This window comes from Paenibacillus sp. FSL H7-0326 (genome assembly GCF_001955535.1).
Taxonomy (GTDB): domain Bacteria; phylum Bacillota; class Bacilli; order Paenibacillales; family Paenibacillaceae; genus Paenibacillus; species Paenibacillus shunpengii.
Genome location: NZ_MPVN01000007.1, coordinates 57,672 through 152,533, shown reverse-complemented (window position 1 = coordinate 152,533; position 94,862 = coordinate 57,672). Strand labels below are relative to the sequence as shown.

Annotated in this window: 87 protein-coding genes and 5 pseudogenes; 41 read left to right on the top strand and 51 right to left on the bottom strand. The window is 43.1% G+C overall.

Annotated elements, in window-relative coordinates:
- The first annotated feature begins 731 nt into the window (after positions 1 to 731).
- A complete protein-coding gene (locus tag BK126_RS29555; protein ID WP_341180713.1) occupies positions 732 to 1,163 on the top strand; it encodes a GNAT family N-acetyltransferase in 432 nt (143 codons plus the stop codon).
- 152 nt (positions 1,164 to 1,315) lie between these two features.
- Entirely contained in the window at positions 1,316 to 1,801 is a 486-nt protein-coding gene (locus BK126_RS25430) for a hypothetical protein (protein WP_143757798.1), read from the top strand.
- Here the strand turns inward: BK126_RS25430 and BK126_RS25425 are convergent.
- Positions 1,775 to 2,080, bottom strand: coding sequence for a hypothetical protein (locus tag BK126_RS25425; protein ID WP_076315291.1), 306 nt, complete (start codon positions 2,078 to 2,080; stop codon positions 1,775 to 1,777). The two genes, BK126_RS25430 and BK126_RS25425, sit on opposite strands and share 27 nt — an antisense overlap.
- Positions 2,081 to 2,295: 215 nt before the next feature.
- On the opposite strand from BK126_RS25425, the gene BK126_RS25420 reads away from it, so the two are divergent.
- The 4 genes and pseudogenes from BK126_RS25420 to BK126_RS28920 form a co-directional block, all read left to right on the top strand.
- Entirely contained in the window at positions 2,296 to 2,793 is a 498-nt protein-coding gene (locus tag BK126_RS25420; protein ID WP_076315290.1) for a DinB family protein, read from the top strand.
- Positions 2,794 to 3,186: 393 nt separating this feature from the next.
- Complete coding sequence (locus tag BK126_RS25415; protein WP_076315289.1) at positions 3,187 to 3,858, top strand: response regulator transcription factor; 672 nt, start codon at positions 3,187 to 3,189, stop codon at positions 3,856 to 3,858.
- Complete coding sequence (locus tag BK126_RS25410) at positions 3,855 to 5,246, top strand: HAMP domain-containing sensor histidine kinase (RefSeq protein WP_076315288.1); 1,392 nt, start codon at positions 3,855 to 3,857, stop codon at positions 5,244 to 5,246. The genes BK126_RS25415 and BK126_RS25410 overlap by 4 nt, the downstream gene beginning before the upstream one ends.
- Positions 5,247 to 5,551: 305 nt before the next feature.
- Positions 5,552 to 6,535: pseudogene (locus BK126_RS28920) on the top strand (IS110 family RNA-guided transposase); the annotation flags it as partial.
- A gap of 393 nt (positions 6,536 to 6,928) precedes the next feature.
- Here BK126_RS28920 and BK126_RS25385 read toward each other — a convergent pair.
- Positions 6,929 to 7,759: an SDR family NAD(P)-dependent oxidoreductase gene (locus BK126_RS25385; RefSeq protein ID WP_076315286.1), complete on the bottom strand. Its 831-nt coding sequence runs from the start codon at positions 7,757 to 7,759 to the stop codon at positions 6,929 to 6,931.
- A gap of 161 nt (positions 7,760 to 7,920) precedes the next feature.
- On the opposite strand from BK126_RS25385, the gene BK126_RS25380 reads away from it, so the two are divergent.
- From BK126_RS25380 to BK126_RS25365, 5 genes and pseudogenes are all read left to right on the top strand, one after another.
- On the top strand, positions 7,921 to 8,802 hold the full coding sequence (locus BK126_RS25380; protein ID WP_076315285.1) for a LysR family transcriptional regulator: 882 nt from the start codon (positions 7,921 to 7,923) through the stop codon (positions 8,800 to 8,802).
- Positions 8,803 to 8,854: 52 nt separating this feature from the next.
- Positions 8,855 to 9,031, top strand: a complete 177-nt coding sequence (locus tag BK126_RS29550) for a hypothetical protein (protein WP_179085596.1) — start codon at positions 8,855 to 8,857, stop codon at positions 9,029 to 9,031.
- 645 nt (positions 9,032 to 9,676) lie between these two features.
- Positions 9,677 to 9,949, top strand: coding sequence for a DUF2277 domain-containing protein (locus tag BK126_RS25375; protein WP_076315284.1), 273 nt, complete (start codon positions 9,677 to 9,679; stop codon positions 9,947 to 9,949).
- A gap of 385 nt (positions 9,950 to 10,334) precedes the next feature.
- Positions 10,335 to 10,994, top strand: a pseudogene (locus tag BK126_RS25370) (endonuclease MutS2); the annotation flags it as partial.
- Positions 10,976 to 11,485: pseudogene (locus BK126_RS25365) on the top strand (glutamate synthase); the annotation flags it as partial. The pseudogenes BK126_RS25370 and BK126_RS25365, both read left to right, overlap by 19 nt.
- A gap of 149 nt (positions 11,486 to 11,634) precedes the next feature.
- Here BK126_RS25365 and yeiL read toward each other — a convergent pair.
- Entirely contained in the window at positions 11,635 to 12,306 is a 672-nt protein-coding gene (yeiL, locus tag BK126_RS25360; protein WP_083656206.1) for a transcriptional regulator YeiL, read from the bottom strand.
- A gap of 77 nt (positions 12,307 to 12,383) precedes the next feature.
- Here yeiL and BK126_RS25355 point away from each other — a divergent pair, with 77 nt between their 5' ends.
- The 4 genes from BK126_RS25355 to BK126_RS25340 all read left to right on the top strand — a co-directional run bounded on the left by BK126_RS25355 (position 12,384) and on the right by BK126_RS25340 (position 15,249).
- Positions 12,384 to 13,085: a YjjG family noncanonical pyrimidine nucleotidase gene (locus tag BK126_RS25355; RefSeq protein WP_076315282.1), complete on the top strand. Its 702-nt coding sequence runs from the start codon at positions 12,384 to 12,386 to the stop codon at positions 13,083 to 13,085.
- Positions 13,082 to 13,732 (top strand): YczE/YyaS/YitT family protein, encoded by a 651-nt coding sequence (locus BK126_RS25350; protein WP_076315281.1) that lies wholly within the window; start codon positions 13,082 to 13,084, stop codon positions 13,730 to 13,732. Before BK126_RS25355 ends, BK126_RS25350 begins: the two co-directional genes overlap by 4 nt.
- 80 nt (positions 13,733 to 13,812) lie before the next feature.
- Positions 13,813 to 14,691, top strand: coding sequence for a PhzF family phenazine biosynthesis protein (locus BK126_RS25345; protein WP_076315280.1), 879 nt, complete (start codon positions 13,813 to 13,815; stop codon positions 14,689 to 14,691).
- A gap of 24 nt (positions 14,692 to 14,715) precedes the next feature.
- Positions 14,716 to 15,249, top strand: coding sequence for a polymorphic toxin-type HINT domain-containing protein (locus BK126_RS25340; RefSeq protein ID WP_083656204.1), 534 nt, complete (start codon positions 14,716 to 14,718; stop codon positions 15,247 to 15,249).
- Between the two features lie 934 nt (positions 15,250 to 16,183).
- Here the strand turns inward: BK126_RS25340 and BK126_RS25330 are convergent.
- Complete coding sequence (locus tag BK126_RS25330; RefSeq protein ID WP_076315278.1) at positions 16,184 to 16,813, bottom strand: TetR/AcrR family transcriptional regulator; 630 nt, start codon at positions 16,811 to 16,813, stop codon at positions 16,184 to 16,186.
- 163 nt (positions 16,814 to 16,976) lie between these two features.
- On the opposite strand from BK126_RS25330, the gene BK126_RS25325 reads away from it, so the two are divergent.
- On the top strand, positions 16,977 to 17,339 hold the full coding sequence (locus BK126_RS25325) for a winged helix-turn-helix transcriptional regulator (RefSeq protein WP_076315277.1): 363 nt from the start codon (positions 16,977 to 16,979) through the stop codon (positions 17,337 to 17,339).
- 109 nt (positions 17,340 to 17,448) lie between these two features.
- Here BK126_RS25325 and BK126_RS25320 read toward each other — a convergent pair whose 3' ends face one another.
- Together BK126_RS25320 and BK126_RS25315 are read right to left on the bottom strand one after the other, a co-directional pair.
- Positions 17,449 to 18,669, bottom strand: a complete 1,221-nt coding sequence (locus BK126_RS25320; protein ID WP_083656202.1) for an MFS transporter — start codon at positions 18,667 to 18,669, stop codon at positions 17,449 to 17,451.
- Between the two features lie 51 nt (positions 18,670 to 18,720).
- The gene (locus tag BK126_RS25315; protein ID WP_076315276.1) at positions 18,721 to 20,145 is read right to left on the bottom strand and encodes a hypothetical protein; all 1,425 of its coding nucleotides are present in this window, start codon (positions 20,143 to 20,145) and stop codon (positions 18,721 to 18,723) included.
- Positions 20,146 to 20,639: 494 nt separating this feature from the next.
- Between BK126_RS25315 and BK126_RS25310 the strand changes: the two genes are divergently transcribed.
- Positions 20,640 to 21,572 (top strand): alpha/beta hydrolase family protein, encoded by a 933-nt coding sequence (locus BK126_RS25310; RefSeq protein ID WP_076315275.1) that lies wholly within the window; start codon positions 20,640 to 20,642, stop codon positions 21,570 to 21,572.
- A 111-nt stretch (positions 21,573 to 21,683) separates the two neighbouring features.
- Here BK126_RS25310 and BK126_RS25305 read toward each other — a convergent pair whose 3' ends face one another.
- The gene (locus BK126_RS25305) at positions 21,684 to 22,298 is read right to left on the bottom strand and encodes a TetR/AcrR family transcriptional regulator (protein WP_076315274.1); all 615 of its coding nucleotides are present in this window, start codon (positions 22,296 to 22,298) and stop codon (positions 21,684 to 21,686) included.
- A 113-nt stretch (positions 22,299 to 22,411) separates the two neighbouring features.
- Between BK126_RS25305 and BK126_RS25300 the strand changes: the two genes are divergently transcribed.
- A complete protein-coding gene (locus tag BK126_RS25300; RefSeq protein ID WP_076315273.1) occupies positions 22,412 to 22,909 on the top strand; it encodes a hypothetical protein in 498 nt (165 codons plus the stop codon).
- 173 nt (positions 22,910 to 23,082) lie between these two features.
- On the opposite strand, the pseudogene BK126_RS30365 reads toward BK126_RS25300, so the two are convergent.
- Positions 23,083 to 23,726 (bottom strand): annotated as a pseudogene (locus tag BK126_RS30365) (IS110 family transposase); the annotation flags it as partial.
- Positions 23,727 to 24,013: 287 nt separating this feature from the next.
- Here BK126_RS30365 and BK126_RS25290 point away from each other — a divergent pair.
- The 10 genes from BK126_RS25290 (at position 24,014) to BK126_RS25235 (ending at position 34,997) form a co-directional block, all read left to right on the top strand.
- A complete protein-coding gene (locus BK126_RS25290; RefSeq protein WP_076315272.1) occupies positions 24,014 to 24,439 on the top strand; it encodes a MarR family winged helix-turn-helix transcriptional regulator in 426 nt (141 codons plus the stop codon).
- Positions 24,440 to 24,623: 184 nt separating this feature from the next.
- Positions 24,624 to 25,958, top strand: a complete 1,335-nt coding sequence (locus BK126_RS25285) for an NtaA/DmoA family FMN-dependent monooxygenase (RefSeq protein WP_076315271.1) — start codon at positions 24,624 to 24,626, stop codon at positions 25,956 to 25,958.
- A gap of 24 nt (positions 25,959 to 25,982) precedes the next feature.
- Positions 25,983 to 26,723, top strand: a complete 741-nt coding sequence (gene nfsA, locus BK126_RS25280; protein WP_076315270.1) for an oxygen-insensitive NADPH nitroreductase — start codon at positions 25,983 to 25,985, stop codon at positions 26,721 to 26,723.
- Between the two features lie 169 nt (positions 26,724 to 26,892).
- On the top strand, positions 26,893 to 27,897 hold the full coding sequence (locus tag BK126_RS25275) for an MsnO8 family LLM class oxidoreductase (RefSeq protein WP_076315269.1): 1,005 nt from the start codon (positions 26,893 to 26,895) through the stop codon (positions 27,895 to 27,897).
- Between the two features lie 357 nt (positions 27,898 to 28,254).
- Entirely contained in the window at positions 28,255 to 29,616 is a 1,362-nt protein-coding gene (locus BK126_RS25270) for an NtaA/DmoA family FMN-dependent monooxygenase (protein ID WP_083656200.1), read from the top strand.
- A gap of 239 nt (positions 29,617 to 29,855) precedes the next feature.
- On the top strand, positions 29,856 to 30,017 hold the full coding sequence (locus tag BK126_RS25265) for a hypothetical protein (RefSeq protein ID WP_218639266.1): 162 nt from the start codon (positions 29,856 to 29,858) through the stop codon (positions 30,015 to 30,017).
- A 56-nt stretch (positions 30,018 to 30,073) separates the two neighbouring features.
- Positions 30,074 to 30,295, top strand: coding sequence for a hypothetical protein (locus BK126_RS25260; protein WP_076315268.1), 222 nt, complete (start codon positions 30,074 to 30,076; stop codon positions 30,293 to 30,295).
- Positions 30,296 to 30,982: 687 nt separating this feature from the next.
- Complete coding sequence (locus BK126_RS25250; protein WP_076315267.1) at positions 30,983 to 32,314, top strand: NtaA/DmoA family FMN-dependent monooxygenase; 1,332 nt, start codon at positions 30,983 to 30,985, stop codon at positions 32,312 to 32,314.
- A gap of 1,639 nt (positions 32,315 to 33,953) precedes the next feature.
- Positions 33,954 to 34,232, top strand: a complete 279-nt coding sequence (locus tag BK126_RS25240) for a hypothetical protein (RefSeq protein ID WP_076315265.1) — start codon at positions 33,954 to 33,956, stop codon at positions 34,230 to 34,232.
- Between the two features lie 321 nt (positions 34,233 to 34,553).
- Positions 34,554 to 34,997 (top strand): hypothetical protein, encoded by a 444-nt coding sequence (locus BK126_RS25235; protein WP_076315264.1) that lies wholly within the window; start codon positions 34,554 to 34,556, stop codon positions 34,995 to 34,997.
- A 337-nt stretch (positions 34,998 to 35,334) separates the two neighbouring features.
- Here BK126_RS25235 and BK126_RS25230 read toward each other — a convergent pair whose 3' ends face one another.
- Positions 35,335 to 35,865 carry a hypothetical protein gene (locus BK126_RS25230; RefSeq protein ID WP_076315263.1) on the bottom strand — a complete coding sequence of 177 codons (531 nt, stop codon included), beginning with the start codon at positions 35,863 to 35,865 and terminating at the stop codon, positions 35,335 to 35,337.
- Between the two features lie 237 nt (positions 35,866 to 36,102).
- Here BK126_RS25230 and BK126_RS25225 point away from each other — a divergent pair, with 237 nt between their 5' ends.
- The 3 genes and pseudogenes from BK126_RS25225 to BK126_RS29665 all read left to right on the top strand — a co-directional run bounded on the left by BK126_RS25225 (position 36,103) and on the right by BK126_RS29665 (position 39,974).
- Positions 36,103 to 38,112 carry a peptidoglycan D,D-transpeptidase FtsI family protein gene (locus BK126_RS25225; RefSeq protein WP_076315262.1) on the top strand — a complete coding sequence of 670 codons (2,010 nt, stop codon included), beginning with the start codon at positions 36,103 to 36,105 and terminating at the stop codon, positions 38,110 to 38,112.
- Between the two features lie 460 nt (positions 38,113 to 38,572).
- Positions 38,573 to 39,647 (top strand): annotated as a pseudogene (gene ltrA, locus BK126_RS29675) (group II intron reverse transcriptase/maturase).
- A gap of 42 nt (positions 39,648 to 39,689) precedes the next feature.
- Positions 39,690 to 39,974 (top strand): hypothetical protein, encoded by a 285-nt coding sequence (locus BK126_RS29665; RefSeq protein WP_218639264.1) that lies wholly within the window; start codon positions 39,690 to 39,692, stop codon positions 39,972 to 39,974.
- A gap of 410 nt (positions 39,975 to 40,384) precedes the next feature.
- Here BK126_RS29665 and BK126_RS29205 read toward each other — a convergent pair whose 3' ends face one another.
- Both BK126_RS29205 and BK126_RS25215 read right to left on the bottom strand, forming a co-directional pair.
- On the bottom strand, positions 40,385 to 40,618 hold the full coding sequence (locus BK126_RS29205) for a hypothetical protein (protein ID WP_143757796.1): 234 nt from the start codon (positions 40,616 to 40,618) through the stop codon (positions 40,385 to 40,387).
- A 158-nt stretch (positions 40,619 to 40,776) separates the two neighbouring features.
- Entirely contained in the window at positions 40,777 to 41,520 is a 744-nt protein-coding gene (locus BK126_RS25215; protein ID WP_076315261.1) for a hypothetical protein, read from the bottom strand.
- Positions 41,521 to 42,685: 1,165 nt separating this feature from the next.
- On the opposite strand from BK126_RS25215, the gene BK126_RS25210 reads away from it, so the two are divergent.
- Both BK126_RS25210 and BK126_RS25200 read left to right on the top strand, forming a co-directional pair.
- Positions 42,686 to 42,931 carry a hypothetical protein gene (locus BK126_RS25210; protein WP_256703041.1) on the top strand — a complete coding sequence of 82 codons (246 nt, stop codon included), beginning with the start codon at positions 42,686 to 42,688 and terminating at the stop codon, positions 42,929 to 42,931.
- Positions 42,932 to 43,216: 285 nt separating this feature from the next.
- On the top strand, positions 43,217 to 43,786 hold the full coding sequence (locus BK126_RS25200) for a YdcF family protein (protein ID WP_076315260.1): 570 nt from the start codon (positions 43,217 to 43,219) through the stop codon (positions 43,784 to 43,786).
- 390 nt (positions 43,787 to 44,176) lie between these two features.
- Here the strand turns inward: BK126_RS25200 and BK126_RS29545 are convergent, their stop codons facing one another.
- Positions 44,177 to 44,323 carry a hypothetical protein gene (locus BK126_RS29545; protein ID WP_179085595.1) on the bottom strand — a complete coding sequence of 49 codons (147 nt, stop codon included), beginning with the start codon at positions 44,321 to 44,323 and terminating at the stop codon, positions 44,177 to 44,179.
- A 164-nt stretch (positions 44,324 to 44,487) separates the two neighbouring features.
- Positions 44,488 to 45,174 (bottom strand): PadR family transcriptional regulator, encoded by a 687-nt coding sequence (locus tag BK126_RS25195; protein WP_076315259.1) that lies wholly within the window; start codon positions 45,172 to 45,174, stop codon positions 44,488 to 44,490.
- A gap of 283 nt (positions 45,175 to 45,457) precedes the next feature.
- Between BK126_RS25195 and BK126_RS25190 the strand changes: the two genes are divergently transcribed.
- A complete protein-coding gene (locus BK126_RS25190) occupies positions 45,458 to 46,054 on the top strand; it encodes a hypothetical protein (protein ID WP_076315258.1) in 597 nt (198 codons plus the stop codon).
- Positions 46,055 to 46,152: 98 nt separating this feature from the next.
- Here the strand turns inward: BK126_RS25190 and BK126_RS25185 are convergent, their stop codons facing one another.
- From BK126_RS25185 to BK126_RS25170, 4 genes are all read right to left on the bottom strand, one after another.
- Entirely contained in the window at positions 46,153 to 47,055 is a 903-nt protein-coding gene (locus BK126_RS25185; RefSeq protein WP_076315257.1) for an SDR family oxidoreductase, read from the bottom strand.
- Between the two features lie 222 nt (positions 47,056 to 47,277).
- The gene (locus BK126_RS25180) at positions 47,278 to 48,477 is read right to left on the bottom strand and encodes a TraB/GumN family protein (protein WP_305954058.1); all 1,200 of its coding nucleotides are present in this window, start codon (positions 48,475 to 48,477) and stop codon (positions 47,278 to 47,280) included.
- A gap of 297 nt (positions 48,478 to 48,774) precedes the next feature.
- Complete coding sequence (locus tag BK126_RS25175) at positions 48,775 to 49,200, bottom strand: MarR family winged helix-turn-helix transcriptional regulator (RefSeq protein WP_076315256.1); 426 nt, start codon at positions 49,198 to 49,200, stop codon at positions 48,775 to 48,777.
- 34 nt (positions 49,201 to 49,234) lie between these two features.
- A complete protein-coding gene (locus BK126_RS25170; protein WP_076315255.1) occupies positions 49,235 to 50,143 on the bottom strand; it encodes a LysR family transcriptional regulator in 909 nt (302 codons plus the stop codon).
- Between the two features lie 131 nt (positions 50,144 to 50,274).
- Here BK126_RS25170 and BK126_RS25165 point away from each other — a divergent pair, with 131 nt between their 5' ends.
- From BK126_RS25165 to BK126_RS25155, 3 genes are all read left to right on the top strand, one after another.
- Positions 50,275 to 51,312 (top strand): 2,3-butanediol dehydrogenase, encoded by a 1,038-nt coding sequence (locus BK126_RS25165; protein ID WP_076315254.1) that lies wholly within the window; start codon positions 50,275 to 50,277, stop codon positions 51,310 to 51,312.
- Between the two features lie 261 nt (positions 51,313 to 51,573).
- On the top strand, positions 51,574 to 52,002 hold the full coding sequence (locus tag BK126_RS25160; protein ID WP_076315253.1) for an EamA family transporter: 429 nt from the start codon (positions 51,574 to 51,576) through the stop codon (positions 52,000 to 52,002).
- 147 nt (positions 52,003 to 52,149) lie between these two features.
- Positions 52,150 to 52,950, top strand: a complete 801-nt coding sequence (locus tag BK126_RS25155; protein ID WP_076315252.1) for a M15 family metallopeptidase — start codon at positions 52,150 to 52,152, stop codon at positions 52,948 to 52,950.
- A 109-nt stretch (positions 52,951 to 53,059) separates the two neighbouring features.
- On the opposite strand, the gene BK126_RS25150 is transcribed toward BK126_RS25155, so the two are convergent.
- The 7 genes from BK126_RS25150 to BK126_RS25120 form a co-directional block, all read right to left on the bottom strand.
- The gene (locus BK126_RS25150; RefSeq protein ID WP_076315251.1) at positions 53,060 to 53,977 is read right to left on the bottom strand and encodes a methyl-accepting chemotaxis protein; all 918 of its coding nucleotides are present in this window, start codon (positions 53,975 to 53,977) and stop codon (positions 53,060 to 53,062) included.
- 160 nt (positions 53,978 to 54,137) lie between these two features.
- On the bottom strand, positions 54,138 to 55,703 hold the full coding sequence (locus BK126_RS25145) for a helix-turn-helix domain-containing protein (protein ID WP_076315250.1): 1,566 nt from the start codon (positions 55,701 to 55,703) through the stop codon (positions 54,138 to 54,140).
- Positions 55,700 to 57,469, bottom strand: a complete 1,770-nt coding sequence (locus tag BK126_RS25140; RefSeq protein WP_076315249.1) for a sensor histidine kinase — start codon at positions 57,467 to 57,469, stop codon at positions 55,700 to 55,702. The genes BK126_RS25145 and BK126_RS25140 overlap by 4 nt, the downstream gene beginning before the upstream one ends.
- A 43-nt stretch (positions 57,470 to 57,512) precedes the next feature.
- Positions 57,513 to 58,388, bottom strand: coding sequence for a carbohydrate ABC transporter permease (locus tag BK126_RS25135; RefSeq protein ID WP_083656194.1), 876 nt, complete (start codon positions 58,386 to 58,388; stop codon positions 57,513 to 57,515).
- A gap of 83 nt (positions 58,389 to 58,471) precedes the next feature.
- Positions 58,472 to 59,353, bottom strand: a complete 882-nt coding sequence (locus tag BK126_RS25130) for a carbohydrate ABC transporter permease (protein ID WP_076315247.1) — start codon at positions 59,351 to 59,353, stop codon at positions 58,472 to 58,474.
- Between the two features lie 57 nt (positions 59,354 to 59,410).
- Positions 59,411 to 60,724 (bottom strand): extracellular solute-binding protein, encoded by a 1,314-nt coding sequence (locus BK126_RS25125; RefSeq protein ID WP_076315246.1) that lies wholly within the window; start codon positions 60,722 to 60,724, stop codon positions 59,411 to 59,413.
- Positions 60,725 to 60,883: 159 nt separating this feature from the next.
- The gene (locus BK126_RS25120) at positions 60,884 to 61,321 is read right to left on the bottom strand and encodes a hypothetical protein (RefSeq protein WP_076315245.1); all 438 of its coding nucleotides are present in this window, start codon (positions 61,319 to 61,321) and stop codon (positions 60,884 to 60,886) included.
- Positions 61,322 to 61,472: 151 nt separating this feature from the next.
- On the opposite strand from BK126_RS25120, the gene BK126_RS25115 reads away from it, so the two are divergent.
- Positions 61,473 to 62,267, top strand: coding sequence for a sulfite exporter TauE/SafE family protein (locus BK126_RS25115; RefSeq protein ID WP_076315244.1), 795 nt, complete (start codon positions 61,473 to 61,475; stop codon positions 62,265 to 62,267).
- 123 nt (positions 62,268 to 62,390) lie between these two features.
- Here BK126_RS25115 and BK126_RS25110 read toward each other — a convergent pair whose 3' ends face one another.
- From BK126_RS25110 to metE, 4 genes are all read right to left on the bottom strand, one after another.
- Entirely contained in the window at positions 62,391 to 63,110 is a 720-nt protein-coding gene (locus tag BK126_RS25110; RefSeq protein ID WP_076315243.1) for a hypothetical protein, read from the bottom strand.
- Between the two features lie 114 nt (positions 63,111 to 63,224).
- The gene (locus BK126_RS25105; protein WP_076315242.1) at positions 63,225 to 64,697 is read right to left on the bottom strand and encodes a protein adenylyltransferase SelO; all 1,473 of its coding nucleotides are present in this window, start codon (positions 64,695 to 64,697) and stop codon (positions 63,225 to 63,227) included.
- Between the two features lie 438 nt (positions 64,698 to 65,135).
- Positions 65,136 to 67,532, bottom strand: coding sequence for a polyprenyl synthetase family protein (locus BK126_RS25100; RefSeq protein ID WP_076315241.1), 2,397 nt, complete (start codon positions 67,530 to 67,532; stop codon positions 65,136 to 65,138).
- Positions 67,533 to 67,786: 254 nt separating this feature from the next.
- On the bottom strand, positions 67,787 to 70,078 hold the full coding sequence (metE, locus tag BK126_RS25095) for a 5-methyltetrahydropteroyltriglutamate--homocysteine S-methyltransferase (protein WP_076315240.1): 2,292 nt from the start codon (positions 70,076 to 70,078) through the stop codon (positions 67,787 to 67,789).
- 338 nt (positions 70,079 to 70,416) lie between these two features.
- Between metE and BK126_RS25090 the strand changes: the two genes are divergently transcribed.
- Positions 70,417 to 70,545 (top strand): DUF4023 family protein, encoded by a 129-nt coding sequence (locus BK126_RS25090; RefSeq protein WP_076315239.1) that lies wholly within the window; start codon positions 70,417 to 70,419, stop codon positions 70,543 to 70,545.
- 148 nt (positions 70,546 to 70,693) lie between these two features.
- Here BK126_RS25090 and BK126_RS25085 read toward each other — a convergent pair whose 3' ends face one another.
- Entirely contained in the window at positions 70,694 to 71,260 is a 567-nt protein-coding gene (locus BK126_RS25085) for a 5' nucleotidase, NT5C type (RefSeq protein ID WP_076315238.1), read from the bottom strand.
- A gap of 89 nt (positions 71,261 to 71,349) precedes the next feature.
- Positions 71,350 to 71,817: a DinB family protein gene (locus BK126_RS25080; RefSeq protein WP_076315237.1), complete on the bottom strand. Its 468-nt coding sequence runs from the start codon at positions 71,815 to 71,817 to the stop codon at positions 71,350 to 71,352.
- A gap of 222 nt (positions 71,818 to 72,039) precedes the next feature.
- Here BK126_RS25080 and glsA point away from each other — a divergent pair, with 222 nt between their 5' ends.
- Positions 72,040 to 72,984 carry a glutaminase A gene (gene glsA, locus BK126_RS25075; protein ID WP_076315236.1) on the top strand — a complete coding sequence of 315 codons (945 nt, stop codon included), beginning with the start codon at positions 72,040 to 72,042 and terminating at the stop codon, positions 72,982 to 72,984.
- Positions 72,985 to 73,047: 63 nt separating this feature from the next.
- Here glsA and BK126_RS25070 read toward each other — a convergent pair whose 3' ends face one another.
- The 16 genes from BK126_RS25070 to BK126_RS24995 all read right to left on the bottom strand — a co-directional run bounded on the left by BK126_RS25070 (position 73,048) and on the right by BK126_RS24995 (position 89,503).
- Positions 73,048 to 73,881 (bottom strand): class I SAM-dependent methyltransferase, encoded by an 834-nt coding sequence (locus tag BK126_RS25070; protein ID WP_076315235.1) that lies wholly within the window; start codon positions 73,879 to 73,881, stop codon positions 73,048 to 73,050.
- Between the two features lie 261 nt (positions 73,882 to 74,142).
- Positions 74,143 to 74,958, bottom strand: a complete 816-nt coding sequence (thiD, locus tag BK126_RS25065; RefSeq protein WP_076315234.1) for a bifunctional hydroxymethylpyrimidine kinase/phosphomethylpyrimidine kinase — start codon at positions 74,956 to 74,958, stop codon at positions 74,143 to 74,145.
- A gap of 176 nt (positions 74,959 to 75,134) precedes the next feature.
- The gene (locus BK126_RS25060; RefSeq protein ID WP_076315233.1) at positions 75,135 to 76,511 is read right to left on the bottom strand and encodes an MATE family efflux transporter; all 1,377 of its coding nucleotides are present in this window, start codon (positions 76,509 to 76,511) and stop codon (positions 75,135 to 75,137) included.
- The gene (locus BK126_RS25055; protein ID WP_076315232.1) at positions 76,501 to 77,328 is read right to left on the bottom strand and encodes a sugar phosphate isomerase/epimerase family protein; all 828 of its coding nucleotides are present in this window, start codon (positions 77,326 to 77,328) and stop codon (positions 76,501 to 76,503) included. The genes BK126_RS25060 and BK126_RS25055 overlap by 11 nt, the downstream gene beginning before the upstream one ends.
- 41 nt (positions 77,329 to 77,369) lie before the next feature.
- Entirely contained in the window at positions 77,370 to 78,425 is a 1,056-nt protein-coding gene (locus BK126_RS25050) for an oxidoreductase (protein ID WP_076315231.1), read from the bottom strand.
- A gap of 42 nt (positions 78,426 to 78,467) precedes the next feature.
- The gene (locus BK126_RS25045) at positions 78,468 to 79,382 is read right to left on the bottom strand and encodes an AraC family transcriptional regulator (protein WP_256209905.1); all 915 of its coding nucleotides are present in this window, start codon (positions 79,380 to 79,382) and stop codon (positions 78,468 to 78,470) included.
- Positions 79,383 to 79,400: 18 nt separating this feature from the next.
- Positions 79,401 to 80,156: a sugar phosphate isomerase/epimerase family protein gene (locus tag BK126_RS25040; protein WP_076315229.1), complete on the bottom strand. Its 756-nt coding sequence runs from the start codon at positions 80,154 to 80,156 to the stop codon at positions 79,401 to 79,403.
- Positions 80,157 to 80,232: 76 nt separating this feature from the next.
- A complete protein-coding gene (locus BK126_RS25035) occupies positions 80,233 to 81,345 on the bottom strand; it encodes a Gfo/Idh/MocA family protein (RefSeq protein ID WP_218145904.1) in 1,113 nt (370 codons plus the stop codon).
- Positions 81,346 to 81,470: 125 nt separating this feature from the next.
- A complete protein-coding gene (locus BK126_RS25030; protein WP_076315228.1) occupies positions 81,471 to 82,055 on the bottom strand; it encodes a hypothetical protein in 585 nt (194 codons plus the stop codon).
- 163 nt (positions 82,056 to 82,218) lie between these two features.
- Positions 82,219 to 82,923: a hypothetical protein gene (locus BK126_RS25025; protein ID WP_076315227.1), complete on the bottom strand. Its 705-nt coding sequence runs from the start codon at positions 82,921 to 82,923 to the stop codon at positions 82,219 to 82,221.
- Positions 82,924 to 82,950: 27 nt separating this feature from the next.
- Positions 82,951 to 83,607: a hypothetical protein gene (locus tag BK126_RS25020; RefSeq protein ID WP_076315226.1), complete on the bottom strand. Its 657-nt coding sequence runs from the start codon at positions 83,605 to 83,607 to the stop codon at positions 82,951 to 82,953.
- 163 nt (positions 83,608 to 83,770) lie between these two features.
- On the bottom strand, positions 83,771 to 84,973 hold the full coding sequence (locus BK126_RS25015; RefSeq protein ID WP_076315225.1) for an aminotransferase-like domain-containing protein: 1,203 nt from the start codon (positions 84,971 to 84,973) through the stop codon (positions 83,771 to 83,773).
- A 198-nt stretch (positions 84,974 to 85,171) separates the two neighbouring features.
- Positions 85,172 to 85,966 (bottom strand): PHP domain-containing protein, encoded by a 795-nt coding sequence (locus tag BK126_RS25010; protein ID WP_076315224.1) that lies wholly within the window; start codon positions 85,964 to 85,966, stop codon positions 85,172 to 85,174.
- A gap of 54 nt (positions 85,967 to 86,020) precedes the next feature.
- On the bottom strand, positions 86,021 to 86,854 hold the full coding sequence (locus BK126_RS25005) for an energy-coupling factor transporter transmembrane component T family protein (RefSeq protein WP_076315223.1): 834 nt from the start codon (positions 86,852 to 86,854) through the stop codon (positions 86,021 to 86,023).
- Positions 86,815 to 88,632, bottom strand: a complete 1,818-nt coding sequence (locus BK126_RS25000; RefSeq protein WP_076315222.1) for an ABC transporter ATP-binding protein — start codon at positions 88,630 to 88,632, stop codon at positions 86,815 to 86,817. The genes BK126_RS25005 and BK126_RS25000 overlap by 40 nt, the downstream gene beginning before the upstream one ends.
- A complete protein-coding gene (locus tag BK126_RS24995) occupies positions 88,625 to 89,503 on the bottom strand; it encodes a DUF8171 family membrane protein (RefSeq protein WP_076315221.1) in 879 nt (292 codons plus the stop codon). Before BK126_RS24995 ends, BK126_RS25000 begins: the two co-directional genes overlap by 8 nt.
- A gap of 200 nt (positions 89,504 to 89,703) precedes the next feature.
- On the opposite strand from BK126_RS24995, the gene BK126_RS24990 reads away from it, so the two are divergent.
- On the top strand, positions 89,704 to 90,534 hold the full coding sequence (locus tag BK126_RS24990) for a MurR/RpiR family transcriptional regulator (RefSeq protein ID WP_076315220.1): 831 nt from the start codon (positions 89,704 to 89,706) through the stop codon (positions 90,532 to 90,534).
- Between the two features lie 104 nt (positions 90,535 to 90,638).
- On the opposite strand, the gene BK126_RS24985 is transcribed toward BK126_RS24990, so the two are convergent.
- Genes BK126_RS24985 through BK126_RS24965 form a run of 5 tightly spaced genes read right to left on the bottom strand, consistent with a single transcriptional unit; the run spans position 90,639 to position 94,677 of the window.
- A complete protein-coding gene (locus tag BK126_RS24985; RefSeq protein ID WP_076315219.1) occupies positions 90,639 to 91,541 on the bottom strand; it encodes a fumarylacetoacetate hydrolase family protein in 903 nt (300 codons plus the stop codon).
- A gap of 25 nt (positions 91,542 to 91,566) precedes the next feature.
- Complete coding sequence (locus BK126_RS24980) at positions 91,567 to 92,340, bottom strand: SDR family NAD(P)-dependent oxidoreductase (protein WP_076315218.1); 774 nt, start codon at positions 92,338 to 92,340, stop codon at positions 91,567 to 91,569.
- A 37-nt stretch (positions 92,341 to 92,377) separates the two neighbouring features.
- Positions 92,378 to 93,172: an SDR family NAD(P)-dependent oxidoreductase gene (locus tag BK126_RS24975; protein ID WP_076315217.1), complete on the bottom strand. Its 795-nt coding sequence runs from the start codon at positions 93,170 to 93,172 to the stop codon at positions 92,378 to 92,380.
- 12 nt (positions 93,173 to 93,184) lie between these two features.
- Entirely contained in the window at positions 93,185 to 94,345 is a 1,161-nt protein-coding gene (locus BK126_RS24970) for a UxaA family hydrolase (RefSeq protein ID WP_076315216.1), read from the bottom strand.
- Positions 94,342 to 94,677 carry a UxaA family hydrolase gene (locus tag BK126_RS24965; RefSeq protein ID WP_305954057.1) on the bottom strand — a complete coding sequence of 112 codons (336 nt, stop codon included), beginning with the start codon at positions 94,675 to 94,677 and terminating at the stop codon, positions 94,342 to 94,344. Before BK126_RS24965 ends, BK126_RS24970 begins: the two co-directional genes overlap by 4 nt.
- Positions 94,678 to 94,862: the final 185 nt, after the last annotated feature.

Genomic DNA, 94,862 nt, shown 5'->3' with positions numbered 1-94,862 from the left:
TTTTTATGTTATCGGTACAAGTTCGTGTCCCGAGTCAAGGACAAGAACATGTACCGATTGCCGGAATGGACAAGAACATGTACCTATTACCGATTAGATAGATATCTAATAAATATCTAATAAATATCTAATAAATATTACAGCTTTCTCATTAAGCTAACGGGCAGTTTACGTTAAAGATCCGTTTAAAGCAGAAGGTTTGTTCTAAAGAAAATTGAATAAGAAAAATGGATGTATAAATATATTCTGCACTCGGTGAGGTGATTTAGGTGTCAATTGAGGGTAAAATTAAAACCTTGCTAAAGGAATTAAATTTTAAAGAAACAATAATAAAAAACACTACAGTTTATACAGCTAAACCAAATATATCTAAAAGTTACTTTTTTATCTAATCTGGAATCATATGTTCTAGAGTATGCTGATAATTATGAGGAAGCGGAAAGGGCGAGGATGAGTTAATCAATGAAATGCGTGATGAAATACTTAAAAATCTAAATTCAACTAACGGAAAACGTTAGTTCAGCTATTCAGGAGCAATTTGTCACAACGGCAGCTCTCTTTTTTATTAAGCTAAAGGGCAGGATAACACAGAAAAACAAGTCATAAAAAAGGAAATAAGAGGAGGTTTCGGGAATATGTAAATAAACTAAAGTACTCAAATAAGTTAAATTTCAAAATTATCAGAAAGTGGAGGGATAGTTACGAAAATTACCCAAACTACAGATTATGAATTGCTTGCACGCTTAAATAAGCACATACACGAATTACATGTAACGTTATACCCAGAGTTGTTTGTGACATATAACTTCGAAGGTATTCGAGAATCATTTAAGCAGTTGGTGATGAATGAGAATAGGGCTTATTTAGTTTTAGAGGATATGGGAGAAGCACTTGGCTACGCATGCATCGAAATCATCGAATATCCTGAAGATACCATAACGAAAGAGAGAAGATCTGTATTAGTGCATGACCTCAGTATCATAGAAGGGCAGAAAAGGCGAGGATATGGATCGCATCTTATGAATCATATATATGAAATTGCCAGGAGTAAGGAGATAGACCTGATTGAACTAAGTTATTTTGCTAATAATGAACATGCCAGTAATTTCTATAACAAGCAAGGGTTTGTAGATTATAGAAAAATTGCATACAAAAAACTGTAAGTCCTTTTTTGACGAGGCACAAGCATGAAAGCATCTGAATGAATATTGCTTGTTACGCTAAAGGAGAACTATAGTTCAATCAACAAAGCTGCAGCAGATCGGAGGATCAGCTGCAGCTGTTGTTGAAGTAAAGGGCAGTTTAGTTCCAATATGTGGTATTATGTACATCTTCACCAACACCAGCAAATTCTGAGGCAATACAAACCGTTAACTTTGATCCAACGATTAAAAATAGAAGAAGTTATCCTATAACAGAAGAAAAAGAGAACATGGTGCGCGGTTTGAAGATATACTGCCTGCATATGGCGGCTCATTTTTCACGAAATTTTAACATTCCTGGAGATACACAAGATGTAGTTGTCACTACGCTATCCGGAGCAATTGGTGGAGATAGTGGAGGGTTAGTTTACTCTATCGCTAACAATGGAACAAAAAACTATGCTCGTATAGAAGGAGTTTATGCAGGATCGTTATTGCAAAATGGCATCGAAGAAAGCAGCTGGTCAAATGATCGGCAGCTTTGTTCACTTATGGACAGGTTAACTAAAATTTTTTGGGTTAAACAAGCCAGAGTTTCTCATATAAAAAAGCTTGCTGAAGATATTAAATTTTCACTCGGGATAAGCTTCCTCGATTGATAGAGCTTTGGGTTGGCCGAAAAAGTTTTTATTAAATCTTATATAATATTCTTTTCCTTCTTCGAGAAAGGGTGTCACGATTTGTGGAACCCCAATTCCTTTATGAGTAATGTTATCCATATATGTTACATGGATTGATTTTTCGTTGATTCTATCTAATTTTACTACAGCACTTCCCACTCCAGTTTTAATGGAAAGGTAGATAAAAATAATAATCACAATTAACAAAATTCCAGTTGAATAAAATAACTTATTATGATTTTTTCTATTTCTTAACATAAGAACAAAACCTCCGTATTACTAGACATATAAGTACAAGAAAGATCCCGCGACCAATCAGCATTTTTTCCAATAAAAGTATATCAAAAACTAATAATACAAACTAGTTATAAAACAAAACAATAATGGAAGTTACTTTAAGCTAGCGGTAGAATACTTACAATATATGCTAGTATGTAAGGAGTACATTTCACACAAGGGGGACGAGGGATTCAATGGTGAAACAACTGATCGTTGGGGACGCGATGCATGAGCTGACCATGACGCGCCATATTCTGGAGCGCTTGCCCGAGGAGCATATGACGTGGAAACCACACGTGAAATCGATGACGTTGGGCGGGCTAGCCACACATCTGATCAACCTGTTGAACTGGCAAATCGCCATATTTCTTTATCCAGAATTTGATTTATCGACCATTCCGCTTCGGCGGGAAGCCTTGGAAACACGCAATGACGTGCTGGAGGAATTCGACGCGAACGTCGTCAAGCTTCAGCAGCTGTTAGCCGACTGTGATGAGAATACGCTAAGTGAGGAATGGACCTTGCGGAATGGTGACCATATCATCCTGCGCCAACCGCGGGCAATCGCACTTCGCACCTTCGGATTAAACCACATGATTCACCACCGGGCGCAGCTTGGAGTGTATTTGCGGCTCCTTGATATTCCATTGCCAGGCCTCTACGGTCCTACTGCTGATGAAGAAGGCAAATGAACGAACGTTCAACGAATGAATCAGCGTTAGTCCAAAACAGAAGAAACAGGCCTTTCCGAGGATCACCACGAAGGACAGCTGGGGGTCTTGGACACATCCTGAATATACGCTGTATGCCAACCGAAATTATTCCTATTCGTTGGTAATCAGCGTTGTGGGATAGCTTTGGACAGCTAATAAATATGAGATTATAAAGCAGTTGCCCTGTGGCAGCTGCTTTATGTTTTGTATGCCTTTTTTGCATGCCTAGAGGATATAAACATGTTTATTGTGAGTAATTTTGTTACATAGAAATGATAGCCGTCATAAAGTAGGTTGTGAGAGTTGACATTGGGTTTAGATTCAACGGTTATTATATTGCTTATTAGTTCAGTTTATCTAAGGAGAAGTTGTATGAAGTTTCTTGTAGTAGATGATGACTTTAATATACGGCAACTCGTTTCCATACACTTAACAAAGCAAGGATATAAAGTGATAACTGCAAACAACGCAGAAGAGGCGCTTCTGTTGTTAGAAGAATCTCGTGTGGATCTGGCTATTGTTGATGTAATGATGCCCGGAATGAATGGGTTTCAATTAACTAGATGCCTCACTGAGGAATTATCTATTCCCGTCATACTCCTTACAGCGAGGGGACAGATCGAAGACAAAGAGAAGGGATATTTAGCCGGAACCGAAGATTATATTGTAAAACCGTTTGAACCCCAAGAGCTGCTGTTCCGAATGGCCGTGGTTCTTAGGAGAATGGATCGCTCCGTCCAATCCGTACTGGAGATCGGCAACGTTCAATTGGACCATCGAAGTTTCGAAATGAGAATTGGGAAAGAGACGATGTTAATGCCGATGAAAGAGTTTGAATTACTCTCTCTGATGTTTTCATATGCTCCTAAAGTGGTCACTCGAAGTTTTCTAATGGAGGAAGTCTGGGGAGACAGCGAGGAGAATCTGGAATCCACACTAAATACACATATTAATCGCATTCGAGATCGACTAAAACGTCATGAAGCTAACGTTGAGATTCAGACCGTTCGTGGAGTGGGTTACAAAATAGAGGTTTTAGTATGAATAGCTTGTATAAACAATTTGTTACAGCTGCTTTGACGACGTTATTCATTAGTACGTTAATAGGGTTTCTTATTGTAAATACTTATTATACGGATGTAACGAAGCATAATACAGATGAACAGTTGGTTGAAATTGCGTATCATGTCGTCGATTTTCTAGAGAATACACCATTATCTACAGAAGCTGTATTTGAGTATCTAGATTCAGTAGCTCTACTTGGATACCAGATTCACCTCGATAATTTTGAGGGAGATACCTATGTCTTTGGTGAACCGTTTAATAGTAGTCATTCATTGTCTGACTCTGCAAAAGAGATCGTACAAGGTGGAGAAGTTTACCATGGCGTTCGTCATTTAAATAACGGTATGTTTAGCCATTTTGATAATGAATTGCGGAACACGGTAGGTGTTCCTTATCATAAGGGTGAAACTGCATATGGTTTGTATATCAGGGCAAGTAATGATACGGTAACCACCGATTTTCACAAGTTGTTGATTGTATTCCTGCTTATTATTGCAGTTGTCAATGTTCTAGGTATGTTGTTGCTGGCTAGGCATATGACAAAGTCCATTTCTTATTTAACAGAAGCGACGAAGCAAATAGCTGTCGAAAATTATAATTATCATTTGCATATTTCTAGAAAGGATGAGATAGGGCAACTTGCCTCAAGCTTTCATCTTATGCAAATAAAGCTGCGTCACAATGATCTGGCAAGAAAAACATTCATAAGTAACGTTTCTCATGACTATCAGTCTCCTCTCATGAGTATTCAAGGCTATGCCCAGCTCTTGAAATCTCCTGTAATAGATGATAGTGAACGAATGGAGTATGCAGCAATAATTGAGAAAGAAACCCAGCGTTTGTCTAATCTAACCAATCAACTCCTAGTGGTCACTTCACTTGATCAAGAGTCGTACCCAATGACTTATACCGATCTACAATTGGATCTTCAGATAAAAGAAGTCATTCGAAAGTATTGGTGGAGAATTGAGGAAGCAAACATTGATGTATCGTATATTTTGCCATCAACTACGATATATGGTGATAAGAAGCTGCTCGAAAACATATGGGATAACCTATTGACCAATGCTGTGAAATATAACAAGCCCGGGGGGCTTATTGATGTTTCCATCGTTCCATTAGGCAAGAGCGTGGAAGTCATATTTAGAGATACCGGGATTGGCGTAGAGGAGGAGGATCTCCCTTATATATTTGATAAGTTCTATCGTGTAGATCCTTCAAGACCGAAGGAAGGTACTGGCCTAGGTCTATCCATTGTGAAACAAATCGTTGATTTGCACCAAGGAACGGTTGAAGTAGAGAGCACTCCTGGAGTCGGAACAAAGTTCAAAGTGCGCTTGCCCCTGTCACGATCCATCAAGTCATAAAAATAAGGGAGGAGAGAGCATATAATGTCATTAATGCAAGCGGATGTATCAAATCCAGAGCGGTAAGCCTGTCTAATAGGCACGCCCGGTAACCTTCTATGGGAGCCGCTTGTCTTGTTTAAGTAAATGCAATAATATCTCCTCCGTGCCTGAACCTGGGACCGGAACAAAGAAACACCAGTGCAATCCGGGGTCATTATCGATGACAGCCGTGGAATGAAGCTCGAACTCCATCTCCTGTCCGTCTGGAAGACGAAATAATGCGGTGGCTACACGCTTTTGCTTGATTTCATACATACGGTGTTGTAAACCCATTGCACGTAAAGAAAAGCAAAGAATTAGATGACAATTCGCCTGCGAAAAACGATGTTAAAGATGCGAAAGTCATTGCGCAGTTGGTCAAGGATGGGAGATACGCCGTACCAAGCTTTCCTCACGGCATTTATGCCGAACTAAGGGAAGCAATGAAGATTCGCGAGATCCTAACAACTGACCTTTGCATGGTTCAAGCACGAGTCCATAACTGGTTAGATCGGTACTTCCCAGAGTTCTTGACGGTGTTTAAAGATTGGGAATGCAAGTCTGCCATTCAAATGTTGAGTCTTTATTTAATGCCGAATGAGCTTGTTGAGGTCTCGGATGAAGCCTTACTGCAGCATTTACGAGCAGTTACAAAGCGAGGTCTTGGTCTAGGTCGGATCCAGAATCTGAAGGAAGCAGCAAGCCGATCTGTAGGCATAAGAGAAGGCACAGAATTAGCGAAAATGGAACTTAAGCTCATGCTTACTCAGTAAGAATGGCTTCATAGCCAACTCGAGGAACTGGAAGCAAGGTTAGATTCGTTACTCATACAGATTCCTCATGTGCAACAGTTACTGGCCATTAAAGGAATTGGAAGAGACACCATCGCAGGTTTCCTTGCTGAAGTAGGTGACATTAGCAAGTACCGACATCCTAGGCAAATTACAAAGCTGGCTGGATTGAGTTTAAAAACTAATTCGTCCGGTACTCATACAGTCAAACTAAGATAACGAAGCGAGGCAGGAAACGTCTTCGTGCCTTGCTTTTTAGAGTTGCCGTTGGTGGCTAAGAACGCAGCTTTCAAGGCATTGCACGAGTATTACACAAAACGGCCGATAAATCCGTTGAAGAAAATGCAATCTCTCATCGCATTATGTAACAAACTCATACGGATCCTGTTCGGCATTTTGAAGAAGGAACATGAGTTTAGCGAAGGGAAGATGATCCAGGATATCCCTCGATTAAAGGAGTTACCACTAGCAGCTTAACGAAGTGTTTTTAAGGACGATGACCAAACCAATATAACAAGAAGCACGGATGAGTCGGAACTGAACTAACATACGGACGAAGATCCTGTCGGGCAGCATATCTGACCTCCACCTCATGGACAGGTTGAATGAAGGAATGTGAGAGCGTAGACTCTGTGAGATGTGGGAGGGTTAACTACCATGGGCTATGTGGAGATCCAATCTTAGAAAAGATAGTTTGGTCAAAAGCTAAGAAAACGTGAGCATTTAAGAGAAAAGTGATTCTCCATAGAGGGAGTTTAGTTGAATTGAAGTCTACGTATCGGCTCACTTGGAAGTATCGTAAAGAAACAAGGGACAGACTGCCTTGTCGGCAGCTGCCCCCTGTCTCTTTACCTTTTGCTAATTCAAAATCTAACGGTGGCTTATCGACGCTGCGTTCGAAACAGCCTCCCATGTCTCCCAAGTGGCTAAACGATCGGCATAGACACCGCGCACCAAAGGCAAGACCCCTGAGCCGACCGCAAACCGAAGAGGTGGGTCCTCGGCGTCTATGATTTGAAGAATTGCATCGGCCGTCGCATTCGGATCGCCTCGTTCTTCTGTCGATAAACGAACGGACACCTGATTTCGAAGTTCAGCGTAGACTTCCAATCCCTGTGATGTCTTCATGGACAGTGGGCTTCCAAAGTCAGTTGCGAAGGCGCCCGGCTCGAGCAAAGTGACCTTAATGCCGAAGCTTTTAACCTCCTGAGCGAGGCTATCGTGCAATGCTTCGACTGCCCATTTGGACGCGCAATAGAAGCCGATGAGCGGAGCTGCAACAATCCCCATGGCACTTGAGACGCCGAGAATGTGCCCGCTGCCCTGTAGTCGAAGCAGAGGCAGGGCAGCTTGGATCACACGAAGCGTACCAAAGTAATTGGTGTCAAATAGTTCGCGGACGTCGGATTCGTCAGCCTCTTCAGTCGTGCCAACCAGGGTGTAACCGGCGTTGTTTAGGACGACGTCCAGCCTGCCGAAATGCGCATGAGCCTGCTGAACGACATGCTCGACCTGCTGGGAATCTGTTACATCGAGCTCTAGGGGGAGAACAGCGTCTCCAAAACGTTCCTTAAGTTCGGCGATGTTTTCTGGTGTTCGAGCAGTCGCGGCGACCTTATCCCCGCGAGAGAGTGCAGCCTCCGCCCAAATGCGCCCTAATCCGCGAGAGGCTCCTGTAATGAACCAGACTTTGTTTTCCATAGTATTATCCTCCAATACAGTTCTTGTGTGTAGTATTTTTCAAGCTTCTGTTTTCTCTTTCGTTCTTCTATAATGTTACGGTTTAGCAGGTTGATACGGAATTTCAAATAAGTTAGCATGGTATTAACTTATGGTTTATGCAAAAGGAGGAGCCTGCCTGAATGATTGAGCAATTAAAGACGTTTGTTCAAGTGGCGGAGTCCGGAAGTTTTTCTAAGGCAGCCGAAAAGCTTTTTATCTCTTCAACCGCTGTGATGAAACAAATGAATTTGTTGGAAAAGCAAACCGGAGTCCCACTTCTTATCCGTACCAACCACGGTGTAAGCCTCACAAAGGCAGGAACAGCTTTTATCAAAGATGCGGAATATATGCTGCAGTATTTTCAAGAATCTCTTATTCGCATGCATCACTCTGCACGGGCCGATCGGCATGTTGTTCGGGTGGGTACTTCTATGCTTAATCCCTGTAAGGTTTTAATTGATTTGTGGAATGGGATTAGCGACCGATACCCTCAATTCGGTATAAACATCGTTCATTTCGAAGATGACGCACATACACTCCCAACCACTTACCGCATGATTGGCCAATCACTCGATATCATTGCGGGGCCATTTCTTACAGATAATTTGAAAGATTACTATCGTGTACTTGAACTGGGGAGTTACCGCGTTTGCTTTGCCGTATCTCGGCAACATAGGCTGGCTTCAAGAAAAACACTTTCTGTTAAAGATTTGTATGGGGAAAGATTGGCTGTAGTGAATGGTGGGAATAGTGCCGTCATTCATGACCTACGTGATTTCCTGAAAACGGAACATCCTCAAATACAAATAAAAGATGTTCCGCGTCTCTATGATCTTGATGTGTTTAATCGCTGTGAGGAAAGTAATACAGTTATGTTAACGTTGGAGGCGTGGGCAGATATTCATCCATCCTTGGTGACGATCCCTAGTGATTTAGATTTCGCAGTTCCATATGGTTTAATATATCCATTACATCCATCCAAGGAAGTGGGTCAATTCTTAGAAATTATAAAAGAAATGTAAGGTAATATTTTACCTAAGGCTGAGTGATGTCGAGGACAGCACAACGAAGTTTATGGCAAGGCGGAAAGATGCAGATCACGGGCAGATGTTGTATTATGCAGATGGCTATGTGACTGCTTCGTTTATGTATCACCTCAAAGGTGATGAAGAAGCGGCCAATGCGTTTTTCGGAGAGAATGCAGAGATAATTCATAACGAAAAGTGGCAGGAAACTGCGAATAATCAATAAAAGGACTTAACATAATTTCTTTTAATACGTAGCAACCGTGTTAAACCTCTCAGCTTGTCAGTTGTCACATAACATTGTGAACATTTTCATGCATTATGGTACTTAATGTGATCCGGCTCAGTTTGGTCGTGTCGAGGGACAAGAACTTGTACCGATTGCCGAAAAGGACAAGAACATGGGCCGATTACCGATTAGGCATATATCTAATCGCTGCTCCCCACCTTAATTCATTAAACTAACGGGCCAGGGTACTCCTCAAAATCAATTAACCGGGGTAGCCCCAACGAACTCCTTGTCGCTCCACAGCATCGCATGTGATACGGGATTGATGTCCCAACCAGCCTCGAACATGGTTATGACAAGTAGGTGTGAACATTATAGCGCTCGGGATCTGGTCCCACGGGCAGGTGCGTTCGATCCGGCGACTGACAAATACACCGCAGAATAAAAGTGGTCAACCAGTAAAAACTGGCTGACCTCATAATACGACGGGAAACGTTAGTTCAATACAGCAAAGGGCAGTTTGCCGGTTGGCAGCCGCTTCTTTTTTTAATATGAGATGTTGAGTAACTACAGGAATGAACAAACTATGTTATGCTGGATAGAACAAAGTGCGTTCATTTCAAGAAAGGGGTTTAAAATGCCATGTGCCGAAATATCAAGACCTTATTCAATTTTGACCCGCCTGCGACGGAAGAAGAAATTCAGGCTGCAGCGTTGCAATTCGTAAGGAAGCTCTCGGGCTTTAACCGTCCTTCCAAAGCAAACGAAGCGGCGTTTAACCAAGCGGTGCAAGAGTTCACCGTCGTTGCACAACAGCTGCTAGATTCTCTGGTGACTCAAGCCGAACCTCGCAATCGAGAGGTTGAGATCGCTCGGGCACGGGCACGAAACGCCAAGCGATTCGGGGAATCCTAAGCGGGTATAGACGGAATCGCATTAGATTCAATGAAATAACTATAAAATTAATGAGAGGTGCTTTTTCGGTGAGTGCAGTAGGTACGAAATAGGAAAATTTAATGGAATAAATACGATAGCAGAAGGAAATTTTACTCATAATATCCTTTTATCTAGTTATGTTTCTATTCCATAACCTATGAAGATACCTTCAGTACATTTATAAAGCGCCTAATATTAAGGAAATAGCTGTATTTATATAGCTTATTTCAATATGTATATTTACACAGGTCTTGTGAATGTAAAAAGCTGCGGTATCCCCGCGGCTTTTTTGTGTTTACTTTTATTTCTATGAAAATAAACAACAATCTATATCATTTTATAGTTGCAGTGTCATTGAAATCTAATAATTAAATCTTATTGTGTGAGTGGATTAGGAAAACAATTATTAGATAAATTAAAACCAAGTACAAATCTAAATGTAGTCAAAAAGCGTTTAAATGAAACAACGTAAGCACGAACAATCTTAGATGCTGGGTGGCATGTGCCTTTTTTAGGTGTATCTAATATTGATCATTCAATACAAAGTCTGGAAAAAGAGTTTTTTGCACCAGTACTTGCATCATATGCCAATTCAATGACTGAATTTGAGAATGTGGAAGAAGAAATCAATTTTACGATCAAAGGGAGCAGTATTGATTCAGCTGCTAGTAAAGAATTAAAGAAAATTCGAAATAGTATTGAAGTTACTGAGGAAAAAATAAATGATCGATTAAATAAATTTTTAAAAAGTAGTGCAAATAAGGAGTATATTCAAGAATTCTTTATTAGTAAGAAAGGTGAACGCTTTACGATTCCTATAAAGGCTTCTTACAAAAATCAAGTTCCAGGTACAATAATTGAAGTTTCTTCTAAAGGTTCCACTGTGTTTATAGAACCAACTACAGTGACAAAGCTAGGTGGAGAACTTGCAAGTCTAAAAGCTGAAGAAGCAATGGAGGAATACCAAATATTAGCTAGTTTATCAGGAATGATTTTAGAGCACATCCATTCCGTATTCATCAGTTGAAACAAGTGGATGGTAAAATCAACATTTTCGGCATGAGCCTTGGTGGAGTAAAGCAAGTTGGGAGCATAGATGAAATTGTTGTGAACACAGGAAGTCGTCGGGATTTTTCGTTCTTAAGCGAGCTACGACTGAATATCGATCAAACTACGGAGAGTGTAGAAACGCTAGCTCCACTTATTGATCCTAATGTACACAGCTGTGGAACGGTTCGTCCACACGGTGAAAAAGAACTTCAGCATCTGGAAAAGAACTTTTATATGTTAAGCATGAAGAGCTACGGCCGAGCCCCAACTTTTCTAATGGCGACAGGCTACGAGCAGGTGAGATCCATTGCTGCATACCTGGCAGGAGATTACAAAGGAGCCGGAAAAGTAGAGTTGGAATTACCAGAGACGGGTGTATGCAGTATAAATAATGTATCCGATCAAGCTGAGGAGAGCTGCTGTTCTACAACACCTGCTGCTAAAGTGTCTTCATGCTGTAGCTAAGCTAGTGAAACTCAAATATATAAGATAATTTAGATGGGCCCGCTGGTTGACGGGCCTTTATGATAAAAGCTGACGATTCTTCAATTCAATAATTGAGTTAAATCAACGACTCCAATCTGATACGTTATTTTCACCAAACATATAATAAATTAATCTTTTTTTGAACTCATTCTTTCTAACTTTTCTTTATTAATGATAAAATATTCCCTGCCTTGTTTTTCTAATATTCCTTCTTCACGAAATTGGTTAAGTGTGTATAATAGATGTCGATAGCTTCCCCCCACGTATTCTGCTGTTTCGGTATGCTTCTCTTGAAAGTATCCATTATTTTCTATTTCTAGAATATATTTGGCCAATCGATTTTTAAATTCATAATCCTGCATAGCTGTATAATGATCAGTTCTTTTAAGTAATTTATTACCTAAATATTTTGATAAATTATGGAGGAAAAGATTGTCATTTAACAGATGCTCTTTCGATGAAGCCAATGGAACCGCTAAGCATGTGCAGTTATTTATAGCCACAACATCCTTTAAATTCTTTTCAACCTCAATCAAAGATAATTCACCAATAAAATCATCTTTCTTTAGAAACTGAATCAGCGCACGTTTTCCATTTTCGTGTACTAAATATATTTTTGCCTTCCCATCCAATAATAAAAATAGGTACTGAATATCTTCATCAAAGCGCACTATATATTCATTAGCAGAAAACTTACAAACAAAAGCCTGATGTAAAGCTGTTTTCGGAAAAGTTTCTTGAATATCATTATATATATCCACAAAATTTTCAGCGTAATCCTTTAAATTAATTTTCTCCATTTTATCACCTCTATATGAGATATCTCCTATTATTATATTTTTACTTTAGATATATTACTACCTAGAGGTGGTTAGGAATGAACAAATACAAACATATTATTTTTGACTTAGATGATACGATACTTGATTTTCATAATTCAGAAGAGAAGGCTTTGAAACAAATTATTACATTGTACGAGTTACCTTATAACAAACAAACCATTGCATGTTATAAGTACATTAATGATGGATTATGGCATCAATTAGAGGAAGGCTTGATTTCTCGTGATGAAGTGCTGACAACGCGGTTTTCGCTTTTTTTGAAGGAATTTCATATAGATGAAAACGGAGCAAAAGTTGAAGCTATGTACCGAGAGCATTTAAACCAAGGTCATTTGGCCGTTACCCATGCACATGAATTATTAAATGCTCTAAGTAAGCAAGATTATAAATTATACATTGGAACAAACGGTGTAGGAAAGACTCAAAGAAAAAGATTAGAAGATGCCAAGCTACAAGCATATTTTGAACAACTTTTTATCTCAGAAGAAATTGGTTATGAAAAACCGAATCCCCATTTCTTTTACTATATTTTTGATGCCATGCATATAAGCCGCAAAGAACAAGTTCTAATGATAGGTGATCGTTTGACATCAGATATTCAAGGAGCGATCAATGTCGGAATAGATTGTGTGTGGTTTAACCCTAAGAAAAGCATGCCTAAATCATGTTCACCAAAGAGCACATATACAATAACAAATTTAATGCAAATAATGGACTTATTAGAGGAAGAATCATGAAAAAAGTAATTCCATCAATCCTACTCTATATAGTAAGTGCTATTGGCATTAGTCTTACATTAAAAGCCGATGTTGGAGTAAGCAGTTTTAATGCGATGAATTTATCTATATCTGAGTGGACTTCCATCAAAGTTGGTACAATTACATTCATTGCAAATCTCATTTTTCTAATCGGATATATCTTCCTTTGCGAAGAAAAGGATTATAAAAAATTCACTTTGATGTTCATTTCCATCTTGTTTTTTGGAATGATTATTAATTTCTTCCTCTATACTATTTTCGGTACGATTCACGTAGAAAATTATTTAGTAAGAATCGGACTTCTTATTTTCGGTTTGATACTAGCCGGTGGATCAACAGGTATTATTCTATCATTAGATATTATTCCTTTTCCTATTGAAAGTTTATGTTTACGAATAGCTGAATTAACAAAACGCTCTTTCTCTCAGTATAGATATTGTGTCGATCTATTCTCTATTGTTATATCAATAACAATATCACTACTATACAGTTTACCAATCAATATCCGTGAAGGAACGATTATCAGCTTCTTCTTATTGTCCGGCATTATTTCTTATACACGATTGAAATTTGCCAACTATCAGCAGAAACCAAAAAAAGGGGAATATAGCGCTAGCGCTAATTAGCCCTATAACTGCGACTTACCATGGAAGTGGGAGAGATTGACTGGGATAATCATTACACATCCGTTGAGGAGGAGAGGAACATGAATGTGGAAGTGTATACGTTAAATGCGTTTGCGATAGGGGACCGTGGCGGTAATCCAGCTGGCGTTGTCTTGGAGAATGGCCTTTCGCTGGATGATACCGAGAAGCAGCTCATAGCGAAGGATTTGGGCTTTTCGGAAACGGCCTTTATGGAAAAATCCTTGCTTGCGGATTACAAAATCCGCTTTTTCACCCCCACCAGCGAAGTTGATCTGTGCGGACACGCCACGATTGCTGCATTTGGACTAATGCGTTCGCTGGGTTTGGCAGAGGAAGGGGCCTTCTATAGGATAGAAACCAAGGCAGGAATATTGGATGTGGATATTAGCTCGGAGGTTCTTGTTTATTTGTCACAGGCTTTACCACAATTTCTTGAAAGGATATCCTGTGAGGAAATCGCCCCATCTTTGGGGATGGATGCCGAGGATCTTGAAACCGGGTTGCCCATCCAGATTGTTTCGACGGGGCTTCGGGACATTTTGATCCCGATTCGCAGTAGGAAGCTCTTGAATGAGGTTCAGCCCAATTTTGACGCTATAACCGCCATAAGCAAAAAATATGATGTGGTTGGATATCATCTGTTCACACTGGATACTCCAGACGATGCTGCTGCGGAATGCAGAAATTTTGCGCCGCTGCACGATATTCCCGAGGAGAGTGCGACAGGAACATCCAACGGTGCCCTGCTCTGCTATTTGTACCAACATGGCCAACGATCTTTGCGGGAAGTGGAGCACGTCATGATCCGGCAAGGGTATTCGATGGATTGTCCTTCTGAAATCAAGGTTGGATTGCGCCTGAGCGAGAGCGGCGAGATCAACCAGGTTCGGGTTGGTGGTGCGGTAGCTGGCATTGAACGAAGACAAATTATGATATAAGCGGAATTTATTTGAAAACTTGAAATTCCTTCTGGAAAAACAGTTGAAAAGAAGTTTAAGTTAGAAGGTCAAGCATTAAAATATGCACAGTGTAATTGTTTTACAGAAGGAACTAAAGTCCAAACAGACGAAGGGGAGAAGAGTATCGAAGGCATTGAAGTCGGAGATAAGGTTCTCTCGAAGAATGAAGAGACTGGCGAGGTTGCTTATAAAGAGGTAACAGCGACGTTCAACCATGAGACGGATGAAATTTATCATATTTATGTGGGCGATCAAGTCATTGAATCAACCTATAATCATCCGTTCTATGTAAAAGACAAAGGATGGACTTTCGTTAAAGACCTGAAAGTTGGCGACTTGCTTGTTTCGAGTGATAGTTCTAAACTGGCAATAGATAAGATTGAGAAAGAGCCACGGGAAGCAACGGTTTATAACTTTGAGGTCAAAGACTTTAATTCTTATTTTGTATCCAATCTTGGAGTATGGGTGCATAATTGTGGGATTCTTAAAGCCAATAATATGTCAGAGTTCTTTAAACTTGATTTGGTTCTTCGTTAAAGAATTTTTCACAAAAAACAAGTACTGTTGTTAAAGGTGCTACGGTGTACAAGATTACTGGAAAAACAGTTAATGATTATTTGAAAAAAGGTGACCAATATTATTTAGATACATTAAGGAAGAACTAAATGAACAAGTTTCTAATTTAAATGATTTCCAAGAAATGATTATTGAACTTAGGGATATTTTATCCAAACTTGAGAACAGTGATTCACATTCGGTAGATGAAACGGTTGAAACCCTGCTACAACTGCACTTGAAATATTCAGACTGCATTTGGCATATTGACCAAATCCATGAGTTAGTAAAAAAAAAGGCAGGAAACTATCGAGATTCAAATTAGTTTTTTATCAGAGACCTTGGGGCAATAAATCCTCAAGGTCTTTCTTTTACCCCACGAAATCAGGAGTACCCCGTATGCCAAGAGAAAGACGTACATTTACAGCAGAATTCAAGAGACAAATGGTTCAGTTATATGAAAATGGGAAAACAAGAGCAGCCATTGTAAAAAGAGTATGAGCTTAGCCCATCTGCTGTCGGGGAACAAGAACATATTCCCATTGAAAGTCGCTATTTTAGCGACTTATTTATTTTATCGGTACAAGTTCGTGTCCCAAGCCAAGGACAAGAACTTGTACCGATTGCCGAGATGGACAAGAACATGATCCGATTACCGATTAGCAGTATATCTATTCGATTCTCAGCCTGCTAAATCATTAAGCTAACGGGTAGTTTAAGCAGATTCCTCATTTAATTGAAAAAGTTTTATAAAAAGGTAAGCGATACGTTGATCGAATTATTGTGAGGGGCTGAACCAGAACTTTATTCCGTGATAAAAAGGAGGATTATGGCGTTCCTTCAACACAGGAATAACGACGACCAATCTAAAAAAATATATTTAATAGATGCCACTCTATCAAGTAATTTGTATTGCTCAATCAATCCTCTCGATTACGTTGTCAACAGATAACAAATCCCATACGCTCATCAAATGAGTTATGGCAGCAGCAATTTCCTCGTATGGAACATCGTCTCGGGCTTGCGTAGAAATCCCTCGTAAAAATGTTTCAAATAACGTAATCACCATGGAAATATCCGTGAATTCTGGCAACTCCCCGTTGGCTACGGCTCGTTCTATACAATCTTTGATCCACCCCCGGACTCTCTTTCTTTCATTTGATAGAAGGTCTTGGATATGTTGTTGCTCAGGAGAACAGTTAACTGTGGACAACACCAACAGACAACCTAAAGGGTGAGTGTTCTCTGTCTGGAACCGAGCTGCTTCTAGCAGTCCCAATTCCATGGCTGCTCTCGACGTTATGTTTGTATTTTTGAAAGTTTCCGAAGCATGTCCATACATCGATATGTACCGATCAATCACTTCGCGGAACAGATCTTCTTTTGACTTAAACGCTGCGTAAAAACTTGCAGATGATATATCTCCCATTGCGGCCTTTAACTGAGCTAGTGAAGTGGATTCGAAGCCATATTCCCAGAAAAGAATCATGGCGGCGTCAACCGCCTCGTCACGATTAAATGTACGTGGACGTCCTGTTCGCGGCATAAGATGACCTCCTTTTTTAATTTTATACTAATCGATCTAGAAGTCCTTGACAAGAATGGAGTGTTTAAACATAATATATGGAATGAATGTTCTATAATTCGAATTGGCTGAAGAGAGATCACTTACATTTGTATAATCTTTTCTAAAAAGGATGTGTCGACAAATGATAAACTTTCGAGACAAAGAATATCGCTGTACCTCGGAAATTGTACTCGGCTTAATCAGTGGGAAATGGAAGATATCCATTTTAAACCGCTTAGCAAAAGGTCCAGTACGGTATAATGAGCTGCGACGGGAACTTCCTGAAGCAACCCAACGTATGCTTACGATGCAGCTAAGAATACTAGAAAGCGACGGGCTTATTATTCGCAAGGTTTATCCAGTTTCACCGCCAAAAGTGGAATATTGCTTATCTCAGCTGGGTGAACAACTTTCCGTTATGCTCATGATGTTATGCGATTTTGGAACCAACTATATCGAAAACTTTCCCGATGAAGTATTGTACACAGATCACAAGAATGCATAAAAAGCTACTGCTGTGCATTTACCATTAACCATGCCTTGATCGGGCTGCTCTTGATACTCGAAAAGCAGGAGGTACTTTTCAAATTACCTCCTGCTTTGATATGTCTTAATTATATATTTCCTTCGTGTTGATCTCGCAGTGCATTATTCACTTTCGTCTTACTGACGGTTCCTTGCTTCAAACGATAGTTGACCCATGCCAACACTGCCGCGAGTACGGCTACAATCCCCCCAGACCAGGATAGATCAATAAGCTTCATGTTCGTAGTGACAAATCCACCTAAAGCGGATCCGATCGCAATGCCAACATTGTTGGCAACGGAGGTTAAGGACGAGGCTAAGTCTCTTGCCTCCGGAACATGCTCATCGGCAAAATCAATGAAGTACAACTGCATCGTCGAGTTCATAAGATAAACAACGAGAGCCATGAATGAGATGCTGACGAGTCCCCCAACAAGAGAGCCGGAAGTAAAATAAAGTGATACCAAGATGACAGATTGAGCCAGAAGCACATAGCGAATTTTTTTCATCCCGTCACCGACAGCCAGCTTTCCTCCGATTAGCGTGCTGAAAATAGACACAACACCATACAGTAAAAAGATGAGACTAATATAACGAGCCGGAACAAAAAGCACATCCTGAAGCAAAGGAGCTAAATACGTATAGATGCTATAAGTAGCTGCTATACTTAACATCATAATGGCGAAAGCAAGCACAATTCTGGGGTAGGCGAGCAATCTGAGTTGTTTTGTGAGTGGACTGTGCGTTCCTTTTAGTCCTCTAGGAATGGTTGCGATGCTTGCTATCAAAGAAATGATTCCCAACAATGTGGTTAACCAGTATGCCAAATGCCAACCGCCCCATTGTCCGATAAAAGTACCAAGAGGTACGCCAAGCACGCTTGCCACAGTGAAACCAGTAAAGATGATGGAGATCACGGGCCCTCTTTTTACCGGAGGCATGACTTCACTTGCCACTGACATCGCGAGTGCGATCAAGACGCCGGTAACTACGGCCGTGATTATTCTTGACACCAGAAGCAGGCCATATGATTCTGATAAAGCCGTGATGATATTCCCAACAATAAATATGCTGAGTAAGACAAGGATGAGAGGGAATTTGGAAAATCGGCTGAATAATGCTGTGAAGACCGGTGTACCTATAGCAAAGGTAAGCGCAAAAGCCGTCACCAGAAAGCCTGCAGTCGATATGGCGATTTTCATATTTGTGGCAACTTCAGATAATAATCCGACCATCAAAAACTCACTGGTCCCCAGAATAAAGGTCATTAAAAATAAATTCATTGTCAAAAACTTTTGTTGTCTGGTCAATATAGATTCTTCCTTTCTATCCAAAATGAACGGTGGGTTTCATTTCACAACTTACAGCACTAGAAATTGCGTACCGAAGCCTTTGCCGGAAACATATGCCGCCTCCAGCTCCTCCTGATCTCCTTTTTCCAATAAAACTACATTTTCGGGATAGAGTTTGCCTAGTAGAGCCCATAGGACAAGTTCGTTTTTGCCAGTCGGAATGAAATGGATGCCATCTGCATTGGTGACCAATCCTGAATGCGAGAGAATGTCTTCAGCAGGGTGCCAGTTGATGTAATCTCGTTTTTTAAATTCGCACCCGGCATTGCTGCTTCTTTGTGGCCGATATAAAAACCGCTGCCCCCTAAAAAGTTGACCAAGATCTACTGCAAACTCGCTGCCTTTCATCTCCAAACTGAACTGAAGGGTCGTTCGATCTGTACTGGTATTTGGCAGCAACCGGCCAATGGATGGTTCATTGTAATCCTCCCCATATTCAGGAAGCAATTCGTCGTCTGCGAGTGTTCCTTTTCCTGCTTCTTTACGGGGCGCGGCATAATAATCTTCATATTCATAATCGAAGGAGACCGCAGCCAAACCATCTGCATCTTCTGCCTGTATCGTTTGTACGGGATACCATCTCAGGAGATAACGGGATGCCGTACGGGCAGACTCACCCAAACCAGCCGGCAAAACAGTGCCTAGACGATATTGGAAGCCGTAACCGACTTTATCCAACCCTGAGCTAACCACACTTTGTGCGTAGTGGATGATCGATTTGTGTGTCAATTTTTTCTTGAACAGTTGCGTTAAGAATACTTCTCGGGATGGCTCTAGAAAACGCAATCCTTTGAATTCTCTATATTCCTTGACTTCAAACGGAACCTCTTCCCAATTGGCAAATGGTAATAAGGCATCCCGAAGTAAAACGAATTGGTGTAAGTATTCATTATAAATCTGCATAATTCTTGGTCCGCCGAATGGTCCCCAAACCTGAGCAGTGGCTTCCGGGGTCAGTGGATGACCATAACAGTGGCTTCGAAATTCCAGTTCACTAAGCGTTTCTGATCCATACTCAGCCAATGTCTTTTTCTCAGCATTGATCTCTCTGGCCCAGCTTACCAATTGTTCTCCGATACGTACCGCTTGAGCACTAATCTCTATACCGGCATGATCTTCAAGTTCCAATGATTTTAAGGGCAAAGAAGACAAGCGTCCGGAAATCGCCAAATTGGCTAACAGGCTATTTAAGAGTACTGTCGGATTGCTCTTCACTGGTTCACCCAGCTGAACCAGCATGGCCTCAAGCATTTTATCGAGTTCGATAACAATCTCTTTTGCTCGATATATGCCTGCAGGCAAATTCCAATCCACGTTCGAGTTCACGCCCTGTCTGATGGAGTTGACTGGTTTGCTGTCAATGAGTCGCTCAATATCTATGGTTTCTCCCCAAACGACTTTCTTCTCTTTCAAAATAAGTTGATATTCCTTCATTTCTTAGCACCTCACCTATGATTTTTTTAACGACTGTGTGTCGCACAATCAATTGTGGATTGATCGTTCTGTATGTAAGGTTATCAGCCTTTCTAATTGGTGAAAAGTACGCACTTTTTTGTGTGAACGGAACATTTTTGTGGGGTAGGATACATTTTGATACTAGAAATGGACTTGATACAGTGATCGGCTCTGCATGCCGATGGTGTCTTGAGATGAAAGAAGGGCGGGAAAAGATTTTTGAGAAATGATAGTTTTTACTTCCTTTCAGAAGGATGGTCGGCTGATTGATGCTCTGGAGATGATTTGCCATTAAAGTAGGGGAATGTTGATGAATGAGGCCTAATCGAGTGATTTATTAAAAACTTATTGCAAACGGAATTATGTTCCGTTTATAATAGGAACGTGGTTCCGTTTAAGCTTATCTTTGCAAAACAAAGGCGGCGTTAGCCATAAATCTTAATATCTTTTAAAGAAGGGAAGGAACAATTATTATGGAATTCAAGATTAACGCTTCCTCTCCAGTCATCTCGGTGAAGCCGATAGTGTTATCAGCCCCAGGCCGTGGTGAGGATCTGCGAGTGAGAGTATCCGCGCCGACGACCGGTCGTAATTTACCTATCATTGTTTTCTCACATGGATCCGGCTCTTCGTTGGAGGGCTACGGCCCCTTGGTTGACTTCTGGGCTGCACACGGCTTCGTGGTCATACAACCCACCCATCTCGACTCGAGGACAGTGGGCCTTCCTAAGAACGATCCCCGCACACCACGGATCTGGCGTTTCCGAGTCGAAGACATGAAGCTCATCCTCGATCAGCTAGATCTCCTAGAATCTTCCGTTCCCGGCCTCAGCGGACGTCTTGACCGAAGCCGTATCGCTACAGCCGGACACTCCTTCGGCGGCCAAACGGCGGGCAATCTTTTGGGCTTGCGAGTTCTCAACCCGGAAACCAAGAAGGAAGAGGATCTGGCCGACTCGCGCATCAAAGCGGGCGTGCTATTGGCTACGGCTGGGCAAGGCGGGGACAGCCTGACACCGTTCGCGGCCGAGAACATGCCGCACCTGAACGTGAGCTTCGCGCACATGACCACACCTACCCTTGTGGTCGCCGGGGATCAGGACAACATCCCGCAAAAATATCAGTTGACCGTCCGCGGCCCGGAATGGATGACCGACCCCTACTTCTTCAGCCCGGGAGCCGAGAGCTTGCTTACCCTCTTTGGCGCAGAACACTTACTTGGTGGAATCTCGGGTTACGAGGTTAAGGAAACAACAGATGAAAACCCGGAACGTGTCGCTTTGATCCAGCGGGTCACATGGGCTTACCTTCGCCAAGCACTCGACATTGAGCACACCAGCTGGTCGGTAGTGCAAAAGACTTTGTCGGAGAGTACCAACCCAATTGGTCGAATTGAATCCAAATAAGCTCTAAGAAATGCAAAGTGCGCTCCCTCACCGGCGTCGAACCGGTGATGGAGCGCATTGTGTATTTCTTATCGATTCGACGGAGACAACCTCCGTCCACTTAACGAGGCGTTAGCGGTTCGCGCGGTAGCGCAACCCATCCACGAGCAGTGCAACAATATGTTGCGCATGCACAGTATCTCCGTCATGTACCGCCGTACAGAGGCTCGCGACCGCCCACAGCAATTCGTCTGGTTCGACATCGGCACGTACCTCACCGGCAGCTGTCGCTGTTTCAAGCAAGGACTTTAGTGCCGGACTTAGTTCCTTTACAAAGCAGACAGGCAAAGTCTCGTATGCCGGATCGTTTGAATGTAGAGCCGCCGCAAGTCCGCGTTTAGTTGCTATGAAGTCCAAGTAACGCTGCATCCATCGCTCTAGTGCCTCAACGGGTTCATATTTAGAGGCTAAATCTCCCGCAGCATATGCGCAAGCATCGATCTCCTGACGGAAGACAGCCTCGATCAGGTCCGAGCGCTGTGGAAAATGGCGGTAAACAGTGCCCACGCCGACGCCGGCCTTCTGCGCAATCTCTCGAACCGGAGCGTCTACTCCCGAAGACTCGAACACAGTCATCGCGGACTGGAGCAAAGCATTAATGTTGCGTTTTGCGTCCGCGCGCACGAAACGAACCTTGTTATCACGAGGCTCTAAGCCATCACTGCGGTCTTCTATTTTGTCGTTCATTAAGTTATATCCCCCATACATTAACGGAATTCATCCATTACCACATACCCGGATAATTATAATATTAATACTAAGATGATTCAACAGTATTCCGATTTCAACTTGGTATGTAAGTGGTTGGTTTCAACCATATTTTCCGAATATCCTTTAAAAATAAATCTAAATGTATGGTTTATCTAAATAACATAGAAGATATATTTGGAGATTTTCTTCCTAAAAAAGAACATGAAATCAAAGAGTTGTATAATATAAGAGTTAGAGAGCGTCGTGACAAATATATGGGAGACGATCAATTGACAGCTCATGTTTACTACTCCCATGACAATAAGAATATTGTTGTCGAACTGGGAAACGACGATAATAAATATTTGTATTACCATTGTCTTAGAGAACAAATGAAAAGTCACCCCAAATCATTTGATGAAATATATGATACGAGGCAATTTTTTCAACGTAAAGAATCTACTTTCTTTAAATGGTATCCTGAAGAGGTGTATGCCTTAGAGGCTTTAGAGGATAAGCGATCTGTGTTTGCAACTCATCTTCAGAGTTCAAGTATAGACATGGAGCAAATCTACAGCAGTTGTTTTACTGATCGGCTTTTGATGTAACAAGAATACCTTGAAATCCTACTTTCTCTAACGCAAAAGAAATCTAGAGAAGTTGCCCATTATTACTGATAATTTGTACATGTTAGAGAAGAGTGAATATAGCCTTCTGGCCTTAATTGAAGCAATCTCCAAAAATTCAATGATTTATATAGGGCATGGAGAAAAATCAAAATCCGTATCACATATTGCTTCCAGCCAGCAAGAACTTGATCCGTAGTTAACTGACCGATCTCACTCGGTAACGGGAAGAGTCTGAGTGTGGCAATTGCACTGGTGCAGGTAAGGATCTTAAAAAACCTGCCGTAACTCAGGAAAGAAAAATGTCTACCCAGCGATGAATCTGGTTGACGGCACTGTTGAGGCGCTAGGTAACGGTTTCTCGATTAGCCATGAGAATACGTAGTTCTTCGTAAGTCTCGGAATGAAAACGAACAGGGGAATAGTACCCATTTTTAATCATGTCCGCAATAACGAGCGCATCTTTCTGATCGCTTTTAGAGGGCGAATCATCTCGGTTTTCCTTGTTCTTTTTGACAAGATGAGGATTAACTAGAACAGCTTCTAAACCTTGATCGGTGAGCCAGCGTGCAAATTTTGCTCAGTTTGTGGGTTTTAAGCAAGTTCTGGATCCAACGTTTGAAAAGCTCGAGGCCTTCACGGTGATTTCCAAATGGGAGCAGATTCCCTAGAGCAATCCCACGATAGCTGACGGCCCTGGCTACAGGGGTCTCTTGAGCGATATCTACGCCACCACTAAATGATGAACGGTAATGTTTTCAATGAGTTGATTTTGTTTGTCTTGTGCTTTAAATTTCATGATAGAGCGACCTCTAGATGGGCTTTTTGAGGCAATGACCTCGTGCGTAACCCCATCTTAACGAGGCGCTCTTTTTTATTCAAACTCCAAATATTCGTATTACAGGAATTCTAACGGGCAGGGGAATGTGAAGATCTGCCTCCGATGTAACAGATAATTATAATATCACGATGAACCCATCAGATTCCTTTGTCGAGTTAAGGTAATTGACCCCTGTTGACACTAAGATATCACCGTAATATTTAGTGGGCTAAATATTACGGTTTGACTGCTGAGGAGATGTATTCATGACAGATACAGTGGACTGTGATATTCGTCAGTCGTTAAATAGAGTTTCATCCCAAATGCGTCGAGATTATAGCGAATCACTGAGGGAACTTAACCTTTATGTAGGTCAAGATAATTTGCTTTCTCGTTTGTGGTTAGGAGATGGAGTAACACAAATGCAATTATGTGAACATTTAAAATGCGAACCGCCTACGGTAACAAACATGGTTAAGTCACTAGAGCATAATGGGTTTATATACCGTAAACGTGATGAACATGATGCAAGGGTTATGAGGATTTTTCTAACAGACAAAGGCAGAGAATTAGAGAAACCGGTTGAATCCAAATGGAAAGAGCAGCAAGAAAAATTACTGCAGTTAATTTCACCGGAAGATCGCTTATTATTAAGGCGGCTTTTGAAGCAAATGGAGAGTAACTTAGTCTAAGTTTTCTCCTATGATCATACTTAGCATGCTAACTAAACTCATTTATTTAGCATGCTAAATAAATTAAATCAATCGGAATAAACAGTAATTATACTTAGTCTGTTAACGATGTAAGACTGCCTGTTTAATTAATTCATTAGATTTTTTGTTCATATGTCTATTTAAAATTAAGGAAAAAAGAAACATGTATAAAGGAAATGAAATGCAACTAGCGCTACAAATGGTTTCGGGATACGGAAGTGAATTCAGTGCTTGGAGAATGCCCGGCACTGATCCAGCAGCTTACACGAATACGGATGCTTATGTGGAACGAGCTAAATTAGCCGAAAAAGGAAAATTCCATATGATCTTCATCGCGGATACTCCTGTATTAGACGGTAATTTAGGCTCTCAAACCCCTAGTTTCCCTATGGATCCTTTGTTAGCACTGATGGCTGTAGCCAGGGAAACGAAATATATTGGGCTTGTTGCTACGCTCTCAACTACATTTAATTATCCATATAATATAGCACGTCAATTCAAAGCACTGGATGTTATAAGTCATGGACGTGTAGGATGGAATGCGGTCACCACATCTAATCCAGCAGCTGCAGCGAATTTTGGTGCTCAGGTTGCCAGTCGGAAAGAACGATATAACATGGCTCATGAATCGATCCAAATTGTCCAAGCATTGTGGGGAAGTTGGGAACAAGACGCGTGGACGTTAGATGTAGAAGACGGACAATTTGCTGACATGGACAAAATTAAACCTATAAATCTTAAAGGGGAGTATTATGCATCGCGTGGTCCTTTGCCAATCCCCCCTTCTGAACAAGGTCAGCCCGTTATTTTTCAAGCAGGTGGAGGGAATGAAGGATTGGAATTGGCGGGGAGGTACGCGTCTGGTGTATATGCAAATCCTTATGATATAGAATCTGCTCGTGAACACAGGCAAGCGCTTCGAGAAAGTGCTGTCCGTTTTGGCCGAAATCCTGATGACATTAAGATGTATGCAGGTTTTATGTTTTCCATAGGTTCAACCGAAGAAGAAGCTTTAGAACGGCGAAGACAGCTTATGAGTTTTAATCCTCACGAGATTCCGAGCAGGGTAAGCTACCTTGGTTCCATGGTTGGTTTACCACTTTCGGTGAATTCGATAGATATTGATCAACCTTTACCGGAAGACTTGTTGAAAAAAGCATATGCCAATCCAATGGATCCACGTTCTGAGATCGCTTTACAGCGGCTAAGACAAGGACTATCTATTCGAGATGTTCTTGCTCATGGGGTTATCAACTATCACCCGGTAGTTGCGGGTACCCCCGTACAAGTTGCTGACTTCTTAGAAGAATGGTTTTTGGCGGGTGCATGTGATGGCTTCTCCGTTGTTCCGGATATAGCCTATGATGGAGTTGCTGATTTTGTGAACCTGGTTGTTCCAATTTTGCAAGAACGCGGTTTGTTTCACAGAGAATACGAAGGAAAAACACTGCGTGAAAATATGGGAGTTCCTTTTCAATACGGAAGATTGGAATACTAATATAATAATAGAGGAGAGGATTAAATGAATAGTACCGTTGAAATGCTTCATAATCATACATCCATTCGTTCTTATACGAATCAACCACTGGAAGAGGAACAAGTGGAGGCAATCTTTAAGGCAGCTAATCAAACTTCGTCTTTCAGCCTTCTACAGGCCGTTTCCATCATTAGAATTACAGATCCAGATCTTCGAAAAAAAGTCATGCAGCTATCTGGCTATCAGCCTTATATTGAAGAAGCAGCAGAGTTTTGGATTTTTTGTGCAGATTTTAACCGGAATCATCAAATTGCCCCGAATGTTGACCTTGACTACATTGAATTTCTTTTAATCGGTTCATTCGATGCTGGGCTAATGGCTCAAAATGCGTTAACTGCAGCTGAATCAATGGGACTCGGTGGTGTATATATCGGTGGAGTAAGACTTAATATAGCAGAATTAGCTGAGTTATTAAATTTACCAAAGTATGTGGTTCCTTTAGTTGGTCTGTGTATAGGCCATCCAGCTGGAGAGAAACCTGGACTAAAACCACGTTTGCCTCAATCGATGGTCATGTTCGATAATCAGTACCAGCCACTCGATGAAGAAAAATTAGCAGCTTATGATCAACAAATGCGTGAGTATTATCAAGATCGTCCTGTCAGCGCGCCTTTCACAGTGAAGAGAGTAAAGGGATGGAAAGATCATATCGAAAATCATCTTGAAAGAAGTAAACAACCCTTCATGCTTGAGTATTTAAATAAACAAGGCTTTGCAAGAAAATAATTCATATATAATTTTACAGAAACGTGGTTTTTTAAAATTGATTATCAGGCAGATACGTTAAGAGGAAATTTAGATTTAGCTTTTATACCGTAACATTATGCAGAAAAAAATTAAGAGAAATAGCCAAATTATTAAATTAACTAAAGGCCGTTAAACAGGAGAAGACGATATGAACTATTCAATACTTGATTACGTGCATATTTTTAAGGGAGAAACCCCGCAACAAGCACTAGAAAATACAAAAGAAACATTGGAATTAGCTGATTCTTTAGACTATAAGCGCTACTGGTTTACAGAGCATCACAACGCAACGACAATTTTTAGTATGGCACCAGATTTATTAATGATGCTTGCAGGTACATTAACGAAAAATATGAACATCGGGGCAGGAGGCATTATGTTGCCTAATTATAGCCCTTATAAAGTGGCGGAAAATTTTGCAATATTAGAAGCAGCGTTTCCAAATCGTGTGGATTTAGGCATGGGACGTGCATCTGGTACAGACCTTTTAGCAAAAATTGCACTCCAAATGACGAGGGAGAAAATGATTGAGGTAAATACAGCTGATCAGATTCAAGAGATCATCTATCATTTAACGAAATCCTTCCCAGTAGGTCATCCATTACAAGAGCTAAACATTCCTGGTGCACCGTATAAGCCAAATATGTTTATGTTAGGCTCATCCGATGGTGGCTTAAGCTTAGCGGCAAAATTTGGTTTAAAATTTGCTTTTGCAGGTCAATTAAACCCTCGTCAAGACGTTCAATTATTAAAGCAATATAAACATAGCTTTGAAGCGCAAGGTCATGAAGAAAAGCCGTATAGCATTTTATCGAAATTTATTTTCGTGGCGGACACTGAGGAAGAGGCAAAGCTTGCGGCATTACCCGCTGAGATTAGCTGGATGAAAATGTATATGGGTGCAAAAACAGAGGAACTGCAACTATTATCGGTGGAAGAAGCTGCTAACTATGAATTCACTCCGGATGAACTAGCCATCCGTGAACAAAATAAAGGGCGCTTTATTATTGGGAATCCCGTGCAAGTTAAGACACAAATTCAAGAACTTGAACGTACAGCACTCATCGACGAGATTATGGTCGCGGATTTTTATGCAGATCAGCGTACGCGATTAAAAGGATATACATTATTCGCTGAATTGATGAAAGCATAATAGCTCTAGACACACAATCCTTAATAAACGTGGCGGTCTTCGTACGGGTATGCTTGTATGAAGGTTTTTGAAAGTAGACATACCTAAACGATTTGAGCCAAAAGCTTTGGAGCAGGTACAGCTTTTGTTGGAATCAATGGTCGTAATGTTAAAATCTATCCGAGAATCTTACGGTGAATCTTTAACTATTAAAGAAACTATACAATCATTTTATTGATTTTACAGGAGGAAGACATGTTGTTTTCACTTCAGTGACAGGGCGATGTATAGAAGGCTATTTAGCAATACTACAGCTATGTCTGTTTTACTAAGGTGACAACATTCTCTTACTAATTCTAGTAAAAAGAAGGTTTATCAATGAATAATAGAAATATGAAAAACAAGCACATGATCCTGGGCGTGACCCTGGGGAACAACTTTGGTACGCACCCCGCCACATGGCGGATGCCGCACGTGGACCCTCGGTCCTACACGAACATCGATGCCACGGTGGAGCAGGCACGGACAGCGGAACGAGGGGGACTGCAGTTTGTCTTTCTGCCTGACCGTCTCTTCTTGAATGGAGACCTGTCCACAGCACCTTCCATGTTCAATCTGGACCCGATCATTACACTCTCGGCGGTGGCACAGGCGACCGAACGAATCGGACTGATGGGCACGGCGTCCACCTCTTTTACCGAGCCATACCTGCTGGCCCGTCAGCTCAAGGTCCTCGACGTCATCAGCCGCGGCCGGGCCGGATGGAACGCCGTGCCGAGCTACGAACCCGAAGCCTTCGCGAACTTCGGCAAGGTACTACCGCTCCGGGAGAACAAATACGAGCGTCTCCACGAAACGATGCAGGTCGTCCAGGCGCTCTGGGGAAGCTGGGGGTATGAGGCGGGCCAGCCCGACCAAGCCGGCATGTATGCCGACCCGGCCCACATCTGCCCGGTCAACCTACAAGGCAAGCACGTCGGAGCACGAGGACCCCTTCCTGTCCCGCCGTCCGAGCAGGGCCAACCGGTCATCATGATGCCCGCCAGCAGCGGATACGGCTTGCAAGCAGCCGGCATGTACGCCAACGTCGTCATCGGAATGCCATCCAGCATCGAGGAAGGCCGAGCCGAACGTCAAACTGTGCAACAGGCCGCAGCACAGGCCGGACGGGACCCCGAGGAAATCAAGTTCGTCGCATTCGTCGGTTACACCGTCGGCGACACTGAACGCCAAGCCCTGAACGCACGTCGCGCGCTAGATGACCGGATAGATGTCCATGGGCAGCTGTCACGCCTGAGCGCCTATCTCGGTCTGCACGAGGAACTCACACTGCCCGACGAGCCCCTTACCGCGGCGCAGCTCGCTTCCGTCCGCGCGTATCCAAACGACGCACGGTCTGTTCGCGCAGTCGAGCTGGCCAAAGCAGGATGGTCGCCACGTGACATACTCGCCCATGGTGTGTTCGATCCCAATCCCTACGTGGCCGGCACCGCCGAGCAAGTTGCCGACCATCTCCAGGAATGGTTTGAAGCCGGGGCAGCGGACGGATTCGTGACGAACTTCGACGATTTCCACACCGGAATCGGTGACTTCGTCGATCACGTCGTCCCGATCCTGCGCGAACGCGGCCTCTTCCACGACGGCTACGAGGGAAGGACCCTCCGTGATCACCTCGGACTGCCAACGCAGTACGGACTCGACACCCGCATCGCAACCGGATCGACAGGAGGAACCCGTTGATAGACCAGAAGATCATCTGCAGTATGGCGCTCATCGACGGGTAGTAGGTACTGAAAAACGCCTAGCGCGCCCCGCTAGTCGATCCGTGCGTAGCGAAAATTGAGGCGAACATCCGCTACGCACGGGTTGATTTAGAAGGGCGATCCGCAGCAGATTTTATTATTGCGACGTTATTTTTTGGTTCGGCAGAGAAAGTAGCCGATCAAGTTCAGGAATGGTATGAAGCGGGTGCCATAGATATGTTGTTGGTACGACAAGAATATCCAACAGGTCTAAAAGATTTTGTTGACTTGGTGGTTCCTATTTTACAAGAAAAAGGTATTTTCCGTAAAGAATATGAATCATATACTTTGGGTGGTTATTTGGGACTCTATTTTCCAGAAAATAGATATTCAATATGAATTTGAAGAGCCGAAAATAGATTATACTTTGATTAAATAGAGGAGAGATGTAACCAATGGAAATTGAGGACATTATCCTCACTTGTATAAAAGAACACCCAGGAATAAGCGCAAAGAAGATTGTTTCATGTTTGGATTCAAAAACAAACGATTTATTAGTAACGGAAGAAACGAATTCGCAAGCTTCTATTTTCAAAAAATTAAGGACCCTGAAGAAAAAAGGGAACCTTCATAATAGAGGTGACCGCTGGTATTTTATGAATGGTAATATAGGATAATTGCCATTTTGAAGGAAGGTACAGCGAATTAGCTAAAGTGGAAGTATTTCTGACGGTAAAAAATCATGTCTTACCGATCTGAGGGGCATGCGAATTATGACGACATGGCAAGGATTCTTATTTGAAGCAAACTAGAATTAATTGCTCTTATAGGAGGTTTTATTATGATTTTAAGTGAACTTTGGAATCAATATGAGGCAGATAAACGAATTCATGGGTTTAGCCCGAATACATTGCGTGCGTATGCTTTTGAGGGAAAAAGCTCAAAATTTGCTCCGTAAATTTAATTTACATGAAGTAGGGAACTTTATGTAAAAAAGGGCATATAGGGAACTTTATTATTTTTAAGAAAAAAACAACAAATGTCGCGGGACAAGAACATAGTTCTATTCAAAGTCGCTGATATTTAGCATGCTAAGTATTATTTTCGTTTTGATCGATCTACTGAAATTCATTAAATTGTCAATGCTATGTTTAAAGCTGTCTCGTTAAACATGCCAACAATCTAGATTATCAGCTAGGCGTTGACCCACGTATTTAAATGAATCAGATCAGATTAAATGATTAGGAAATATAAGATTAAAGATTGTAGATATTTATAGAACGTTTGACTCGTTATTGTCTATTTATTTTTGAGTCATATTAGCAAGTAGATACCATATGAAAATAAATTAGGGGGATTTATTTATGTCTGAAAAAAAACAAATGTTGCTTGGTTTAGGATTTACAGGGGCATACGGTGCAAATGCTAAAGCTTGGAAAAGTGAGGGTGTCAATGTGACTACTTATCCAGATATTAATGCAGATATTCGCTATGCTCAACTTGCTGAAAAAGGTAAATTTCAATTTATATTTGTAGGTGATTTCCCTGGAGCAATACCCAATGATAACAGGGAGGTGCCATCGATGACGCTTGAACCTATCATTACTGCCACTGCAATATTACAACAAACAAAACACATTGGTGTGGCGTCAACTGTACATACTCAGTGGAATAATCCTTTTACTTTAGCACGTCAATTTAAAGGGATGGATTTAATGAGTGGTGGACGTATTGCTTGGAATGCTGTTACGGGATCAAGTCCAAAGGTAGCAGAAAACTTTGGTGTAAAACTAATGGATAGTAGATCACGTTATGAAAGTCATTATGAGTTCGTAGAAACTGTACAGCACTTATGGGCAACATGGGGAAAAGATGCTCTAAAAGCTGATAAAGAAACCGGTGTATTTGCGGATTATAGCCAAGTAAAACCTGTTCATATATCTGGTAAACATATACAGGCAAATGGAGCCTTGCCAATTCCACCTTCACCACAAGGACAACCGGTCATCTTTCACTCTGGTGGATCTCCAAATAGTATTGTGTTTGCAGGACGCTATGCGAGTGCAATGATTGGTGAAGTGTGGACGATAGAACAAGGTATTGCTACAAGAAATGCACTACGCCAGGTTGCGATAGACGCGGGTCGAAATCCAGATGAGATTAAATTTATCGCAGGACTCATGCCGGTTGTTGCAAATTCTAAACGTGAAGCAATAGATCGTCACGCAAGTTTTATGGATGAAAATATAGTACAACAACGTGCATTTCATATCGGAATGATATTAGGAATCAGCTTCACTCCTGAAGATTTAGAACGCCCGATCGCACCAGAACTTTTAGACAAGGTAAAAATCGACCGTTACTCTGATCCTCGTGCTGAGAATGTTTTAAAGGTGGCGCGTGAAGGTTGGACATTGCGCGATATCATTTATCATTCTGTGATTGATTACCATCCTGCAACATTAGGTGATGCAAAAGACACTGCGGATCACCTAACTGAATGGTTTGAAAGTGGCGCAGCAGATGGCTTTTGGATACTACCAGATGCTTATGAAACCGACTTAAAACGTTTTGTAGAAGAAGTGGTCCCTATCTTACAGGAACGTGGTGTATTCCATGAAGATTATGATGGAGAGACATTAAGAGAAAATCTTGGTGTGCCCTATCAATATGGTGTAGATAAACGATTATCTTAATAGAAGTAATATAGAGCACAGGCTGATAATGGCCTGTGCTTCTTTATGAGCGTAAAAAACCAGGTCTTAAGAAAGCACGTAAATCAAATATTTTCGGGCATTCAGTAGATTTAACGTAAAGTGTCGAGGGACAAGAACATGGTCCCATTGAAGTCGGTTCTTGAGAAATTAGTCACCCAATTCAGTGAAAATTTCTTCGGTGCATGATTTGATATAGCAGGGAAGGGATGTGAAGAGATCAGTGTTCCTTCTTGGAAAGAAGTAATTAAAATGAGAGATCGGGCGTTTCCGAAAATTGCTCTCAAATGTAGTACTGTTGAGTTAAGAACTTACGTTGAGTACCAACATGTTGAAAATATTGAGACGACACTGTTTAACAAATACGAATGCATATATAAAAATGAAAATATTCGACTCAACATAAAAAAAATGAGTTTTGTCCTTAGACAGGAATGTCGAGGGACAAGAACATGTTCCCATCGAAGTCGCTAATTTTAGCGGCTTTTTTATTTTATCGGTGCAAGTTCTTGTCCCAAGCAGATCAAGCGAAGAAGCGTTATATGCCAGGAATAGATGGCTTACGAGCGATTTCTGTGCTGGCTGTCATTGCGTACCATTTGGATTTGAAATGCGCACAAGGTAGGACAAGAACTTGTACCGATTGCCGAAAAGGACAAGAACATGGGCCGATTACCGATTAGATAAATATCTAACTGAAATTTAACACCTGTTTCATTAAGCTAACGGGCAGGTTACTTTAAGGTCAATTGCGCTGAACGGTACCTTAAGGAAAGGCATGTTGGATGGGCGAGATTGCTTAATTTTGTACGCTTGGAGTAATTTAACACGTTAAGCAGCTGCTCTACGTACTCGGTTTGAATTCCGAGGTTCCTTCCTTCGTCGTAGGATGGTTCCTACACTTTTATCCATCCGGTTTGTGGGTGGTGTCAGCAACGCTGGTACTACCCCAATATTAGAGCGGCTCCTAACAAGGATGCAACTCGAGTCGTCCGTGCCTTTGCCTCTGACAAGGGATCTCCGACAAATAGTTGTTCCATACCGACCGTTCAGTGAGTTCAAAAACAAACTGATCGGTGAGACACTAGCGACTTTCCAGATCAGTTGATCACTAAGCATGAAGGACGTCCTTATGATAACGCAGTCGCTGCAGCTACGTTTAGAATCATGAAGACAGAGTTATTCATCAGATAAGTTAGAGCTATTTGACTACGTAAACTTGGTATAACAAGCATCGTATTCATTGAACTTTAGGCTACATGATCCAATAAACTACAGAGGATTAGCCCTTAAAAGTTGTCTGAATTTGTGTTAACTTTCATTAATTGATTGAATTACTCAGACTTATACTGTTTATTATCTTTCTCTATGCGTTTCCCTCCCCGTTCAGATTCTTTACGAACTAGATCGCGCTGTTCCTTAATGCTTGAACTTGATTTTCACCTCTACGAGATGGGGGGATTTTGGATTTCGTCATAGCTTTTAGCTCTTTTTGGAAGGCATTTTTCTAAAAGATTATTGCATCTAGCAATATGTTTGTACTAATTAGGTAAAGAAAAGTTATTGTTTGAAACTTCAACAATAGTGATAGCGTCTAATTGAATATGGAGGTGGAAATTTTATGGAGAAGAGAATTTTTTTAGCGTTTTCTCTATTTTTAATTTTAGTAATGAGTGCCTGTAACAACTTCTCTGAGCCGAAAATTTCCGAAGAGGAAGCAAAATCAATTGTGATAAAAGAGAACACTAAGCTCATTGGTAAAGTTGAAATAATATCTATTAATCACAAGGGTAACAAGTATACAATTAAATGGAACAACAAAGAAAACTGTGAGAACGGAACTGACTATGTTAATGACCAAAATGGTGAAATAACTACAGGGCTCAGGACCATATGTTAGATCACTTTTATTGCTTTAAATATACCTAATAAAGTACGTAACTATCTTCTATCCGTGTCGGAACGGATGGCGGTTGGCCTATTAGCTGGGAAGCTTCAGGGTCTGCTTCAGAATTTGAGTGACGTGGTCGAGTGACTATAGAGGCCATTAGTACGTTATCTGCATACGGCGTAATATAAGAGATTGAACAAAGGACAATTCACTCACGAAAGGATTGCCTTAAATCTTGCCGTTACAGACAGCACGGTGAACCGTATCATAATTCATTAAGCTAACGGGAAACGTTAATTGAATAATCAAGCAATAGGGGAGAAATCTAATATGGAATACAAGAAACTAAATCGATTACTGAAATTAAGTATGCTTATCACAGGATTGTTAGCTGTGCTTAGTGGTTGCTCCTCAACAGCAAAATGGGAGAAGGAAGTTGATAATTATGCTCCTTATATTGAAACATCAATTACAGTGAGTCACTCGCCTAATAACATTCATACAATTGACCTGCAGGAGACAAGTTCGAAAGTTGTGGATGTGAAAGATAGGAATGTTCGATATGCTTATTCTTCATTGCGTATATATTACGGGAAATATGCTTCGCCATTGAAAAACTTCAAAGAGTTTGACGATTTTGATTTAGACTCTCTGGATAGATTTGATATTACATGGCTGGATGACTCCATTGCCGAGATTGAGGTTTATCGATTTACTGAGAATAGGGAAGGATTTTTGCAGGAAACCATACAATTGGACGTGAGAGATGAATAATTAGTTCCATAGCTTGGGGGAAGCAGACCTCAAGTGGGATCGGCCTCGGATAAATTGATATCGACCATGAGTCTGCTGTGGGAATTTAGTTAGTATTGTCGGGGCACACACACAATAACTGTTGTAAGGTAACTTAATTGTCTTTGATAAAAGAAATAAAGAAATTTTTCGTACAGAGGCATTCCAGGATCGTCCGAACGAATCAGCTTATGTTCAACATCTCGGGAAAATACAATGGGTTTCTTTGAATGAAGTTGGTCTTTTCACATAGACATGCCGTTTGAAACGCCTTCGGCTGCAAAGCCACTGCCCTAAAGGAACTCCTCAGACAGTCCCGTCATTTAAGACTAAAGGTCCGTTTACCCTTGAGGGTATCGAATGTGACGGTATCCTTAGTCAATTCTGAAGAATTAATGTCAAAAAATTCACCTTTAGAAATGTCAATTATCACTTCTTTAGTCGTTAGTTCAGTTAAAAAAAGTCCTGCAATTTTTGTTTGATAAACACGATAATATTTAACACTAGAATAAACCAAGTCTGGTCGACTTTCGACTATAACACTTCCCTTATTTGCAGGAATAGTGACGTGTTCAAAACTAAACGGATGGAATATGGGGGTAAAAGAATGTTTAATTAGAAGAAAAAAGGAAAGTGTAATGATTATTACTAAAGTAATTAATCTGTTACCTTCACTTTTTCTAGCTATCAAAATTAAAAGAAGGATGTGTAGGATGATTGGAATGGTATAATTGCTTTTTTTAAAGAGTGTAATGTCAAACTCTACTATGGATGCGAAGAACCAAACCAAATCAATACCTATCAGTAATATAATAAATGTGATTCGTAATTTCCGTATAGAAACAACCATATTATCACACTCCGTCTAAACAATTATGTTTCTCTTAAATAATAACATATACTCCTATCTCGGGGCAGTATACTCGTTCAGTATGAACTAGGAGGTTCTGTCTAACGCTTAACTAACTCTCAGCAATCTCATCATAAAATACATTTAGATCTAAAAATTTGTAATTATTGTGTTTGAATACTACTAATAGTAAAATAAGTATTATATATGTTTAAAAAGGTAAAAGCGAGGTTTTTTATGGAACAGAATGATATAGAGGAATTATCTAAAAAACGCCGTTTTAGCTTTCGTTTGAATCTTTTCTTTTTTAGTTCATTTGTTATCTTTTCAGTTATAATAATTCGATTAGCAGTACTACAATTTGTAGAAGGTCCTGTTCTTGCTCAACAAGAGATTAATAGTGTGACAAAAAATATTCCCTTACTTCCAGTTAGAGGTACAATTTATGATGCGACCGCTGAAACTAAATTAGCGTATTCAGATTCCATCCAATCCCTATATATAACCTTATATAAAAATTATAGAGAACCAAGTGATGGTTCGGTGAATCCGAACCGTGCTGAAGTGATCGAAATTGCCGATAAGATCGCAAAAGTATTTGAAGAGCACAAAGATAAAGAAAGTGAACCAATGACCGCTGATGACATTATTATTGCAATGGATCTTAACTATACACAGACACATGGATATACACCTAGACTAATCAAAGCAGATTTGTCAGAAGAAGAAATAGCTTATTTCTTGCAGCATAAGACGGATTTTCCAGGAGTAAGTGTTATTGAGGAAAGTGTACGCAAATATGATGAAGATACGGTAGCAGTGCAAGCTCTTGGATATTTGAAAACATTCAAGACATCTAAAACTTTATCAGAATACGAAGCTATTGATAAAGCTAATAGTGCTCAAACCGACCCAGGACTAGTTTATTCTGAGCTTGAATATGTTGGGGTAGATGGACTAGAAAGACAATATCAAGATGTTCTTCGGGGTAAAGCAGGATACAGCCAAATACCGATAAATCCCTTAAATTTACCGGAAGAAGGAACTACTATCCATCCCCCTGAAAAAGGACATGATTTGATTTCCTCCATTCATAAGGATATTCAATTAGCTACAGAAGAAGCAATCATGGAACAACTTGACTGGCTACATAAAAATCGGGTTTCTGGCAGATACCATGAGAACGCTAAAACCGGTTTTGCTGTAGCGATGGAAGTAGATACTGGTAACGTAGTGGCAATGGCAAGTATGCCTGATTACGATCCAAATGCACCTTGGGACTACGACAAGATTAAGTATATCTATAGGAATGGTACAGTTGAATCTTTTCCGCCTGATGATAGCGGTACACATCCCGAGTCCACAGTGCTATTAGGGTCAACTGTTAAACCGCTTAGTGTGTTAATCGGTTTAAAGGAAGGTTTTTTCTCACCTAATGGGATCGTTTATCAAGACAGAGGAGTAGCCTATTTCGGTCGTGATAACTCTGATGTTACAAACTCTCAGAATCATGTATATGGACCGCTTTCTGCTGCAACCGCAATAGAACATTCTTCGAATGCATTTATGGTAGACTTGATTGGTGAGGAACTTTGGAAACGTTACGGAAGTGAAGGTATTGGCATTTGGGATGAATATATGAAAGAGTTCGGGCTCGGGGTAGAAACAGGAGTGGATCTCCCTAAAGAGTTTGAAGGTTTACTTGAGTACAAGAATGAAGGTGAAACTTCACTCTCACGACTTGCTTTTGCTTCATTTGGTCAGCAAGGCAAATATACTACTATGCAACTTGCACAATTTGCAGTAACACTTGCTAACAAAGGAAAGCGAATGGAGCCGCATTTAGTTAAAGAAATTCGCGACGCTGAAGGTAATGTGGTTAAAAAGATCGAACCCAAAGTGCTAAATGAAGTGAAGTTTGACGATGTCTACTGGGATACAGTTCATAAGGGGATGAAAACAAATGTAAGTATGGCTTTTAATGATTTCCCTTATGATTTTGCTCGTAAAACAGGAACATCTCAGCAAGAAATATGGCATAACGGCAATAAAAATGTTATTGATAATGGGGTATTCATCGCGTTTGCTCCTCGCGAGAATCCGAAATTGGCTGTAGCGGTAGTTATACCTGAAGGTGGATTCGGTTCTAGTAGCGCGGCTCCTGTAGCACGTAAAATCTTCGACGCTTATGACCAAGTCTATGGACTTGATGGAGTACCTAAAGGTAAAGAGAACAGAGATAAATAACAAGAAGGGCCCACAAACGAATTTGTGGGCCCTTCTTCTGGTGCGCCCGGCATGGGCGATAACTCGGCGGTGAAAGTCCGCTACAGGCTTGGCAGTAGGAACTGTTAGCCAAAGGCAAGGGTGTCCGTCGCGAGACGGAATCTGAAGGAAGCCGGAGGCAAACCCTCGGTCTGACGAACAGAAATCACATACAAGGCATACTGGAACGGACGAGCTTGCCAGTCAAAGCGAAGTCCAATACTGCCCGAATTCCAGCATGTGAATGTGGCAGATAGATGAGGGGAAGGTTATCGCTCTTACCCGGGGAGGTCTCACAGACGTCCGGTAGGAAAAAAATCCGAAAGACGGAGTAAAGCTTGCTGTGAGAAGTCAGCAGAGGCCATAGTACCGAGAAGTTTTTTTTCGGGAAGGGCCGAACAATCGTAAGTCTCGAATACAGACTGAAAGGAGAATCGATGCGATGAAAGCAGAATACCGAAAGGGCTACCGGCAAAGAGATAGCGTGGAACGCGAAGGGTATGCAGGAGCGCGGAGCATCGAAGCTCGGGAAGGTAGAGAAAGAGACAGTGCAACCGATCTGATGGAACGCATACTGGACAGAGATAATCTGAACCGAGCGTACAAGCAGGTCAAGCGTAACCACGGTGCGCCGGGAATCGATGGTATGACAGTCGAGGCGGCGCTGCCATGGTTGCGAGAAAACAGAGAGAAACTTCTGCAGAGCATCCGGGGAGGAAGCTACAAACCAAGCCCGGTGCGGCGTAAGGAGATTCCCAAGCCAGATGGGAGCGGCGTGCGAAAGCTAGGCATCCCGACCGTAGTGGATCGAGTGATTCAACAAGCAATCGCCCAGCAACTGCAATCGCTGTTCGAACGGCTCTTCCCGGACGGAAGTAACGGCTACCGCCCGGGACGAAGTGCGCAGCAGGCCATTCGGAAAGTAAAAGCCTATGCCGAACAAGGATACAGTTACGCGGTCGAAATTGACCTGTCCAAATACTTCAACACACTGAACCATGAGCTTCTTTTGAATCTGCTACGCAAACCAATCCAGGACAAACGTGTGATCGACCTGATCAAGAAGTACCTAAAAAGCGGAGTCATGGAGAAAGGGAGTCCGTCGCGCAACGGAAGAAGGTTCACCACAAGGTGGACCGTTGTCCCCGCTTTTGGCAAACGTCTATCTGAACGAGTTCGATCAAGAGATGGAAAGCCGAGGTGTGAGGGTCATCCGCTATGCGGATGACATCGTGGTGCTAGCGAAGAGCAAACGAGCAGCTATACGACTGCTAGAATCCAGCCAGACGTATTTGGAAGAGAAACTAAAACTCCAATTGAACACGCAGAAGAGCAAAGTCGTCAGTGTCGTGGCGAAGAAACACTTCAAATTCCTAGGATTTGCTTTGGGGAAGAACGCAAACGGCGTATACGTGCGCGTACACCGTCAATCCCTCGTTAAAGCAAAGAAGAAGCTAAAAGAGCTAACAAGTCGAAGTCAGGGCAAGAATGCACGGCAGGTCATGGAAAATGTGTAAGTCTACATTCGTGGCTGGATTGGATACTTCTATGTAGCAGACATGAAACGAATCCTACAAAGCTGGAATGAATGGCTACGAAAACGGATGCGCATGTACATTTGGAAACAGTGGAAGAAGCCTCGAACGAAGGTGCAAAACCTGCGAAAGTTAGGAGTACCGGAGTGGCAGGCTTACCAATGGGGGAACACAAGACTGGGCTACTGGCGGATAGCCGGAAGTGCAGTATTGAATCGCTCTGTAACAAACAAAAGGCTCGCACAGGCAGGGTACTATGACTTCCCTGCCCAGTACGAGCGCTTGCGTCAATTGCACTTAAACGGTTGAACCGCCGTATACCGAACGGTACGTACGGTGGTGTGAGAGGTCGGCTACTCAACTAATGAGTAGCCTCCTACTCGATTACGATCAGCATTATAGGGTGAAACTTCCGAATAGTGGCTGGCGAATCTACTCCCCAGAGTAAGGAAGTCTGTTGTGCGAATAGATCCTAAGGAAGCTGGAGGCACGGCTTAACAACTGAATTCAATGCAAGAATAAAGGGGTGAGTTTCCGTTAAATAATGGTTCAGATTATTTCTTTAATTTTTTTATAATTCAATTTGATTTACTACTTTCAATAATTCTTGAAGAATAGCATGTTAGAAGAAATCGTAATAAAATGGTCCTTAGAGATAATGTGGACCACTTTTCTTACTTCTCAATCAACATATGCAACGGCATTTCCATTTAGTTCTGTTATTCTAATTTTTCAAGTGAATAGGATTTTTTCAAGCGTTCGATAACTACATCTTTCTCTGCTGTAGCGTCTGCTTGAATTATTCGTATTAGATCACCATCTGGAGTGATAGAAGAAGAGCTAACTACAAAAGTGGAGTCGTATTTTTCTGCAGTATCAATAACAGAAGAATCAGATCTAATTGAAGTGTTATTTGAGTGAAGGGGAATGTGAATGTCTTCTTGTGGGATCATTGATATATCTACTGTTCCTTCAGGTCTTTCACCTGGAACAACATCGATGCTAAATCGATTTCTATTTAAAACATTTCTCTTCTAATATCTATTTAAAGAAAAACAGGCTGCCATCGTGGTAGCCTGTTTTTTTATTGTACTCACTCTTTTTTCATGAGCTATAGTATTCTTTGCTCTTGATATTGATAGTCTGTCGGAGATAATTTCCCTTCGTCTAGACTGAATTTAACAATAACATATCCTATAAATGTTCCCGGTGATACTTGAATTGGTATTTCGGCGACAATTCGATTATCCAAGAATCCGTACCTTATTATATTGCCCATAACAGGTTCATCAAACCAACTGACAACATCACTTTCATTAAATATAAAGGCTTTCCCTTTTCCAAGGATAGAAATAGAATAATCGCGGGTACTGTCTCCCTTTTTCAAATTCCATTTTACTACATCCTTAAGTTTATCTAATGGATCGGTGACTTCAATTTCTGAGAAGTCTCTCTTCAAAACGTGAATATTCGATTCACGAATACCTATACCTTCTCCAGTGGTCAGAACAATAATAACTTCATCTTCTTTGTCTACATCTACGTTTCCGACGAATATTTGCGGATAAAATGATGGATTCGTTATGTTAGTCCAATTAAATGTTTTATTTCGGCCATTTATTTCTACATTAATCGAGGAAAATATATCGCCTTCTTTATTTATACCATTGACAACGATCCCCTCGGTCTCATCTTGACTAAGCAATTCCTTATTTTCAGTAATTTCTTTTTCTGTTGCAGTCTCAGTTTGCTCGATTTCACTTGTGCTAACCTGAGAATTGCTTTCTTCAGCCTCTTTTGCACAACCCGACAGTAGCACCGCTCCAAGTGTAAAAACTAAGAAGATTTTCTTCATTATAAGCCTCCATTTTTTAATGAATGAAGCCTGGAAATTGGATATTTTTAATAGTTTGAGCGCAGTCAGGTTCCTATCGGTTTTGTATTACCCTAAGTGTATGGACCTGGTGTTTCTATCTTTTATAACCATAACTACTACATAATTCTTTTCTTCAGCTTTTTTTAACCACCTTTGCGTTAGCCGGTAAGAATTATATCAAATTAAGGATATAGTTAAATAAGTGTCCGGAAAGAATACGAAATATTACTACTTCATAATATTGATTTCGATGAACATGTGTTTAGAGCTATAGTCTTCTTCTGATTGAGCTGATGTAGATTTTATTGACTATCGAGATCGTAAGAGGAGTAGCACCTAAAGCGCTAAAGTCATATAATTATAAAAACGCAATTAAGTTGGAATGAGTTATATAAAATAGCAAAAATATATTAGGAGAAATAAAGAGTAAGAAGTATTTAAAATACTTATTTGCAGAGACAGGTGAAAGGAAAAGGTCACCTTTTTACAGAATACTATAAATTACGAGCCAGCACCATTTGACTCCTGAAGAGGTGTCAAGGGGCAAGAACATGGTCCCATTAAAGTTGCTAATTTAGCGGCTTTTTTATTTTATCGGTACAAGTTCTTGTCCCAAGCCAAGGACAAGAACTTGTACCGATTACCGGAATTGACAAGAACATAGTCCGAATGCCGATTAGATGAATATCTAAATATTGTTCACATGCACTTAAAACTGCATTAAGTACCATAATAAATGAAATGTTCACATTGTTTAAGAACAACTTAAGCGATGAGAGGTTAAATACCAGCGGTTAGGTATTAAAGAAGCGTAATATTGTACTGAAACTTGCGGTTGAGGACAAGAACATGTTCCTATGCCCGATTAGTCATATATCTAATAGTTATTTACCGTTAATTCATTAAGCTAACGGGCAGGATAACGTAGTCATGAAACTAAGGTAGGGGTCGGGAACTTTTTATAACGATTTTATACCAATCATAAAGCATTGATTGGCAGTATACTTTTGGTTGTGTGTTCTATTATTGAAGGGAGTGTTGTGGTATGAAGAATATATATGCTCTTGTGCTTGTTACAGAGGAAGTTCAATTATAATCATAGAGGGAATTCCTCTGTGATATCAAATTCTGGAGGAATTTACTTATGAATATTGAGTTAAAGCAAGTATCACTAGAGAACTGGTACGATTGTACCAAGTTAAATGTAAAGTTAGAACAAAAAAGTGTTTTTCCAGCTCCTGTTGTTTATTGGATTGCAGAATCTAAATACGTTCATGATTTTGAATTGCGCGCAATATATTCGCAAGCGATACTAGTCGGTTTTACTGCCGACAACTCTGTGTCCGATCATTATTCTTTTACAACCATTTTGCCTCATAAAGTCAATTAATTCTCTCATTGCTTTTTTGCCGTAGCCATTCCCTTGATGGTTCTCATCAATCATGAGTGCTGGTATCCAATGGTTGCTGTCTTCGTCGGCGGTTTTACAAAAGGTGAAATCATACGTTTACTACAACTTAATTGAAGGTTCCTTAATGAAATTATTGTGGCTGTCAGTATTTTCTGGCAGCTATTGTTCAACTAACGGGAAACTATAACTTAAACATGATAAGGAGAAGGAGATAAAAGTGTTGATCCTTGTCTTATAACGGGCATTTTATAAGGGGGAGTTATTTTGTCTTACCCATTTGATTGTATAAGTGATTTTATGTTCTTTGAAACCGAGATAAAGAAGTCGGATGTAATATTAATACCTGGTGCAAGTCATTCTCAATTAATTGAAAGGGCTGCAATGTTATTTCACCATGGAATTGCGCCGTATATCTTGCCTTCAGGTGGTGCAACACCAAATGTAGAAACAACAGAATGGGAGTTTTTACGAAATATAGGGATATCACTAGGGGTACCTACTGAGGCAATCTTAAAAGAAGATAAAGCCACGAACACATTTGAAAATGCACGGCTATCTTTGGAGGTTTTACAACAACGAGGAGTTCAACCAAAGAATGTTGTCTTGGTCTGCAAAAATTACCATGCACGGAGAGCACTGCTTACTTATCAATTTGTATTTCCGAGGGACACGGAATTTTATGTAAGCCCAGTCATTGATAAGACAGGGACATCTAAAGAAAACTGGTTTCTTGATGAGAATAAAATAAGCTACGTAATGAATGAGCTTGAAAAGGTGGGCAAGTATTTCAGACCTGCTATTTATCGACTAGGGTCAGGCATTGAGTTAAGCTAACGGGCAGGATAGTTTAATAGCTTCACGAATAACCTTATTTGGCAAATCTGTTTACAATATAAACATTAAAGGGGAGGATTTATATAGAGCAATTAACGTTTCATGAGTTACAGAGCTACTTAGCGCAAAAATACAAAGAAGGGCGCAATTCATCTTTATAGCCCATATACATATGTACAAAATACGGGTTTTGTGAACATATAGTAAAAGATTACAGAATCTAAACCCAATTAGGTCTTTTTACAAGTAATTTTATTGCAGTCCTTTTATGTACTAATGTGACCAAATTAAATTACTTGCCTCGAGTTTCCTTTCATTTTATATAAATAAATATGACTTTTTTAATATATCATTATATTCTTTATGTTCTTCATGTTTAACTAAACATGGTCATTTCAAACGTTGCAGCTCATCAATGATCTGATCAAGTCGTTCCAGCATCAATTTATCGTTTTCCATTTTTCTTTTCATATTTACTTCAATGGCAACTACTTCGATGGTCAGTACTATAGCCATGAGGATTAATATAATCGACATGAAATCACTCCCGAATGATTTAATTATGTATCTTCTAAGTTAACACTATAAATGAAGCAACAGTTTCAACTCTTCAATGATTTTATCATCCGTAGATCTGCTTCATATTTCTGTACAAAAAAAACCGCATTTGTCATGCGGTTTTATTGTGAAAGCGTTGTCTATCATTCTAAGTCGTTACTTGCAGCTTCATCTTCACGATGCGTATTATTCTGTTGAGCTCCTAAGATTTCACTCAGTTGTGTTTGAAATTGATCCATAAGTTCTTTAATCTTAGCAGCCTGCGCTGATTCCGGATTAAGGTTGATTTCTTTTACAGCATCCGCCATAAGAAACAAAAGTTCTGGCTGCTCCTTCATTAAGCCTCGTAGATGGTGTCTTCCTGCTTCTTTTTCCGGACGCAGATGACGTCTACGCTCTTCCCAATGCTCGCCAGGTTGATCTTGAGCCTTCTTTCTATCTGCCAATACAGCTAAGCCTTCCTCGGTAATATGATACAGCTTCTTTCCATCCGTATCTGTATTTCTGATCAGCTTCATGTCTTCTAACAGCTGCAGATTAGGATATACGGATCCTGCACTGGGAACGTACAGACCACCTGTCTTTTCTTCCATCGCCTTAATTAACTGATAACCATGCATCGGCTCAGATACTAATAACTCCAGCAAAGCAAATTTGAATTCACCTCTCCCAAAGAAACGATGTCGGCCTTCCCCTCGTCCGCCTCGATGCTCTCCGCGTGAGCCTCCATGCCGGTGCTTTACATCATTACCTTCGAAGTGACCTTCAACAAGAAAATCCCGGTGCCCTGCAAAATGTCTCCGCTTCCTGTGTCCGTCTTGAAACTTCATATGACATCCACTCCTCTTTAACGATATATCGTAATAATATAGCGATATATCGTTAATGTCAATCTGATTTTAGTTTTTCACCCTATATCTAGTGAGACCACTTGCCTATTTATCCATGTCATGTTAACTCATTCGTAAGTCCCCTGCTCCTTCGGAAATGTGTAAACAGGAAGTTATGAGAACTATTTTACGTTATATGTAAATGATTTCCTGTAAATATCATGATGGATTATGTTAAATTATCCAAGTGTTTAAAAACAACATAGAATGGGAGTTATGAAAGATGAAAAAGAACAAAACTTGGTTACTCGCTTTGGCATTAAGTGCGGTATTTACCGCGAGCACGCTCCTTCCTTCTGTTTCTCTTGCAGCAACAGTAGTCGAAGGCACAACAGAGACCAGCGAATCGAGTACGCCAAACCAAACCGATGATTCTGTAATTAGCGAGGACGAAGAAGTTGAATTAACCGCTGAACAGCTGGATTTTGAGAGTTATCTCGATCAGTTGCTTGCGATTGCACAGTACGAGGAAAAAGCTTTTGCTGCACTACCAAGTACGTTTTACATAACCTCTTCAAACCGTAAATCCTTGTTCCTGAAACTGAACAATACAGTGGTGCCTAATTATACAAAATATGTGTCACAGCTGAAGCAGATCAAGCCGGAAAATGCGGAGCTGCAAAAAATCCATAACAAATTAACTCGAGGAAGCTACAACCAGCTCGAAGGATACCTTCTGTATAAGCGTGCACTATCTAAATACACCATCAACCGTACCCTGCTCACCCAAGGTAATGCCAAGGTGAAAACGGGTCAAGAATTGATTGAGCAGTCCAAGCAAGAATTCGATGAATATGCTGAACAGCTGGGCTATAAATAAGGACGTTCTACTAATCAAATGATTTATCACACAAAAGAACGGTGATCTGATGAAGATCCCGTTCTTTTTGTGTAGATATCGATCATGGGTGTTGCACCTTATGGTGTAGGTGTTCCACCGTTGGCATTAATCGTCTCACCGGTAATATAGCTCGATTCCTGACTCGCGAGGAATACATAGGACGAAGCCATTTCAGCAGGCTGTCCCGCACGACCAAGCGGCGTGGTTGAACCAAATTCAGCGAGCTTCTCTGTCGGTTGACCGCCTACGATCTGAAGTGGAGTCCATACCGGTCCCGGCGCCACCACATTTACACGAATCCCTTTGCTTCCTACCTGCTGGGCCAACGCTTTGCTAAATGTATTAATCGCGGTCTTCGTTGTTGCGTAATCCAGCAATATTGGCGATGGTTTATAAGCTTGAATGGAGGAAGTGTTAATAATGGAGCTTCCCGGCTTCATATGCTTCACCGCCGCTTTGCACAGCCAGAACATGGAATACACATTTGTCTTAAAGGTTGCATCGAATTGCTCTGTTGTGAGATCCTCGATCTGCTCCACATATTGCTGCTTACCTGCGACATTCGCCAGGATATCGATCCCTCCCAGCTCTTTGACCGCACTTTCAATCAGCTTCACGCAGTAGGCTTCGTCCTTAAGATCACCAGGAATGGCAATGGCCTTCTGACCTGCCTCTTCAATCAGCTTCACAACTTCTTTGGCATCGGATTCCTCTTCAGGAAGATAAGACAGCACTACATCTGCCCCTTCGCGTGCATAGGCAATGGCTGCAGCACGTCCAATTCCGCTGTCTGCTCCTGTAACAACCGCTTTACGGCCTTTGAGACGTCCTGTTCCGCGATAGCTGGTCTCTCCGCAATCCGGAACAGGCTCCATCTTCGATTGAATACCCGGCTCAGGCTGCTTCTGCTTCCACTCTGGTGTAGCCTTCGGATACTGTGTCGTTGGATCCTGCATCATATATTGATCTTGATTTGTCATGAATAGTACCTCCTTAAGTTACAGCATTAGGATATAGTAAAGGTGCAGCTCTCTTCTTTGTAACCTAAAATTTTCGTTTTAAAACCAAGTACTGGACGATCCTATGAAAAAGGTGAACGCCATAAAAAAACCATCCCCCCAGAGCAATTTCCAGTGAAGGATGGTTACCTAACGATATTCGAGGGTTATGATGGATTAATGAACTAAATTATGGCCAGTGCTTTATTTGCGAGTTACCGTGTAGCCACGATCCTGCAGGAGCTTCACGATGCCGTCTTCACCTGCATAATGAGCTGCTCCTACGACGATAAAGTAATCTGCTTCATCTTCTGCAGTTAAATATCCTTCAATTTTGTCCGCCATCTTCAAATTACGGTCTACCAGCATACCGTTGTAGTACTCTTCATTCGCCTTCATGCTATTTGTAATTTCGAGCAGTGCCTCTTCGTCACCTAGCTTCCACATCTCCGCCATTTGATCGACAGAATCATCGACCAGATGGTAGTTATCTAGAACGGATTTCAAATTCTCCTCTTGCAGCTCACCTGAGAATCCGCTTAACAGCTCCAGCTGGGACTGATAGGATTCAAGCTCGATGATAGGCATTTTGCGTTCAATAGCTTTTTGCAGGAAATGAAGATCAATGCCGATCTCCCCTTGATACCCGGCTTCCATGGATTTAAGCTGTGACATCGTTATTTCAACAACCCATGGCTTATAGCCGTCTAACACGTCTTTCTCCAGACCGTTCTCAGCAAGGATTTCGCCAAGCTGCTCATAGGTTTTGCTGGAAATATGATCCTTTAGAGTCGTTCCATCCTGATACATTCCGAGATCCAGCATCATTTTCTGCATGGTTTCATCCTGTGCTTGGGTCAGGTCAATCTCTACGCCCAGATACTCTGAATCCTCGAATGCAATTTCATAGGATGGGTCTAATGGATAGAAGCTGTCATCAGCAATATGCATTGATCCCACGAGGTACACTGTATTGTCCCCATTGCTTACTTCCCACAAGAAGCCCTTGCCTCCTGTAGTTAGAATGATCGTGCGGGTTGCAGGATCCCATTCTACCTTGTAGCCCATCTGCTCACTAACCACGCGTACAGGAACATAGGTAGTACCATTCACAATCTTTGTCTTCGCATTTACCGTTAGCTGTTCATTATCCACAAGTACGGTAATTGTTCCTGTCTTATCGGATTGAATGAGTGTTGCATTGAGTGCTTTGAGCAGATCCCCTTGAGGTGCATATGTAATTCCTTTTTGAATCAATGGCAGTCTGCTCGTAAAATCAATCTCATGTCCGTTCACTTCAATATCCGTGTCAGGAACAGCTGCCGCCGCAGGAACGACAGGAAGCACGAGCATGCTTGCGGATAATAGTACGGCAATAATGGATGATTTTTTCCTTCTCATCATAGGTTAGCTTCTCCTCTGAATCCATTTTAAAATGTATGTATTGCTTCAACCTACTTGATAAAACACTTGTTAAAAGAATTAACTGTGCATATCAATATACACACTATACACTCTGCTCTCTTCATCCGTCAACCATAATCTGGATTTTCAACTTTCCTAGATTTGGATCAACAAAAAAGAAGCACAGATTTGCTTCTGCGCCCTTTACGAGTACTATATTAGATTGAAGCCTGCCTTTGCGGCACTTGTAGCTACGATGTATCTCGAGATGCATTTCCTGCAACCATCATACTTGTCTTACGCATCTTCTCTTGTATTTACCATATTCTGACGAAGCAGTGGTATGGCCTCGAATAACGCTTCCTGCTGCGCTGGAGTAATCCCCTCCATAATACGGAGCTCTAAGGCTGTTATTTGCTGTCTGCACTCTAGATAGATGGCTTCACCAGATTCGGTGAGCTCAATTATTTTCTCCCGTTTATCTTTACCGGGAATCTGACGCACAATGTTCAGCTCCTGAAGTCGATGTACTCTTCTTGTAATCGTCGGTTTCTCCACCTGATAGTACGCTGAAATAGCAATTAGCGTGTCTGGTCCATTGTTTTTCAAATAATAAATCACCTGCCATAAAGAATACGAGAGCTCGTAACTGCTCATCAAATCATTGAGCTTCGTAATAATAGGCCGATATAGACCAAGATAACGCTGAAAAAATCCTTCCATACTTCTCACTCCTGCATCGTTATTATATCCTGATCTAGAGCTTCGCTCTGTTAAATTCCTGGTCAAACTTCATCATGCACAGCTGGTGCAGCAGCGTCATATGATTCTTCTCTGATCGAATCCAGCCTACCTGCATAGCAGGAGTTTCAATCGGCTTGATTTCAATTAAAGCATACTGATCTGATAACCATTTCCGCTGACCAAAGAATGAAAAATCATGACCGATCGTGACCGCCATATTTTCCTCAAGCGCCGTTCTGATCGCCTCCCCATTATTGGTTTGGAATAGAATCGGCAATTCACCATAATTGGCCTGATGTTCTGCGAGAAAATCGTCAACAAATACATCGTTGAACAGGGCAAATGAATATTTGACCAAATCTTTGGGATGAATCGATTTATGCTTTGCGATATCTGAATTTTTGTTCGCACAAATGACAAATTTTCCTTGAACGATCGGTTCAAATACAAGTCCTGCGAGCTGTTCGATGTCCTTCTTGTACATCGCGATGAGACCCAGCCCGACACGATTCAGCTTGATTTCCTCCAGAATGAGGTTTGAGGTATTCTCTTCAATATTAATTTGAACCAAGGGATAATCTTGTTTGATAGCCGCAAGACAACGAACCAGTACAGGCATTACACCTGGAAAGGCAGCGACATTCAGCTCACCACGAATTCGATTGCTCTCGAAGCGGGACAGCTCCTTAATTTCGTCTATGGTCTGAATTGCCTCCATCGCTTTATTCAGTATCCTTCTGCCTTCCTCCGTGACTTCAGCTCCCGCGTATGAACGCTTAAAAAGGGTCAATCCGAGTTCCTCCTCTAATTTGGAGACGGATTGAGATAGTGCAGATTGGGTGATATGCAGCTGATGGGCAGCAGCCGAGAAGGAACCGGATTTCGCAATTTCAACGATATATTCTAGCTGTTCAATATCCATTTGATGCTCCTTTACTATTAGCCATACTAATAGGGTTATTACAAACGTTAATTATATCTTATTATGTAACTCAAGGTATAATCAAATTGTAATCGTTATCAATATTCATGATTGTTAAGGGGATGACTCATATGAAAGCAGCTGTATTCTATGATATTAAAGATGTACGCCTTGAAGAGAGAGAAATTCCTGCAACACCTGCAGGCAAGGTTAAAGTAAAAGTGAAGTTTGCAGGTATATGCGGCAGTGACCTTCATGCTTATCACCATGGGATTGGAGTTCAGACAGGTACTCCTCACCCGATATCCGGTGAAATGGCTCCGCTTACGCTCGGTCACGAATTCTCTGGAGTGATTGAGGATATCGGTGCAGAAGTCACAGGTTATAACGTCGGGGATCGAGTGGCCATCGAACCACTTATCTATTGCGGCCAATGTGAGAATTGCAGAAAAGGAAACTACAATCAGTGTAATCAATTCGGATTTATCGGCCTAAATGCGGATGGAGGGTTCGCTGAATATGTGCTCGTCGAGCCTTACATGCTTCATAAGCTGAACGATCAGGTATCGTTCGAGGAAGGTGCGCTCGTTGAACCTACGGCAGTCGCTCTACATGCAGTACGTCAAAGCAAGTTGAAGGTAGGAAATAATGTTGCTGTATTCGGAGCTGGACCTATTGGACTTCTTACGATCTTGTCTGCCAAATCCGCAGGAGCTGCGCGCATCTATGCTATCGACGTATCCGATGAACGCTTGGAGCTGGCTGCCTCTTTAGGCGCTGTACCAATTAACAGCTTAAAGGATAATCCGGTAGATATCATCAATGATGCCGGAGGGGTTGAAGTCGCTTATGAAGCAGCCGGTGTTCAACCGACATTCAACAGTGCCCTATCCGTTGTCAAAAAGGGCGGCGAGGTCATGGTCATCGCTGCATTTGCGCAGAATCCAACTGTAGATATGATGCAGCTCATGACTAAGGAAGCAAATATCACGTCTATCCTTGCCTATCGTCATATCTTCCCTGAAGTGATTTCGCTCATTGCTGAAGGAAAGTTAGATGTGAAGAAAGTCATCACGAAGAAGATTACACTGGATCAGATTATTGAGGATGGACTTGAGCTATTGGTGAAAGACAAGAGCCAGGCCAAAATATTGGTCGAAATTGTGTAATTCAGTTGCCAATTGTTATTCTAGATTCGAAGACCCTCCGCACCAATGTGCGAAGGGTCTTCTTTGTTTTTGATCTATCTCCATGCGCTGATCCGTTCTGTCACAAGCCATTTGCAGGATTGAGCACGACCAGAGAGCCGCTAAGAATGCCAACCGGTAATTCGGCACCAGGCGGTTGCTGCTCTTTGAAGCTTGCGTAGAAAATGGCATATTCGACCATACTTATTATACAGAAAAAATGTAGTGAAGGAGGATGACAACATGCCCATGTGGCTTCTATATTCCATATTGTCTGCTATTACCGCTGCCCTTGTTGCGATCTTTGGCAAGATGGGATTAGAGAACATCGATTCTAATTCAGCCACCGCCATTCGTTCCGTCATCATGGCATTATTTTTAATCGGTGTTATTGCTGTACAAGGTAAATTTGCTGAAGTTGGTGAAATACTGACACAGAAAAAAGCACTGAGCTTCATCGTTCTTAGCGGGGTAGCTGGAGCGTTATCCTGGTTGTTTTATTTTCTGGCTCTCAAGTACGGCAAGGTGTCTCAGGTGGGTCCAATTGATAAATTTAGCGTTGTAATTGCAGTCATTCTTGCGGTTGTCTTTTTGGGTGAGAAAATATCTTGGCTAAATGGTATAGGGGTCGCACTCATCGCGCTCGGGGCTATCCTTGTTGCAATCAAGTAAACACAGGGCAAGACATATCCACCAATTCTGCGTTTTTGGATCACAAGATAGGCAGGCGTATCACACTAAAATGATGGCTTGACTATATGCTGTAGCATGATCGCCATATGGTGTTATGGATTAGATCCTAACTTGGAGGTGTAGTGCATGGCTGCATTGGCGGAGCTGAAAGCCAGGTCTGCAGCTTATCTCGTCGGGTTACTGCCCGCTGTGAAGCTTGCAGCGGAGAAGCTGATTGAGCGTTGCTATGCTGAAGGTGTGGAAATGAGACTTACGGCAGGCTACAGAAGTGCAGCTGAGCAGCAGCGTCTGTACGAGCAAGGCAGAACGAAGCCTGGCCCCATTGTCACAAATGCTAAGCCTGGCCAGTCCAATCATAACTACGGGCTTGCTATTGATTTTGTTCTTGTCAAGAGCGGCTACAACATGAGCGCTGATGATGACTATGATGGTATATCTGACTGGGCGGAGGTCGTTGCTCAAGCGAAGCTGCTGGGGTTCAGCTGGGGCGGTGACTGGACTTCATTCAAGGACTATCCGCACTTCGAGATGATGTTTGGACTGAGCCTTTCTCAGCTGCAGGCAGGCATGAGGCCGACGTGGCAGCAGCAGCAAGCTGTAATCAGCAGAATTCAGAGATTGGAGGAATCAGATGAGATGTCTAAAGTCGAGGAGCTTCTTCAGAAGGACCAAGAAAAGTCAGCGATTATATCTGCTCTTGAACAGCGAATCATTGCGCTTGAACGGAGAGTGAACATCTCCCAGAATCAAACGCCTCCGGATGCTTATCATGCCGCACTGCAGGCAGCCAAGACTGCAGGAGCGATGAGCACATCCAATGACAAAGATCTCTCAGGTCTTAAGACGATTCAAATCCTTTATAACATGGGGCTGTTCGATCCGGAGTTTACCCGATTTATTCACAGTTTAAAGCAAGCAGGAGAGTAACAACTGCCATCATATAAGGTACTTCATAAACTTTAAATACAGTATGGTCGCTATTATTCAAAAAAAGTAAGCAGTGGAGAACATTGTTCTCCACTGCTTTTTTGCTTCATTACAGTATTTCGGACACATGCTGTGCTTTAAGGTCTAATTGCTCAGAGGATTGAGAAATGTTGGTGAATTCATCAATCGTTACTTGAAGCTGCTGCCGGCTCTGATCTATGTATTCCTGTACTGATCTGGTTCCTTTTGATATATTAATGATTTCATTGGACATTCCTTTAATGCTGTCGCGAATTTCGTAGATGGAATCCTGCACCATTAACGACAGATTCTTCACTTCCTTGGCGACAACATCAAATCCTCTGCCGTATTCCCCTGCATGTGCTGCCTCGATCGCAGCGTTAAGGGCAAGAAGCTGTGTCTGTGAGGCAATATCCCGAATCGTTTGAACGATCCCTTGCACAGCATGTGATTGCTGTTCCAGCTCACCTAATATGTTCATATTGTCTTTGGATACTTCATCTACCGTTGAAAGACTGTTCAGCAGCTCCGAGCTTCTATTTATACCCTCTGCAGCTCTATTATTCAGGCTGGAGGACATGTCTTGAAGCTCCTCAACGAATTGAACCACCTCATTTTGCCGGTTCGTAATGTTGGTCGCTATTTTGTATACCCCAATGATGTTATTCCCTTCTTTATCATAGATAGGCATATAGGTAGCTTCAAGCCACACTGTATTATTCTGTGCATCCTTTCTCTCAATCTTATCTTGAAAGCTATGCCCATCGAGTATATTGGCCCAGAAGGACTCATACTCCGGACTCGAAGAGAAGGACGAGAAGCAGAACTGATGATGATACATTCCATAGATTTGCTCTATTGCATAACCCATCGTTTCGGCAAAACGTTCGTTTACATAGATGACCTGCCGTTCAAGGTTGAATCCGATGATGGCCAGGTTCTGGTTAAAAGCCCTTAGCACCGCCGTTGAATCAATAGCAGGGATGGGTTCCAATTGTGTATTCATTAATGCAAAAGCCTCCGTATATTTATAATATGGCCTCAAGAAAAAGGATGGAAACCATAAAGTCGTATGGAATTAACCCGATTTATGAGAATAGTCCTATTACTTATATACTACCGAGTGAAATGTTTGAATCACTATTTGTCGAATTGTTGTTATTTTATTAAATAGAAGATCGATTCTCTCGATAATCACTTGGGGTTAGGCCGTAATGCTTCTTAAACAGTCTGCTGAAATATTTTACATCCTCATAACCGATTAGCAGTGCGATTTCGCTAAGTTTAGCAGGAGATACGGATAACAGCTCCTCTGCTTTTTTCATCCTTAGTTCAGTGACAAATTCAACAAAGGATCTGCCCGTCACCTTCTTAAACAGTTCACTAAGATGACCAGGATGCAGATGCAGATGATTCGCTACATGCTGAAGATTCACCTCTCTGAGTGATACCGATTCCATGAATGCTTTTGCTCGATCCACATGGGATTCTGGACCTTGACTGACTTGAGCATGATAGCTGGACATGATGGCATGAAGATAGCGGAACAGCGCTGCTTCCGGAATAAATCCATTTCCCTCTGCCTCTAAGCTCGACTCGATATGGACCTCTCCGTCGGAGCCGAGCATTCGAACTGTCCTGTCCATCCATCGATGTCCCGCCACGGCAGCAGACCGTAAACAAGCCATTGCCGTTTCGAAGGTACATTCCGGATCCATGATCAAATTCTCATATAACTGTGCGGTCCATACTTTGAGAGCGACAGGATCGTTGTCTAGTAGAATGACGCCCAGCTGGTTCTCTTCTTCTGGACTGATAATGTTTTTCCCACCTCTCCGGTGTTCAATGTCGAGGTACTTGATTATCTTATCGGGCAGGAGAGGTAAATACCGCAGAGCACAGGCAGCTTCTTCGTAGCTCACATGCGCATTTTCTAAATTCGCTACAGAGCTTCCCGCTGCCATTCGTATCGAGCATTTAAGCAAGCTCTCTGCTCGTTCAAGCAGTCTTGACCATGATCCGTAACGAGGTAAATCTTGAGCATCATCAGCAGGGATAAGGCAGACCAAGGTTTGTTGATGAATCAAATAGATACAGCTAGGTACGAGATCCTGTAGTAGATTTCGAAGGGCAAATAACAGAAGTCTTGATGAATAGTTGGGTCCATTCCATCCACTGGCTTCCCATATAAGCACCTTACAGCCTGAACTGAAATGATTAATTGTCTTGTCCCCAGACAAACCGCTTGCTAAGAACTCGATCGTTCCTTCTGTCACTTCCCCATGAACAATCCACTGTACCCATTTTCGTTCGAATTCCTCACGGGCCTGCAGTACATCCCTTCCCTTCTCAGCCCAGCGTTCCGTAATCCGGCGTTTAGCCTCAAGAACGGTGCGGACGATATCTTCAGGAGGACTTGTTTTGAGCAGATAATCCGTTACTCCCTGCCGAATGGCGGTTTGAGCATATGAAAAATCATCATATCCAGACAAGATGATCACTTCCAGGTCAGGCAGAATCGTTTTCGCTTGTTCACATAGCTGTAGTCCAGAGATTCCATTCATCCGTATATCCGTCATTAGAATACTCGGACACTCTTGTTCGATTCGCTGAAGAGCTTCTTCTCCAGAAGCAGCAGGCTGAAGCAGCTCAAGTCCAAGCTCACACCAGGATATAACTTGGGCTAATCCTTCTCTGATAATTTCTTCATCGTCAACAATGAGTACTCTCATATCGTCTCCTCCATTATCGGTAGGGTGAAAGCAATTCGGGTTCCTCCGCCTTCCCTGCTGTCAATTTCAAGATGAGCTTCAGGACCGTAATGCAGCAGAAGACGCTCGTTCACATTTCTTAGTCCGTAACTGCCCTCCTTCACACGAACATGTAACGATTCGTGCCCATTTGCAGGGGTTTCTATTATTCTGCGGACGTCTTCTAAGCGATTCATCGACATGCCAGCCCCATCATCTAAGATTAGAAAGCTCATCCGATTCTGCTCTTTCCGAACCATAATCAGGATTGAGCCCGGTCCGTCCTTCTTGTTAAGGCCGTGAATCATTGCATTCTCGATCAATGGCTGCAGGAGCAGCTTAAGCATCCATTTATTCTCCAGCTCTGGATCAACCATATATTCGATCTTAAATTTGTCAGGATAACGAATATTCTGTACCCGAACATATTGACGGATGTGGTCTATTTCTTGGGAGACAGGGCAATACTCCTTCCCATGATTCAAGCTTAAACGCAAAAATTGGCTCAGCCCCTCTACCATATCAGCGATTCTCTTCTCTTTGGCCATAAGTGAAATCCAGTGAATGGATGCTAACGTATTATATAAAAAATGAGGATTGATCTGCGCTTGAAGCGCATGCATATCGGCTTCTTTTTTACGTGCTTCCTCACGGATCAGATCCTGCTTGAGCTGTTCAATATGTGCTCCGAGCAGGTTATAGCTCTGTCCGAGCTTACCGATCTCATCTTCGGTTGTAACTGTGAAATGGGGGAGCGGCTCGTGAGGATTAATCCGATATAAATGACGTGTAAGAAGCAGCAACGGTCGTGTAATTCTACGTACGGTTGCCCAGACTAAGCACGCGCTGATCAGAACCGAGATTGCAACCGCAACCGCTGTAATGGTTAAGATATAACGGTTCTCTTCACGATATTGGTCATACGGAATAGAGCCGATCAGTGTCCATCCCGTAGAAGGCTCTCGCACGTACATGAACGTCTTCTTCTCCTTCTTCTCTCCGTACACCGCCGACCCGCTTGTTCCTTGATTCAGCATCGTTAGAAGTCCTGGATATTGATCTTCGATTCGTATCCCTAATCGGGTCTTGTCAGGAGAAGATAGAATCACACCGTTAGAATCAATGAGTTCGATTCTACCGTTCCCACTGGCAAAGTCTTTTTCAGCAAGCCGATGAGAAATTTCTTTCTCACTCAAACTGATAGACAGCCATCCAAGATGCTTATAATCATGAATACTTCGTATGGGCCTGGTCAGGGTCATCACATACTGTTCTCCAGCGTAATTTACAATTCGATATACAGGAGACCAGTGCTTCTGTCTAATTTCGGTTAATGCTCCCTCCGGTGTGTCCGCTTCATACCAATTCGCCGTCATCAAATCATTAGAGAAATGTTCGGGCTGAATCACAATATTAGCTATATATGATTTGGAGGCGGCAAGGTTGGTCATTCTGCCTATAATCTCCCGCCTCTCTTCTTCTTGCTCCTCATCCTGCATCAGATAATCTTGGATATCTCGCTCACCAATCAAATAGATGGATAAATTGTCTACATCCTGAAGCATAAATTTTAAATTTGCTTCCAGCTGTTTCAGATAGTCAATTCCGGACAGCGTGGCCTTCTCTTCCGAAATGCGTGCCGCTGTATCAAAGGCAAATAAACCAAGCACCACGAGGGGTACAATGATCGAACCAGCAATGAGCACGGACAGCTTGCGCTGCAATGATGATCGTAGCCAGCTCCTCAAGAGATCCCCCTCCTTCATGATGTGGTTATGGTATTAGTATTCGTTAACCCTTGACTGCTCCGGCTGTCATTCCTTTCATCATCTGCTCCTGAAACAGCAGGTAGAGAAGAACCGTTGGAAAAATAGACAACGTCATCGCAGCCAGCGTAAGTCCATAATCGGTCTGATAACCGTCGGCAAAATTAGCGATGGCTAATGGCAGTGTTTTGAGCTCTGTTTTATTAATGAACACCAAGGCAAATGAGAAATCATTCCATGCATGTAAAAAGCTAAGGATCGTGACTGTAGACAGGGCGGGCAGTGACATTGGAAGCATGATGCGGAAAAATAATCCCCACAGCCCTGTACCATCCATAAAGGCAGCTTCTTCGATATCACGAGGAATACTGGTCAAATATGCAGTAAGTATAAAGATCGCTGTTGGCAGGGCAAACGCAGTGTAAGGCAGGATCAGAGCCCAGTACGTATTTAATAGAAACATCTGCTTCATCAGAATAAACAAAGGAACCAATGTGCTGTGTATAGGAATCAGCATGCCGATAACAAAAAATGCAAGCATGATCCCTTTCCATCGAAAGGAAAAGCGGGCAAGCACAAAGGAGGCAAGTGCGGATATAAATAAGGTGAGTACCAAGGAGCCTATCGATACAATCATCGAATTGTTAAAGGCATTTCCAAGGTTTGAGCTCTCCCAGGCCACAGTGAAATTCTCCCATTTCCAGACTTCTGGCAGTCCAAAAGGTCGGTTATAGAAATCCTCATTGGTCTTGAAGGCACTCGTAACAAGCCATACAAAAGGATACAATGTCACAATTCCATAGAGCAAAAGCACAAACCAAAATAACGCTCTTCCGATACGACGAAACAGAGTGGAAGCTTGGGATACGGCAGGTCTTGAACCTGCAATGTTTGGCTGCATGTGTATGCCTCCCTTCAATTCTATTGGCATGAATTTAATTTGCAAATGTATTTTGGCCTATAATCAACTCTGAAAAATGCAAATTACACCGATGATTCTTTTTTTCTCGAAGCGAGCCACTGACTTGTTCCAATCAATAAGAGACTGATCAGTACGATCGTAGTCGAAATGGCACTTCCGAACCCGTATCGATAGGTCGTAAAAGTGGAGTTATACATATAGGTTGCCAGTAATTCTGTGGTATGTGCAGGTCCGCCTTTTGTCATGATGTAGACAAGATCAAATGACTTCAAGCTGCCGGATATACACAAGATGACAGCCACCTGCACGGTGTTTTTAATCATGGGCAGGGTAATACTCCATATTTTTCGAATCCCTGTTACTCCGTCAATCTTAGCCGCATCATGAATTTCACCTGGAATGTTCTGAAGCGCCGAGACGAAGATGATTAAGTACAATCCGACAAAGCTCCAGAGTAATGGAGGAACGAGCGAATAGATCGCGATGGCCGGATCTGACAGCCATTCCATCTTCCAATTCTCGAGATGTAGTGCATCCAGGAGAAAGTTCAAGATACCGATCTGTGGGTGATAGATATACTGCCAGATCATACCAATAACAACTGTAGACAAGACCATAGGTAAGAATACAGCTGAACGTAGAAACTTTTGCAAAAAGCTGCTCTTATGCAGCAGAACGGCCAAGAACAGCGCCAGTGGAATCTGTCCAAAAACAGAGGCAAGCACAAAGATAATGTTATTTTTCAGTGCCCGCCAAAAAATGGGGTCTTTAAAAATCTCTGCGTAATTCTGAACTCCGATATAGACCGCGTCCCCGATTCCTGACCAGTCAAAAAAACCATAGTACGCTGACCAAATGACCGGTACGAACACGAACAGCGCATATAGAATTACTGCAGGAGCGAGTCCTATAACAATAAAGCGGCGATTTCGCAATGCATTCATGGCTTTGACACTCCCTTTAAATGAGAATACCCCTCCCCTATCGGGAAGGGGATTATTCTATTTTCCAACGGCTGCAGCCTGGGCATCCTGAATCTTACGGGCAACCTCTTCCGGATTGCCGTTCATCAGCAGCTCCTGCAAGCTATTGTTGACCACTTCGGTTGCGGCTGAGCCAAACTTGGAATCATATACAGGCGTAATCTTGACATCCTGCATCAGTTCATACAGCTCTACAAAGAGTGGATGTGCCTTGCTTCGATCCAGTTCAACGTCATAGCTGACCAGCGTACTGCTCTCAAGCGTTGCTTTTTGACCGTCTGGACCAGCTAATTCATAAAATAGCTCCATAGCTGCTTCTTTGCGTTCGCCAGTCAGCTTTTTGCTAACACCAAGACCAGTGCCGACGACTCCAGCGGTTACCTGCTCCTGGCCCTTCCCTCCTTCGATTGGAGGCAGTATCGTGATATGCGTATTGTTCAGCACTTCTTCCGGTGCGTTATTCACCAGGTTAGCCAGGGCCCATCCGCCATTAATGACCATCGCTGCTTTTCCTTGAAAATAAAGCTGCATCATCTGCGTTTCATCTATGCTGTTAAAGCCATCCTGAAAAGCACCTGAGTCTCCAAGCTTCTTAAGCACATTCAATGCTTCTACAAACTCTGGATCTGTAAATTTTGCACCGCTCTGCTCGATCGCCGATAAGAACCATTCTGTTCCTGTAATCCGGTCGGCAAGTGTACTGAATAGTGTAGATTGAACAACCCAGTTAGCCTTATTACCGAGAGCAATGGGAATGACATCCTTCTCATTAAATGTCTGAATTGCGGACTCCAACTCCGCCCAAGTTGTTGGTACCTTAACCCCGTGTTCTTTGAACAAGGCTTCGTTGTAATAGATAAAAGAGCTTGGTGCAAGGTTCATCGGTACAGAGTAAATATTCCCATCTACGGTGTAGCCGTCAAGCGCATTAGGAATGAACTTATCCTTCCACTCCGGATTTTGGTCTAGTTCTTCGTTAATAGGCTGTAACAGATCCCCTTTAACAAATTCCTTGGTCATGGCATCCGGCCACATGACAAAGAGATCAGGCATTTCATCAGCGGCAGCTACCGTACGCAGTCTTGTACGCAGCCCATCGGATGGCAGTCCTTCATCAATCACTTCAATGTTCGGGTGATCTGCTCTAAATTGCTCAATAATACCTCGCATCGCTACGGCCTTGGCATCCTGACCTGTCCAGTTGTGCCATATGGTGATGGACACCTTCTCTGAATCTTCGTTATTGCCACTCGTACCACTTCCTCCGCCGCATCCTGCAGCAATGACCGAGATAAGCAAGCACAAGCTAAGGACAATACTCCATTTCTTCATGTATGGCTAACCCCCTTAAATATGTTAAGTCTCATTCTAATAGAAGCGCTTACACCTGATAAGGAGAATAACATCGGTAAGAAGGTAGAAAAATAACGGATAAAAATAAACCGCGATGATCGCGGCTTATCGATAAACGATTTTATAGTCAATTCTTTCTTAGAGGAGTTTGAACAGCACTTCGGGATTGATCCTTCTTGTGAGCTCATCCAGCTCCGGTGAAGCATACCAATCCTGCTCAAATAAACTCTGACCGTATTTAACGGTATGGATTACCGACCCGGCGGACAGATAAATATTGTGATGCACTTCTGGAAGAAATACGACACTGTCTCCCTCTCTTAATATCTGGACTAATAGCTGATCAGCACGTATCTCCGCATATACAATCCAGCCCGTCTGGACGATGTATAGCTCTGTTGCTGCCCGGTGAAAATGACTGTTCTGCCAAGTACCTGCATCAGGTGCTACTGTCCTGCAATATGAGCTTCTATCCATAAAGCAGTTTAATCGAAACTTGCTCTCGCCATTGTCCATCTGATCAAATTTCGTGTGTACACCATAATTCAAAGCTTCCATCTCGGATATTTTTTTCAATAAATTCATCTCTTTTCACTTATGTAATTTCCTTTATTTTACTAAGTCGAAAGTATTTCTGCCTATATACATATGTGACTTGGTTATGGAGCAAGGTTTGTGATTCATGTAGAATAAGGGTTGGCTAATTCACACGGAAGAAGGTTTACATATGATTGAAATTGTCGTACTGCTCCTTGTCGGAGTATTGTCTTCATTATGCGGAGCGGTCGTTGGACTTGGCGGAGGATTTATCATTGTTCCTTTTCTTGCCTTCGCCTATGATATGCCTGTCTCGGAGATTGTCGGAACGTCTCTAGCTGTATTAGTGTTCGGATCACTATCCAGCACGATTGCTTATGTGAAGCAGAGAAGAATTGATATGAAGAGTGGCACATTATTCGCGGTCGCCATGATACCTGGTTCTGTTCTCGGTGCCTTTACAGCCAATATTGTGAGTAATCGTGGATTTTTCGTGGCACTGGGTGTTTTTCTACTATGCATGGCGATATTTCTACTGAAAAAACCGCAAAAATCACAAAATTCATTACTGAAGCCTACGGTTACTCGAGCATTCAGTGATGCGAGTGGAACAACACACACCTATTCATTTAATCTAAAGGCCGGCGTCTCCATTGCACTGGTTGTCGGATTCATATCCAGCTTCTTCGGCATCGGGGGAGGCTCTGTCATGGTACCGACGATGGTCATGCTGCTCTCGTTTCCAGCACATATCGCTGCCGCCACTTCCAGCTTATCGATCCTGATCTCTGCTACATCAGGAAGTATTGCGCATCTAGCCTTAGGACATATCGATTTCATGAAACTATTGTGGCTGGCAGCAGGTTCTCTCATCGGCAGTCAGCTTGGAGCGAGAATTGCATCGAAGCTGCCAGGAGGAGTCATTCTGCGCTTCCTGTCCATTGCGCTGATCTTCGTAGCGATACGGTTAATGTTCAAGAGCTAACAACAGGGCAGCTAAGTTAAACACAAAAATATAGGCTGGAATGCTCCAACCTATATTTTTAAAACATCATGTTTGAAGGAAAATCACGCATTTTAGTACCTGCTGTATTCGATCTCACAAGCATCATTTCTTATTTGCTCTATAATTGTTAAATATGTAAGAGTTGATCTCGTCTGATTTGTTATCATGATCTACCACCTCAAGCTCCGATTCAATTTGTGCATTTCTATGTATCGCTAATTGACCGATCATTAAGGACTTGAGTGTCTGTTTCGCAGATTTCGTAACTTCTTGCAGTTCAGCGAGATAGAGTGGCTGCTCTCCGCTATGCTTGATATGCTGAACAACGGCTTGAAGCTGCAGATCTTCTCCAAGATGAAGGGTAACCCGATCATTTCTTTGAAGTCCAAGAACGGATCCTGCGGCAAACAAGATCTCGCTCATGCTCAAATTTTTCACTTCACCTATAGAGTCTGTTTCATTGCTCAGCGATCCAGCATCTGCTGACTTAAGTTCTCTTTCAATAATACAAGTTAGCTGATGTACCGGCAGCAGTACTTCTTTGCGACGCTGGAAGAATCTTTTCTGAACCGGCGGAGGAAGAATACATAATATATGTTTTCGATAAAAGCCGATAGGATAGGTATCAAAGGTAATCAATCCTTCTGCATAAATGGTGATGCCTATGGATTCCCCGAGAGAGATCCTCTTGTTATCATTTAGTGCAATTTCAAACACATCTCCATCAATATATGTAATACGTCCTCCGAATGTATGATCCCGCGTCCGAATCATCACCATACTCTCCAATAGAACAAACTCACTGATCTTGTCTATTAACATTGTTTACCCATCCTCTCGCGATCAGGACATAAAAAAGCACACATTTACCAATTAGGTGAAATGCATGCTCCTCATTGATTCTATATATATCGGCATTTTGAATCTATTCGTGAATTAAGTCCCGCAAAAGGTTTGATAAGCACAATCCTTCGGAGGCAGTATGGCATATTCTTCTTGTTCCTTGGAATAGGCATACGGATCAGCCAGCACCTCCAATAACTGCTCCATCACCGACAGATCCTCATCCTCCACAGCTGCTTCCAGCGCTTCCTCCACTCTGTGATTTCTAGGAATCACGGCAGGATTGCTTCTCTTCATTAAAGCTTGCGACTCAGCCTTGCTCTCTTCTTGCCGCTCTAGACGCTTCTGCCATTTGGAATGCCATTCCTTATACTCTTGCGTATCAAACATGACTTGACCAGCCAGTTGATTCAAAGTCAATGCACGGAAGGTATTCGTATAATCCGCCTGATGCTCCTGCATCATTTCCAGCAGTTCAGCTATTAATGTTTCATCTTCCTGTTCTTCATTAAATATACCGAGCTTAGATCGTAGACCCGACAACCAGTTCTGATGAAATAAGCTGAAATATTCCGATAACGTCTCTTCGGCCATCTTCACGGCTGCAGCTTCATCGTCGTGCAGGAGGGGGAGCAGCGTTTCAGCAAAACGTGCCAGGTTCCATGCTCCGATCTGAGGCTGATTGCCATATGCATAGCGGCCCTCTCGATCGATGGAACTGAATACGGTTGCCGTGTCGTATGTATCCATAAAGGCACACGGACCATAATCGATCGTGATTCCGCTCAGCGCCATATTGTCGGTATTCATGACCCCATGAATAAAGCCGACCAGCTGCCATTTTGCGATGAGTGATGCTTGTTGTTCCACCACTTTCTTCAGGAGATTCAAATATCGTCCTTCATCCTGCTCTACATCAGCAAAATGCCTAATTAATGTGTAATCAGCGAGTGCTCTTAGATCCTCGATACTTCCCCAATTTCTCACAAATTGAAAGGTTCCAACACGAAGATGACTATCTGCAACACGGGTGAGTACAGCGCCAGGCAGCACGCTCTCACGATATACGGGTTCACCGGTTGAGACAACGCCCAGACTGCGGGTTGTAGCTATTCCAAGTCCATGCATCGCCTCACTAATAATATATTCACGAAGCATCGGTCCGAGCGCTGCCCTTCCATCACCACCTCTGGAGAAAGGCGTTCTTCCCGCTCCTTTAAGCTGAATGTCTAAACGCTCACCGTCTGGCGTCAATTGTTCACCTAACAGAATGGCGCGCCCGTCCCCAAGCATGTTGAAATGCCCAAATTGATGTCCAGCATACGCCTGAGCGATGGGAATAGCTCCTTCGGGGAGGATATTGCCTGCGAGAATGGCTGCTCCTTCATCACTATTTAACAAATCTGGATTCAATCCTAGTGACATCGCAAGCGGTTTGTTAAATATAACAATGCTTGGAGCTTTAACTTTAGAAGGTTCTGTAGGTTTATATAGCAGATTCGGCAGTCGGGAATAGCTCTGATCCAAGTTCCAGCCTGCATCCTTACTTGCATTCATATTTGTCATCATGTCTCCTATATTCTCATCAAAATGAAAACTCCACTTTTGTATTGTTTACGGCAAAGCCAAACTTATCCGCATTCACAACTCGTATTGATCTGCAATCGCAGCTTTAATGCTTAATCCTAAGTTTACCAAAAAACCTGGAGAAAGTCCTTTAGATCCAAAAGTGTTATTTTGCTGATATTCTTGATATTACTTCAGGTTTGTTCTAATCAACTTCACCACACTCCTCATATTAAGATAAGATCCGCTTTCCCGTCAGTTCCTGAATCGCTCCAATATTATGCGTGAATTCAAGTGTCTAATGAATCATGAATTTCTAATGAATCTACTTCAAATTATCATCAGCCAAGAGGATTCCTTGTGATTACAATCACGAGGAATGAGGCATCATTTTGAATAATAAAAAAAGAGCCGGCGTTTATTCGCCGACCCTGCTGTTTAATTGTTCCGATTAATAATGTAGTCGAGCAAATGCTTAAGAAAATCGGTTTTTCTCGACATTTCATTCAGGGCTTCGATGGCGTTACAATAATGATCCCACATCATCTTGCTCGCACCTTCCTTACCTAGCACAGTGACAAAGGTGGAGTTATTATTCTCAACATCCTGCTGGATCGGCTTTCCTAGTGCCTCTACATCCCCTTCGGCGTCAAGCAGATCATCCTTAATCTGAAAGGCAATACCTGCATGGTAAGCGTATTTTTTGAGCAAATTCACTTCAGCTTCATTCGCCTTAGCAAGAATTGCCGGCATCACGAGAGAGGCTTCGAATCCAATCCCTGTTTTGTAGAAACAGATCATATCAAGCTCGGCAAGTGTCAGCGGCTTCCCCTTGGAATTCAGGTCCATGGCTTGCCCCATACAGATTTCCCCTGCCTTTTGGGAGGAGTATTGGATCAGAGAGAGCACCGAAGCTGGGTCGAATTGATGCAGGGAGGTTTGTTCCTCCGTCGCTTTTTGAATCAGAAACAACCCGGTTAACTCAGCAGTAGCGCTGCTGTGCACCTCATGCAGTGTAGCCCGGCCTCTGCGGGTAGCCGCATTATCCTGTGATGGAAGATCATCGAAGATCAAGGAAGCCGTATGCATATACTCCAGCGATCGAAGGAGCGGGATAAGGGACGAATATTCCAGACCATATTCATTGACTCCCATAACCCAGGCTAGCAGTGGGCGCAGACGTTTGCCTCCTCCTTCAAGACTATAGTTGGCAGCATCGATGAGCGGCTCCTTCATTGGAGAGATGCCTTCAGGCTTCGTGATCTCAAGCACACGGTTGATTTCGTTCTGAGCTGAGTTAAGCGTCTCTAGAAACTTTTCTTTCTCGGATTGATCATGCTTCATCACGTTCAGCATCTCATCTCGCAGCAATTTGTCGAAGAAGTCGACGTCTTCTGCTTTATCCACCATGTACTGAATGAGCTGGTTAAACTCAGGATGCCCGGAAGAAAAAATCTGCATGATTTCGTTGTATCTTTGTTGACCGACACGCTTCTTGCAGCGCTTCAAACCATTGATTGCCCGATCTAATATCACTTCTCTCGTCTTCGGATCAGACTTGTATACATTGTGAATCAGGTTCGAGATCACTGCCCAGTATAACTCAAAAGGGTTAACCAAATCTGTTCTATGATCCCGGTGTGTTAGATAGTACGTATAGGGCGTAACCGCGCCATCCTCCAAGTCTTCGAACATATCCGCGAAATCATCCGCCAGCTGATTGTAAATCCCATAGTAAAAGGTTCGATAATCAAAGCCTTCATCCTCAGGAGCACTGATGACGGAACGCACAATGAGCCGGGAGGAGGAGGATTTGAGAATGACAGGAAGGTACAGCTCTTCATTGGTGTAGCTTGTGTTTTCAAGGCTTTTTACACGGTCAATGTCCTGTGACTCAAAGAACACATAGGATTGTTCAAAAAAAGTATTTATCGACTCCGGGCGCTGATAATTTTTAATATACTCAAATGCTTCCTTAAGCTCAGAATGAATAAATTCAATGAGTGCTGTATTATCTCCTGACCATTCTTGAATATGTAGTGCAGGGACTTTTCCGGTAAGCAGTGCCGTTCGAATAAAATGAGCGTACCTCTCCTTCTCCTTGGTGCTTAACGTTTCGGAATCGAGCAGATCGTCAATATAAGGATAAGTCAGGCCATAGGAATATCCGAGTCTTATTGCCTCATCAATTCTCCTTGCCCGTTCTGTAGGCGGTGTATCGCCATCCATATCATCCAGGACATGCATAACAACGCCAAATATGATCTTAATCAGCTTGCGCTGAGCCTGCTCCGCATTCATCTGCTCAGGGATGTGGGAGGAGACACTGCTCAGCTTATTCATCACCCAAATGGCTGCCGGCTCCACCTTTTCCTTCTGAGCCCACCGATAAAAAGAAGCCAAGCTTACGAAATCCGGCTGTGACTTCCCCTTTTCATTACTATGCTTAGGTTCTATCAAATGACGTTTAATCATGGTAACCATCTGCTGCACTTTCAGCTCGGTATCCGGAGAATCCAGATATTTGCCCATATCCCTTAAGTAAAAATAAGATACACTGCGATCTAGATAATCATCTAATCTACCCGTTATATTCAAGTAAGATAGGTATTTGTGATAATTGCTGGCATCCATTTTCTGTTTATCCTGCGAAAAAAAAGACCATATCGAACGTCGATGAATATGTTTGTTCTTCCACACTTTGAAATCATCCTTCAGCGCAGATACATAACTCTTATCCCATACTTGCTGCTGTAGCAGTTTAAAATACGCCGTCGCCTTCTGTTCGGATTGCAGGTACCATGTCTCGGATTGATCTGTATATTGCTTAATCATTTTGTTGTCTAACCTCAGTTTCCTAATTTGTATATGTTTAATTATAGATTTCATCAATTCTCTTTGTTCCTATACGTATTACAAGCTGATGGGTTACAAATGTATTGTTCGAATCTTCATTTGGTAAGTAACTTCAGAATGAATACTATGGATATAAATTAACATCCTTCACGGAATAAGACAAAAAAAGAACCTGGCTGGTCTGCCAGGTTCTTAATACTGCGAAAAAGTTGCGAAATAAGGATCACGATTTGTTATTTGATGGAAACCGCATATTTTTCCCGAGCTGCTTTGGTCGCTTCAACCATATGCTTCAGTGATTGTACCGTTTCTTCGGCTCCTCTTGTTTTCAAACCGCAATCGGGATTGATCCAGAATAATTTAGGATCCAGCACGCGCAGAGCACGGTCAATCATAGAGGTCATTTCTTCAACCTTCGGAACACGCGGGCTGTGAATATCGTAGACTCCAAGTCCGATGCCCAGCTTGTAAGTATTATCCTCGAAGCTATGAATAAGCTCACCGTGACTGCGTGATGTCTCGATCGAAATGACATCTGCGTCCATATCTTCAATTGAATCAATCATATCATGGAATTCGCAGTAACACATATGGGTATGGATTTGGGTGGAGTCCTTCACCGTGCTTGTAGTCAAGCGGAAAGCCTTCACTGACCAAGCCAAGTATTCTGCCTGCTCTTCTTCTTTTAAAGGAAGTCCTTCACGAACTGCAGGCTCATCGACTTGAATCATTCCAATGCCCGCCAGTTCAAGCGCTTCAACCTCTTGTCTGAGTGCGTAAGCAAGTTGATAGGCGATCTGCTCTCTTGAAATGTCATCTCTCACAAATGACCAATTCATAATAGTGATCGGACCTGTCAACATCCCCTTAACAGGACGTGAAGTTTTGGATTGGGCATATTTCGTTTCTTTGACCGTCATCGGTTCTTCAAATCGAATGTCCCCGAAGATGACAGGCGGCTTCACGCAGCGAGAGCCATAGGACTGTACCCAGCCGTTCTGAGTGAAGGCAAATCCGCCAAGCTTCTCACCGAAAAATTCAACCATGTCTGTCCGTTCGAACTCTCCGTGTACAAGCACGTCCAGTCCAATCTCTTCCTGCAGATCGATCCATGTATCGATCTGCTCCTTGATGAAGCCTTCGTATTTGTTGTCGCTCCATTCACCCTTACGCCAGAGGCTGCGCGCTTTGCGTACCTCAGCCGATTGCGGGAAGCTGCCAATCGTGGTTGTAGGAAGCAGCGGTAAATTCCATTTATCCTGTTGAAGCAGGTGACGTTCCGAGAATGGCTGACTTCTCTCTGGATTGACGGAGCTAATGGCTGCGACCTGCTCACGAATATCGTTACGCTTGCGATCTGGTGACTGTTCCAGCGCACTTAGAGACGCATCACAATCGGCAAGCTCTGCTTGGATTGCCTCGCTTCCTTGATTGATCCCCTTGGTCAGAAGAACCAGCTCCTTCAGCTTCTCGTCGGCAAAGGCCAATGCGCCTTTCAGTTCGGGGGCGAGAGCTGTTTCGCTTGCTAGAGATACAGGTACATGAAGCAGGCTGCAGGAAGATTGAACAATGAGACGATCCTCAGATACCCATTTGCTGATATCTTGCAGCTGTGCGAGCTTGTCACGCAATGAGGCTTTCCAAATCCCGCGTCCATCGATAATACCAGCTCCAAGCACTTTGTCTTGAGGGAATCCATGTTTCTCAAGCGACCTTACATTGCCTGAATATCCATGAACCAGATCAAGTCCGATCCCTTGTACCGGCAGCTGAATGATATCCTCATAGTTCTCAACGGATTCAAAATAGGTTTGAAGCATAATTTGGAGCTTAGGTGCTGCAGCTGCAAAGGTACTGTAGATCTTTTGCAGCCGCTGGATGTCCTGTGAATCCAGCTTCGTCACAAGGATCGGTTCATCAACCTGCACCCATTCCACACCTTCATTCGACAATTCCTTAAGGATTTGACTATATAGCGGGAGGAGCTGCTCGATCCATTGATCCAGCTCTCCTTCCTTGTAGCCTTTGGACAGCTTCAGGAAGGTCAGCGGTCCAATGATGACCGGTTTACCTTCAATACCGAGTGCCTCCTTCGCCTCTTTGTAGGCAATGAGAGGTTTATTTTCTGTAAGTGCTGGAGCTGCTCCGTCCAATTCAGGAACAATATAGTGATAATTCGTATTGAACCATTTTGTCATTTCACTTGCTGTGGCCTCTTTGGTTCCGCGAGCAATCCCATAATACACGGAGAGGGGTACAGCGCCGCCATCATATGTAAAGCGCTGTGGTACGATACCGAACATTGCAGCCGTATCCAGCACTTGATCGTAGTAGCTGAAGTCACCAACAGGGATCAGATCGATTCCTTGTTCTTTTTGTTTGCTTAAATGACTTAAGCGAATCTCTCGCAATTGTTCATGAAACGCGGCTTCTTCAAGCTTGCCTGCCCAATAAGCCTCCAGTGCTTTTTTCCATTCTCTCTGTGCCCCAATTCGTGGATATCCTAATATGCTGCTCTTAACCATTTCTTAACACTCCTATCTGGAAAATTGTTAAACAAAAGATATCACGGATCAAAGGTTATAGTGTAACTGTAATAAACTATATCTGGTTATAGCCTGTAGCTATAGCTAACAGCAGAGAGAAGGATAAATTGTCGAATACATGATTACGTATGACTCCACAGGAGTGGATCATTCATTCGTCAAATAAGTTGATTTAAAGTTGTCGAAAAGCCACAAAAACAAACGACAAACAAATGGAGTGGATTAGGTCGAATCATGAAATATATTGAGCAGTGCGTGGTTATATTAAGCAAGGTAAACGAACGAAGAAGAACTTAATTAAGAGGAGGCAACAAATCATGGAAAGCACTCATGAATATGTGAAGAAATTAAACGAAAATGCCGAGAAACAACGCCATAACAAAAATAATGGCAAAGGCACGCCTGGCGATAAGCTCCCATCCAAGCAGCATAGTACCAATAAGTAAACGACATATATTTATCTACATTTTTGTCGTTTAAGATTTTCAGGAGCATGTCTGTTTGGTCAAGCCTCTGTTTCGACAGAGATGCGACCTATAGAAAAAAGCCTGACGTGTCAGGCTTTTTCAAATCCATCATTCAATCGTGATAGTTTCATGATTGCTCCATATTGAAGATTGCATCAATTCTTTCTTTTGCACCTTCCCATGATTCCATCACAGGTACTTTGTATTGCTCCAGTGCCTTTAAATTCCATGGATGAGGGATACAGAGAACCTTCTTCCCTCGCTCTATGGCGGGCAATAGATTATGCATACCATCATCGATGAGAAGATCATATTCGATCAGAGATTTCCTTTTACACACAAACAGCTGCTGTAAAGAAATAAACGGCATATGCTTCTGAAGCCAGTTCCACTTCTCCGCTGCCGATGAAGGGTCTCCCGCCGTAACGATAATCAGATCATATGCTTCATTAAGCTTCTCCATCTCAGCTACAACATGCTCATCAAATAGCTCCAGCTCTTCGTAAATTCGCGGCCGGTTAAAGAATACATCACGCGTACTGTCTGGATGACGCAGGTGATCCGTGTTCCAGTCGATCATGTCTTCATACCGTAATGGATGTGTCGGAAAATCATTGTTATTATGAAATATTGCTCTTCTGATGAAATGACATATCGTATCGTCCATGTCTACTGCTACTACGGGCTTCGTCATAGATCCTCCTGCTATTGGCTAAAATCTTACTTTCTAATTCATTTTATTGATACATTAGTCGAAAGCATTTGTCAAACGACAGACATGAATTATTTATTTCTGATTTGTCTCTTTAATGCTGTAATCGCACCCATATGAAGTCCTTCATGAAAAATAGTTCGGATGAGCACTTGCTCAATTGTGTGCATTCCCATCTCTGTAGGAGCAAACTCTTCTTCCATTCGATCCTTGTATGTCTCCCGAATAAAGCCTGGTTGTGCCTTCAATAGAGCGGCCAGCTCAGGCAAGGATGGGGTATCTTCTGTGAACTGGGCCGGACTGGTTCCATAACCGAACCACTCATTAAATGCACTTGATACTGCCAGTTCTTCCTTAGTAAGAACACGTATCCATAAATACTGATCTAGAATGATATGCCCCAGATTCCATCTAATATTGTTGTTGAACCCCGCAGGTATAATCTCTGCTTCTTCTGCGGTAACGTCCTGCACAAGGTGTAGCAGCTCCATTCGATATGTATTCAACTGTTCAAATAATACCTCATGTCTACTGTTCATTACGTCCCCTCCTCTTCTATTTGTATCAATATTATACAAAATTTTACTAAATCCTCTATGCAAGGTAATACTAACTTCAGTCAAATTCAATCAAATGATCGGATTCTTGCTTGCTATTTTGTTCCCCCAGAACTTCAAATAAGGTAAACTAAGATATTAAGAAATTAGATGTTTTCTTATACAGAGAAAATAATGGATAGCCGTGTAAAGGAGAGATTTTGAATGTCCGATAAAAAAGAACTAGGTACCTTGCGGCAGTCATTACCGAGCTGGGTGGAAGCCAGTATCCCCTGTTCCGTGAATGGAAAAGTTGCCTCTTATATTCCCGAGCTTTCCAAAGCTCCACACGATGCACTCGGCATCACCATCCTTGCACCTGACGGCGAATCCGTATCTGCAGGAGATTGTTCCCAGGTGTTTACCATGCAGAGCATCTCAAAAGTGTTTACGCTCATTCTCGCACTCATGGATAATGGCGAGGATGAAGTGTTCAAACGTGTTGGCATGGAGCCCACAGGAGACAATTTCAATTCCATGCTGAAGCTTGAGCTTGTGCGTCCAGGTATTCCCTTCAATCCTTTTATCAATGCAGGTGCGATTACAGTTACTTCTCTCATTCATGGCAGAAACATGGAGGAGAAATCGCAGCGAATTTTAAACTTATTCCATAGCTTGACCGGAAAAGATGAACTTGCTTATGATATCGATGTTTTCAATTCAGAGCTGGAAAGCGGCGATCTAAATCGTTCGATTGCCTACTTTCTTAAGGGGAATCAAGTGCTGATTGGAGACGTGGATGAGGTACTGGACATTTATTTCAGGCACTGCTCCATCCTGGTTCAGTGTGCGGACTTGGCGCGAATGGGGTTAATTCTTGCCTTTGATGGCATGGATCCACTTACGGGGAATAGACTGCTGCCTAAGAGATATGTACAGATTGCGAAGACATTCATGACAACATGCGGCATGTACAATGCTTCTGGCGAATTTGCCATTGATGTTGGTTTGCCTGCCAAAAGCGGTGTATCCGGTGGGATCTTGTCACTTGTTCCTGGTCGATACGGAATCGGCGTTATTGGTCCTTCGCTGAATGATAAGGGGAACAGCCAGGCAGGAGTTCATTTGCTTGAGATCGTATCCAAGCAGATGAACTGGAGCATGTTCTAATCCGGAAAGAGAAGCTACACACTTGGACAGCATTAACAATGTGTAGCTTCTTTCTGTTCACATTTATTTTTGTTTTTCTAACCAAATGGCGATCGTTTGACTCTCTTCAGTGCCAGCTTCACCCGATACATCATTGTAAATTCCTTTTACAATAAACCCTGCAGCACTTACCTCTTCAATCAATGATTCTGCTGTAAAGAATTGATGCCAGATGTTATAGGTTGCTATTTTTTCCTCAGTAACCACTGTCGTTTGCTCTAATGTTACTCGATTCGGATATTTGAGATTTCTAACGATAGCTGCATAGGAATCCCGAGACCAAAAACCACCGTTCTCATGCAAACTCCAATATTGTTCTTCCTTGAACTGATCAAATTTATACTGAGAGAACACATCTAATAATAGCATTCCACCATTCTTCAAACTGTTCCAAATGTTAAAAAGCAATTTACTGCGATCTGCTGGCGCAAGAGCACCATAATCACAATATATCAATAGGGCCAAATCATACCTATTTGATTCATTTAAGTCCATATAGTTCCCGCAGCGATATTCAATGTCCAAACCTTGTTTAATTGCTTGTTCTTTGGCATAACGAATTGAGTTCTCCGAGAAGTCGATTCCTGTTACTGTATAACCCTTTTTCGCCAATCGCTCACAATATAGACCCGGGCCACAGCCTAAATCTAAGACTTTTTGATAAGGTTTCTGGAGAGCAGCTAGTTGAATAAAATCAATAGATTTATCGATAAATTCAAAGCTTCTACTGGCTCCTTCAGCATCAGAGTTTAGATGAGCTTCTAACAATTGATCAGCAATATGGGGCTCTTGCCAAAAAGTATGATCGGTCCGTTCAAATTGTAAAGGTACATGCAGCTGGTTTAATAATCGTTTCATAAAACATCCTCCTTATAAATAGATCAACACAAAGAAACCGCAGAGCTCTACTCTGCGGTTAACCATAGAGAATACGTCCGTAGAGTAAATAATCAAATGGACAAACCAAATAAACACTAAAAAATGCTTATTTCTGTTTGCTTCAATTGATCTTTTACTCTTTTCCAGTCATAACAAAGTCCGTGAATTTCAAACTTCTGCTATGCCGAACTTCTTCACCGAACCCCTCAATTTGTATACTAACATGAAATATGTCTAATGCTATTTAACCGATTCTTGAAGTCTGTGAGCTGCGTGCAGTGTAGGTCCTACAAACCGGTTCAGCGGGAAACCGCCTGCAATCGCTTTGGTAATGAAGGACTTCCCTTCACGAACTGCATCTTTTACAGACAAGCCCTTCGCAATACCGGCAGTAATCGCCGCAGAAGTTGTACATCCCGCACCATGTGTATAGTTAGTTTGTACGACATCGGCTTCCTGCCATTCAAAGCTCTTGCCATCATATAGCAGATCTACTGCTCGTCCAGGTTCAATGACGCCCCGATCTTTGATGAGGACATTCTTCGCTCCATGTTCATAAATGATGGCAGCTGCCTGCTGCATCTGCTCACGAGAACGAAGGGGTCCTGTCTTCGCCAGCTGGGAAGCTTCAAATAAATTAGGCGTAACCAGATCTGCTCCAGGGATAAGATATTTCAGCATCGCCTCGGTATTTTCCGGTTGAAGCACTTCGTCAGTACCTTTGCACACCATTACAGGATCGATTACGATTCCTTTATGCTCACTACGCTTCAGTTCCGAAGCAACAAGCTCAATAATTTCAACTGAGCCCAGCATGCCAGTCTTCATAGCGTCAAATCCAATTCCGTCAAGAACAGTACGAAGCTGTGCCTCTACGATACCAAGGTCTACAGGATATACAAGGTGATCCCACGTATCAGGCTTCATCGCAACAACAGTTGTGAGAACCGTCATACCGTAGACGCCGAGCTCCTGGAAAGTCTTGAGATCCGCTTGAATGCCAGCACCTCCGCTTGTATCTGAACCAGCTATCGTTAATGTTTTTGGAATAGTCATGATGGTATTCTCCTTTACAATATACAGTTGGAATCATCCTACTGCGAATTCAAGAGCTTGTCAAACGATTTTAGAGTGTCACCTCATCAATTAAAAAAAGAAGAGGAGCAAACTTTTCCTCTTCCTTCCAATACTACGTACATAGTATTTCACCATTCTTCATTTAAAATGTATATTTACAGTGCTTGACTATTGCGATCCGTATGAACCAACGTTTTTTGCTGCCAAGCCTTGCTCTTCCAGCGAATAAACAGCAGAATGCCTCTCATCCATTCATCTGCAATAAATGCCGCCCAAATCCCATACAATCCGTAACCTAAATGAATGCCTAGTATATAAGTGAGCGGGACACTGAAGCACCAGGTCACCAGAATCGACACCAGCATGGCTGCTTTGGCATCACCTGTGGCTTGAAGGGCTCGCTCCAATATAACATTGAAATTACGGCCAGGCTCCAGCAGAAAACTGAGCAGCAACAGGGAAGCTCCCATCGCAATAATATCTGGATCTGTTGTGAACAGCCGGATCAGGGGTTCCCGAAATAAGACAAGGATAGATACGGCACCTAAGGTGATGAACTGACTTCGAATTAAATTACGGAGTACGGTGCTGTAGGTGGCTTCGTGCTTCCCAGCTCCAACCAGCTGACCAACAATGATCTGACCCCCTCTGCCCAGTGAAACGGCCAGGATCATCACAAAAAACATAATGTTCTGAGTGTAAATCTTCGTTGTCAGCGCACTTGCACCCAGCATTGAAATAAACGCTGTTGTCACAAACTGATTGGTGGAATAAGACAAGGATACCGCAGAAGAGGGAACTCCTACACGCAGCACCTTCTCCATATGATCTCTGCGCCAATGCAGCATATCCATCCATTGTATACGAACTTCCGCCGTTCTCCGAAGCAGGATTAGATTAATGATAAGGCCAGCACATTGCGCAATAATTGTGCTGATAGCTACCCCGACAATGCCCAGCTTAGGAAAGCCAAAAGGTCCAAAGATGACTAGGTAATTACCGCATATATTTATAATATTCATGAAGATCGATACAACCATCGTTTGTCGGGTTAAGCCATGGGACTGGATCATCGCTGTTGCTGCACTCAGAAGAGCCTGTATAACCAGTCCTCCTCCAGCAATCATTAAATAGCTCTGTGCCTGATCGAACAAGACCGGATCCAGATTAAACAAGCGGAGTAACGGACCACTAAACACAACTACAGCGATACTGACGACAATCCCAAAAAGAAAATTGAGCGCAAGCGAAGATCCTGCAAGTCTGCCAATCTCTGACTTTTTGCCGGCCCCCAAATACTGCGAAATCACAACAGCAGAGCCGAGTGCAACAAAATTAAACATCAGCACTGCAAACATGATAATTTGATTCGCCACGCCAACAGCGGCTACCGCATCATCAGAAACTCTGCTGAGCATGAAGGTATCGGATGTACGGAGCAGCATCTGCAGAGCCGACTCGACAAAGATCGGCCAGGTAATCGCAAACAAAGTGAGCCTGCCAGCTGGCAGGATGTTCTTATTAGATTCCATATGCTTTCTTTATTTTCTGGGTCCCAAGCTTAGCTGTTTCAAGAGCGGTTAATGCTCCATAATCTGCCATAAACAGCTCTAGAGATAAGTAGCCCTTATAACCGGATTTGTGTAACAGAGCAGCGAGCTGTCGAGATGGAGCAATTCCGTCACCTGGGAACACTCGGTCCGCATCCTCGATATGCTCCTTCAAAGGGACTTCAGGATAATCATTCACATGTACAATGCCAATCTGATCACCCGTCCAGTCCGCAAGATCTTCTAAATTACTGCCTCCCGTATACATATGAAACGGGTCTAATAACACTTTAGCTCCGGCAACACCGCTCGCTTGTATAACATACTGTGCATCTTTAACACAATTGAGCCGCTTAGCCTTACCCCAAAATTCCAGATAAGGCTCGACTCCGATTCCCCTCGCTAACTCTGCCAGTTTTGCAAATGAAGAGGCAAAGTTATCAAGTTCCACATCACTCACGTTGCCGTAAGGTGGAGCTGCCGCAGCAGTACAGCCAAGCTCTGCAAGGATGTGCAGTTCTTTTTCCGCCAGTTCGAATCCTCGTCTCCGCTCCTCTGGATTGGTGTCTGCCCAGCTCCAGAATGCAATGGCATTCGCGAATTCAAGGCCGTGGGCATCCAGCTCGCTTCGCAGTTCGGATAAGTGTCCACCTGCTTCAAGATAGGCATCAATATCTTTAACCCACAGCTCAATCCCCTGATATCCCGCTTCAGCTGCGATTCGGATCTGTTCCCTTACACCGAGCCGATACGGCAGGAGTGTGGATGTATTCAAGCATAATTTAAAAGGCAGCAACATAATCTCCTTCTTTCCGTATGTAGTTAAGGTTTAGCTTAGGGTTATGGAGTAAACGGTATCCTTCTCTGATCGGCATGACTTTGCATCCCCAGCTCAATAACACGAATAGCCATTCTTGCCTGCTCAGCCTTAACCGTAAGTTCACTCATACCAGTGATGGCTTCATAGACGTTGCGATAATAGGAATCATAGCTGCCAGGGATGGTCTTCATCCGTCCAGTGAAATGAAGCCCATCTAACGTTGTGTTTAAAGTTCCCCACTTATCGTCCGGTTCTTCTCCCCAATGCGGTGTCCCTGGTACTCCGCCAGCTTTGAGTGCATCCTCTTGTGGATCTTCGCCATATTTGATATAAGACCCGTTCTTGCCATACAAGCGATATCTCGGGGCTGGTTCTACCGAGAGCAAGGTTGACTTCAATCTCACCGACAGTCCGCTGTCATAATGAAGCGTAACATCAAAATAGTCGGATGCCTGAGCCCCTTCTCGCTGCACCTTCAAGTCGGCTTGAATACTGTTGGGCAATCCAAACAAAGTCAGTGCCTGATCAATCAGATGGACACCGAGATCATAGAATGTGCCCGAGCCTTCCCCTCCAGCATCCCGCCATCGTCCTGGATGTGCGAGCGGACTGTAACGGTCCCATATGAACTCCGCTTCTGTTATAGGACCGACCAGCTTCCGCTGAACTACTTCTTGCAGCGTTAGATAATCTCCATCCCATCTGCGATTATGGAATACGCTGAGCACAAGCCCTTTTTCCTGCGCGATGGAGATCAATTCATCGGCTTCCTCGGTTGTTGTCGTGAAGGGCTTCTCCACGACAACATGCTTGCCGGCCATAAGCGCATCCTTGGCAAATGAATAATGATTCGTGCTCGGTGTCGTAATGACAACCAGATCAATGTCAGGATTACGATAGAGCTCGTCGGCCTTCCGCATGACCTGAATTGATGGGTAGTCGTTCAGGCAGGAATTACCGCTTCGCTGAACAATCGCTGCAAGCTCTAGTCCTTCAACAGATGATATGACTGGAGCATGAAAGGTTTTGGCTGCAAAACCATATCCGATAATACCAACTCGGACACTTTTATTCATACTTAAATTCACCTACTTGATATATTCGTATATGCTCTATCTCTAATGAGATCCAATGTTATATAAAATTCGATTAATCGGATACTGCGATTCAGACACTTTGACAGGAACGAGATCACGATAGACCGGATTGAAGTACTTCTTGCGGTATTGACTGGCTGTGAGACCTTTCACCGACTTAAACAGGCGGCTGAAATAATTCTCATCCGTAAACCCTACGGCAAAAGCAACCTCCTTAATACTCCCAGCTTCATACAGAAGGAGCTGACAGGCTCGATCAATACGTCTGTGAATAATGGTTTCTCTCGGTGAGCGGCCAATAAACTGTACAAAGGATCTAGTAAAATGTTCATGTGACCAGCCGACCTGATGTGACAGCTGTTCTATTGAAATAGGCTCATTCAAATGCTGATCTATATAATCCAGCGCCTTGACGATCTGACGCGGCACCCGATTGGCAAGCTTCATCATCGGCTCGTCATATAGGTATCCATCGATCTCCATCAGTAAAGACCATAGCAAGGAGCTGCCACGCGTCTGAAGTTTGCCGGGATAGGCATATGCGATATGCATAATTTGCTTCATTAATCCAATATGCAGCTCTTCACTCAGTGGAACACAGCTTGGTCCTCCAAGAGCAAAAAAGGGCAGGATCTGTTCAATTTCAGATGGATCGGCGAATCCAAAATGAATGAATAAGTGCCTCGCAGGCTGGTTCGGATCATATTCATAGGAATGCAGTTCGCCTGGTCTGGTCAGAACAAAGCTCGGCTCCTTCAGCACATAAGCGCGGTCTTCTACCCGATAGACACTATGAGTGCTGTCCGGGAAGAACAGCAGCTCATAATCATCTATCCGTCTTGGACCGAGAGCGGTACCGGGCTTCTTGACGATATCGCCGACAATATGGATACGCGGCAATTGGACCTGATGTGTGTGTTGTACCCGGTTTGACATAAGGCTCATCCTTTTCTATTACGCTTTAATCCCCAGCTTCTGCAAATTTCGGAAGCTGATCTTAAGACTTTCCATCGGATCTCTACGGCTCTGATCCTGTTCAACGACGAGCCACTTCGTTCCTACTTGCTTAGCTGTATCTGCAATAGCATGGAAATCGAGAATTCCTTCTCCAATCTCGGCAAAAAACTGCTCCTCCCCAGCTTCCATATCTTTAATGTGCAGCAGCGGACAGCGATTCTTCAATTTGCTTAAATATTGAACCGGATCTACGCCGCCCCGCTTCGCCCAGTAGGTATCCAGCTCAAGCTTCACAAGCTCAGGATCTGTTTCCCTTAAGAGGATATCTAGAGCAAGTTCGCCATCAAACTTGATGAATTCCCAGTCATGATTATGATACAACAGCTGAACTCCTCTTCGCTTGAACTTCTCTCCGGCTTCATTCAGCTTGGCGGACTTCAGAAGCACCTCATCCATAGAAGAAAAGCGAAGTGACAAGGCAACAAATTTCTCACCATTCACTTCTTCCAAATAATCGGCGATAGCATCCGGGTCAAAGTCAAATTTATCAAATCCTGCATGACTGCCAACAACCTTAAGACCGAGATGATCCAGCAGTGATTTCTGTTCTGCTATAGTCATCCCTTCTGGAGGACGACCTAATTCAATCCCCTGATAACCAATTTCAGCAATTTGGGTTAGCGTTCCCACATAATCTTGACTGAGTTGTTCGCGAACGGTATAGGGCTGTACTGCGATTGGAAACGTATTCATACTTGTATACATCCTCTCTGGGCTTCTTTTGTATTCATGTATTTCTGTCAATATTTATCCTTACAATCAATCAAGGCTACATATCCAAGGTGTTATACTTCAGTCCCATTGGGATAGGTGCCGGTCTTTCTGCGGAAGATTTCAGCTTAATATGCTGTCCTTGCTCCGATGCTTCAAAGATTCCCAGCGAGATATCCAGCACATGCCGAGCGAGCTGTCCACTGGCGCGATTTTTCCGTCCTGACTGGATTGCATAGGCCATATCGGCAACACCCATACCCCGTCCTTCTTCTGCATACGGATGGGAATGTGGAATTTCCTTCGTCTGCCCGTTCGCAAATTGAATAGAAATCGTGCCGCCGAAGAAGTTCGGGTCTGGAACGTACAGTATGCCTTCCGTGCCATAGATCTCCATACGAGGGGAATAGCCGAACGCTTCCTTAGCCGCAGTGAAGCTGGCCACCGCTCCGCTGTCAAAATCAAGCACAGCCGATACATTAGTCGGGGCCTCGATGGGAACCGACTGGCCAAAGGCAGGAGATTTAGGGTTCTGAATAATGACTTCCTTATGTAGTTGACGCGCAGATCCGGTTACACGGTTCACAGGACCAAGAAGTGCAATCAGAGCGGTCAAATAATAGGGCCCCATATCCATAATCGGGTCTCCACCCAGCTTCAAGAAGTTGCGGAAATTGGGATGCGTACCGCTTGTCGAGTTCCCCATAATAATGGTGGCGCTTGCAGAATAAGGGGTTCCAATCCAGCCGTCATTGATTAATTTGATACAAGTCTGAATCCCCGCACCAAGGAACGTATCAGGCGCACAGCCCACGAGCAAGTTTTTTTCCTTCGCCAGATTTAACACTTGATCGGCATCCTCCCGGTTTAGTGCAAATGGCTTCTCAGTGTACACATGCTTGCCTGCATGCAATGCCTGTAGATTGAGTGCAGCATGCGCACTGGGTGCCGTCAAATTGAGAACGATTTCAATCTCGGGGTCAGCCAGGAGCTCCTCCACGGTATATACATGAGGAATGCCGTATTCCTCGGCTCTTTTCTGGGCAAGCTCCGGTACCAAGTCCGACACTGCTTTGACCTCCACAATGCTATCAAACATGCCGGTTAAATTTTTTAAATATATAGCACTAATTACACCTGTACCTATAACGCCTACTTTAATCCTGCGCACGATCACATCATCCTTTACATATGAAATTGATTCTCTTGTGTAATTATTATTACGCATTACAGCCAGGAGCTCAATGGACTGTAACGCAAATAAACTGGATTTATTTGATGTGATCCCAGGATGAATTACAACGATTCCAGGAACAACAGGTTACGATAAATGTATGGACTGCAGCTAGGCTTGAAATTAAGGGCGATACCTCCATTTTCAATTCCGGATTCAACACGGATCAAGGCTTTCGATTTAACGAGAGCTCGAACCATTTTGTTAACGGCTTTCCCATCTCCTGCGCCTGCCGCTCTCGATAGGGCTGCTGCGAATGGACGGTTGTATGCGAGCTGCGTGTACAATGGAATGACAGCCCTTGCGATCTCGCGGTGCACCCTTGTATTAAAGTGAAATTGAACGGAACCTGGTATAATAGTCGTGCCATTGGTCAGCTCGGTGAATGAATTTTTTTGGGGAAAAGAAATAAAATATCCGATGCCATTGGAACCGAGGGGCAGCCCGATGGCCTTCCTCGAAGCCAGTCCAAGCAGTAACCCCATCTTATCCAGATCCGCTGCAATCACTGCCCGGCTCCACGCAGCTGCATATTTCGGATGCTCTGCAATCGCACGATAGAAAGGCAGCATTACTTTAGCACTGTATTGAACCCGAGATACCGGAATATGCGCTGATTTTTTAGGCGTCTTTCGCTTCATCGTCATGTCCAGAAGCCTCCTACAGGTAAGAATCATTCATAGGATCAGTGTATGACGCTGCTTAGTACATGATTGGGCAACTAATGGCATTTATCAGGTGAAAAAAATACAGCTCTGCCGTAAGCAGAAGCTGTATAGGATATATATATTAACTTCTGGGGCAGGATCATTAAAGCTCAGGAGCTGGCATAGCGTCATTGTATATAAAAGGAAGGGAATTACGCATGGCATTATATAGAGGATGATCCTCTCTATGTCTCGAATTCATTATTGATTTCACTGCCATTGTGAATCCGGTGTAGATTTTATGTGGACCATTCTCATTGATGTGAAGATCACCTATGTAATATTTATAAGTTTGATAATCCTGGAGAAGCAGCTCTATGTTATCCAAAAGCAGCTTATGCTCTTCACTCCCCTTCTCGATGATGACTGAATTCGACTCAGACAGCAGCACCTCTTCAATGTAATGACTGTATAGCTGGTTCGTCACAATAAATTGGTTCGTTGACACTTTTTCCCCACCTCTGCCATTGAAATAGGGCTCTATTAATGTAAACTGCTCAACCGCGCGTGAGATATGATCGGAGATTTGACTCGCCCGAAGCGCCAGGTCTTCTCTCTTGACATTGTCCTGATTAAGCAGCACCTGCATGGCTGTCAGCTCGGACACGGGAGCATCAATCCAGTTGCTCTTCAATTCCTCCCACAGCTTTTTATTCACCGACCACAGCTCTGATTTTGCAGCTTTATATGTGCTCAGTTCATCCTCGCTGCGACCATACTGGTAGAACGAAGCAATGCTTGCCCATATGAGCAGTATAGAACATATTATGACGACCCAGATTCTCGTCTTTGAAATTTGATTTGTCATTGTATTACCTCAATTATATTAATATCCTTAGCGTAATTTCTCATAGAAAAAATGTTCGCTGCGATCCTGCTGATTCGCTATCTCTTTGATAACTCGCTTGTAAGTGGTCACGATATCCGCAGGGGCATCTGTATTGAGTTGATAGGGGGCTAGTGCCTCCGTCAGCATCGTGTAATCCGATATAAGATAGCCGACTTCTGTCCGCAATTGATCCATTAATTCCTGATCACCATCACGAAGGGCAATATCGAATTTCAGAAGCCACTTTTTCTTCAGAAATTCCATGTACTCTCTCGTCACCGAATCCATAGATGTGATCGTTACCCGGCCGTTTCTATCAAAATGGTCCTCCATCAGGGTAAACAGGAATAACGCATGCTCCCAATGGAAATAGACGTTATTCATCCTGTCCCTGATTTCGGCGGAATTCGATTCTTCTTCATTTAGAAGCTCAGCCACTTGCTGCAATTCTTCCAGCGGATATTGGATCCAGTGCTGCTTTGTCTTTTCCCAAGCCAGTTCTCTCATTTCCTGAACCGTGTCCTTGGTATAAGCCAGTCGATTGATTTCCTGCTCTGTCTTATGCTCCTCATAAGCATTAATGGGTATGGAGATCAGCGGAATAAATAGAATAAGTCCCAAACATGCGGTTAGAATTAATTTGTTCTCTTTGGATATCTTCATGTTCAACTCCATCATTCATCAATCTGTCGATAAGATAACTAATATTAGCAAAATATACTATATATTAATACTCTTTAAAAGTAATATTTTGGATAGCAAAAAAAGAGACAACTTGATTAACCAAGTTGTCTCTTCGGGATATTGCAGGTCAAAATTCAATTGTTTAGTTTGAAACCGTCACATCGTTCAGTTCACGCTGCAGCACTTCGCCAATTCGCTTCATGCCTTCCACAATCCGCTCATTTGGCATATTGGAGTAGTTAAGACGCAGTGTATTCTTAACCCCGCCGTTCGGGAAGAATGGTGCTCCAGGTACGAATGCGACATTATTATTCAGGCATTCAACAAACAGCACGCTTGAATCAACCGTGTCCGGAAGCTCAACCCATATGAATAAACCGCCCTCGGGCACACTGTGCTTGATGCTTGCAGGGAAATACTCCTTGATACAGGACAGCATCGTCTCGCATCTTTCTTTGTAAACGTCTTTGATCTTCTCCACGTGGGCATTAATGTCATTCTGCTCCATATATTTCGCGGTAAGCATCTGAGCGAAGCTGTCTGTGTGCAGATCAGCCGATTGCTTCAATGCCACATACTTATCAATGATCTCTTCACTTGCACATACCCAGCCAAGACGAAGTCCTGGTGCAAATATTTTGGAGAAGGTGCTGAGATAAATCACTCTGCCTTCGGTATCAAAGTGCTTGACCGGTGGAAGAGATTCACCCGCAAATCGAACCGCACCATACGGATTATCTTCGACAATCAGCACATTATATTTATTCGCCAGCTCCACCATTCGCTGCCTTCTATCCAGCTTCAAGGTACGACCTGTCGGATTCTGGAAGTCAGGAATCGTATAGATGAACTTGGCCTCTGGATGGGCTTGAAGAGTCTTCTCCAGCTCCTCCATGATCATGCCGTCATCATCCATAGCGACTTCTACGAACCTAGCGTCATATACTTTAAATGCATTAATGGCAGCCAGATATGTAGGACTTTCACAAATAACCGTATCGCCTTCGTTAATAAACAGCTTGCCTGTCAGGTCAATCGCCTGCTGCGAGCCAGATGTAACGAGAACCTGCTCAACCTTCGATTGAATTCCAATCGCGCTCATTCGTTCACAGATAGCTGTACGCAGAGGGGTATATCCTTCAGTTGTACTGTATTGAAGCGAAGCTTGTCCCATCTCCGTCAATACGGCATCGGCGGCTGCTCTGATCGCATCAACCGGGAACAGTTCAGGTGCAGGAAGGCCTCCTGCAAAGGAAATGACCTCGGGTCTTTCCGTTACTTTTAAAATTTCTCTTGTCTCCGACGGTTTAACATAGCCGGCTCTAGTTGAATATTTATCGTCCATTCATTTACACTCCTTTGAATTATATAATAACACGCTATGGCGAATTGTAAAAAATAATAATTGTCATTCAATTTATACAGAGAATCACTTCTTATGTATTGTATCAATAATTGCAGGATCAATTCGTTGTTATCTTCAATATGCTGCGGCGTGTTATAAACAAAAAAACTGCGGATCTCCCGCAGTTCGTTACATTGATTATGTGGTGACTACCTGATCCCATTCGTCTCTGGAAGAGGGTTCTCCCTGAAGCTGCTTCAGGAGCTTCTTCATCATCACGGATGCCTTAACCCTCAGCTCTAGTGAATCCGATATTTCAACTTGATAGGCTCCCTGCTGAATAGCCATTCTTAGTTCCGCGACGCTATGAACAGACTCGTTCATCCTATTGATCACGCTCCCATATTGAAGACATTGATGACTGTCGCTTCCAGCGACAATCGGGAGCCCGAGAAGTTCTGCAAAGGGATAAATCTTCGCCTGATACGCCGTTATGCCTTGTTTGTACAGATCCTTAGCATTAAGATCCAGGGCATCAAGCCGCTTCAGCAGGTTTACATTGATATGGTGAAGCGGGGTCGATGAGCGATAAGGATGTGCTCCAATCTTAAGTACATTCCGTTCCTCTACAAGGTCAAGCAGCTTGGCAAACGGGATGAAGTTATCTTTAGACAGATAAGGCTCAAGCTGTTCCCGAATTGACAAGATCTCCTCTCTTGTGCTGATCAGAAGGATATGTCCCGTTTCCCTTATATCGACCTCCATCCCTGGAAATACACGGACCCCCTCGGCCTCGTAGTAATGCCCATTATAAGAATAAGCCTCATCAAGTGCTTCATAGATCTGTCCAAAATTGTTCGTATTAAAATGCTCGGTCAGGGCGATGCCTGAAATGTTGTTCGCCCTTGCTTCTGTCAGCATCTCCTTGAAATAGGCTAGCGAAAAATCAGATTTCTTGGATAGCTTTCCATGAGTATGCAAGTCTATGAACATTGGATTCATCACTCCTTAGATATAACTTGAGTTAGGAACCTTTCTGTCAATTGGTTAATACAGCAGGTTCGGCAGCCTCTCTCCAAACCAGAACAGCCAGCTAATATAAGCAATTGAAAAAACAATAAAATAAACATCGAGAGCTCGAATCTTGAGATAGGACAGCCTCAGCTTCTTCACCTCGGGATGATTCATCCCGTAGGTAAAACCTCTGATCTCAAGTGCCTCAACGGTCGTCCTCGAGCGTTTAGCCGTATTCAGCATGAGGGGATAGAAGCTGAGCACCAGAATACGTAAATAGTAAATGATGTTCCTGAAGTAGAGTACGCCAGGACGCTCCGGCGAACGTCCTCTTAGCCGATAAGACAGCAGGATTTGATGAAACTCTGATAACAGTGTGGGTAGTATTCGATAACCGTACGATAAGCTGAACGAGAATGCTTCGGGAACGCCAAACGCAGATAGACCGTCACTTAATTTCTCTGGATCCATACTGGAAAATACAGCAATGCTCGCCAGTGAAATAACGGATAATTTGAGTGTAAGAGTGAGAAGCGGTAATAATGATTCAAGGCTGCCCCCAAACAGCATGGAGAATAGAAACATCCACCCTACCTGACCAACGAGACCCAGCGTTAGAATAATGAGAATAACGTAGCTGACCCTCGCAAGGGCCGTCATACTAACGATAAACACAAACATACCGAACAGTACGGTCGTGTTATGTATGAACCAAGGAACGATCGCAAAGAACAGATACCACAGCAGCAAGGTTCGTGGGTCTAACCTTCCAATAAAAGTCGTTGATCTGCCATAGGCAGTCCCTAACAGCTCCAGCTTAATCCGTTCTACGGAGATGCGGTCAAGCGTTTTTCGGACGATATCCATGTGCTCACCTCCCCTTCCCCCGTTAGCTCAGACCCGCTTGCAGGTGAATAAAATGCGAGAAACTCCTCAAGTGTATAGCAGATCCTTGGCAATCCTAGAGCAAGGCTAAGCTCCATGAGCTTCGTCGATACTAGACCTGCACGCTCCAGCAGTCTCCCGTCAGCGAAGATTTCTTCCTTCGTTCCATCTGCGAGTACAACTCCCTGATGCATAACGATGATTCGAGTAGCCCACTCGGAGACCAGCTGCATATCATGCGTGGCAATAATAACAGTCTCTACCTTGTCCTTCAATGAAGCTAATACGTGCTGCATCTCCTGCTTGGTCGCGATATCCAGATTAGCTGTCGGTTCATCCAGGAGCATAATAGCTGGCTCCATGGCTGCGCCAATCGCCAGGGCCGTACGGCGCTGCTGTCCACCGCTTAGCAGCCGGGCATCCTTGTCCCTAAGCTCCTCTAATCGGAAATGCTGCAGCATGCCTTCAAGCCGCTGATCTTTACCTTGTACACGATGCGCATTCAGATAGTAAGCAATTTCTTTTTCAACGGAATCTTCAATGAACATTTCCTCTGGATTTTGGTATACATAAGCCGTATGTCTAGCCATTTTCTCGGGTGTCATTGATCTTACATCATGACCATTTACCTGCAAGTAACCCGATGTCGGCTTCACAATACCCGCAATCAGCTTCAGAAGAGAGGATTTGCCTGCACCGTTATTGCCCACGATGGCGATGGACTCACCCGAATGAATGTGCAGATCAACTCCATCTAATACCGACTGCATTTTTTTAAGAATTGTTCGGTAGGACAGATGAACATCTTCAGCCAGGATCAGGGTATTTGCTGCATCTTTAATGTCCGTCTGGTGGTGGATCATTGGCTTATCCTGAGTTTTCGCCTCGATTCTCTCCTCCGCAGCAAACCAATGTATGGCTTCCTCCAGTGTTATGGGAAGAAGCTGGTCCTTATGCGCATGCTCTTTTTGTGGATCTATGCTATGTTGACAGACAACACGCCAAGCTGCCTGAGTCACCTGCGGCGGGAAGATACCTAGATCCAGCAGCGTTTCCACTGAAGATAATGCCTCGCGTACAGGAAGCTTCCACTTCATTCGACCACGATCCATTAATACAACCTCATTGCAGTAATCAGCAATAAACTCTGCATGATGTTCGATAACAATAATGGTTTTTCCCAAAACCTCATTCAGATGCTGTAGAATATCGTATATTTGCCGGGCGTGACGCGGATCAAGCTGGGATACAGGCTCGTCGATAACCAGAACTTCAGGATCCATGGCAAGTGCACCGGCGAGGGCGAGCAAATGCTTCTGTCCACCGCTAAGTGACCAGATAAAGGCATCCTTTACACCGTAAAGTCCCATCATGCGCAGCGCTCTCTCGCCGCGGGCAGCGTAATCCTTATATCCGTAATTCAGCGGTGTGAACATGACATCGTCCATGACGGTAGGCCTGACCAGCTGATTCTCAAAATCCTGATATACATAGCCTACATATCTGGATAGCTCTGCTACCCCTGCAGCTTCTGCAGCCAACCCACAGACCGTCACATCCCCGGTATATTCACCTGTATAATAGTGCGGGATCAGACCGTTAATACATTTACATAGCGTAGATTTGCCCGACCCATTGCTTCCGACAATGGCGATAAAATCACCCTTGTTCACGGTAAGCGATACCTGATCTAACACAGGGACTTCATCACCGGGATATGTAAACGAAATGTTGGATAATTGGATGATGGGCTCAGACATTTTTGGTCTCCGTTCCTGTATCCGACTTCCCAGCTTTGCTGCGCATTATAATAAGTGTAACGACCGTTATTAGAGCGGCTGCGCCAATACTGATCCATATGAGCTGCTGTTCGGACACGCCTGTAAAGATATCCTCCCATTCGGCAATGTTCCATTCTGTCTCAGAGAGAATTTCTGCTCCAACCGCTACGACGGCAAGGATTACACTGAGGATCACATATTTCGGTGATATCCATGCAGCTGTATCATATTTCATTCCTTTATGACGGGGACGTATGCCTAGAAGCGGTTCGATCTTTCCATACAGCCGGGGAACAAGATATAGGGTCGGAAGCAGAGCCAACAATATGCCTGAGAATAACACGTCGTTTAAAAAACCAACCCCTTCGATGACGATGATACTTTCAGCAAGTCCCTCTACCGCTTCAAGCTCTTCTACACCTACCCAGACCTTAACAATGTCCACTATAGAGCTAAGTAATTGATGAATCGCCACCCCTGTAATGGCTGCGATCCCTACCTGACGCTTGTTCGTCGGATCCTTAACTAATCGACCCGCTGTGTACATTGCCAAGGAAAAAGTGATGAATTTCTCAACTTCGCCGAGGCCGCCGAATTGGCCGAGCATCAGCTCACCGAAGATGATCTCCCCTACCGATGCGCCGACAGCAGCATACAGCGGATGAAACAGCATGCACAGCGTGAGCGGAATGAAGGCAAAGTACTCCACCGATAATTCGATAGGCCCAAGCTGTACGCTTGGGATCAGTTCTGTGAACATGTTAGACAAACCATACAAAGACATGGACAGCACAAATATCATCATTTTTTGAGATGAGGTCAGTGTGTACCGTGCAGACAATGTATTCATCGTTTTAAGTTCCTCCTCTAATCGTGAATATAACACCATTATAGGAAGGCCTGATTATCGCAAAATTCCAGTTATATTAACGCAAGATCAACATTTTTTCATCATTTTTGACGGTGTAAACATATTTACATAACATTAGCTCTCTATATTAAGGCTATCTATGCGAGGGAAGAGCAAAAAAATTGGGGGTGTGCAATCAGATGTATGAAGAATGGGGTAAAAAACACTTTTCTACTAATCAGCGGCTGCTGGCTGATTTTATACAGCGGAATGAGCAGCGAATTCTGTATATGACGGAACAGGAGATTGCAGACGAGGTTGGAATCAGCATTGCCTCTGTGTCAAGGTTCTGGAAATCCGTGGGTTACGTCAATGCCAAGCAATTCAAGGCAAAGCTTCGTTTCCGCTTGGAATCGGCTCCTGCGGTCAAATTAGAAGAAACGATGAGCAAGATCGAAGGTCTCCCACTGCCACAGACACTGCTCAGTACAATTCATCAGCATTTGGATGAAACATGTAAACGACTGGATTCTGAAGTACTGAATGAAGCCTCTGAAGCGATACGTCAAGCGAGACGGATCTTTGTTTTTGCCCCAGGTCCGTGTATTTCGCTCGCAGAACTGTTCGCATTTCGATTACATCGATTTGGCCTCCATATTCAGATTATGGCTGCAAGCGGTCATGAATTACTCGAGACGCTGATGCACGCAGGCCCCGATGACGTGCTTCTTGTCTTTGGTTTCGTCCAGATACAGCCGGAGATTGAAGTGATATTGGATTATGCTGAGGAAGCAGGCTATCGGGTCATTCTGATCACGGACCGCCTGGTATATCCTCGGGCAAGTCAGGCAGATCTGGTGCTGTATGCGGGAAGAGGTGAAGTATGGGAATTCCATTCCATGATTGGACCTGTATTCGTCATTGAGAACTTGATTCTGAACGTGGGTCTCGCTATGAATGAGGAAAGTCTCGGGAAGCTGAGACATCTACAGCAATTACGGGCAAGATATCATTCTAAGCTTCCGCGTTAGTAAATTAGTGTAGGAGAATGTATGTGATAGCTAAAAAAGGACTGCTTACCACCACAAATAGAACGATCGAATCAACATATCGATTCGATCGTTCTTAGCTGTATTTATTCAGAGACCATCCGATTTGTCAGAGATCCCAGCTTCTCTATTTCGATAGTCACGGTGTCTCCTGGTTTCAGATATACCCGGTCTTCCTTAGGTAACCCAAGAACGACCCCTTCCGGAGTTCCTGTCAAAATGATATCTCCGGGCAGAAGCGTCATATGCTGTGAGATATAGCTGACAATCTCGTCACAGTGAAAGATCATGTCCGAGGTATTGGAGCTTTGCTTTGTTTCTCCATTTACAATACACCGGATATCCAGTGAGTTAGGGTCACCAATCTCGTCAGCTGTTACCAAGTAAGGGCCAAGCGGAGAGAATTTGTCGCACGATTTACCAAGCAGCCATTGAGGAGTTCGCATCTGCAGATCACGTGCAGACAAATCATTCACATTACAATATCCATAGACATAATCCAGCGCATCTGCTTGGGTTACGTATTTGGCTTCCTTCCCGATAACAATCACAAGTTCAGCTTCATAATCCACTTCACTGCTAACTCTGGGCAGCGGAATGTCTTCCCCATGAGCAGCCAGGGTGTTATTGAATTTATTGAATAGAATTGGATATTGAGGAATTGCCGCGTTTGTCTCCTCAGCATGCCGCCGATAGTTCAGTCCAACACAGATGATTTTGCTCGGTTGGGTCACACATGGAGCATAGGAGATCTCATCTTCCGGGACAATGGATTGTTCTTGCACTTCCTTATTCTCTCCGACTGCCCGCTTAAGTCGTTCCAATTCTTGTATTCCTGACTGCCCTGCCTCAATTGCGGCATGGATATCCATTGGAACCCGGTTCATGTCTGGCAGCAGCGAAGCAGCTGTATTTACATCGATAATGCCATGATCAATCTTAATCCCCAATCGGATATCACCATTTACTAGAAATGTAACAAGCTTCATGTTCAAGTCCACTCCTTTTTATGTATTATGCATTCTTGCCGAAAACAACGCCGCCATCAATATACAGAGGGGAACCCATCATGAATCTGGATTCGTCGGAAGCAAGGAAGAGCGCAGCACTGGCTACGTCATCCGGTCTCCCCAAATCGCCGCTTAATTGTCTTGTCTTCAAAGCTTCAAAGGCTTCGGCTGGATCATCATAAGAAGATCGCAAGTAATTTTCAACGAAAGGGGTAAGTATGGTGCCGGGGAGGAGAGCATTCACCCGAATGTTGTATGGGGCATAATCAACCTGCATGGATTTGGTGAGGGCCAGCACCGCTCCCTTGGTCGCAGAATAGGATGCCCGCTTGGCTAGTCCAATCTCGGCAATGCAGGAAGACATATTGATAATGGAGCCGTTCTTCTCCTTCATCATATAGGGAAGAACATATTTGGAAGGCAGAAACACACCGCGAATATTTACCGTCATGACACGATCCCAGTCGTCTGGCTCTATCTCATGCAGCTGTCCAATTCCGCTGATCCCTGCATTATTAAACAGGATATCAACTCTGCCAAATTGATCTATAATGCGTTCAACCATCTCTTCCACCTGATTGGCGTGGGTTACATCTGCTTGCATGAATAGAGCTGTACCTCCAGAAGCAGTGATCTCCTGAACGGTCTCCTGTCCTTTATCCTCATTCAAGTCATTGACAAGGACAACAGCACCTTCCTTAGCAAAGAGCAGTGCACTGCTCTTGCCGATTCCAGATCCGGATCCGGTAATTAAGGCGATTTTATTTGCCAAACGCAATAGTAATCCCCCCTTATTCGTTATCCACCTCAAACTGCTATCGTTCCATATGATCCTCTGGCTGAGCAGCTTTCACTGATAAGCCACCATCCACCATCAGCAAATGTCCGTTCACCTGCATTGCCTCTTCCGATGCGAGAAATACGACTGCATCTCCGATTTGACGGGCTGTACCCAGCCTTTTCATGGGATTAGCTTCAATCTCTTTGGCACGGATTGTCGGGTCAGCCAGAAAATCAGTACACATATCTGTATCTACTGTACTCGGCCCAACTGCATTAACGTTAATTCCATATTTGCCGAGCTCAATCGCCATGCCCTTCGTCAGCATATGACCTGCTGCTTTGGATGATTGGTAATGTGGGATTACAGGACTTGTAACGACAAGGCTTGCTGTAGATAGAACATTTACTATTTTTCCGCTTCTTTTGGGAATCATTCTACTAGCAGCGAGCTGAGAACAGAGGAAGATTGATTTGACATTCGTATCGAATGTTCGATCCCAAGTCTCTTCCGTGGCCTTCATAAAAGGCTCGAACGGCGCAATTCCTGCATTGTTGACCAAGATCTCGATCTCTCCAAGTTCCTCCTCTATGGCTGAGAACATGGCATCCACTTGAGCTTTCTTACCTACATCGGCCTGCACGATCATCGTCTTAACACCACGGACTTCAGCATTTCTGGCCACTTGTTCGGCCAGCGCTCTTGATCGATCCGAGGAATAATTAATTGCCACATGAGCTCCTTCCTCAGCAAGCCTGTATACAATAGCCTCTCCAATTCCCCGGCTTCCTCCCGTCACCAGAGCAATGCGGTTCTCGAGTCTCCCCATCTTCCTTCCTCCTTATAAACTAGGTCCAATGCGATTAATGCTGAATTCCTGGTGGCCGAGTATTTCTGCCTTTGTCAGCTTACCGTTCGCTACTTCAACAATCTCCTCCCAGATGGCTTCCCCAGCTTGTTCTAAGCTGAGTTCCCCGGACAGCATTCCGCTTACATCAACATCCATATTGTCGCTCATCTGGTCATACATCCGCTTATTCCCTGTAATCTTAATGACAGGAAGCACAGCTGCACCTGTCGGGGTGCCTCTTCCGGTCGTAAAGCAGACGATATGTGCACCGCCGGCTGCCATTCCTGATACACATTCAATATCGTTTCCAGGTGAATCCATAAAATATAAACCGCTTTCAGGAATCGCTTCTGCATATTCTATAATTCCATTAATAGGTGCAGTACCGCATTTACTGATACATCCAAGTGACTTCTCTTCGATGGTGGACAGACCGCCCGCAATATTTCCTGGACTGGGATTGCCGCCGCGCATATCTGCGCCCATACGTTCGACTTCTTTTTCAAATCGATCAACGATTTCAAACATCCTGCGCTTCATCTCTGGTGAAGTACACCGTTCAGCAAGCACATGCTCCGCTCCTATGATCTCTGTTGTTTCACCGATTACGACGCCTCCACCTTGGCCAATAAGCATGTCACTGGCCGCACCCAATGCAGGATTAGAAGCCAGGCCGGATGTTGCATCTGAACCTCCACATTTTACACCCACCTTCAGCTTGCTTATCGGAACAGACACCTTGGGCATGGCATCCAGCTGTGTCTTCATTTTTCGAGCAATTTCGATTCCGTGTGTTATCGCTTTGACAGATCCTCCTACAGATTGGATATCAAACATTTCAACCGGCTTGCCTGTTTTCCTGATTTCCTCTGCCAGTGCAGCGGGGTCCACAACCTCACAGCCCAGACTGATAATGATGACGCCACCCACATTCGGATTCTTCCCTGTCCCCGCCAGCATGTTAAAGGTACGCTCCTTATCTGCTCCGATCTGCGAACAGCCGTGCTGATGAGGAATTGCAACGGTATCCGGCACCATCTGCATAATACGATTACTGACTTGGTTAGAGCATATTACGGTGGGGATGATTAACAAATGATTGCGAATTCCAATATCGCCATTGGGACGCAGATAAGCTTGAATCGTATTCATACTATCCCTTCCCTTCCTGCTTGATCACCGCGTCCTCGTAATCCTTCAATATTGTGAATATGCACATGCTGCCCTGCTTCGATCGCGATACTAGCCTGGCCTATAACTTCCCCGTACTTCTTTATCTTCGTGCCTTCGGGTATTTGACTCAGCGCCACTTTATGACCGAACGGGATGTCATTCAGAACGGTTAATTGAAAACGGTTACCATTAAAAACAAAAGAGATGTCCTCTCCGGCTTGCAAGTCCTTGAGCGCTGTTGCCACATGATCATCTGCATGCATTTGAATAACATCAGCACCGATATGCACATCTTCTCTTATGATACTCACCGCCTTATCATACTGGAATCCACGCTATCATAAACCTTAAATTAACAAGGTTGGTTGGTACTGTCAATAGTTCGAATTGCTCTTCATATAACTGAACCTACTCGATGTTGAAAGTAGATAAATAAAATAACGGCTGCATATTCACAAAATGAATTCGAACTGTTATAATAAAAATTATAGTTGAA

Bases quoted from the DNA above. Each gene is read 5' to 3' on its own strand.
- BK126_RS25425 (WP_076315291.1), bottom strand. From the start codon at position 2,080: ATGTTAAGAAATAGAAAAAATCATAATAAGTTATTTTATTCAACTGGA.
- BK126_RS25420 (WP_076315290.1), top strand. From the start codon at position 2,296: ATGGTGAAACAACTGATCGTTGGGGACGCGATGCATGAGCTGACCATG.
- BK126_RS25415 (WP_076315289.1), top strand. From the start codon at position 3,187: ATGAAGTTTCTTGTAGTAGATGATGACTTTAATATACGGCAACTCGTT.
- BK126_RS25410 (WP_076315288.1), top strand. From the start codon at position 3,855: ATGAATAGCTTGTATAAACAATTTGTTACAGCTGCTTTGACGACGTTA.
- BK126_RS25385 (WP_076315286.1), bottom strand. From the start codon at position 7,759: ATGGAAAACAAAGTCTGGTTCATTACAGGAGCCTCTCGCGGATTAGGG.
- BK126_RS25380 (WP_076315285.1), top strand. From the start codon at position 7,921: ATGATTGAGCAATTAAAGACGTTTGTTCAAGTGGCGGAGTCCGGAAGT.
- BK126_RS29550 (WP_179085596.1), top strand. From the start codon at position 8,855: ATGGCAAGGCGGAAAGATGCAGATCACGGGCAGATGTTGTATTATGCA.
- BK126_RS25375 (WP_076315284.1), top strand. From the start codon at position 9,677: ATGTGCCGAAATATCAAGACCTTATTCAATTTTGACCCGCCTGCGACG.
- yeiL (WP_083656206.1), bottom strand. From the start codon at position 12,306: ATGGAGAAAATTAATTTAAAGGATTACGCTGAAAATTTTGTGGATATA.
- BK126_RS25355 (WP_076315282.1), top strand. From the start codon at position 12,384: ATGAACAAATACAAACATATTATTTTTGACTTAGATGATACGATACTT.
- BK126_RS25350 (WP_076315281.1), top strand. From the start codon at position 13,082: ATGAAAAAAGTAATTCCATCAATCCTACTCTATATAGTAAGTGCTATT.
- BK126_RS25345 (WP_076315280.1), top strand. From the start codon at position 13,813: ATGAATGTGGAAGTGTATACGTTAAATGCGTTTGCGATAGGGGACCGT.
- BK126_RS25330 (WP_076315278.1), bottom strand. From the start codon at position 16,813: ATGCCGCGAACAGGACGTCCACGTACATTTAATCGTGACGAGGCGGTT.
- BK126_RS25325 (WP_076315277.1), top strand. From the start codon at position 16,977: ATGATAAACTTTCGAGACAAAGAATATCGCTGTACCTCGGAAATTGTA.
- BK126_RS25315 (WP_076315276.1), bottom strand. From the start codon at position 20,145: ATGAAGGAATATCAACTTATTTTGAAAGAGAAGAAAGTCGTTTGGGGA.
- BK126_RS25310 (WP_076315275.1), top strand. From the start codon at position 20,640: ATGGAATTCAAGATTAACGCTTCCTCTCCAGTCATCTCGGTGAAGCCG.
- BK126_RS25305 (WP_076315274.1), bottom strand. From the start codon at position 22,298: ATGAACGACAAAATAGAAGACCGCAGTGATGGCTTAGAGCCTCGTGAT.
- BK126_RS25290 (WP_076315272.1), top strand. From the start codon at position 24,014: ATGACAGATACAGTGGACTGTGATATTCGTCAGTCGTTAAATAGAGTT.
- BK126_RS25285 (WP_076315271.1), top strand. From the start codon at position 24,624: ATGTATAAAGGAAATGAAATGCAACTAGCGCTACAAATGGTTTCGGGA.
- nfsA (WP_076315270.1), top strand. From the start codon at position 25,983: ATGAATAGTACCGTTGAAATGCTTCATAATCATACATCCATTCGTTCT.
- BK126_RS25275 (WP_076315269.1), top strand. From the start codon at position 26,893: ATGAACTATTCAATACTTGATTACGTGCATATTTTTAAGGGAGAAACC.
- BK126_RS25270 (WP_083656200.1), top strand. From the start codon at position 28,255: ATGAATAATAGAAATATGAAAAACAAGCACATGATCCTGGGCGTGACC.
- BK126_RS25265 (WP_218639266.1), top strand. From the start codon at position 29,856: ATGTTGTTGGTACGACAAGAATATCCAACAGGTCTAAAAGATTTTGTT.
- BK126_RS25260 (WP_076315268.1), top strand. From the start codon at position 30,074: ATGGAAATTGAGGACATTATCCTCACTTGTATAAAAGAACACCCAGGA.
- BK126_RS25250 (WP_076315267.1), top strand. From the start codon at position 30,983: ATGTCTGAAAAAAAACAAATGTTGCTTGGTTTAGGATTTACAGGGGCA.
- BK126_RS25240 (WP_076315265.1), top strand. From the start codon at position 33,954: ATGGAGAAGAGAATTTTTTTAGCGTTTTCTCTATTTTTAATTTTAGTA.
- BK126_RS25235 (WP_076315264.1), top strand. From the start codon at position 34,554: ATGGAATACAAGAAACTAAATCGATTACTGAAATTAAGTATGCTTATC.
- BK126_RS25230 (WP_076315263.1), bottom strand. From the start codon at position 35,865: ATGGTTGTTTCTATACGGAAATTACGAATCACATTTATTATATTACTG.
- BK126_RS25225 (WP_076315262.1), top strand. From the start codon at position 36,103: ATGGAACAGAATGATATAGAGGAATTATCTAAAAAACGCCGTTTTAGC.
- BK126_RS29665 (WP_218639264.1), top strand. From the start codon at position 39,690: ATGAAACGAATCCTACAAAGCTGGAATGAATGGCTACGAAAACGGATG.
- BK126_RS29205 (WP_143757796.1), bottom strand. From the start codon at position 40,618: ATGATCCCACAAGAAGACATTCACATTCCCCTTCACTCAAATAACACT.
- BK126_RS25215 (WP_076315261.1), bottom strand. From the start codon at position 41,520: ATGAAGAAAATCTTCTTAGTTTTTACACTTGGAGCGGTGCTACTGTCG.
- BK126_RS25210 (WP_256703041.1), top strand. From the start codon at position 42,686: ATGAATATTGAGTTAAAGCAAGTATCACTAGAGAACTGGTACGATTGT.
- BK126_RS29545 (WP_179085595.1), bottom strand. From the start codon at position 44,323: ATGTCGATTATATTAATCCTCATGGCTATAGTACTGACCATCGAAGTA.
- BK126_RS25195 (WP_076315259.1), bottom strand. From the start codon at position 45,174: ATGAAGTTTCAAGACGGACACAGGAAGCGGAGACATTTTGCAGGGCAC.
- BK126_RS25190 (WP_076315258.1), top strand. From the start codon at position 45,458: ATGAAAAAGAACAAAACTTGGTTACTCGCTTTGGCATTAAGTGCGGTA.
- BK126_RS25185 (WP_076315257.1), bottom strand. From the start codon at position 47,055: ATGACAAATCAAGATCAATATATGATGCAGGATCCAACGACACAGTAT.
- BK126_RS25180 (WP_305954058.1), bottom strand. From the start codon at position 48,477: ATGATGAGAAGGAAAAAATCATCCATTATTGCCGTACTATTATCCGCA.
- BK126_RS25175 (WP_076315256.1), bottom strand. From the start codon at position 49,200: ATGGAAGGATTTTTTCAGCGTTATCTTGGTCTATATCGGCCTATTATT.
- BK126_RS25170 (WP_076315255.1), bottom strand. From the start codon at position 50,143: ATGGATATTGAACAGCTAGAATATATCGTTGAAATTGCGAAATCCGGT.
- BK126_RS25165 (WP_076315254.1), top strand. From the start codon at position 50,275: ATGAAAGCAGCTGTATTCTATGATATTAAAGATGTACGCCTTGAAGAG.
- BK126_RS25160 (WP_076315253.1), top strand. From the start codon at position 51,574: ATGCCCATGTGGCTTCTATATTCCATATTGTCTGCTATTACCGCTGCC.
- BK126_RS25155 (WP_076315252.1), top strand. From the start codon at position 52,150: ATGGCTGCATTGGCGGAGCTGAAAGCCAGGTCTGCAGCTTATCTCGTC.
- BK126_RS25150 (WP_076315251.1), bottom strand. From the start codon at position 53,977: ATGAATACACAATTGGAACCCATCCCTGCTATTGATTCAACGGCGGTG.
- BK126_RS25145 (WP_076315250.1), bottom strand. From the start codon at position 55,703: ATGAGAGTACTCATTGTTGACGATGAAGAAATTATCAGAGAAGGATTA.
- BK126_RS25135 (WP_083656194.1), bottom strand. From the start codon at position 58,388: ATGCAGCCAAACATTGCAGGTTCAAGACCTGCCGTATCCCAAGCTTCC.
- BK126_RS25130 (WP_076315247.1), bottom strand. From the start codon at position 59,353: ATGAATGCATTGCGAAATCGCCGCTTTATTGTTATAGGACTCGCTCCT.
- BK126_RS25125 (WP_076315246.1), bottom strand. From the start codon at position 60,724: ATGAAGAAATGGAGTATTGTCCTTAGCTTGTGCTTGCTTATCTCGGTC.
- BK126_RS25115 (WP_076315244.1), top strand. From the start codon at position 61,473: ATGATTGAAATTGTCGTACTGCTCCTTGTCGGAGTATTGTCTTCATTA.
- BK126_RS25110 (WP_076315243.1), bottom strand. From the start codon at position 63,110: ATGTTAATAGACAAGATCAGTGAGTTTGTTCTATTGGAGAGTATGGTG.
- BK126_RS25105 (WP_076315242.1), bottom strand. From the start codon at position 64,697: ATGACAAATATGAATGCAAGTAAGGATGCAGGCTGGAACTTGGATCAG.
- BK126_RS25100 (WP_076315241.1), bottom strand. From the start codon at position 67,532: ATGATTAAGCAATATACAGATCAATCCGAGACATGGTACCTGCAATCC.
- metE (WP_076315240.1), bottom strand. From the start codon at position 70,078: ATGGTTAAGAGCAGCATATTAGGATATCCACGAATTGGGGCACAGAGA.
- BK126_RS25090 (WP_076315239.1), top strand. From the start codon at position 70,417: ATGGAAAGCACTCATGAATATGTGAAGAAATTAAACGAAAATGCCGAG.
- BK126_RS25085 (WP_076315238.1), bottom strand. From the start codon at position 71,260: ATGACGAAGCCCGTAGTAGCAGTAGACATGGACGATACGATATGTCAT.
- BK126_RS25080 (WP_076315237.1), bottom strand. From the start codon at position 71,817: ATGAACAGTAGACATGAGGTATTATTTGAACAGTTGAATACATATCGA.
- glsA (WP_076315236.1), top strand. From the start codon at position 72,040: ATGTCCGATAAAAAAGAACTAGGTACCTTGCGGCAGTCATTACCGAGC.
- BK126_RS25070 (WP_076315235.1), bottom strand. From the start codon at position 73,881: ATGAAACGATTATTAAACCAGCTGCATGTACCTTTACAATTTGAACGG.
- thiD (WP_076315234.1), bottom strand. From the start codon at position 74,958: ATGACTATTCCAAAAACATTAACGATAGCTGGTTCAGATACAAGCGGA.
- BK126_RS25060 (WP_076315233.1), bottom strand. From the start codon at position 76,511: ATGGAATCTAATAAGAACATCCTGCCAGCTGGCAGGCTCACTTTGTTT.
- BK126_RS25055 (WP_076315232.1), bottom strand. From the start codon at position 77,328: ATGTTGCTGCCTTTTAAATTATGCTTGAATACATCCACACTCCTGCCG.
- BK126_RS25050 (WP_076315231.1), bottom strand. From the start codon at position 78,425: ATGAATAAAAGTGTCCGAGTTGGTATTATCGGATATGGTTTTGCAGCC.
- BK126_RS25045 (WP_256209905.1), bottom strand. From the start codon at position 79,382: ATGTCAAACCGGGTACAACACACACATCAGGTCCAATTGCCGCGTATC.
- BK126_RS25040 (WP_076315229.1), bottom strand. From the start codon at position 80,156: ATGAATACGTTTCCAATCGCAGTACAGCCCTATACCGTTCGCGAACAA.
- BK126_RS25030 (WP_076315228.1), bottom strand. From the start codon at position 82,055: ATGACGATGAAGCGAAAGACGCCTAAAAAATCAGCGCATATTCCGGTA.
- BK126_RS25025 (WP_076315227.1), bottom strand. From the start codon at position 82,923: ATGACAAATCAAATTTCAAAGACGAGAATCTGGGTCGTCATAATATGT.
- BK126_RS25020 (WP_076315226.1), bottom strand. From the start codon at position 83,607: ATGAAGATATCCAAAGAGAACAAATTAATTCTAACCGCATGTTTGGGA.
- BK126_RS25015 (WP_076315225.1), bottom strand. From the start codon at position 84,973: ATGGACGATAAATATTCAACTAGAGCCGGCTATGTTAAACCGTCGGAG.
- BK126_RS25010 (WP_076315224.1), bottom strand. From the start codon at position 85,966: ATGTTCATAGACTTGCATACTCATGGAAAGCTATCCAAGAAATCTGAT.
- BK126_RS25005 (WP_076315223.1), bottom strand. From the start codon at position 86,854: ATGGATATCGTCCGAAAAACGCTTGACCGCATCTCCGTAGAACGGATT.
- BK126_RS25000 (WP_076315222.1), bottom strand. From the start codon at position 88,632: ATGTCTGAGCCCATCATCCAATTATCCAACATTTCGTTTACATATCCC.
- BK126_RS24995 (WP_076315221.1), bottom strand. From the start codon at position 89,503: ATGAATACATTGTCTGCACGGTACACACTGACCTCATCTCAAAAAATG.
- BK126_RS24990 (WP_076315220.1), top strand. From the start codon at position 89,704: ATGTATGAAGAATGGGGTAAAAAACACTTTTCTACTAATCAGCGGCTG.
- BK126_RS24985 (WP_076315219.1), bottom strand. From the start codon at position 91,541: ATGAAGCTTGTTACATTTCTAGTAAATGGTGATATCCGATTGGGGATT.
- BK126_RS24975 (WP_076315217.1), bottom strand. From the start codon at position 93,172: ATGGGGAGACTCGAGAACCGCATTGCTCTGGTGACGGGAGGAAGCCGG.
- BK126_RS24970 (WP_076315216.1), bottom strand. From the start codon at position 94,345: ATGAATACGATTCAAGCTTATCTGCGTCCCAATGGCGATATTGGAATT.